Origin of the sequence: Acidiphilium rubrum (genome assembly GCF_900156265.1) — a bacterium.
GTDB lineage: Bacteria > Pseudomonadota > Alphaproteobacteria > Acetobacterales > Acetobacteraceae > Acidiphilium > Acidiphilium rubrum.
Genome location: NZ_FTNE01000001.1, coordinates 78,424 through 181,247 on the forward strand (window position 1 = coordinate 78,424; position 102,824 = coordinate 181,247).

85 protein-coding genes, 2 tRNA genes and 1 pseudogene are annotated in these 102,824 nt (G+C 63.3%); 48 read left to right on the forward strand and 40 right to left on the reverse strand.

Features of this window, described 5'->3' with window-relative positions; all coding sequences use genetic code 11:
* Window positions 1–230 (forward strand): hypothetical protein (locus BW994_RS19500; protein ID WP_175612073.1); only part of this gene is annotated, 230 nt, incomplete at its 5' end.
* Between the two features lie 195 nt (window positions 231–425).
* On the opposite strand, the gene BW994_RS00370 is transcribed toward BW994_RS19500, so the two are convergent.
* Complete coding sequence (locus BW994_RS00370; protein ID WP_051657286.1) at window positions 426–1,424, reverse strand: Ig-like domain-containing protein; 999 nt, start codon at window positions 1,422–1,424, stop codon at window positions 426–428.
* 89 nt (window positions 1,425–1,513) lie between these two features.
* Between BW994_RS00370 and BW994_RS00375 the strand changes: the two genes are divergently transcribed.
* Entirely contained in the window at window positions 1,514–2,098 is a 585-nt protein-coding gene (locus BW994_RS00375; RefSeq protein ID WP_029311528.1) for an LOG family protein, read from the forward strand.
* Here BW994_RS00375 and BW994_RS00380 read toward each other — a convergent pair.
* From BW994_RS00380 to BW994_RS20070, 7 genes are all read right to left on the reverse strand, one after another.
* Complete coding sequence (locus BW994_RS00380) at window positions 2,053–2,208, reverse strand: DNA gyrase inhibitor YacG (RefSeq protein ID WP_076454286.1); 156 nt, start codon at window positions 2,206–2,208, stop codon at window positions 2,053–2,055. The genes BW994_RS00375 and BW994_RS00380 overlap by 46 nt on opposite strands.
* A complete protein-coding gene (locus BW994_RS00385) occupies window positions 2,205–3,065 on the reverse strand; it encodes a ribonuclease E/G (RefSeq protein ID WP_029311527.1) in 861 nt (286 codons plus the stop codon). The genes BW994_RS00380 and BW994_RS00385 overlap by 4 nt, the downstream gene beginning before the upstream one ends.
* Window positions 3,062–3,637 carry a Maf family protein gene (locus BW994_RS00390; RefSeq protein ID WP_029311526.1) on the reverse strand — a complete coding sequence of 192 codons (576 nt, stop codon included), beginning with the start codon at window positions 3,635–3,637 and terminating at the stop codon, window positions 3,062–3,064. The genes BW994_RS00385 and BW994_RS00390 overlap by 4 nt, the downstream gene beginning before the upstream one ends.
* Window positions 3,628–3,846 (reverse strand): translation initiation factor IF-1, encoded by a 219-nt coding sequence (gene infA / locus BW994_RS00395; protein ID WP_029311525.1) that lies wholly within the window; start codon window positions 3,844–3,846, stop codon window positions 3,628–3,630. The genes BW994_RS00390 and infA overlap by 10 nt, the downstream gene beginning before the upstream one ends.
* A 121-nt stretch (window positions 3,847–3,967) precedes the next feature.
* The gene (gene hisD, locus BW994_RS00400) at window positions 3,968–5,254 is read right to left on the reverse strand and encodes a histidinol dehydrogenase (protein WP_029311524.1); all 1,287 of its coding nucleotides are present in this window, start codon (window positions 5,252–5,254) and stop codon (window positions 3,968–3,970) included.
* Window positions 5,251–5,946: an ATP phosphoribosyltransferase gene (gene hisG / locus BW994_RS00405; protein WP_029311523.1), complete on the reverse strand. Its 696-nt coding sequence runs from the start codon at window positions 5,944–5,946 to the stop codon at window positions 5,251–5,253. The genes hisD and hisG overlap by 4 nt, the downstream gene beginning before the upstream one ends.
* Window positions 5,947–6,110: 164 nt before the next feature.
* Window positions 6,111–8,285: a Hint domain-containing protein gene (locus BW994_RS20070; RefSeq protein WP_051657285.1), complete on the reverse strand. Its 2,175-nt coding sequence runs from the start codon at window positions 8,283–8,285 to the stop codon at window positions 6,111–6,113.
* Window positions 8,286–8,553: 268 nt separating this feature from the next.
* Between BW994_RS20070 and BW994_RS00415 the strand changes: the two genes are divergently transcribed.
* The 3 genes from BW994_RS00415 to BW994_RS00425 all read left to right on the forward strand — a co-directional run bounded on the left by BW994_RS00415 (window position 8,554) and on the right by BW994_RS00425 (window position 13,053).
* Window positions 8,554–10,851: a TonB-dependent receptor gene (locus tag BW994_RS00415; RefSeq protein WP_162176791.1), complete on the forward strand. Its 2,298-nt coding sequence runs from the start codon at window positions 8,554–8,556 to the stop codon at window positions 10,849–10,851.
* 103 nt (window positions 10,852–10,954) lie between these two features.
* Complete coding sequence (locus BW994_RS00420; RefSeq protein ID WP_029311520.1) at window positions 10,955–11,875, forward strand: hydroxymethylglutaryl-CoA lyase; 921 nt, start codon at window positions 10,955–10,957, stop codon at window positions 11,873–11,875.
* Window positions 11,872–13,053: a CaiB/BaiF CoA transferase family protein gene (locus BW994_RS00425; protein ID WP_029311519.1), complete on the forward strand. Its 1,182-nt coding sequence runs from the start codon at window positions 11,872–11,874 to the stop codon at window positions 13,051–13,053. The genes BW994_RS00420 and BW994_RS00425 overlap by 4 nt, the downstream gene beginning before the upstream one ends.
* Here BW994_RS00425 and BW994_RS00430 read toward each other — a convergent pair.
* From BW994_RS00430 to radC, 3 genes are read right to left on the reverse strand one after another with little or no spacing between them, the layout of a single operon-like run.
* Window positions 13,050–13,355 carry a hypothetical protein gene (locus BW994_RS00430; RefSeq protein WP_051657283.1) on the reverse strand — a complete coding sequence of 102 codons (306 nt, stop codon included), beginning with the start codon at window positions 13,353–13,355 and terminating at the stop codon, window positions 13,050–13,052. The two genes, BW994_RS00425 and BW994_RS00430, sit on opposite strands and share 4 nt — an antisense overlap.
* A 31-nt stretch (window positions 13,356–13,386) precedes the next feature.
* Window positions 13,387–14,934, reverse strand: coding sequence for a YifB family Mg chelatase-like AAA ATPase (locus BW994_RS00435; protein WP_029311517.1), 1,548 nt, complete (start codon window positions 14,932–14,934; stop codon window positions 13,387–13,389).
* Window positions 14,931–15,749 (reverse strand): RadC family protein, encoded by an 819-nt coding sequence (gene radC / locus BW994_RS00440; protein ID WP_029311516.1) that lies wholly within the window; start codon window positions 15,747–15,749, stop codon window positions 14,931–14,933. Before radC ends, BW994_RS00435 begins: the two co-directional genes overlap by 4 nt.
* Before the next feature lie 146 nt (window positions 15,750–15,895).
* On the opposite strand from radC, the gene BW994_RS00445 reads away from it, so the two are divergent.
* Window positions 15,896–16,246, forward strand: coding sequence for a RidA family protein (locus BW994_RS00445; protein WP_029311515.1), 351 nt, complete (start codon window positions 15,896–15,898; stop codon window positions 16,244–16,246).
* A 384-nt stretch (window positions 16,247–16,630) separates the two neighbouring features.
* Here the strand turns inward: BW994_RS00445 and BW994_RS20075 are convergent, their stop codons facing one another.
* A complete protein-coding gene (locus BW994_RS20075) occupies window positions 16,631–16,783 on the reverse strand; it encodes a hypothetical protein (protein WP_245594092.1) in 153 nt (50 codons plus the stop codon).
* Between BW994_RS20075 and BW994_RS00450 the strand changes: the two genes are divergently transcribed.
* Window positions 16,757–17,401 (forward strand): CHAP domain-containing protein, encoded by a 645-nt coding sequence (locus BW994_RS00450; protein ID WP_245801486.1) that lies wholly within the window; start codon window positions 16,757–16,759, stop codon window positions 17,399–17,401. The genes BW994_RS20075 and BW994_RS00450 overlap by 27 nt on opposite strands.
* A gap of 25 nt (window positions 17,402–17,426) precedes the next feature.
* Here the strand turns inward: BW994_RS00450 and BW994_RS00455 are convergent, their stop codons facing one another.
* Genes BW994_RS00455 through ndhC form a run of 13 tightly spaced genes read right to left on the reverse strand, consistent with a single transcriptional unit; the run spans window position 17,427 to window position 31,744 of the window.
* The gene (locus BW994_RS00455; protein ID WP_029311513.1) at window positions 17,427–18,851 is read right to left on the reverse strand and encodes an NADH-quinone oxidoreductase subunit N; all 1,425 of its coding nucleotides are present in this window, start codon (window positions 18,849–18,851) and stop codon (window positions 17,427–17,429) included.
* Window positions 18,848–20,371 carry a complex I subunit 4 family protein gene (locus BW994_RS00460; protein ID WP_029311512.1) on the reverse strand — a complete coding sequence of 508 codons (1,524 nt, stop codon included), beginning with the start codon at window positions 20,369–20,371 and terminating at the stop codon, window positions 18,848–18,850. Before BW994_RS00460 ends, BW994_RS00455 begins: the two co-directional genes overlap by 4 nt.
* On the reverse strand, window positions 20,368–22,242 hold the full coding sequence (nuoL, locus tag BW994_RS00465) for an NADH-quinone oxidoreductase subunit L (RefSeq protein WP_029311511.1): 1,875 nt from the start codon (window positions 22,240–22,242) through the stop codon (window positions 20,368–20,370). The genes BW994_RS00460 and nuoL overlap by 4 nt, the downstream gene beginning before the upstream one ends.
* Window positions 22,239–22,556 (reverse strand): NADH-quinone oxidoreductase subunit NuoK, encoded by a 318-nt coding sequence (gene nuoK, locus BW994_RS00470; protein ID WP_029311510.1) that lies wholly within the window; start codon window positions 22,554–22,556, stop codon window positions 22,239–22,241. Before nuoK ends, nuoL begins: the two co-directional genes overlap by 4 nt.
* 4 nt (window positions 22,557–22,560) lie before the next feature.
* A complete protein-coding gene (gene nuoJ, locus BW994_RS00475; RefSeq protein ID WP_029311509.1) occupies window positions 22,561–23,076 on the reverse strand; it encodes an NADH-quinone oxidoreductase subunit J in 516 nt (171 codons plus the stop codon).
* The gene (gene nuoI, locus BW994_RS00480; protein ID WP_245594090.1) at window positions 23,073–23,591 is read right to left on the reverse strand and encodes an NADH-quinone oxidoreductase subunit NuoI; all 519 of its coding nucleotides are present in this window, start codon (window positions 23,589–23,591) and stop codon (window positions 23,073–23,075) included. Before nuoI ends, nuoJ begins: the two co-directional genes overlap by 4 nt.
* Window positions 23,592–23,597: 6 nt before the next feature.
* Window positions 23,598–24,557, reverse strand: coding sequence for an NADH-quinone oxidoreductase subunit NuoH (gene nuoH, locus BW994_RS00485; RefSeq protein WP_029311507.1), 960 nt, complete (start codon window positions 24,555–24,557; stop codon window positions 23,598–23,600).
* Window positions 24,554–27,211: an NADH-quinone oxidoreductase subunit NuoG gene (gene nuoG / locus BW994_RS00490; protein WP_051657281.1), complete on the reverse strand. Its 2,658-nt coding sequence runs from the start codon at window positions 27,209–27,211 to the stop codon at window positions 24,554–24,556. The genes nuoH and nuoG overlap by 4 nt, the downstream gene beginning before the upstream one ends.
* Window positions 27,202–28,488, reverse strand: a complete 1,287-nt coding sequence (gene nuoF / locus BW994_RS00495) for an NADH-quinone oxidoreductase subunit NuoF (protein ID WP_029311505.1) — start codon at window positions 28,486–28,488, stop codon at window positions 27,202–27,204. Before nuoF ends, nuoG begins: the two co-directional genes overlap by 10 nt.
* Window positions 28,485–28,979, reverse strand: coding sequence for an NADH-quinone oxidoreductase subunit NuoE (gene nuoE, locus BW994_RS00500; protein WP_029311504.1), 495 nt, complete (start codon window positions 28,977–28,979; stop codon window positions 28,485–28,487). The genes nuoF and nuoE overlap by 4 nt, the downstream gene beginning before the upstream one ends.
* On the reverse strand, window positions 28,966–30,744 hold the full coding sequence (gene nuoC / locus BW994_RS00505; protein ID WP_029311503.1) for an NADH-quinone oxidoreductase subunit C/D: 1,779 nt from the start codon (window positions 30,742–30,744) through the stop codon (window positions 28,966–28,968). Before nuoC ends, nuoE begins: the two co-directional genes overlap by 14 nt.
* Window positions 30,741–31,388, reverse strand: coding sequence for an NADH-quinone oxidoreductase subunit B (locus BW994_RS00510; RefSeq protein WP_081849055.1), 648 nt, complete (start codon window positions 31,386–31,388; stop codon window positions 30,741–30,743). Before BW994_RS00510 ends, nuoC begins: the two co-directional genes overlap by 4 nt.
* Entirely contained in the window at window positions 31,337–31,744 is a 408-nt protein-coding gene (gene ndhC / locus BW994_RS00515) for an NADH-quinone oxidoreductase subunit A (protein ID WP_051657280.1), read from the reverse strand. The genes BW994_RS00510 and ndhC overlap by 52 nt, the downstream gene beginning before the upstream one ends.
* Before the next feature lie 20 nt (window positions 31,745–31,764).
* On the opposite strand from ndhC, the gene BW994_RS20335 reads away from it, so the two are divergent.
* On the forward strand, window positions 31,765–31,893 hold the full coding sequence (locus BW994_RS20335) for a hypothetical protein (protein WP_281174434.1): 129 nt from the start codon (window positions 31,765–31,767) through the stop codon (window positions 31,891–31,893).
* A gap of 333 nt (window positions 31,894–32,226) precedes the next feature.
* Here BW994_RS20335 and BW994_RS00520 read toward each other — a convergent pair.
* A tRNA-Asn gene (locus tag BW994_RS00520) sits at window positions 32,227–32,302 on the reverse strand.
* Window positions 32,303–32,428: 126 nt separating this feature from the next.
* Between BW994_RS00520 and BW994_RS00525 the strand changes: the two genes are divergently transcribed.
* Window positions 32,429–32,513 (forward strand) — tRNA-Leu (locus BW994_RS00525).
* Between the two features lie 47 nt (window positions 32,514–32,560).
* Here BW994_RS00525 and BW994_RS00530 read toward each other — a convergent pair.
* Window positions 32,561–35,266 carry a glycosyltransferase family 2 protein gene (locus tag BW994_RS00530; RefSeq protein WP_245594089.1) on the reverse strand — a complete coding sequence of 902 codons (2,706 nt, stop codon included), beginning with the start codon at window positions 35,264–35,266 and terminating at the stop codon, window positions 32,561–32,563.
* 342 nt (window positions 35,267–35,608) lie between these two features.
* Between BW994_RS00530 and rpmI the strand changes: the two genes are divergently transcribed.
* Together rpmI and rplT are read left to right on the forward strand one after the other, a co-directional pair.
* A complete protein-coding gene (rpmI, locus tag BW994_RS00535) occupies window positions 35,609–35,812 on the forward strand; it encodes a 50S ribosomal protein L35 (RefSeq protein ID WP_029311499.1) in 204 nt (67 codons plus the stop codon).
* 12 nt (window positions 35,813–35,824) lie between these two features.
* Window positions 35,825–36,181, forward strand: coding sequence for a 50S ribosomal protein L20 (gene rplT, locus BW994_RS00540; protein WP_029311498.1), 357 nt, complete (start codon window positions 35,825–35,827; stop codon window positions 36,179–36,181).
* Between the two features lie 77 nt (window positions 36,182–36,258).
* Here the strand turns inward: rplT and BW994_RS00545 are convergent, their stop codons facing one another.
* The 4 genes from BW994_RS00545 to BW994_RS00560 form a co-directional block, all read right to left on the reverse strand.
* The gene (locus tag BW994_RS00545) at window positions 36,259–37,296 is read right to left on the reverse strand and encodes a glycosyltransferase family 4 protein (protein WP_029311497.1); all 1,038 of its coding nucleotides are present in this window, start codon (window positions 37,294–37,296) and stop codon (window positions 36,259–36,261) included.
* Window positions 37,280–38,107, reverse strand: coding sequence for a UDP-2,3-diacylglucosamine diphosphatase (locus tag BW994_RS00550; protein WP_029311496.1), 828 nt, complete (start codon window positions 38,105–38,107; stop codon window positions 37,280–37,282). Before BW994_RS00550 ends, BW994_RS00545 begins: the two co-directional genes overlap by 17 nt.
* A gap of 73 nt (window positions 38,108–38,180) precedes the next feature.
* On the reverse strand, window positions 38,181–38,693 hold the full coding sequence (locus BW994_RS00555) for a GNAT family N-acetyltransferase (protein ID WP_217696420.1): 513 nt from the start codon (window positions 38,691–38,693) through the stop codon (window positions 38,181–38,183).
* 32 nt (window positions 38,694–38,725) lie between these two features.
* Window positions 38,726–39,136: a ketosteroid isomerase-related protein gene (locus BW994_RS00560; RefSeq protein ID WP_029311494.1), complete on the reverse strand. Its 411-nt coding sequence runs from the start codon at window positions 39,134–39,136 to the stop codon at window positions 38,726–38,728.
* 161 nt (window positions 39,137–39,297) lie between these two features.
* On the opposite strand from BW994_RS00560, the gene BW994_RS00565 reads away from it, so the two are divergent.
* From BW994_RS00565 to arfB, 16 genes are all read left to right on the forward strand, one after another.
* A complete protein-coding gene (locus tag BW994_RS00565) occupies window positions 39,298–40,302 on the forward strand; it encodes an NADP-dependent oxidoreductase (protein WP_029311493.1) in 1,005 nt (334 codons plus the stop codon).
* A gap of 254 nt (window positions 40,303–40,556) precedes the next feature.
* Entirely contained in the window at window positions 40,557–41,315 is a 759-nt protein-coding gene (locus BW994_RS00570) for an ABC transporter ATP-binding protein (protein WP_029311492.1), read from the forward strand.
* Window positions 41,308–42,000 (forward strand): ABC transporter ATP-binding protein, encoded by a 693-nt coding sequence (locus tag BW994_RS00575; protein ID WP_029311491.1) that lies wholly within the window; start codon window positions 41,308–41,310, stop codon window positions 41,998–42,000. The genes BW994_RS00570 and BW994_RS00575 overlap by 8 nt, the downstream gene beginning before the upstream one ends.
* A gap of 21 nt (window positions 42,001–42,021) precedes the next feature.
* Window positions 42,022–43,254, forward strand: coding sequence for an ABC transporter substrate-binding protein (locus BW994_RS00580; protein WP_029311490.1), 1,233 nt, complete (start codon window positions 42,022–42,024; stop codon window positions 43,252–43,254).
* Window positions 43,255–43,365: 111 nt separating this feature from the next.
* Window positions 43,366–44,253 (forward strand): branched-chain amino acid ABC transporter permease, encoded by an 888-nt coding sequence (locus BW994_RS00585; protein WP_029311489.1) that lies wholly within the window; start codon window positions 43,366–43,368, stop codon window positions 44,251–44,253.
* Window positions 44,253–45,188 carry a branched-chain amino acid ABC transporter permease gene (locus BW994_RS00590; protein WP_029311488.1) on the forward strand — a complete coding sequence of 312 codons (936 nt, stop codon included), beginning with the start codon at window positions 44,253–44,255 and terminating at the stop codon, window positions 45,186–45,188. Before BW994_RS00585 ends, BW994_RS00590 begins: the two co-directional genes overlap by 1 nt.
* Window positions 45,189–45,198: 10 nt before the next feature.
* A complete protein-coding gene (locus tag BW994_RS00595; protein ID WP_029311487.1) occupies window positions 45,199–46,677 on the forward strand; it encodes an amidase in 1,479 nt (492 codons plus the stop codon).
* Window positions 46,678–46,890: 213 nt separating this feature from the next.
* Window positions 46,891–50,028 carry a maltotransferase domain-containing protein gene (locus BW994_RS00600; protein WP_029311486.1) on the forward strand — a complete coding sequence of 1,046 codons (3,138 nt, stop codon included), beginning with the start codon at window positions 46,891–46,893 and terminating at the stop codon, window positions 50,026–50,028.
* Window positions 50,025–53,351 (forward strand): maltose alpha-D-glucosyltransferase, encoded by a 3,327-nt coding sequence (gene treS / locus BW994_RS00605; protein WP_029311485.1) that lies wholly within the window; start codon window positions 50,025–50,027, stop codon window positions 53,349–53,351. The genes BW994_RS00600 and treS overlap by 4 nt, the downstream gene beginning before the upstream one ends.
* Complete coding sequence (glgB, locus tag BW994_RS00610) at window positions 53,335–55,497, forward strand: 1,4-alpha-glucan branching protein GlgB (protein ID WP_029311484.1); 2,163 nt, start codon at window positions 53,335–53,337, stop codon at window positions 55,495–55,497. Before treS ends, glgB begins: the two co-directional genes overlap by 17 nt.
* Window positions 55,497–57,608 carry a glycogen debranching protein GlgX gene (gene glgX / locus BW994_RS00615; protein WP_029311483.1) on the forward strand — a complete coding sequence of 704 codons (2,112 nt, stop codon included), beginning with the start codon at window positions 55,497–55,499 and terminating at the stop codon, window positions 57,606–57,608. Before glgB ends, glgX begins: the two co-directional genes overlap by 1 nt.
* A gap of 92 nt (window positions 57,609–57,700) precedes the next feature.
* Window positions 57,701–59,374, forward strand: a complete 1,674-nt coding sequence (gene treZ, locus BW994_RS00620) for a malto-oligosyltrehalose trehalohydrolase (RefSeq protein ID WP_211252768.1) — start codon at window positions 57,701–57,703, stop codon at window positions 59,372–59,374.
* Window positions 59,371–61,362, forward strand: coding sequence for a 4-alpha-glucanotransferase (gene malQ / locus BW994_RS00625; RefSeq protein ID WP_029311481.1), 1,992 nt, complete (start codon window positions 59,371–59,373; stop codon window positions 61,360–61,362). Before treZ ends, malQ begins: the two co-directional genes overlap by 4 nt.
* Window positions 61,363–61,365: 3 nt before the next feature.
* A complete protein-coding gene (gene treY / locus BW994_RS00630) occupies window positions 61,366–64,143 on the forward strand; it encodes a malto-oligosyltrehalose synthase (protein WP_029311480.1) in 2,778 nt (925 codons plus the stop codon).
* A gap of 27 nt (window positions 64,144–64,170) precedes the next feature.
* Complete coding sequence (gene dnaE, locus BW994_RS00635; protein WP_029311479.1) at window positions 64,171–67,590, forward strand: DNA polymerase III subunit alpha; 3,420 nt, start codon at window positions 64,171–64,173, stop codon at window positions 67,588–67,590.
* A 29-nt stretch (window positions 67,591–67,619) separates the two neighbouring features.
* Window positions 67,620–68,042, forward strand: coding sequence for an alternative ribosome rescue aminoacyl-tRNA hydrolase ArfB (arfB, locus tag BW994_RS00640; protein ID WP_029311478.1), 423 nt, complete (start codon window positions 67,620–67,622; stop codon window positions 68,040–68,042).
* A 27-nt stretch (window positions 68,043–68,069) separates the two neighbouring features.
* Here the strand turns inward: arfB and pheT are convergent, their stop codons facing one another.
* Window positions 68,070–70,550 (reverse strand): phenylalanine--tRNA ligase subunit beta, encoded by a 2,481-nt coding sequence (gene pheT, locus BW994_RS00645; protein ID WP_029311477.1) that lies wholly within the window; start codon window positions 70,548–70,550, stop codon window positions 68,070–68,072.
* 2 nt (window positions 70,551–70,552) lie between these two features.
* Window positions 70,553–71,623, reverse strand: coding sequence for a phenylalanine--tRNA ligase subunit alpha (pheS, locus tag BW994_RS00650; protein WP_029311476.1), 1,071 nt, complete (start codon window positions 71,621–71,623; stop codon window positions 70,553–70,555).
* Between the two features lie 591 nt (window positions 71,624–72,214).
* Here pheS and BW994_RS00655 point away from each other — a divergent pair.
* From BW994_RS00655 to BW994_RS00680, 6 genes are all read left to right on the forward strand, one after another.
* Window positions 72,215–74,425, forward strand: a complete 2,211-nt coding sequence (locus tag BW994_RS00655) for a prolyl oligopeptidase family serine peptidase (RefSeq protein ID WP_029311475.1) — start codon at window positions 72,215–72,217, stop codon at window positions 74,423–74,425.
* Window positions 74,426–74,965: 540 nt separating this feature from the next.
* Window positions 74,966–75,469, forward strand: coding sequence for an OmpA family protein (locus BW994_RS00660; RefSeq protein WP_029311474.1), 504 nt, complete (start codon window positions 74,966–74,968; stop codon window positions 75,467–75,469).
* 170 nt (window positions 75,470–75,639) lie between these two features.
* Window positions 75,640–76,503 carry a tetratricopeptide repeat protein gene (locus BW994_RS00665; RefSeq protein WP_029311473.1) on the forward strand — a complete coding sequence of 288 codons (864 nt, stop codon included), beginning with the start codon at window positions 75,640–75,642 and terminating at the stop codon, window positions 76,501–76,503.
* 36 nt (window positions 76,504–76,539) lie between these two features.
* Entirely contained in the window at window positions 76,540–77,799 is a 1,260-nt protein-coding gene (gene tilS / locus BW994_RS00670; protein WP_245594088.1) for a tRNA lysidine(34) synthetase TilS, read from the forward strand.
* 192 nt (window positions 77,800–77,991) lie between these two features.
* A complete protein-coding gene (ftsH, locus tag BW994_RS00675) occupies window positions 77,992–79,917 on the forward strand; it encodes an ATP-dependent zinc metalloprotease FtsH (RefSeq protein WP_029311471.1) in 1,926 nt (641 codons plus the stop codon).
* 115 nt (window positions 79,918–80,032) lie between these two features.
* Entirely contained in the window at window positions 80,033–80,911 is an 879-nt protein-coding gene (locus BW994_RS00680; RefSeq protein WP_029311470.1) for an NAD(P)-dependent oxidoreductase, read from the forward strand.
* Here the strand turns inward: BW994_RS00680 and BW994_RS00685 are convergent.
* The gene (locus BW994_RS00685) at window positions 80,895–81,662 is read right to left on the reverse strand and encodes an enoyl-CoA hydratase/isomerase family protein (protein WP_029311469.1); all 768 of its coding nucleotides are present in this window, start codon (window positions 81,660–81,662) and stop codon (window positions 80,895–80,897) included. The genes BW994_RS00680 and BW994_RS00685 overlap by 17 nt on opposite strands.
* Before the next feature lie 142 nt (window positions 81,663–81,804).
* Here BW994_RS00685 and BW994_RS00690 point away from each other — a divergent pair, with 142 nt between their 5' ends.
* The 4 genes from BW994_RS00690 (at window position 81,805) to BW994_RS00705 (ending at window position 85,382) form a co-directional block, all read left to right on the forward strand.
* The gene (locus tag BW994_RS00690) at window positions 81,805–82,050 is read left to right on the forward strand and encodes a type II toxin-antitoxin system CcdA family antitoxin (RefSeq protein WP_029311468.1); all 246 of its coding nucleotides are present in this window, start codon (window positions 81,805–81,807) and stop codon (window positions 82,048–82,050) included.
* A 2-nt stretch (window positions 82,051–82,052) separates the two neighbouring features.
* A complete protein-coding gene (locus BW994_RS00695; RefSeq protein ID WP_051657279.1) occupies window positions 82,053–82,433 on the forward strand; it encodes a CcdB family protein in 381 nt (126 codons plus the stop codon).
* 442 nt (window positions 82,434–82,875) lie between these two features.
* Window positions 82,876–85,026, forward strand: coding sequence for a polyribonucleotide nucleotidyltransferase (gene pnp / locus BW994_RS00700; RefSeq protein ID WP_081849053.1), 2,151 nt, complete (start codon window positions 82,876–82,878; stop codon window positions 85,024–85,026).
* 44 nt (window positions 85,027–85,070) lie between these two features.
* The gene (locus BW994_RS00705; RefSeq protein WP_245801487.1) at window positions 85,071–85,382 is read left to right on the forward strand and encodes a type II toxin-antitoxin system Phd/YefM family antitoxin; all 312 of its coding nucleotides are present in this window, start codon (window positions 85,071–85,073) and stop codon (window positions 85,380–85,382) included.
* Window positions 85,383–85,619: 237 nt separating this feature from the next.
* Here the strand turns inward: BW994_RS00705 and BW994_RS00710 are convergent, their stop codons facing one another.
* On the reverse strand, window positions 85,620–86,546 hold the full coding sequence (locus tag BW994_RS00710; RefSeq protein WP_139333929.1) for a hypothetical protein: 927 nt from the start codon (window positions 86,544–86,546) through the stop codon (window positions 85,620–85,622).
* 137 nt (window positions 86,547–86,683) lie between these two features.
* Between BW994_RS00710 and dps the strand changes: the two genes are divergently transcribed.
* The gene (gene dps, locus BW994_RS00715; RefSeq protein WP_029311464.1) at window positions 86,684–87,175 is read left to right on the forward strand and encodes a DNA starvation/stationary phase protection protein Dps; all 492 of its coding nucleotides are present in this window, start codon (window positions 86,684–86,686) and stop codon (window positions 87,173–87,175) included.
* 1 nt (window position 87,176) lies between these two features.
* Here the strand turns inward: dps and BW994_RS00720 are convergent, their stop codons facing one another.
* Together BW994_RS00720 and BW994_RS00725 are read right to left on the reverse strand one after the other, a co-directional pair.
* Window positions 87,177–88,382, reverse strand: coding sequence for a CynX/NimT family MFS transporter (locus BW994_RS00720; protein WP_051657278.1), 1,206 nt, complete (start codon window positions 88,380–88,382; stop codon window positions 87,177–87,179).
* Between the two features lies 1 nt (window position 88,383).
* Window positions 88,384–89,025, reverse strand: coding sequence for a 2OG-Fe(II) oxygenase family protein (locus tag BW994_RS00725; RefSeq protein WP_029311462.1), 642 nt, complete (start codon window positions 89,023–89,025; stop codon window positions 88,384–88,386).
* A gap of 76 nt (window positions 89,026–89,101) precedes the next feature.
* Here BW994_RS00725 and BW994_RS00730 point away from each other — a divergent pair, with 76 nt between their 5' ends.
* Complete coding sequence (locus tag BW994_RS00730) at window positions 89,102–89,512, forward strand: DoxX family protein (protein ID WP_029311461.1); 411 nt, start codon at window positions 89,102–89,104, stop codon at window positions 89,510–89,512.
* 307 nt (window positions 89,513–89,819) lie between these two features.
* Here the strand turns inward: BW994_RS00730 and rpsU are convergent, their stop codons facing one another.
* Window positions 89,820–90,023 (reverse strand): 30S ribosomal protein S21, encoded by a 204-nt coding sequence (rpsU, locus tag BW994_RS00735; RefSeq protein ID WP_007421557.1) that lies wholly within the window; start codon window positions 90,021–90,023, stop codon window positions 89,820–89,822.
* A gap of 233 nt (window positions 90,024–90,256) precedes the next feature.
* On the opposite strand from rpsU, the gene def reads away from it, so the two are divergent.
* Together def and BW994_RS00745 are read left to right on the forward strand one after the other, a co-directional pair.
* Entirely contained in the window at window positions 90,257–90,817 is a 561-nt protein-coding gene (gene def, locus BW994_RS00740; RefSeq protein WP_029311460.1) for a peptide deformylase, read from the forward strand.
* Between the two features lie 28 nt (window positions 90,818–90,845).
* A complete protein-coding gene (locus BW994_RS00745; protein WP_051657277.1) occupies window positions 90,846–91,490 on the forward strand; it encodes a COQ9 family protein in 645 nt (214 codons plus the stop codon).
* 225 nt (window positions 91,491–91,715) lie between these two features.
* Here BW994_RS00745 and BW994_RS00750 read toward each other — a convergent pair whose 3' ends face one another.
* Window positions 91,716–92,912 (reverse strand): UbiH/UbiF/VisC/COQ6 family ubiquinone biosynthesis hydroxylase, encoded by a 1,197-nt coding sequence (locus BW994_RS00750; protein ID WP_029311458.1) that lies wholly within the window; start codon window positions 92,910–92,912, stop codon window positions 91,716–91,718.
* A gap of 295 nt (window positions 92,913–93,207) precedes the next feature.
* Between BW994_RS00750 and BW994_RS00755 the strand changes: the two genes are divergently transcribed.
* The 6 genes from BW994_RS00755 to BW994_RS00780 all read left to right on the forward strand — a co-directional run bounded on the left by BW994_RS00755 (window position 93,208) and on the right by BW994_RS00780 (window position 102,221).
* Window positions 93,208–94,563 (forward strand): ammonium transporter, encoded by a 1,356-nt coding sequence (locus BW994_RS00755; protein WP_029311457.1) that lies wholly within the window; start codon window positions 93,208–93,210, stop codon window positions 94,561–94,563.
* Window positions 94,564–94,695: 132 nt separating this feature from the next.
* Complete coding sequence (locus BW994_RS00760; protein WP_029311456.1) at window positions 94,696–97,095, forward strand: DNA translocase FtsK; 2,400 nt, start codon at window positions 94,696–94,698, stop codon at window positions 97,093–97,095.
* Between the two features lie 28 nt (window positions 97,096–97,123).
* Complete coding sequence (locus BW994_RS00765; protein WP_051657276.1) at window positions 97,124–97,486, forward strand: hypothetical protein; 363 nt, start codon at window positions 97,124–97,126, stop codon at window positions 97,484–97,486.
* Window positions 97,487–97,521: 35 nt separating this feature from the next.
* The gene (locus BW994_RS00770) at window positions 97,522–98,436 is read left to right on the forward strand and encodes a class I fructose-bisphosphate aldolase (RefSeq protein WP_029311454.1); all 915 of its coding nucleotides are present in this window, start codon (window positions 97,522–97,524) and stop codon (window positions 98,434–98,436) included.
* Window positions 98,433–99,050, forward strand: coding sequence for a thiamine phosphate synthase (gene thiE, locus BW994_RS00775; RefSeq protein WP_029311453.1), 618 nt, complete (start codon window positions 98,433–98,435; stop codon window positions 99,048–99,050). Before BW994_RS00770 ends, thiE begins: the two co-directional genes overlap by 4 nt.
* A 147-nt stretch (window positions 99,051–99,197) precedes the next feature.
* Window positions 99,198–102,221: a glycosyltransferase family 2 protein gene (locus BW994_RS00780; protein WP_217696421.1), complete on the forward strand. Its 3,024-nt coding sequence runs from the start codon at window positions 99,198–99,200 to the stop codon at window positions 102,219–102,221.
* A gap of 288 nt (window positions 102,222–102,509) precedes the next feature.
* Here the strand turns inward: BW994_RS00780 and BW994_RS20340 are convergent, their stop codons facing one another.
* Window positions 102,510–102,635 (reverse strand): hypothetical protein, encoded by a 126-nt coding sequence (locus BW994_RS20340; RefSeq protein ID WP_281174435.1) that lies wholly within the window; start codon window positions 102,633–102,635, stop codon window positions 102,510–102,512.
* Between BW994_RS20340 and BW994_RS19510 the strand changes: the two are divergent.
* A pseudogene (locus tag BW994_RS19510) lies at window positions 102,634–102,824 on the forward strand (hypothetical protein); the annotation flags it as partial. The gene BW994_RS20340 and the pseudogene BW994_RS19510 sit on opposite strands and share 2 nt — an antisense overlap.

Here is a 102,824-nt window from a genome sequence, read left to right on the forward strand (position 1 = left end):
CCAGCATCAAACGCCCCAAATCGACCAAGCCCCGGCCCAAGCGCATCCGCAAACCGAAGCGCCAGCCCAGCTTCATGGACCAATACAAAATCAACCCCGACGGCAGCATCGACTTCACGCCAGAACAACTCCACGAAATCCTCGGCCCACCGCCACCACCCGTGCCACCCTGGCACCAGCCCTTCGTGCCGTCCTTCAATGTCAAAAAACTCTGGCGCAAAGGGCCGTGACTTCGCACGCCCAAATCGTTACGATATCGTAATCAAAAGCACAAAAAGATAAGGAAAGCACTTCTTTTTTGTGAACAAAAAAGAAGCAAAAAAAACTTTGGTAATTTGGGTTCGTGCCGGTGGAAACGCCCGTGCCCCGGAGTTCGAAAGTTTTTTGCTTCTTTTTTACAAAAAAGAAGCCTTCCTCAACCCCGCTCAGCCAGCCGTCTCAGTCGAAGTCTTCGGCAGTGTAAAATGCTGACCCGGATAGATCAGGTTCGGATCATGGATGCTCGACTCATTGGCGCGGTAAATCAGCGAGTAGTCCATGCCATGCCCATAGAGTTTGCGCGCAATCAGCCAGAGGCACTGCCCGCGCGCAATCACCACCTCGCCGGGCATGATACTGCCGACTTTATGCGGGGCGAAGGCTGTCTGCATCGTCTGAACGCTTTTGCCGTCCGGCGCGGTCGATTCCAGGCGAAACGTCCCGGGCTTGGCAGGCAGGTGGCTGGTCTGCATCGTCCAGCGGCCCTTCTGGTCAGCAACGGCGGTGCCGAGTTTGGTATGCCCGATAAACAGCGATACCGTCGCCCCCGGTTTAGCGGTCCCGGCCATGACAGCTTTGCCCGAACCGTCATAATCAACCGAACCAAGGCCCAGCGTCCCCGGTTTGGGGCCTTGCCCGCTCAGTACCTGCGAAGGTGTCTTGCCGGTGCCGCTGAGCACGGCAAGCGCCCCTTCGTTCGGCGCGTCCGGCACCGAAACGGTCACACCACGCGCGCTCGCCAGTTTCTGACCGTCTTTCGATGTTTCGGACAAAGCCAGTTGTTGCCCACCGGCGGGCAACGGCACCGAGGTCACGAACGCAAAACTGCCCGTCTTATCCGCCTTGGCCGTGCCGATCGTCTTGCCATTGGCGGTAATCGTCACGGTCGCGCCAGGCGCCGCATGGCCCGCAATCACCGCATTGCCCCCGGCATCGACGCGCACGGTGTCAAAACTCGGACCGCTCGGTTTGGCCGGCGTACTCACCGTGGTCTGCGCCGCAGGCGCAATCGGTTTGGTCGGTTCGAACTGCTGCTTGCCGCCCAGGAACACCAGCCCGAGCAGCGCCGCCACCCCCAGCCCCCCGATCGCGGCAGGCGCAACCCACCCCCGAACCGCGGGCCGTGCCGATTTATCGCCGTCCGTGTGTTGTGCGTCGAGTGCCATGAAAATGACTTTGCCAATAACTTGCTTCGATTTGATTACCCTGCCACGAAGTTGGGCTTCTCGATAGGTTCATGAGGCAATTCTGGAATATGAGTCACATTTCGGTCACGGTATTTTGCGGATCATCCCCCGGCGCAGCACCCGATTATCTCGCGGCGGCCCGCGCCCTGGGTGAAGGCATCGCCCAGCACGGCATGAACTTGGTGTTCGGCGGGGGCAATGTCGGCCTGATGGGCGCGGTCGCCGGCGCCGCACGCGGCGCCGGTGGCCATGTCACCGGCATCATCCCCGATTTCCTCCGCGCCCGTGAGGTCGAGTTCCCCGGCCTGTCGGAACTGATCGTCACCGATTCGATGCACACCCGCAAACGCCGCATGTTCGCCCGGGCCGATGCCTTCGTGGTCCTGCCCGGCGGCCTCGGCACGCTCGACGAGCTGATGGAAATCCTCACCTGGAAACAACTCGAACGCCACGCCAAGCCGATCATCCTGGTCGATATCCTCGGCTGGGCAACGCAAGTGGCCGGCCTGCTCGATGCCGTGATCACCGCCGGCTTCGCGAAACCCTCAGCCCGCGACCTGTTCGAAATCGTGGCGGACGTGCCGGCAACCCTCGCCCGGCTCGCAGCCTACTCGCCCTCGTCGGATGCCGGTTCCTCGGTCGAAACCTTGTAATCCTCGCCGAACCACCGCCCGAGATCGACCTCGCGGCACCGGCGCGAGCAGAACGGCGCCTGTTCGGCAATGCTGGGTCTTTTGCAGATCGGGCAGGGCTTGGCTGTCATGGCAAAATCTCATGCAAAGGCGGGCGGATGCGCGGGCGCAGCACTTCCGCAAACCCCAGTGACGTAAAGCCGAGCAGCCGCGGTTTCAACGGGTCGCGCGCCAGCGCCGCGCTCAGATCAGGTGCCAGGCTCGGCCGCGCGCTCGCCTTCATCCCGGCAAAATCGATCAGGATCGCCCCACCCAGATTGCGCAGCCGGATCTGGCGGGCCAGCGCCGGGATGATCGCGCGATTGAGCCGCCCCTGCGCTGCCGATTTCTCGCCCCGCTCGCCGCTCGCCGCACCGCCATCGATATCGATCGCGGTGAGCGCCGGCGTCGGGCTGAAAATCGCCCGCGCCCCGTGCGGCAGCGCCGCGATAGGCTCGGCCAGCGCCGCCACCTCATCCTCGATCGGCGCAAAACAATCCGCCCGGTGTTCGACCCCGTCAAAATCCGCCCGCAACCGGGCCACCAATTCGAAACTCTCCGCCAAAATCGGCGCATCGGGCTGCCGCGCCCGGAAATCCCCGACCGGGCCAATGCCCCGCGCCCGCAACCCTGGCGTGCCGCCGGCCTCACCGCCCGCCAGCGCCAGCCGCGGCCCCTTGCCGCCCTGCGCCGCGCGGGTGATCCGCACATCGAGCAGATCCCCCTCGCCCCGCGCCTTGCCACCGGCGCTGTCCGGCAGAAACCCGACCACGTCACCCAGATCGACGAACACCCCGCCGAGCGCATGGGCCCGCGCGGTGATCCGCCCGGTATAGCGATCGCCCACGCCATCCGGCGCGTCAGGCCGCCAGATCGTATAATCGGCCAACATAAGGTCTTCGAGCAGAGCCAGTTGCACCACCCCCGCCCGCAGTGCCGCGAGGATCATGCCGCCCGCCAGCCCAGCCCGCGCAGCAGGTTCAACGTCTCATGCAGCGGTAGCCCGACGACGCCGGAATAGGAACCCGACAGAAAATCGACAAATCCGGCCGCCCGCCCCTGGATGGCATAGCCCCCGGCCTTGCCCTGCCACTCGCCGCTCGCAAGGTAATCCTCGATCGCGGCCGGCTCGATCCGCGCGAACGCCACCACCGTGGCAACGGTGCGCGATACGACGCGCCCATCCGGCGCACGGATCGCAACGGCGGAATAAACCTTGTGCCGCCGTCCGGCGAGGCGGGTGAGACAGGCGCGGGCCTCCGCCTCGGTCTCGGCCTTCGGCAAAACGCGGCTGCCGAGCCCGACCACGGTATCCGCCGCGATGATGAAGGCGCCTTCGTGCGCCACCGCCGCAAGCTTGGCGCGGGCAAGCCGCGCGGCAAGCGCCCGTGGCGCTTCATCGCGCAGCGGCGTCTCATCGATTTCAGGGCTGACGATCGCGTCCGGTATGATGCCGATCTGGGCCAGCAGGTCGCGCCGGCGCGGGCTCGACGAGGCGAGGATCAGCCGCGTTACTTGAATCGGAACGTGATCCGGCCCTTGGTCAGGTCGTAGGGCGTCATCTCGACATTGACCCGGTCGCCGGCCAGGACGCGAATACGGTTCTTGCGCATCTTGCCGCTGGTATGCGCCAAAATGACGTGCTCATTGTCCAGCTTGACGCGGAACATGGCGTTGGGCAGCAGTTCAGCGACCGTGCCGCTGAACTCGATCATGTCTTCTTTCGACATCTATCCTCGATATAAGGTCGTTACGTGCGGGCCTCACATGAGCCGTGAGGGCCGCGAGGTCAAGGTTTGCGGCGGGCTTGGCAGGCAAGCGCCGCCTTTTTGGAAAAAACCAAGCCGTTCGTTAACCGATCCGGTCCATGATCGACCTGCCATGACCCGCCAGATTCTCGGCCTCCGCCAGGATCGCAGCCGCCGGCCCGATCGCGGCGAGCCCGGCGCGGGTGAGCGATGTCGTGCTGGTCCGCTTGAGAAAATCGAACACCGAAAGCCCCGAGGAAAACCGCGCGGTGCCCGCGGTCGGCAGGACATGGTTGGGTCCGGCCGCGTAATCACCGATCGCTGTCGGCGCATACTGGCCGAGAAACACCGACCCGGCATGGCGGATTTCAGCGAAATCGCCCACCGGGTCCGCCGTCATGATTTGCAGATGCTCAGGCGCGATCCGATTGGTCAGTGCCACGGCTTCGGCGCGGTCACGCACCAGAACGATCGCACCGTGCGATGCCAGCGATGCCGCGGCGATCACGGCGCGCGGCAGGGTTTGCAGCGCGGCACCGATCGCCGCGGCCACGGCGTCGGCCAGATCGGCGCTGTCGGTGACCAGGATGGACTGGCTGTCTTCCGCGTGTTCCGCCTGAGCGATCAGGTCGAGCGCGATATGATGGGCATCGTTATCGGCATCGGCGATGATCAGCACTTCCGAAGGACCGGCGATCGAATCGATCCCGACCCGGCCGAACACCTGGCGCTTGGCCTCGGCCACGAAGGCGTTGCCCGGCCCGACGATGCGATCGACCGGCGCGATGGTCGCGGTGCCATAGGCCAGCGCCGCCACCGCCTGAGCCCCGCCGATCCGGTAAATCTCGCTCACCCCGGCCCGGCGCGCGGCGGCCAGAACCAGCGGGTTCATCACGCCATCCGGCGTCGGCACCACCATCGCGATACGGGCGACCCCGGCGACACGGGCGGGGATGGCATTCATCAACACCGACGACGGATAACTGGCCTTGCCGCCCGGCACGTAGAGGCCGACGGCATCGAGCGGCCCCCAGCGCAGGCCGAGCGTGATCCCGTCGGCATCGGTGAAGGTAAAATCGGCCGGGCGCTGGGCGCGGTGGAAGGCTTCGATGCGGGTCGCGGCCAGATCGATCGCGGCGCGCTGGGCTTGCGGCAGGGCATCCACCGCGGCGTCGATCTCGGCGGTGCTCACCCGCAGGGTTGCGCTGGTGAGCGTAAATCGGTCGAACCGCGTGGTCAGGTCGATCAGGGCGGCATCGCCCTCGGCGCGGACGCGGGCGATGATGGCCGCGACCGGGGCGGCAACATCGGTCGCGCTGGCGCGGTCCGCGATCAGGGCGTCGAGCCTGGTATCGAACCCCGCATCGGTGGTCGTGAGCCGGTTGATCATGGCGCGGCGAGCGCGGCGCGGAACCGGGCGATCCAACCGGAAATGGCTTCCGGGCGGGTTTTCAACGCGGTGCGGTTGACGATCAGGCGCGAGGTGACATGGGCGATCACCTCGGTCTCGACCAGGCCGTTGGCCACCAGGGTCGAGCCGGTCTGCACCAGATCGACGATCAGGCGCGACAGGCCAAGCCCGGGGGCGAGTTCCATCGCGCCGTTGAGTGCGACGATTTCGGCCTGGATGCCGCGAGCGGCGAAATGCCGGCGCGTGGTATTGGGGTATTTGCTGGCGACCCGGACGCGCGACAGCCGGGTGAAATCGGTGGTGCCGGCTTCATCGGCCGGTTCGGCGACCGCGATGCGGCAGGCGCCGATGCCCAGATCGAGCGGGGCGTAGATTTCCGGATAGTCGAACTCCATCAGCACATCGCCGCCGCAGATGCCGATATCCGCGGCGCCGAAGGCGACAAAGGTGGCGACATCGAAACTGCGGACGCGGATGACATCGAGATCCGGCGCGCTGGTATGAAACCGCAGGCGCCGGCTGTTTTCATCGGTGTAGTCAGTTTCCGGCACAATGCCGGCGCGGGTCAGCAGCGGGGCGCATTCGGCCAGGATGCGGCCCTTGGGCAGGGCGAGCACCAGCGGCGTGCTGATCGCATCCGGGGCGGGGTGGTGGGGTGTGAGCGCGGTCATGGCGGAGCGGTTTAACACCGCAGGGGGAAAGCTCAAGCGCAGGGAGGGAAGGGGAGAGTCTTCTTTTTTAGGAACAAAAAAGAAGCAAAAAAAACTTCATTCATCTGGGCCCATGCCCGTGAAACCGCCCGTGCCCCAGAGTCAAAAAGTTTTTTGCTTCTTTTTTACAAAAAAGAAGTCCTACCCCTTATCTCTTGGCTGATATCGAGGACCGGATACTCCACTGTAGCGGCCAGGCCGATCTCAAGCCGCCCGCCTGCGAGCAGCTCAGCCGGCACGCACGCGTTCCCATCGGTCCAGCGGCCATCGGGTTCGGGCGCGTGCCAGCCCTGGCTCAATGCCGGATGATCGAGCGGGATGGGTGTGCCGCCAACGCTGAGGCTGGCGATTTTCACGCCGAGGCGGCGGCGGTCGCGCGGGTCGGGCGTGAGGTGGCCGGGGATGGCGCTGCGGCTGGCGATGATCGCCGCGCCGCCCGTGTGGCGGATCGCCAAGCCAGGATCGGCGGTGGTGACGATGCCGGCGCGCGCGAGCAGGCGGGTCCGCACCGCCTCGACCACCGGGCCTGCCTCGGCGAAGGGGGCGCAGCCGGTCTGTTCGCGGCGCTGTTGCGCGAAGGCCGGGTGCAGGGCGATCGGGCCACTGGCATTGGAAAATCCGGTGCGGTTGCCGGTGTCGAGGTAGCTTTCCGCCGGTGTGGCTTCGGCGAGCAGCACGGCGTGCCGGGGCAGTTCGATATGGTAGTAGGTGATGCTGGCCCGCTCGATCTGGCGGATGGTGGTGCCGTTGGTCAGCGCCTTGGCGGGGATCAGATGGCCCGCGCAGAACAGGGCGTGATCGGGCGAGACCAGCAGCGGCCGCGCCGGGATGCCATCCGCGAGCGCGCCCGGTTCGATGCGGATGGGTTGGACGAGGTCGGGTGCCGGGTGATGCGCGAGATCGACCACGCGGCGGCCGATCCAGACGATCGGCATTCTGCCGCCGGTGGCGAGCACGACCTGATCGCCGACCGCGAGATGTTCGACCGCGACGGGCCCGGCTTGGGTTGCGATGCGCGTGGTCGCGGCGAAGCAGGCGAGGTTGGCGGCGAGCACCGAACGGTCGCTGAATTGCAGGGTGGTGACGCCGGTGAGCGTATCCGTCACGCCGAACCCCGTCACGTCGAGCGATCCGCCGCTGCGGGTGAAGCTGTAGTCCGCCAACGGGTCGGCGAAGGTGACGATATCGTTGCCGGCGCCGCCGATGATGGTGTCGGCCTGGCCGTTGACGAAAATGACGTCGTTGCCGCTGCCGGCGATCAACCGGTCGATCGCGGTGCCGTATTCGATGAAGATGTTATCGACATAGCCGTTCACGCTGCTGAACGAGCCGGGGTTGAGGTTGACGGTGTCGTTGCTGCTGTAGCCGGACAGGTCGAGCGTGTTGCCCGCGCCGTAGTCGTAGAGCGTGATGATCGGGTTGGTGTTGACCGCGAAATTATACATCTCGACGGCGGCGGTGGTCCCGGCGGGCGTGGTATAGGTGATATTGCTGTTGAAGCCGAAAACCTGGCCGCCGGCGAACATGGTGCTGGTCGGCGCGCCATACAGGCGCTGCACCGCATAGATGTCGAGCCCCATCGGGCCGGTGCCGACATTGCCGTTGTAATCGGCGCCGGGCGTTGCCGATTGGGCGTAGTATTTCGCCGCCGGATCATTGGGGTCGACATAGGACATCACGGACCATGTGCGGGTATCGTAGGCGTTGGTCTGTGCTGCATCGGCGCCGCCGCCGTTATAGGCGCCGGTGTGACCCAGGCCGAGCACGTGGCCGAGTTCATGCAGGATCGCCCCCTGGCCATAGCCGCCGGTCGCGTAATCGCCGAGCGTGCCGTAGCTGCCGCCGAGGTCGGTGACGATTTCCTCCTGGGTCGATTGATACACGCCGCTCTGCCGGGTCGGCACGGACTGGGTGGTCTGTTCAAACTCGCCGTTCGGGTTGTTGTTCATGTTGATCAGCGAGAGGTCCGCGGTGGTCGAAAGCCCGGTCGTTGGGTTGGCCGCATAGTTCGGCTGGTAGACCCAGGTGACGTTGCAGACGCCGGACCACGCGGCCATCGCCTGTTCGATGTCGGCCTGCTGGGCGGCGGTGTAGGCGCCCGGCGAGAACGCATAGGTGATGGTGGTGCCGGCTTGCAGCGTCGCCTGCGGGGTCTGGATTTCAGCGCTGCCGAGCAGATAGGTGTTGAACGACGGGTTGGCCGGTGCGAGGTTCGGGTTGGCGTTGCTCTCGAAATTGATGATCGCCTGCTGATCGGGTGTCAGCATGGTGAGATTGTCGTTGAGGTTGGTGGCGGTCATCCGATCCGGCTCCCTGGTGTACTAACGCGGCGTCACTCGAAATTGTCGGAAAAAATACGATCTGTAAATGATTATATCGATGGATCGTTTGGGCGGATTGGCCGACCTGGTGCGTCGTGTCGCCGAACTGACGTCAAACGGTCGCAGAAGTTTAACACCGCAGACACGCCGTTCCGGCTACGCCCCGCGCCGGAAGCTGCCGCTGTTACAGACGGTAGCAAGTATGATGCAAAAGGGATGCTCGACGATGGGATATGGTGATTTCGCGATGCGACGCGGTGTGCGGACGATGCTGCTCGGTGCGGTCAGCGCGCTTGCGGTGATGACGCAGGGGCATGCGCAGGCGGTGAATGCCGGAACCGTTTCGGCCAGCGGCACGGCGGCGGCGCCAGGCAACTACGCCAACCAGGTCTTGACCCGCAAGGCGGTGAAGCAGCAGGCGCAATCGGTTTCGGTGGTGAAGAAAAGCACGATCGATCTGCTGGCGCCGATCGCCTCCGGCACGCAGGCGATCTCGACGCTGCCGGGCGTGGTAATTTCGGGGTATTCGTCGAGCGCCGGCACGGCGCGGTCGACCATTTCGATCCGCGGCATCAAGGTAGGGTTCAATTCGGTGCCCGGTGACATCGAAACCAACGGCATCACCAATCTGTTCGACGGCATTCCGCTGAACAGCCTGATCCAGGGCACCGGGTTCCATTCGGTGCAGATCCCGTTCGGCGCGCTGCTGGCCGGCGTCAATGTGATTTACGGGCCGGGCAATCCGCGCGATCGCTGGTTCGACAGCCTGGGCGGCACGGTGAATTTCATCCCGGTGCAGCCGAGCGCCAAGGCATCCGCGACCGCTTCGGCCTCCTACGGTAGTTTCGACAGTCAGGTTTACAGTCTGGTCGCGCAGACCGGGCTGCATGATGGCTGGGAGGGGGTGATCGGGTTGAACCACGCCTTCAACCACACGTTCCGCCGGGGGCCGTATGACTGGCCGGCGCGCAACGATCAGGTCTATTTCAAGATCACCAAGCGGTTCGATGGCGGGCACGTCAGCCTGGGCGGCTATTATATCCACAACCGAGAGTTCCGGCCGAACCAGATTCCGGTCGAACCGCAGGCGGGTGTCACGCTCGGCGGGCTCAACGCCAACGCGCCGCTGTATAGTCAGCAGACTTCGGGGTTCTATTCCGATCTGCCGAACAATGTATGGTTCAAGGAGAACCAGATCATCGACTACATCGGCTACGCCAAGCTGACCAAGCGGATTTCCGACAATACCACGCTGCATGATCTGTTCTGGTATCGCCACGGCGATGTCATCCACTACCGCCTGAACTACGGCTTCATCGGCGCCTCGTCGCAGGACACTGAATTCTACGCGCCCTATTCGGATACGATAGGCGACAAGCTCGATTTCGATACCAAGCTGCAATACAACACGATCAGCTACGGCGCCTACGTCATCAATGCGCACACGCATGACATTTACGACGGGTATAACACCAATCTGGGCACGACGCGGCAGAACCCGGCCTCGATCACCCGCGATGTCTATAACAATCTGTATCTGGCAGCGTTTGTGCAGGACAAGATCGAACCGATCGCCGGGCTGCGGATCGTGCCGGGGGTGCAGCTGGTCAATTACGAAACCCGCTACGTCAATCAATCGCCGATCGCCGCGATCAATCTGCCGGGGACGGGGTTCAACACCTATCCGAACACCAGCAAGGATTTCAACCGCGTGCAGCCCTCGCTCGGGGCGAGCTACGATGTGCTGCCCTGGGCGACGCTGTACGGCAATTTCGCGGTGACCTATCAGAACCCGACCGGCGGTAATTTCGCGAATAATCAGATCAACCTGCCGGCGCTGAAACCGGTCAAGAGCACCGATTATGAAATCGGCGTGCGGATGTTCCAGCGCGGCTTCCTCGGGCTCGACAGCGCATCGGCCGACATCAACTATTTCCGCGACGATCTCGAAGATGAAACCGTCGGCATCGCCAATCCGAACAACCCGACGCAGACCACGTTCGGCTTCGGTTCGGGACGCCTGCAAGGGGTGAACGCCTCGTTAAAGGCGAATTTCAATTTCCACTGGATGGCGTTCGCCAATCTTGGCTATCTGGATGCGCGCTACCTGACCTACACCGCGCCTTCGGGCAATGTGTATCAGAACCTGCCGGACCCGGCCTCGCCGCGCGATACCGCCAATATCGGCGTGCGGTATCAGGTGTTCGCCGGTGCCAATTTGATCGGCGCCAATCTGTGGGATCAGTATGTCGGCAAGCGCTATCTGTTCAACAACGCGATCGGCGCGCCGACGCATAATGCCATCGTGCCGTATAATCTGCTGAATGCCTCGATCACACTGAAAACACCCTATCTCAACCGGTATGTTTCGCATCTCGGTGAGGTCGATGTGAGCTTCTACGCGACCAACCTGCTGGGGCGGAAATACAACGCGACCGAGTATATTTCGGCGGGCGGCTATTTCAACACGCCGACTGGCGGCTACGCCATCGCCAATCCGGGTGCGCCGCGCGCGTTCTACGGCACGGTGACGGTGAAGTTCTGAACAGGGCGACCTCCGCGTTGTTGTAGAGAAGCGACGCGGAACGTTCGGATATCCGGTTCCGAGTGCCCTTGCCTGGTTCGCCGGGCGGGGGCAAACTCGCCTGATGAGGGAAACAGTGACGGTTTGCGAGGTCGGCCCGCGCGACGGGTTGCAGATGGCGAAGTCCATCATGACCACCGAGGCGAAATGCGCCTGGATCGCTGGATTGGCGGCGGCAGGGGTACGGGAAATCGAGGTCGGCAGTTTCGTGCCGGCCAGGCTGATCCCGCAGATGGCCGATACCGATGCGGTGGTGCGCTTCGCCAAAGGGATCGCGGGGCTTACCGTGGTGGCCCTTGCGCCCAATTTGCGCGGCGCGCAGGCGGCGGTGATGGCCGGGGCGCATCGGGTCAGCGTGCCGGTTTCGGTGAGCGCGGGGCATTCGCGGGCGAATTTGAACCGATCACCCGACGAGCAGGTTGCGGTGGTGGGCGGCATCGTCGCGTGGCTGCGCGAGACGGCACCGGGCGTGGAGCTGGAAGTGGCGTGCTCGACCGCGTTTGGCTGCTCGATCGATGGCGTGGTGCCGGAAACCGGGGTGGTGCGGATCGCGGCGGCGCTGGCGGCGCACGGGGTGTCGCAGATCGGGCTGGCCGATACCGTGGGCTATGCCAACCCCGCGCAGATCCGATCGGTGGTGCGGGCGGTGCGGGCCGAGATCGGGCCGGCGCTGGTCGGGCTGCATCTGCACGACACCATGGGGCTCGGCATCGCCAATGCGCTGGCGGGGCTGGAGGTCGGGATTCGCGATTTCGACGCGGCTCTGGCCGGGCTGGGCGGCTGCCCGTTCGCGCCGGGGGCTTCGGGCAATATCGTGACCGAGGATCTGGTGTTCATGCTGGAGAGCATGGGGTTTGCCACCGGCATCGATCTCGACGGGCTGATCAAGGCCCGCGCGCTGCTGCATCAAGGGCTGCCGGATGAGGCGATGCACGGACAGCTGGCCAAGGCCGGCATTCCCCGGATTTTCCAGCGCGCCGCATGAGTGCCACCCCGCTGGCTGGGCTGCGCGTGGTTGAATTCGCGCATATGGTGATGGGGCCAACCACCGGGTTGATCCTGGCCGATCTCGGCGCCGATGTGGTGAAGATCGAACCGACGCCGGCGGGTGACAACACACGGCGGCTGACCGGCTCGGGCATCGGGTTTTTCACCATGACCAGCCGCAACAAGCGCAGCGTCGTGCTCGACCTGAAATCGGCCGCGGGGCTTGAGGTGGCGCGGCGGTTGATCGCGCGGGCGGATGTGCTGACCGAGAATTTCCGGCCGGGCGCGCTCGACAAGCTCGGCCTGGGCTATGCCGATTGCGCGGCGGCCAATGCGCGGCTGATCTATTGTTCGCTGAAAGGGTTTCTACCCGGCCCGTATGAGCATCGCACCGCGCTCGATGAGGTGGTGCAGATGATGGGCGGGCTTGCCTACATGACCGGGCCGGTCGGCCAGCCGCTGCGGGCTGGATCGTCGGTGATCGATATCATGGGCGGCACCTATGGCGCGGTTGCGATCCTGGCCGCGCTGGCCGAACGCGAGCGGACCGGCAAGGGGCAACTGGTACAATCGGGCCTGTTCGAATCGGTCGCGATGCTGATGGCGCAGCACATGGCGCAGGCGGCGATCACCGGCACCGAACCACCGCCGATGAGCGCGCGGGACGTCGCCTGGCCCGTGTATGATATTTTCGCGACGGCCGATGCCGGGCAGATTTTCATCGGCGTGGTGACCGATACGCAATGGCAGGTGCTGTGCACGGAATTCGGGCTCGATGGACTGGCGCGCGATCCTGAGCTGACCACCCAAGCGGAACGGCGGGCGGCGCGGCCGCGCACGCTGCCGGTGATCGCCGCCGCGTTCGGGCAGTTCACCAAGGCGGAGCTGGCGGCGCGCTGCGAGCGGTTGGGCCTGCCGTTCGCGCCGATCGCGCGGCCGGTGGAGTTATTCGATGATGCGCATTTGCGCGCCTCGGGCGGGTTGGTGGATGTCAGCCTGCCGGATGGCCGCGTGGTCGGGCTGCCGGGGCTGCCGATCAGCATGGCTGGGCAGCGGCCCGGCGTGCGGCGCGACGTGCCGCAGCCGGGGGCGGATACGCGCGCGGTGCTCCTTGAGCTGGGGTACGGCGAAGCGGACATCAGCGCGATGCGTGCGAGCGGGAGCGTGCTGGATTAGGCTTTGGTGAGCCGTTTGCGGTTCGCGGCAAGTTTTCGCTGATAAAGGCGGGTGATGCGGGCGGCGCCGCCGTCTGCCGTGCCGAGGGCGCGCAATGCGATCATCTGGCTTTCACCGAGCGCGCGGAGTTTTTCATTGACCATCAGGCTCGCCTCCGCCTGGCCGGCGGCGCCGCCGGTGGCGATTTTGGCGAGGCGCAGGGCGATGATCGCCTGGGCATCGAGCGTCATGCGGGTGGTTTGCCACATAAGGTTGAAGCCATAGGCGGGGTTCATCCACGGTGCCGAAAACTGTTTTGTCATGGCAAGAACATGCTCCTGCCGGGGATGAGTTTCAACCAGCGTCCCGCGAGGCGACCAGCTTGATGGGTGGATTGGCCAATGGGTTGCGGCCGGGAATGCGGTGGCGGTAGGCGAGGGCTTCGGCGATATCGGTGCGGCGGACCAGCGGGGCGCCGGCGAGATCGGCGATGCTGCGGGCGACGCGCAGGATGCGGGTGAAGCCGCGCGCCGAGAGGCGGAGTTTTTCGGCGGCCTGTTCGACATATGCTTTGGCGTCCGGCATCAAATCGATCGCATCGCCGGCGGCTTCGGCGTTGTTCGAGGCGGCATCGCCGTAGCGGGCGCGTTGCAGGGCGCGCGCGGCGGTGACGCGAGCGGCGACGAGCGGGGTCGCTTCGCCCGGCGGGGCGTGCAGCAATTCGGCCGGGGTGACCGGGCTGATTTCGATCACGATGTCGATGCGGTCCATCAACGGGCCGCTGATCTTGCTCTGGTAGTCTTCGCCGCAGCGGGGCGCGCGGCCGCAGGCGCGGGCGGGGTCGAACAGATAGCCGCAGCGGCAGGGGTTCATTGCGGCGATCAATTGGAAGCGGGCCGGGTAGGTGACGTGGGCGGCGGCGCGGGCGACGGTGGTGCGGCCGGATTCCAGCGGCTGGCGCAGGGCTTCGAGCGCGGCGCGGGGGAATTCGGGAAATTCATCGAGAAACAGGATGCCGCGATGGGCGAGCGAGATTTCGCCGGGTTTGGCGCGATTGCCGCCGCCGGCGATCGCCGCCATGCTGGCGGAATGGTGCGGTTCGCGGAACGGCGGGCGGGTGACCAGCCTGCCTTCGGTCAGCATGCCGGCGACGCTGTGGACCATGCTGACTTCCAGGGCTTCGCGCGGCGTGAGGTCTGGCAGCAGGCCGGGGATGCGCGCGGCGAGCATGGATTTGCCGCCGCCGGGCGGGCCGATCATCAGGAGATTGTGACCACCGGCGGCGGCGATTTCGACGGCGCGGCGGGCGGTGGCCATGCCGCGGACATCGGCGAGGTCGGGGCCGTCATCGGTGCGGTCGATCGTGCCGCGCGGCGGCGGGGTGAGGATACCATCACCTTTGAAATGATTGATCAGGGAGAGCAGGTTGGGCGGTGCCAGCACGCCGATTTCGCCGGCCCAGCCGGCTTCGGCGCCCTGGGATTCCGGGCAGATCAGGCCGAGGTCGCGCGCCCCGGCGGCGATGGCGGCGGGCAGCACGCCGGCGACCGGGGCGAGGCGGCCATCGAGCGATAATTCACCGAGGGCGGCGAAGCGGGCCATTTCCTCGGCGGGCAGGATGTCCATCGCGGTGAGCACGCCGAGGGCGATCGGCAGGTCGAAATGGCTGCCTTCCTTGAGCAGGTCGGCGGGGGCGAGGTTGACCAGAATGCGTTTGGGCGGCAGCGCGAGGCCCATGGCGGTCAACGCGGCGCGCACCCGTTCCCGCGATTCGCCGACCGCTTTGTCGGCCAGGCCCACGATCAGGAACAGCGGCAGACCGGGGGCGATCTGCACCTGTACCTCGACCGGCAGGGCTTCGATGCCGGAGAACGAGAAGGTCTGGACCCGTGCGATGCTCATGCGGCGCGCAACAGGCCTTCGCGGCGGAAGCTGAGCCAGGCGCCTTTGCCGATGATGATGTGGTCGTGCAGCGTCACTTCCAGCAGGGCGATGGCGCGCTGGATTTCCTTGGTCATTTCGATGTCGTCGCGCGAGGGGGTGGGGTCGCCGCTCGGGTGGTTGTGCACCAGGATCAGGGCGGTGGCGTGGTTCTGCAGGGCGCGGGTGACCAGTTCGCGAACGTAGACCTGGGTGTGGTTGACCGTGCCGCGCGAGGCGATTTCATCGGCGATCAGGCGGTTGCGGTTGTCGAGATAGAGGACGCGGAATTGTTCGATCGACTCGCGCGCCATGGCGATGGTCAGGTAGTCGATCAGCCGGTCCCAATTGTTCAGCACGGGCTGGTCGGCGAGTTCGGTGCGGGCGAGGCGGAGTGCCGAGGCGTGGATGAGTTTGATGGCGGCGACGCTGTGGATGCCGATGCCCTCGTGCGCGAACAGCGATTCGATCGGCGCGGCGAGGACGCCGGCATAGGAGCCGAACCGGTTGATCAATGATTTGGCGAGCGGTTTGGTGTCGCCCTTCTTGAAGGCGAGGAACAGCAGCATTTCGAGCAATTCGTAATCGGCCAGGGCGTCGGCACCACGGTCGAGCAGTTTGTCGCGCATGCGGCCGCGGTGGCCCTGGGGGCCGGTGCTGGCGAACGGCAGCTCGGCGGCGCTGGCCGCATCGAACTGGTCACGTTCCGCGAAGCCTTTGCGGGTTGGCCGTGCGGGCGCTTCCGGGAAATCGTGGTCCGGGGCCTTGCGGATGCCGCGTAGCAGTTTCTCCCACAATCGCGCCTGACCTTTCGGGAAATTATCGCGCCTAGGTTGTAGGATAGAGAGGGTGCCCGGCATTTGTCCAGCGCAATCGTGCGACCACGGGTTGCGTGATGGCGCGACGGTTCGATACAAGGCGGGCTCAATCAGGAGGATCTGTGATGAGCCGTATCATTCGCACCGAAGCCAACGAAGTTCTTGCAAAAGTCGTTGAATACCATGGTTTCATCTACACGCAGGGCGTGGTTGCGACCGATCTGGACGGCGATGTGGCGGCGCAGACGCGGAACGTGCTCGATCAGATCGATGCGCTGCTGGAACTTCATGGGACGGACAAGACGCGTCTGTTGCAGGCCCAGATCTGGTTGAAATCGATCGATGATCGCGCGGCGCTCAATGCGGTGTGGAGCGCGTGGCTGCCGGAGGGCGGTGCGCCGGCGCGGGCCTGTGTGGAAGCGAAGTTGGCCGATCCGCGGTATCTGGTTGAAATCATGGTCACGGCCTGCCGGTGATTTTTATGAGCGATTTATAATTCCGTACTCTTAATAAAAATTTAGGAAATTGATCTTAATTTCCTGTCGGCGAGAGGGTGGTGGATTTAAATTTTTTATCTCGTGACATTTTTGTCAGTATCGAGGGTTGCAGATTTTGCAGTGCCCCCGTAACAAGAATGCAGACGTGCGGTGCAACGACGACGGAGTCGCTGCATTGAAGACAGCGAGTTCTGTTGAAGAGATACCGGAACATTCCGGGTTAAGGGCTTGTTTGGTGGGCGTTTTGCTGCGTAAGAGTTGGCTTCGAGACGGATTGGGGACGAGCAGGGCATGAGGCAGGGTGGCAAAAAGATCAAAGGCGCGGTGCGTGTTCTTGGGTGCCTTTCTGCCATTTTTGGTTTCTCACAAATCAGTCATGCGAATTCCACCCATAAAACCTTCCATGCAGCACCACATCGCCCGGTTGTCGCCCATAAAGTCGCTTTTCATGGCCACGCCGTAACCCACAAAGCCGCCATCCGGCGGCCGGTGCTGCGTCACATCGTCGAGCATCATGCGGTGATGCGGCGTGATGTGGTTCGTCATCCTGAAATTCACGCCGCCGCTTATCATCATGCCGTGTATCGCCGGGTGGCGGCGCGGCGCCCGGATTATCGGCACGACTACGTGGTGCATCACGAACTTCACCGTTACGTCCGTCACGCCGATTATCTGTGGTGCGTGCCCTACGCGCGCGACGTGTCGCATATCGATCTGACCGGCGACGCCTTCCTGTGGTGGGCCGAGGCGGCGGGCCGGTATGGTCGTGGTGAACGGCCGGAGGCGGGCGCGGTGCTCAACTTCCGCTCGAGCCGGCGGATTCCGATGGGTCATGTCGCCGTGGTCGCCCAGGTGATCAACAGCCGCGAAGTTCTGGTCAACCAGGCGAACTGGGTGCCCGACCGGGTCAGCCACGACGTGCCGGTGATCGACGTGTCGCCGGACAACAACTGGTCCGAGGTTCAGGTTTCGATCGGGGATGGCCGGTTCGGTTCGACCTATCCGACCTACGGCTTTATCTATCCCAAGCAATCCAACGGGTTGGTCTATGCCAACAGCGGCAGCACCGAGGTCGCCGAAGCGCCGGTTACCCATAAAATCCGCCTGATCGCGCCGAACCGCACGTTGCGCTGAAGCCCGCCGGAGCGGTCTGCGGTGTTCATTTGAACACCGCGTGCAACAGCGTCATCAATGATTGTGGCGCGATGCCGAAGCCGAGAATCAGGGCGCCGAGGCCGGCCATGGTGAGCCAGCCGGTGATCGGGATGGCGATGACGCTGGCCGGGGCTTCGGCACGATCGGCCGGTTTCAGCGCCATTACCAGAATGATTCGCAGGTAATAGAACAGGCCGATCACGCTGCTCAGCACCAGCGTCGCGGTGAGCACCCGCAGGTCGGCGCTCACGCCGGCGGCCATGATGTAGAGTTTGGCGATGAAACCGATCGCGGGCGGGATGCCGGCGAGCGAGAGCAGGATCAGCGTCATGATGGTGGCGAGCAGCGGGCGGTGCCAGAACAGGCCGCGCAGATCGTCGATTTGATCGGCATCGCGCGCTGAGCCGGCGCGCGACAGGACGCCGATGACGCCGAACGCGCCGATCACGGTGATTGCGTAGGTCACGATATAGAAAATCACCCCGGCACGGCCGATCCTGCCTGCCGCAAGCAGGGCGATCAGCAGATAGCCGAGATGCGCGATCGAGGAATAGCCGAGCACGCGCTTGAGGTTTTCCTGCATCAGGGCGAGCAGATTGCCCACCAGCATCGACAGCATCGCAACGATGCCGACCGCGCTGGCGAGGATGGGCGAGACGGTGCTGCCCGGCATCGCCAGCAGGTGCAGGATGACCGCGATCACCGCGATTTTGGGGATGACCGCGACATAGGCGGCGCTCGGCGCCGGCGCGCCGGCGTAGATGTCCGGCACCCAGATGTGGAACGGGACCACCGAGAGTTTGAACCCGGCGCCGGCGCCGATCAGCGCCAGGGCGGTCAGGATGATCGGATTCGGGCCAGCGGCCAGCAGCGGGGCGAAGGTGAGATGGCCGGTGGCGAGCGCGGCGAGACCGATGCCGAACAGGACGATCGCCGAGGACATGCCGGAGAGCACCAGGTATTTCAGCGCGGCTTCCTCGGCTTCCGGCCGATCGCGCGGGTAGGCGATCATGCCGATCATTGCGATCGTCATGGTCTCGAGGCCGAGAAACAGGGTGATGAACCCGGCGCTGGTCGCCATGGCGAAGGCACCGAGCGTCGCGAGCACGAGGAGCAGGGGATATTCCTCGCGCGGGAGTGGCAGGTCGCGGGTCAGATAGAGTGTCGCGAGGATCAGGGTGGCGAGGCCAGCGAGCAGGATCAGCCCCGCGAAGCCGAGTGCATCCGGCGTGAGGTTGAACAGGCTGGGGAAGGGGTTGGCGCGGGCGGCGAGCGCCCAGGGGATGCTGATTGTTGCGAGGATCAGGCCGGTTGCGGCAATGCCGATTGTGACGGCGAACGAGCGGCGGATGGCGAGGGCGGCGAGCATCGCGGTGACGGTGAGGGCGAGGACGAGCAACGGGGCGGCGGCCTGCATCAGGGTCATCATGTGCCGCGCCTGGTGGCGGGGATTGCCGCGGCATGGGTGATCGGCAGGAGCACAGCGATGCTCGGTGCTGCGATTTTCAGGACCGGCTGGGGATCGATGCCGAGCCAGATGACGGCGGCACCGAGTGCCAGCATCATGGCGGTTTCGCGCGTGCCGAAATCATGGGTCCCGCGCTTGGCGTTCGCCTCGCCGTGAAAGGCGCGCTGGATCGCGATGAGGGAATAGAGTGCTGCCGGGATCAGGCCGATCGCGGCGAGGATGGCGATGGTGGGGGACACCGCATAGACGCCGCGCAGAATGAGGAATTCGCCGACGAAATTGCCGAGGCCGGGCAGGCCCATCGAGGCGACGACGAAGAACGTGCCGAACGAGGACAGGCGGGGCAGGTCGGTCCAGAGACCGCCCATCCGCGTAAGGTCGCGGGTGTGCAGGCGGTGCTGGATGCTGCCGACCGTGATGAACAGCGCCCCGGTGCTGACGCCGTGCGCGATCATCAGGATCACCGCCCCCTGCCAGGCGAGTGCGTTGAAACTGTAGATGCCGATCAGCACGAAGCCCATGTGGCTGATGCTGGAATAGGCGACCAGTTTTTTCAGGTCCGACTGGCCGTAGGCGAGGATGGCGCCGTAGAAGATGCTGATGGTGCCAAGCGCCATCGCGATCGGGGCAATGTGGTGCGCGGCGGCGGTGAACAGCGGTACGGCAAAGCGCATCAGCCCATAGCCGGCGGTTTTCAGCAGGATGCTGGCGAGGATGACGGAGCCGGCGGTGGGGGCTTCGGTATGCGTGTCCGGCAGCCAGATGTGTACCGGAAACGAGGGCAGTTTCACCAGGAAGGCGATGAAGAAACCGAGCATGATGAGTGTGCCGAGGCGACCGGTCGGCTGGCTGGCCAGAAGGGTGACATAATCGAAGGTCAGCACGCCGGTCTGGCGCTGGTGGAGGAAGGCGAGCGCCAGGATCGACAGTAGCATCAGCAGGCCGCTGCCCTGGGTGAACAGGAAGAATTTGATCGCGGCGCGGCGGCGGTGTTCGTGGCCCCAGATGGCGATGATGAAATACATCGGCACCAGCATCACTTCCCAGAAGAAGAAGAACAGGAACAGATCGAGCGCGAGGAACACGCCGATCGATCCGGCAAGGGACCATAGCAAATTGGCGTGAAAGAAGCCGGTGCTGTGATCGATCTCGCGCCAGGACACGATCACGGCGAACAGGCCGATGATGGTGGTCAGCACGATCAGCAGCCAGCTCAACCCGTCGAGATCGAGGCGGATGCTGATGCCGAGGGTCGGGATCCAGCTTGCGTCGAAGGTGGCGAGCCAGCGGCCTGAGGTGATCGGGCTGGGTGCGCTCAGGATGGCGGCGCCCGAGCCGTGAACCAGGGGCAGGATGAGGCCGAGTTCGAGCAGGAGGGTGGCGAGGCTGATGGCGCGCGGCAGCATCGGGGTGATGCGGTCGGCCGGCCAGGCGAGCAGGCCGCCGAGCAGGGGGATGATCAGGAGCCAGGCCAGAATCATGCGAACACCAATAGGGCGATGGTTGCGATCGAGCCGGCCATCAGCCAGGCAGCGTAGCGGCGGATCTGGCCGATCTGGCTGCGGCGGAGGGTGTGGTGCAGTTGCAGCGTCGCGGCGCTGATCAGGGTGACGACATGGTCGACCGGGTCGTGCCGGAGCGCGCGCACCAGCGCCATGAACGGGCGGACCAGCAGGGCTTCATAGAGCGCATCGAAGCCGAAGCCGGTGCGCAGCAGGCGGCGGAGCGCGCCCGGTTCGGCGGCGGCGACGCGCTGCCAATGGCCGTTGCGATACAGCGTGTAGGCGATGGCGATGCCGAGCAGCGGGACGATGTAGCCGGCGGCCTCCACCAGAATCGCCAGCGCCGATCGGGGTGCCGGGCTGCCGAGCACGGGGTGGAGCAGGGTCATCACCAGACGATCGCCGCCGAGGAACGAGGGTGTTTCGAGCCAGCCGATCAGCAGCGATCCGGCGGCGAGCAGCACGAGCGGCACGGCGATCGGCGCGCCGGACCGGCCGGTGACCGGGGTATGGGCCGGGCCGAAAAACACCAGAAAGACCACCCGGAAACTATAGGTCGCGGTGATCAGCGCGCCGAGCAGCCCGGCCGCCCACAAGCCAGGACCGATGCCGGGTGCGAACCAGACCGCGCCGAGGATCATTTCCTTGCTGAACGATCCAGCGCTGATGATCGGCACCGCGGCGAGCGAGGCGGCGCCGATCAGGAAGCTCCAGAAGGCAAGCGGCAGGCTTGTGCGCAGGCCGCCCATTTTGAAAATGTCCTGCTCATGGTCGAGCCGCATGGCGATGGCGCCGGCCGAGAGGAACAGCAGCGCCTTGAAGACGGCGTGGGTGAGGAAATGGAACATCCCGGCCGACCAGGCGCCGACGCCGAGTGCGAGGAACATGTAGCCGATCTGGCTGATCGTGGAGTAGGCGAGTACGCGTTTGATGTCGGACTGCACCAGGGCGGCCAGGGCTGCGAGCAGGATGGTGATGCCGGCGCCGATCGATATCGCGAGCAGCACATCCGGCGCGAGCAGGTACAGCACGTGGAGCCGCACCACGAGATAGACGCCGGCGGTGACCATGGTGGCGGCGTGGATCAGGGCGCTGACCGGCGTTGGCCCGGCCATGGCGTCGGGCAGCCAGGTCTGGAACGGGAATTGGGCGGATTTGCCGAGACCGCCGATCAGCAGCAGGCCAGCGGCGAGGGTTGGCCATGCGCCGCCGTGCGGCCAGAGTTCGGTTGCGCGCGCGAGCATCGGCTGGATCGAGAGCGTGCCGAGTTTGACCGCCAGCAGCAGAATGCCGGCCAGCATCGCGATATCGGCGATGCGGGTGACGATGAAGGATTTGCGCGCGGCATAGCCGTTGGCGGCGTCCTGAAACCAGAAGCCGACCAGCAGATAGCTGCAGACGCCGACGCCTTCCCAGCCGACGAACAGCACCAGCAGATCGCTCGCCAGGATCAGCAGCAGCATCGCGGCGACGAACAGGTTGAGATAGGCGAAATACCGGCTGTAACCGGCTTCGCCCGCCATATAGGCGGTCGAGAACAGATGGATCAGCGTGCCGATGATGGTGATGACGAGCATCATCAGCAGGGCGACCGGATCGAGGTAGAGGCTGATGTCGACCGTGAGGCCGGGCAGGGTCAGCCAGGTCCAGAGATGTTGGATTAAGATGTGCGATGGCGGTGCGGCGGCATACCAGTGGAGCCCGATCAGGATCGCGATGAAGGCGGCGATGCCGACGCTGGCGGTGCCGATGATGGCTGCGGCGCGGGCTGGCAGCATTGTGCCGCACAGGCCGAGGATGGTGGCGCCCATCAGCGGGCTGGCAGGGACGAGCCAGAGGAGATGGTTCATGCCTGGACATCCCGCAGGCGGTTGGCGGCATCGCCGTCGAGCGTGGTGAGGCGGTTGCGCAGGCGGAGCAGCAGGATCAGGCCGAGGGCGAGCTCGGCGCCGGCGAGGTTGATCACGAAGATGAACATGATCTGGCCCTGCGGGTTGCCCCAGCGCATGCCGGCGGTGATGAACAGCAGGCCTGCGGCGTTCAGCATGATTTCGATCGACATCAGCACGAAGATCAGGCTGCGGCGCGCGAGCAGGCCGATCAGGCCGATGATGAACAGCATGGCGGCGAGGGTGGCCGGGGCGTGCCAGGAGAGGCTGACCATCGGCCTAGTCGCGCGCCCTGGCCGGGCGGCCGAGGTGGTAGGCGCCGATCAGCCCGGCGAGCAGCAGCATCGAGGCGAGTTCGACCGCGGCGAGATCGGTGGTGAACAGTTTAAGGCCGACCGCCTGGGGCGAGACGATGTGATGCGCGCCTGCCGGGCCGGTGCTGCCGAGCAGGCCGTAGAGCAATTCGCCGGCGAGTGCCGCGCCGGACAGGATGGGGATGATCCAGATCGAGCTTGTCAGCCAGCCGGATTCGCGCGCGATGGCGGTGCGGTCGAGCCGGAGCATCATCACCACGAACAGGAACAGGACCATGATGGCACCGGCATAGACGATGACTTCGAGCGCGGCAGCGAACGGCGCGCCGAGCGTGTAGAACACCACCGCCATGCCGAGCAGCGAGAGGACGAAATTGAGCAGGCCATAGAGCGGGTTGGCGCGGGTGATCGCGATTGCCGTGGTGAGCAGGGCAAAGGCGGAGGCAGCGTAGAACACGATGTCGTAACCCGACAGGCTCATGGCAGCAGCCCCCGTGGGTCGACCGGCGGGCTTTCGTTGAGCGCAGCACCTTTGGGTTTGCCGGGCGTTGCGACGCCGGCGATGCGGTAGAAATTATAGTCGGGCACCTTGCCGGTGCCGGCGATCAGCAGATGCTCTTTTTCATAGACCAGGCTCTGGCGGGAAATCTCGCTCATTTCGAAATCGGGGATGAGCTGGATGGCGGATGTCGGGCAGGCTTCCTCGCAGAAGCCGCAGAAGATGCAACGGGAAAAATTGATCCGGAAATGCTCGGGGGTCCATTGGTCCGGCGCCGCGCTCTTTTGCAGGCTGATGCAGTCGCATGGGCAGACCGCCGCACAGAGGTAGCAGGAGACGCAACGTTCCTCGCCGTCCGGATCGCGGGTGAGCACGATGCGGCCGCGGTAGCGCGGCGCGAGATAGGGTTTTTGTTCCGGATATTGAACGGTTTCGGTCTTGTGAAACAGATGCAGGAAGGTGAGCCACAGGGTGCGGATGGCGCTGATGATGAACATGCCGGGCTACTCGATGCCGGCGAGCATCAGCGCGCCGGTGATCGCGAGATTGGCGATGGTGAGCGGCAGCATCAGCTTCCAGCCATATGACATCAACTGATCGTAGCGCGGGCGGGGCAGGGCGGCGCGCAGCAGGATGAAGAAGGCGATGAATGCGCCGATTTTCAGGGCGAACCAGACGGCGGGCGGCAGCAACGGGCCGTGCCAGCCGCCGAAATAGAGCACGACGGTGATCGAGGAGATCAGCACGATGCTGGCGTATTCGCCGATGAAGAACATGCCGAATTTCATGCTGGAATATTCGGTGTGAAACCCGGCACCCAGCTCGTTTTCGCCTTCCGGCAGGTCGAACGGCAGGCGGTGGGCTTCCGCGATGCCGGCGATCAGGAAGGGTAGAAAGCCGAAGAATTGCGGGATCACGAACCAGAGGCGAGTTTGTGCTGCGACGATGGTTTCGAGGTTGAACGAGCCGGTCAGCATGACCACGCCGACCACGGCGAGGCCCATGAACACTTCGTAGCTGATGGTTTGCGCCGCCGCGCGCATGCCGCCGAGCAGGGCGAATTTGCTGTTCGACGACCAGCCCGCGAGGATGACGCCGTAGACCGACAGCGAGGTCATGCCGAGAAAGAATAGCAGGCCGATGTTCAGGTTCGGCATGATGCCGGCGAACGGGCCGAGTGGGATGACCGCAAAGGCGAGCACCACCGTGGTCAGCACGATGATGGGTGCCGCGGTGAAGATGATTTTGTCGGCGAAGGGTGGGGTCCAATCCTGCTTGAAGAAAATCTTGATCATGTCGGCGACGATTTGCAGCGTGCCCTGCCAGCCGACCCGGTTGGGGCCGAGCCGGTCCTGCCAGAAGCCGAGCAGGCGGCGCTCGGCGAAGGTGAGGCCGGCGGCGAGCAGGGTGATGCCGAGCAGGACGGCGACCGCCTGGATCAGGGATAGCAAAATGGCGTTCATGAGGGCTCGCCGGGGTGGCTTGCGGTGATGGTGAGGCTGCCGGGCAGGGGCGGGTTCGCTTCGCCCTGGACGCCGATCGTGAGGCCGGCGACGCCTGCGGCCATGGTCGGGTCGAGCGCGATGCTGCGGCGGACCGTGGTTGTGCCGATCGTGCAATCGACCATCGTGCCGGCGGACAGGCCGCGTGTTGCGGCATCGGCGGGGTTCAGGCGGAGGATGGGGCTGCCCACGCGTGATGCGACTGCGGGCGCGAGATTGCTCAGCTCCTCCGAGCCGAATACGCGCCGGATCGGCAGGGCGAGTATACCCGGCGTCGGTGATGGCGGATGGGGGAGCGGCAGTTCGGCGGGGATGCGCGTGCTGGCCGGGAAGAGCATGACGCCCGGCTCGGCTGCCGAGGGGAATTTGAGGTTTGCCTGCACGGAGTTCCAACCGGGCGACCAGACATGGGGCATCAGGCCGGTGCGCGGCATGGTGCCCTCCATCGTCGGGCCGAGCGGGGAATCGGGGTTTGCGAAGGGCTGAGGCTCCCGCACATGGCTTGCCGCATTGACGGCGGTGCGGCCGCTGTAGCGGTGCGGCAGCGTGGGCGGGCGCTGCATGTCGCCCTCATACGTGTGCGGCCAGAGGATGCGGCAGGCGGCGAGGTCGGGCAGGTTTGCGGCCATCGCCTCGATCAGGTCGCGGTGGCCGGCCCAGGCGGTAGCCTCGAGGCGGCCGGCGGCGATGCCGGCGTTGCGCAGGATGTGCCAGGAGGGCGCGGGATCGTCGGCGCCGAAGATCGCCTTGAAGCTGCGCTGGGCGCGGCCTTCCTGGTTGACGATCGTGCCATTGGCGTCGGCGAAGCTGCCGACCGCGATGGCGAGATCGGCTGTCGCGGTGGTCGGGGTTTCGATGCAGTCGAGCACGCTGAGTGAGGCGATGTGGCTGAAGGCGTGTTCCAGCGGCCCGGTTTCGCTGCGGCGGTGCAGGTCGTTTTCCAGCACGATGACATGTGGTGCGGATCCTGTCTGGATTGCGGCCAGGGCGGCGGATAGTGGTGGTGCGCCGAACAGGCCGAGGCCGAGGCTGTTGGCTTCGGGCAGCAGGATGGACAGGCGCGCGGCGATCCCGATGCGGCGCAGGGTGGTGACGATGTTGGCGGCGGCGCGCATCAAGGCGCTGTCGCCACCGACCACGATGACCGGTGCGGAGGCGCAGCACAGGATGGCCGCGATGGCGGTTGGATCGGCGGCTGAAGGGTGTTCGAGTTGGGCTTTGATGGTGGCGGCGAGGGTGAGGAGTGCGGTCGGGGCGGGGCGGAGGCAGGCGGTTGCGCAATCATCGAGCCTGGTGCTCATCGGTGTCGCGATGATCAGCGGTGTTGGCGACCCGGCGGCGCTGCGGCGCGCGGCGCTGTCGTTCCAAACGGGGATCTGCCGGATTGCCAAGGCCTCGCTGGTCGCGCGCTGGGCTGACTGGCGGAGCGACAAGGCGAGAATCGGTGCGATGTCGGACGGGTCCTCGCCCAGGATCAGCACGGCATCGGCTTGCGCGGCATCGGCCGGTGTTGCGATCGGGACGGCGGCATCACGCAGGATCGTGATGGCGGTGGCGATGATATCGGCGTCGTGATCCGACACGCCGGCGTAGAAATGCGCGGGCCCGACCAGAAGGCGCAGGGCCGCGTTGGCTTCGAGCGAGGCGCGCGGCGATCCGATGCCGATGACGTTATTGGTTTGCAACGGTTCAGCGAGTGCGGCGGTCGCGGCTGCGATATCGAGGGGCGTCTCGGTGCCTTGCGCGTCCCGCTGGGCGGATGTGCGACGTCGCGCTGGCGAGCGGATGAAATCGACGCCAAACCGGCCGCGGTCGCAGAGGAAATACCCGTTCAGCGCTGCGTTATAGCGATTGACGACGCGCCTGAATTCGCCTTCGCGTTCCTGCACCGTGATGTTGCAGCCGACGGCGCAGTGCGGGCAGATCGAGGGGGTGGCGCGCATGTCCCATTTGCGGCGAAACCTCGTTGCGAAGGGTTTGTCGACGAACACGCCGGTTGGGCATACTTCGACCAGATTGCCGGCGAATTCGCTATCCAGCGTGCTTGGCGTGGCGCGGCCGAAATAGATGTTGCGGTTGGCGCCGAACACGCCGAAATCATCGCCGCCGGCATAGTCGCGGTAGAACCTGACGCAGCGGTAGCAGCCGATGCAGCGATTCATTTCATGGCGGATGAAGGGGCCGAGATCCTGGTTGAGATGGGTGCGTTTGGTAAATCTGTAGCGTCGTTCTGTATGTTTGACCAGAGCTGTCATGTCCTGCAAATGGCATTCGCCGCCGACTTCGCAGACCGGGCAATCATGCGGATGATTGGTCAGGACAAATTCGATCACCCGGTCGCGAAATTGCGCGGTGGCCGGATCGGTGATCGAAAGACGCATGCCCGGGGTCACCGGCGTCATGCAGGCCATCACGATAGTGCCGGTGTGATCCTCCGGGCCGTTGAACAGTTTGACGGCGCATTGCCGGCAGGCGCCGACCGCGCCGAGGGCGGGGTGCCAGCAGAAATAGGGCAGGTCGAGTTTGGCCGACAAGCAGGCTTCGAGGACATTCTGGCCGGGTTGGGCCGTGATGATCGTGCGATCGACATCGAGGTGCAGATGGTTCAGGTCCATGCGCAGGCCCTGGTTTCGATGTGCCGGGTGAATTCGGCGCTGAAATAGCGCAGGCCGCTTTGCAGCGATGCCATCGCACCGGGTGCCAGGGCGCAGAAGGTGCGGCCCGGGCCGAGATTGCCGGTCATTTCCGCGAGCGTATCGAGATCGTCGATCATGCCGGTGCCGGCCTCGATCGATTTCAGGATGCGTTCGACCCAGGGCAAACCATCGCGGCAGGGGGCGCACCAGCCGCAGGATTCGCGGGCGAAAAACTGTTGCAGATTGGCGATGAAACCGACCGGGCAGGTGTGATCGTCGAGCACGATGGCGGTGCCGGTGCCGAGCCTGGTGCCGTGCGCCGCCATGGCTTGCGCGGTCATGCTGACGTCGAGCTGATCGCCTGGGAGAAACGCGGTCGACGCGCCACCGGGCAGGACGGCGCGCAGTTCATAGCCCGTTTTCATCCCGCCGGCATGGTGTTCGATCATGTCGTGCAGCGTGGTGCCCATCGGCAGTTCGAAGGCGCCGGGGTGGTTCACGCGCCCGCTGACGCCGTAGATTTTGGTGCCGACGCCGCCGTTGATGCCGAGGCTGCGATACCACGCCGCACCGTAGCGGACGATGTGCGGAATGTTGCAGATGGTCTCGACATTGTTGACGATGGTCGGGCAGCCCCAGAGGCCGCTGATCTGCGGAAACGGCGGCTTGGCGCGGGGGATGGCGCGATGGCCTTCCAGGGAGTTCAGCAGCGCGGTTTCCTCGCCGCAGATGTAGCGCCCGGCGCCGGCGTGCACCTGAATTGAAAGATTGTAGCCGGAGCCGAGGATATTCTCGCCGAGCAGGCCTGCTGCCGTGGCTTCGGCGATCGCGGTGCTCAGGCGCTCGATGGCGGTGACGTATTCGCCGCGGATGAAGATATAGGACATGTTCGCTTCGACGGCATAGGCGCTCAGGATGATGCCCTCGATCATCTGGTGGGGGTCGCCTTCGAGCAGCAGGCGGTCCTTGAACGTGCCGGGTTCCATTTCATCGGCGTTGACCACGAAGTAGCGCGGGCCGGGCCGTTGTGCGGCGCTCGGCATCAACTGCCATTTGAGCCCGGTTGGAAAGCCACCGCCGCCGCAACCGGTGAGGCCGGACTCGGTGACCATGTGTACGATGGCGGCGGGGTCGGTCTTGCCCAGTGTATCGCGGACCGCGCGATAGCCATCGGCCCGTTCGTAGGCGGCGATATCGAAATGTGGTGCGCCGCGATGGATGTTGCGCGTCAGCGGGCGGTCGGGCGCTGTGTTCATGGGAGTGGCGTGGCGTCGAACATTGCGTCGAGCGTGGCGGGATCGACGTTGCCGTGCAGCACATCGTTCGCCATCATCGCCGGGGCGTGATCGCAATGGCCGAGGCAGACGATGGGCAGGAGCGTGAACCGGCCATCGGCCGAGGTTTCGCCTGGCTTGATGCCGATGCGGCGTTCGATGTGCTGTGCCAGATGATCGCGCCCGGTGATCCAGCAGGTGATACTGTCGCACAACAGGATAACGGTCTGGCCAACCGGTTTGCGGTAGATCAGATTGTAGAAGGTCGCGAGGCCGTCGAGTTCGGCGGCCGGCAGGCCGAGCAGGTGGGCGATTTCGGCGAGGAGGTTGTCGCCGATGTAACGCCGCCGTTGCTGGACGAGTTTCAGCGCATCGATCGCGGCGGCGCGCGCGGTTGGGTAGTGGCCGATCAGATTGCGGATTTCGGCGCGCTCGGTCGGATCGAGCGCGGGCTGGGCTTCAACGATCGACATCGGCCATCACGAAATCGATGCTGCCGATGATCGCGATGAGGTCGGCCAGGTAGGCGCCGCGGCTGATCGCGGGGATGATCTGCAGATGGGCGAAGGAGGGAGTGCGGATGCGCACGCGGTAGGGCTGGGTGGTGCCGTCGCTGACCAGATGATAGGTGTTGAGGCCTTTGGTCGCTTCGATGGTTGTCGAGACCTCGCCGGGGGGAATTACGGCACCCCAGGTCGCGTTGAGGAAATGCGGGATCAGCGTGTCGATATCGTGCAGCACGGCTTCGCGCGGCATCGGCATGGCGAGCGGGTGGTTCGATTTCACCGGGCCCGGCGGCATTTGTTCCAGGCACTGGCTGATGATTCGCAGGCTCTCGCGCATTTCATCGAGCCGCAGTTGAACGCGGTTGTAGCAATCGCCGCGCTGGGCGATCGGGATGTCGAACGCGAGTTGATCATAGCCGGAATAGGGATGGATTTTGCGATAGTCGAACGCGATACCGGTGGCGCGCAGGCCGGGGCCGGTGACGCCCCAGTCGAGCGCTTCGGCCGCGCTGTATTCACCGATGCCGATGGTGCGGGCTTTGAATATGCGGTTGCGCATTACCATCGATTGATATTCGTCGAGCCGCTTGGGCAGATAGGCTAGAAACTCTCGGACCTTGCCATCCCAGCCCTGGGGCAGGTCGGCCGCGACGCCGCCGATCCGGAAGAACGAGGGGTGCATGCGAAAGCCGCAGATCATTTCGATCAGTTCGAGGGCGCGTTCGCGATCGGTAAAGACGTAGAACACCGGCGATAACTGGCCGACGTCCTGGACCATGGTGCCGAAGAACACGAGATGGCTGATGATCCGGAAAATCTCGGCAAGCATGATGCGGATCATTTGCGCGCGGGCCGGGACGGTGATGCCGGCCAGTTGTTCCACGCCCATCACGTAAGGGAAATTATTCATCACGCCGGCGACATAGTCGATGCGGTCGGTGTAGGGGATGAAGCTGTGCCAGGACTGGCGTTCGCCGATTTTTTCGGCACCCCGATGATGAAAGCCGATTTCGGGGACGACATCGATGATCTCTTCGCCGCGCAGCTTGACGACCAACCGCAGCACGCCGTGCAGGCTGGGATGATTGGGGCCGAGGTTGATGATCATGGTTTCGGGATCGTCGTCGGCATCGTCGATCATGCCGGCGAGCGCTGGACTATCGCGGAGCGCGTACTGTTCGGCCTGTTCGGTTGCGGCTTGCATGACGAACGGGCCGCGTTCCGTCGCACGGCTGTAGTGGTCCTTGCGCAACGGATGGCCCTGCCAGCTTTCGGGCATCAGGATCCGGCGGAGATTGTCATGCCCTGCGAAGCGGATGCCGAACATGTCCCATATTTCGCGCTCGTACCAATTTGCGTTCGGAAACACCGCGCACAGGGTTGGGGCGATCAGCGCATCCTGCGTCAGCGGAATTTTCACCCGCAGCTGCTTGCCGTCGGTCGGGCGAAGCACATGGTATAGCAAGGTGAAATCGGCACAATTTGGGTGCGGGCGGTGGGTACGCTGCCGTTCGTCGATTGCCGTGATATCGAGCAGGAGCCGATAATTCTGGGCCTGGTCGGTTTTGAGGTACTGCATCTGGCGGATCAGGTGATCGGCGTCGCACCAGATGGTCTCGATGGCGTCGGTGGTGGCTTGCGGCGATGGCGGCACGGGTTGCGCCGGTTGGGCGGCGGGCGGGCAGGATTTCAGAGCAGGTGGGGCGATGGCGTCGGGCAAGGTTACGCTCATGACAGGCGATCCGGCAGCGGTGATGTCCGCATGGCCATGCGGGCGTCGGTCTTGAGGTCGCGCTGGCTGGGCGGGGTGTAGGGAACCGGGCCGGTGTCGCCGATCATCCAGCTCAAAGGGCGTTTTGTGGCGCTGATCGAGTTCTGGAGCAGCAACAGGCCTTCGAACAAGGCTTCCGGGCGGGGTGGGCAGCCTGGCACATAGACATCGACCGGCAGGATACTGTCGACGCCCTGCACGACACTATAGACATCGTACATGCCGCCGGAATTGGCGCATGAGCCCATCGAGATGACCCAGCGCGGCTCGAGCATCTGGTCGTAGAGATATTTCACCACCGGCGCCATTTTCAGGAACACGGTGCCGGCGATCACGATGACATCGGCTTGGCGGGGTGTCGCGCGCAGCACCTCGGCGCCGTAGCGGGCGATGTCGAATTTTGAGGTGAACGACGTCGCCATTTCGACGTAGCAGCAGGACAGACCGAAATTGAACGGCCAGAGCGAGTGTTTCTGACCCCAGGAGACCAGATCCTCCAGTTTGCCGAGCATGAATTTCTGGTTGGCGCCGGTCGGGTCCGGCGCTGGGTGGGTCACAGTGCCCGGTTCCGGGCTGCCAGAGGACGCCGCGACCGCGGCTGCCATTCCAGCGCGCCTGAGCGCCAGAGATAGGCCAGGGCGACCAGGAGCAGGGCGAGGAATGACATGATGCCGCCATAGGCCGGCCAACCGGCACGGCGGGCGGCGACCGCCCAGGCAAAGACGAAGACCATTTCAAGATCGAAAATGACGAAGAGCATCGCGACCAGATAGAATTGGCTGGGAAACCTGATTTTTGCGTCGTGGATCGGCATGATGCCGGATTCGAACGGGTGTGGATCGGCCGGGCCGCGCTTGCGGGGGCCGAGCAGATAGGAGCCTCCGACCATGACACAGGTCATTGCGATGATGGCGATGATGTAGAAACCAAGTCCGACGAAGTGTTGTGGCGTCGGCGTCATGCCGTGTTGCCGAGGCGTGAATGGATTTCGAGTCCGGCGTGGTCGATCATCGCGTTTCCTCTCGTGACAGCACCACCTTCAAGGCTCGTGCGGTTTTCCCGGCGACGCTCTGCGGCATCGATCACATTACGATGACAGAGTTAGATTAAATCAGTAAAGATAAAAAATTTTTTGAGTTCTTTAGAAAAACTTAATTCGGGCGAATCGTCATGTGTTCGCTATCAAGCGCGGAACTCGGTGGTTTGGCCGGGGGGGGGGGGGGGGGGGGGGGGTGGGGGGGGGGGGGGGGGGGGGGGGGGGGGGGGGGGGGGGGGGGGGGGGGGGGCGTCGCGCTGATGGCAGGGTGAGCCTGCGGATGCGATCAGCCAAAGGAACTGGCGGCTCCGATCGAACATTGCGGGCGGCTGCGGTTTCACGGCGGGCTTGCGGCTGCGCGGGCGGTCGGCCGCGACGCTGGCGGGGGACATTCTCAGGGGAAGCCTTGGCTCCCGGAGCAGGACTCGAACCTGCGACAAAGCGGTTAACAGCCGCTTGCTCTACCAACTGAGCTATCCGGGAACTATGCTGCGCGTCTTAGCCAAGCCGACGGCGATTGGCAACAGGGGGTTGGTGACGTGCGGCGCACCGATGGTTTGGCCGCCTCTTTTGGGCCGGAATGAGTTGTGCTAAGGCCAGCCATCGGTTGCGGGCGTGGTGGAACTGGTAGACGCGCCGGACTCAAAATCCGGTTCCGAGAGGAGTGTCGGTTCGATTCCGACCGCCCGCACCATGAAAATTCGAACAGCTGGCGCGGGAACGGCCGTCATTCTGGCGGCGCTAATCCGCCACGGTTTGCGGTCGCGGCTTTGACTTTGCCGGCGCTGCGGCTTTCACCGGCTTGCCGCGAGCTTCATGGGGTTTCGTCGAACCGTTCAGCGGCGGCTTGCCGGCTGAGGTTTTTGGCGCGGGCCGTGGGGCATGGATGGGCGCGATTGCGTGGGCTTGCGGAGTCGGGCGATCGATTCTCCGCTCGTCCTTCGGGTCGAGCCGTCGCAGATCGCGGTACAACCCGCCGTCACGCGTGAAATGGCGATTGTAGAACGGGTCGCCGAGCAACACATGCTCCCAGCGCAGCTGCATCGCCTCGTTTTCGCGCATGAAGCGCGACAGCTTGTCCTCATCGAGGTCATCGCCGCGGCTCATGCTTTCACGATGCTCGCAGACGACATCCGGCGTGAAGATGATCCGGTAGCCTGCCTCACGGATTTTGATGCAAAGATCGACATCGTTGAACGCGACGCCGAGTTCCGCCTCATCGAAGCCGCCAGCCGCTTCGAACGCGCTGCGCCGGACCAGCATGCAGGCGGCAGTGACCGCCGCGACTTCACGCGCCGCAATGGCGTGGGCGATATAACCGGGGGCGGTGCCGGGCAGGCCCCGGAACGCATGGTCGGCAACGCCGCCAACGCCGAGCACCACGCCGGCGTGCTGGATTGTGCCGTTCGGATAGAGCAGCTTGGCGCCGACCGCACCGACCTGCGGGTCCGCCAGGGCTTCGTTCAACATGGTGCGCAACCAATTCGGATCGCTCACGATCACGTCGTTGTTCATGAACAACAGAAACGGATGCGACGCGGCGGCGACGCCACGATTGTTGATCAGGGAGTAATTGAACGGTTCGGCGATCCGCAGGATCTTGGTATCCGGATAGTTGCCCTGTTCGGTGCAGAACGCCTCGACCTCACCACCTTGGGACCAATTGTCGAGCAGGAGGATTTCGATCCTCATGCCTTCGGAGTGGGTGCGGATCGCTTCGACGCATTGGCGGGTCAGATCGATATGATTTCGGAACGGAATCAGGATCGAGATGCCCGGATCGTCATCAAGCGCGAAGCTGGTGCGGTAGCAGGTGAGGGCGCCACGCCGCTCGATTTTCGCGGGTAGGTTGCGCCGCTTGAGGTGTTCGGCGACCGCGACTTCGCCGGCGAGCGCGGCGCGGGGCTTGGCGGCGGCGCCACCGGCGGTCGATGCCGGGGTAATGCGCCAATGGTAGAGAATTTCTGCGACGTGATGGATTTCGTGCGGCAGCAGGCGCTCACTCATGCGAAGCAACAAATCGTGGTCCTGCGCACCGTCGAACCGCGGGTCGAGGCCGCCGACCTCGCGCACCAGTGCTGTTTCGGCGATGACCAGGTGGCAGATGTAGTTCAGGTCGAGCAGAAAGCGGTAGTTGAAATCGGGTTTGAAATTCGGCTCGGAGACATGGCCGTTGCGGTCGATCTTGTCTTCGTCAGAATAGAGCAAGCGCGCACCGGTGGCCGACCGGGCTCGCAGCATGACGTCGAGCGCGCAGGGTTCCAGCACATCGTCGTGGTCGAAAAATGCGACCAGCGGGCCGCGGGCCGCGGCAAGGGCCTGGTTGGTGGCGGCGGCGATGCCGACGTTTTTGGGCAGGACGATCACTTTGATCCGTTGGTCGACGCTGCCGAGGCGTTCGAGCGTTTCGCTCAGCGCTTCATCCCGGCTGGCATCGTCGACCAGGATCAATTCCCAGTTCTGATAGGTCTGCGCGCGCACCGAATCGATCGCGGCGAGGAATTCGCCCTGGTTGGGCCGGAACACCGGGCAGAGTACCGAGACCAGCGGGGCATCCGTGATGGCACCATATCGGGCGGCGGCGCGCTGGGCCACCAGCGGCTGGCTTTGGCGTACCCAGGATGCATAATTGCCGAGTGTCAGCCGTTCCGCTGGCATGGCCGCCTTGAGTTCGCGCCGCAGATGATAGGCGTAGCGGAATAATTCATCGGCCCGGTCGATCAGATTGGCAATGCGGGTGCGCTCGGCGTCAGCCGGGATCGCTATTTCCATGGGGCTGCCACGCAACAGGATGCGGTCCGGCATCGCATGGAAATCGAGCACGATTCTCTTGCCGTTCCGCAGTTCCGGCGGTAGCGCGTAGGAGAAGCCGCAGGCTGGGTCGGCACCCAGAGCTTCGGCGACATCGGCGCGGAACTCGTTGGCCTGCAGTTCCGCGAGCGGCTGGCCCTTGGTGGAAATCAGCACCCGGATGCCGCCGGTCTTGGCGTTGGTGCGTTCGTCGACCCTGAGTGCCCAGCCCTGGATCATGCCATCGATCAGCCCATCGAGCACGCCTTCGATATGCGTCCGCTGCGTCAGGCAGAAATGGAGTTCGGGCAGCACCAGGCCGCCGCGGCCGGGCAGATGGATGGGGTCACCATCCAGTGTCGCGAAGGACAGCACGTGGCGCAGCCCATCCTGAAAACGGGAGGGGATGGCGTATTCGAACCCGACGCGGGTCGATGGCAGGTTGAGCGGCGCGGTATCCGGGCGGTTGACGTCACACTTGATCACATCGGCGATCTGGCCATCGACCATGACGCGCATGGTCAGTGCACGGTCCACGGCCATCGGGTCGACCGCCCAGCCGGCCAGTGCGGCGTCTTCGATACGATCGAGAAAGCCGAGAATCACACGGCCAGGGCGTGCCGGCACCATCCGCCGACCCGTATCTTTGCCAAACATGCCCGCCTCAGGCCGTAACGCCATTCTGCTATCCTTTTTTTGATCTGCCCCGGTCGACCGTTCGCCATCGGCTTTGCCAGGATAGACTACCTCACGTTGATTCATCTTGCACTGCAAAAAATCGCAAAATCTCTGCCGTGGCTCAGTTTTGTGAGCGCTCGACGATGGGGCGTGGATCGCGCGGCACCGCCGTCCTGCGAGCGGTTGCATCTGCCCGGCAATGTGCCTATACGCCGCTTTCCAGCGCGATCCTGTCGCGAGCCCGGGCGTTTTGGCATGCCCGGCCGCACAACGCGCACCCGAAGTCGAGCGGCTCCGGGCATGGACTTGAAGGAGATGAAAATGCCGAAAATGAAGACCAAGTCGTCGGTCAAAAAGCGGTTCAAGATTACCGCGACCGGCAAAGTTCTGTGCGGCCATGGCAACAAGCGCCACGGCCTGATCAATCGTTCCACCAAAATGAAGCGCACCAATCGTGGCACGATGGCGCTGCCCGAGCAGGACGGCAAAACCGTCAAGCAATGGGCTCCCTACGGTCTCGGTTAAGGAAAACGCATCATGGCACGCGTCAAACGGGGTGTAACCACCCACGCACGGCACAAAAAAGTTCTCAAACAGTCGAAGGGCTTCGTCGGCCGTTCGTCGACCAGCTATCGGATTGCGCTCGAACGGCTCGAAAAGTCGCTTCAGTACGCGTATCGCGATCGCCGGGTTAAGAAGCGCGAGTTCCGCGCGCTGTGGATCCAGCGGATCAACGCGGCGGTTCGCGAGCACGGCATGACCTACAGCCAGTTCATCGCGGCGCTGAAAACCGCGAATATCGAACTGGACCGCAAGGTGCTTTCGGCAATGGCGTTCGATGATCCGGCCGGTTTTGCCGCGGTGGTCGAGGCGGCGAAGGCGGTCGCCGCCTAACCCACGTTTACGCATCGGCTGGCGTAACGCGGAGTCGGTCCCACGATGTTCCCCGGGAGCTTTGGCTCTCGGGTGCATCAATTCGGTTTGACCGGGACCAGGTTTTTCATGAACAGGGTGGCGCAGGCCTCCCACGAGAATTGCTCGGCGAAGCGGCGGCAATCCTGACGTTCGATCGTCAGTGCTGCCAATGCGGCCGCGCGCAAATCATTGTTGAGTACGCCGACGCGCGGGAGCACGCCGCCAAAAATGTCGCTGGGGCCGCAGACCGGAAATGCCGCCACCGGCGTGCCCGCGGCGAGCGCTTCGAGCACGACCAGGCCGAACGTATCGGTGCGGCTGGAAAACACGAAGACATCCGCACTCGCGAACAGGCTGGCGAGTTCGGCGCCCTGGCGGGGCCCAAGAAAGATCGTGCGTTCGCCGGCGTAGCGCCGTTCCAGCCAATTGCGTTCAGGACCATCGCCGACGATCAGCTTGGTACCGGGCAGATCAAGGTCGAGAAACGCCGTCAGGTTCTTTTCGACCGCCAACCGCCCAACTGATAGAAAGATCGGGCCGGGATAGGGCAGGGTGGTGGCGCGGTCGGGGTGGAACAGGGTGGCATCGACGCCGCGCGACCATAATAGAGTGTTGGCGAAACCATGCTCGCGCAGTTCCGTCGCGAGCGATCGCGTCGCGACCATGGTGCCGGAGCCACGGCCGTGAAAGCGGCGCAGCCAAGCGTACGCCACGCGATGCGGCAATGCGGTGCGCGCGGCCAGATAATCGGGGAAGCGGGTATGATACGCGGTGGTGAACTGCCAGCCGACCCTTCGTGCCAGGCGAGAGGCGGCGATGCCGAGCGGGCCTTCGGTTGCGATATGCAGAGCATCCGGCTTGAACTCATCGAACAGGCGCGCCATGCGCCGGCGCGGAAACAACGATAATCGGACTTCGGGATAGCTGGGGCAGGGTAAGGTATGGAAGCGATCCGGCCCGACGACCAACACGCGTTGGCCGAGTCGCTCGAGCTGCCCGGTCAGCATCGACAGCGTCCGCACTACGCCGTTGACCTGGCTGTGCCATGCGTCGGTGACGATCAGGATGCGGGATGTCTCAGGCAGGCGCCGCATCCAACGCGCCTTGCACGGCGACGGCCTTGCGCGGCGCCAGGAACGACAGCTTGTTCAACACCGCCCAGTCCAGCAGTTCAAGCCGACCATCCCAATGTTCGACCAGGGCGGTGCAGCTTTCCACCCAATCGCCATCGTTGATGTATAGCACGCCGTCCACCATGCGCATTTCGGGGTGGTGGATGTGGCCGCACACCACGCCGTCGAAGCCACGGCCCCGCGCATCCGCCGCGAGCGCGGTTTCGAACCGATCGATCGCCTTCACGGCCTCCTTGACCTGCCGCTTGAGATAGGCCGACAGCGACCAATACGGGTAGCCCAGGTAGGAACGGGCCATGTTGAAGTAACGGTTCACCACCAGAGCGGCGGTGTAGGCCCAGTCGCCGAGCAGCGCGAGGGTCTTGGCGTAACACACGACCGAGTCGAACTGATCGCCATGCGTAACCAAAAGTCGCTGACCGGCCGCCGTGACGTGCTCGGCTTCGGCCTGGAAGGTGACGCCTGCCATTTCCAGCCCCAATGGCAGAAAGCGACGGACCACTTCATCGTGGTTGCCTGGCACGTAGATGATTTTCGAGCCGTTCCTGGCGTGGCGTAGAATGGATGTCAGGACATCGTCGTGATGACTGTCCCAATACCAGCCACGCTTGAGGCGCCAACCATCGATGATGTCGCCGACCAAATATATGTGATCGGCTGTATTCCGCCTCAGAAAATCTGCTAGAAAATCAGCCCGGCAGCCACGCGTGCCGAGATGAGTGTCTGAGATGAACACGCTGCGATAGCGTGTAATCGCGGCCGGTGCTGTCATGCGCGCTCGTTACGCGATCTGACCGCGTCTCACCTAATGAAACTCTGATGACAGGGCTTGAATGTTTACAAATTCATGACGAATTCTGGGCGCGCCACTCATCCTGGGTGATCGCCCAGGTTTCGGATGGATGGCGGCCGGAGACGTAATCCGTCTCGCCCATGGCGATCACGCGCATGCCCTGGCGTGCCGACAGGCGGGATGACGCGATGTTGGCGACTGCCTTGGAGACGCGCAAAACGGGCTGATCGAGCGTGTTGAAATAAAATTCGGTGACGGCGTCTGCCGCTTCGCTCGCGAAGCCCTGGCCTTGATGGGCGCGCGCGATCCAGAAGCCGCGGTTTTCGGTCGAACCGATCCGAAGGTTGATCAAGCCGACCCTGCTGTCAGGTGCGGTGCGCAGCCGGATACTCCACGCATAGGCCTCGCCGCGGGCAATCTGCGGCAGTAGAAGATCATCCAAAAATTGCCGTGCCCCGTCAGCCGGGTAGGGCCAGGGCACGCGCGTGTTCATGAATTTCACGATGTCCCAGTGGGGAAACTCGGCCTGAATGAAATCAGCGTCATCAAGCGTGACGGGAACCAAGCATAGTCGCGCTGTGGTCAACACCGGAGAGTTCATTTGGCGCCGACTTGATTGAGCCAGTTCTCGAGATTGTAATAGTTCGTCACGCGTGTGATCAGCCCGTCCCGGATTTCGAAAAAGGCACCGGCGGGGAGCACGTAATTTTGGCCGTGGGCTTCGGGCAGGCCAGGATCGGTGCGCAGATACGCGCCATGCACGATAAATTCGGCGGCGGCGCGCGTCCCATCGGCGGCGGGCATCACCACGATATCGGTCAGCCGTTCCCGATACGAAATGTTCATGTGATCGAGAAAGGCCGCGAAGGCGTCCTTGCCGATTTCGCGCTTACCTTGGTTGATGTCGTGGACGACGTCCCGGCTGAGCAGATCGAGCATCGCCTGGGGCTGGCCCGCATTGAACGCAGCATAGTATGATTCGATGAGATTTTTTACGTTGGCAGGCATGGTTGGGCTCCCCTGAGATCGACAGACCTTAACTCTGCGAATTCATGATTGAGTTCAAGACCCATGGTGCGGGTGCTGCAACGAAATCTGATCGCCGACAGCGGCGGCTTGCTCCTTGCGGCTGCAACCCGTACCGTGTCGCTCAAACGAGGAGCAATGCCATGAGCCAACCAGAAAACCGGCAGTTTCGCCTGATCCGTCGTCCGGTCGGGCACGTCAAGCGCGAGGATTTCGAGTTCCGCACCGAGCCTGCGCGCGCACCCGAGCATGGGGAAATCATGGTCGGGGTCGAATATCTGTCGCTCGACCCGGCGATGCGCGGATGGATGAACGAGGGGAAATCGTACATCGCACCCGTCAAACTTGGCGACGTGATGCGCGCCGGTGGTGTTGGCACCATCATCGAGAGCAAGGCTGATGGCTTCGTGCCCGGCGATGTGGTGACCGGAGCGCTCGGGATCCAGACGGTTGCGACGCTGGCAGCCAAGGACTGTATCAAGGTCGATGCCAGCCTGGCGCCCAAGCCTTTGTTCATATCCGCACTCGGTATGCCGGGCATGACGGCGTATTTTGGGTTGCTGGTGGTCGGCGAGCCAAAATCCGGCGAGACGGTGGTGGTGTCCGGCGCGGCCGGCGCGGTCGGCGCGTTGGTCGGGCAGATCGCGAAAATTCAGGGTTGCCACGTGGTCGGCATCGCCGGTGGTGCGGAAAAATGCCGTTATATTGTCGATGAACTCGGGTTTGACGGCGCGATCGATTACAAATCGGACAGCGTGCCGGCCAAGCTCCGGGAACTCTGCCCCAAAGGCATCGACGTGTATTTTGATAACGTCGGTGGTCAGATTCTGGATGACTGCCTGGCGCAGATCAATCTTCGCGCGCGGATCGTGATTTGTGGTGCAATTTCGCAATATAATAATACGACACCGGTCAAGGGGCCGTCGAACTACCTGGCATTGCTGGTCAACCGGGCGCGGATGCAAGGCATGATTGTATTTGACTACGCTGACCGCTATCCGGAAGGCGCGCGCGCGATGGCCGGCTGGATGAAGGACGGCAGGCTGAAAAGTCGCGAGGACATCGTCGACGGGATTGAGACGTTTCCGGAAACCTTGCAGAAGCTGTTCACCGGCGAGAATTTTGGCAAGCTGATCCTCAAGGTTTGACGGGGCGCATCTGAGGCAGGCTTCGGCAAAGGCTTGCCTCAGAGATGAATTGTATCGTTACCGTACTTATATGAGTTTGCCGTATGCGGTCCGTCCCTGGACAGCGCAGGTGCGCCATATTCGGTCAAACTGGTATCGGATACTGGCGTGATCCTTTGAAAGGTGGGGTCCAGGGATTGCGCCATATCTCTCGGTATGTCACATTCATGAACAATAAATTATGGCGCTGTCATGTGTTGCGCCGGATTGGGGAAATGAGCGAGTACATCCTGCAGGCGCGTGGTTTATCCAAAGGTTTTCGCGGCTTCATGGCCGTCCAGGATGTCGATCTTTCAGTTGAAAAAGACAGTATTCATGCCCTGATTGGCCCGAACGGGGCGGGCAAGACGACGTGTTTCAATCTTCTGTCGAAATTCCTGGCGCCGAGTTCCGGCAGCATCAGTTTCGAGGGTGAGGACATCACCTCGTTGTCGCCGGCGGCGGTGGCGCGGCGGGGTATGGTGCGGAGCTTTCAGATTTCCGCTGTGTTCGGTCATATGACGGCGTTGGAGAACGTTCGGATTGCTTTGGCGCGCGCACGCGGCGGCAACTTTGACTTCTGGCGCGGCGAGCGTGTGCTGACGCAGTACAACGACCGCGCGCATGAACTTCTTTACGACGTCGGCCTTTCGGATAGTGTAGACGTTCCGGCAGCCGAGCTTTCATACGGGCGCAAGCGCGCGCTCGAAATTGCAACGACGCTGGCGTTGGACCCGCGGTTGATGCTGCTCGATGAACCAACGGCGGGCATGACCGAATCGGATGTTGCGCGCATTGTTGCGCTGATCAGGCAAATTCGCGGCGGGCGTACGATTTTGATGGTCGAGCATAATCTGTCAGTCGTGTCCGGACTGTCGGATCGAATCACGGTGCTGGCTCGTGGACGTGTTCTGGCCGAAGGTGACTACGAAAGTGTATCCGCCAACGAGGCGGTGGTGACGGCATATCTGGGATCGGATCACGCCGATGCTTGAGGTCAGCGGGCTGAATGCCTGGTACGATGAGAGCCACGTTCTGCATGGCATGAGTTTCGAAGTGCGGGAGGGTGAATGCGTGACCTTGCTGGGCCGTAATGGTGCCGGTAAGTCGACCACGCTCAAATCGATCATGGGCCTAATCCAGAAGCGCACCGGCAGCGTTCGGTTTCGCGGTGCCGAACTGATCGCCGCACGGCCCGATATCGTCGGTCGCGCCGGAATCGCGTTTTGCCCGGAGGATCGCGGGATTTTTGCGGGATTGAGTGTTGCCGAGAATCTAATGCTGCCGCCGGTGGTGGCGCCTGGTGGCATGAGTGTTGCCGATATTCACGTGCTGTTTCCCAATCTTGCCGAACGGGCGAAGAGTCCTGGTACCAAATTATCGGGCGGTGAGCAGCAGATGCTGGCGATTGCGCGCATTTTGCGGACCGGGGCAAAGCTGCTGCTGCTCGATGAACCGACCGAGGGTTTGGCGCCGGTGATCGTGCAACAGATTGGTCAGATGATTATCGAGATCAAGCGGCGCGGATTTACTGTCTTGCTGGTCGAACAGAACTTCCGTTTTGCGTCCAAATTGGCGGATCGTCACTATCTGGTCGAGCACGGCCAGGTGGTCGACATGATCCCGAATCACGAACTGCCTGCTCGCGCCGAGGGGCTGCATCGCCGCCTCGGCATCTGAATATAAACCGGAGGAACTTTCATGACGATTTCCAGACGTACCCTGCTCGGCACTGCGGCTACCGGCGTTGCCGCCGCCGCTTTGCCGTTCGGCCGCGCCCGCGCTGCCAGCAAATCACTCAAGATCGCGGTGATCAGCGATTTTTCAGGCCCTTATCGCGACATCGGCGGGCCGACCTCGGTTGCCTGCGTCCATCAGGCGCTCGCCGATTTTGGTGCCAAGGACAAGGGCTACGATGTCACGGTGTTGCAAGGCGATCATCAGGAGAGCCCGGCGGTCGGCACTGCGCTCGCCCAACGGTTTTACGATCAGGGTGTCGATCTGGTGATCGACGTGCCGAATTCGGCAATCGGCATCGCGATCGAAGGTGTCGCGCATGACAAGAACCGCGCGTATATCAACACCAATTCCGCGTCTTCGGAAATTACCGGCAAGTTCTGTAATGCGCAGACCGTGCACTGGACGTATGACACCTATATGCTCTCGCACTCCACGGGTGGCGCGATGGTGAAGGGTGGCGGCAAGAAGTGGTTTTTCATCACCGCGGATTACGCGTTCGGACATCTGCTGCACGATCAGACGGCGGCGGTCGTCAAGCAGATGGGCGGCCAGGAGATGGGCAACGTCAATTTCCCGTTTCCGCAGACGACCGATTTTTCATCCTTCCTGATCCAGGCGCAATCGTCGGGCGCGGATGTGCTCGGCCTCGCCAGTGCGGGCAAGGATACCGTCAATCTGGTGAAGCAGGCGCATCAGTTCGGCATCAACAAGACAATGAAGATTGCCGGCCTGCTGGTCTTCATCAACGACGTGCATGGCATGGGGCTCGATATCGCGCAGGGGCTGACGCTGACCGAGAGTTTCTATTGGAACATGAACGATCGTACGCGCGCGTTCATGGCGCGGGTCAAACCGCGCACGCCGAATAATTATCCTTCAATGGGACAGGCCGGTTGCTATTCCGGCGTGCTGCATTTCATGAAGGCGGTCGAGGCGATGAACAATATGGCGGATGTGAAGAACGGCGCCGCTGTGGTCGCGCAGATGAAGAAAATGCCGACGGATGACGACGCTTATGGCAAGGCCTCGATCCGTGAGGACGGCCGGTTCATGTGCAACGCGTATCTGTTCCGGGTGAAGACGCCGGCAGAGAGCAAGGGGCCGTGGGATTACTACGATCTGCTCGCAACGACCCCGGCAGACCAGGCGTTCATGCCGATGGCGGCGGAAGGGTGCCCGTTGATCAAGACCTGATGTGATGCCGGCGAACCGGCACCGCACCAAACGGTCAAAAGTTTTTTGCTTCTTTTTTTTCAAAAAAGAAGCGCTACCCTATACTTTCCCTGACAGGATATCGCCCGCGCCATGATGATGATTCTCGGAAAACCAGCGCCGTTGTTGTTCGGGCAGTTGTTGCTGGGGATCATCAACGGCTCGTTCTATGCGATGCTGTCACTCGGGCTTGCGATCATTTTCGGATTGTTGAACGTGATCAATTTCGCCCATGGCGCCTTGTTCATGGTCGGTGCGTTCGTCACCTGGGGGCTGCTGCATTATCTGGGGATCGGGTTCTGGCCGGCGCTGATCGTTGCACCGGTGATGGTGGGGGCGTTCGGGTTGCTGATCGAGCGCACGCTGATCCGCTTCACCTATAAACTCGATATTCTGTATGGATTGTTGCTGACGTTCGGATTGGCGCTGGTGTTGGAGGGGATTTTCACCAACGCCTTCGGCAGTTCGGGCGTCTCGTACGATGGGCCGAACATATTGTCGGGCACGTTGAACCTGGGGTTCATGTATCTGCCGGTGTATCGGGCGTTTGTGGTGTTCGCAGCGATCGTGATCTGTTTTGGCGTGTGGTTCACCATTGAAAAAACCTCGCTCGGGGCGCTGCTGCGTGCGGCGACAGAAAATCCGGCGCTGGTGCAGTCGTTCGGAGTCAACGTGCCGCGTTTGATTTCATTGACCTTCGCGGGCGGGGTGGCGCTGGCGGGCTTGGCGGGCGTGCTGGCGGCGCCGCTGTATTCGGTCAATCCGGGCATGGGGACCAGCCTGATCAACACGGTGTTCGCGGTGGTGGTGATCGGCGGGATGGGGTCGATCGGCGGGGCGATCCTGACTGGGTTCGGCCTTGGCATCATTCAAGGGTTTACCGAGGTGTTTTATCCGGCGGCATCATCGGTCGTCGTTTTTGCGGTGATGGCGGTGGTGCTGCTGGCCCGGCCAGCCGGGCTGTTCGGCCGGGTGGCGTGATGTTCGGGTTCACGCGCGCGCAGGCGATCGGGTTCGTTGTCATGCTGGTGGTGTTGATCATCGCCCCGTTCATTGCCTATCCGATTTTCGTGATGCAGGTGATGTGCTTTGCCTTGTTCGCGATGGGCGCTAATTTGTTGATGGGCTATACCGGGCTGCTCTCACTCGGCCAGGCCGCTTATTTCGGCATGGGCGGCTATATTGCTGGCTATAGTGTGCAGACGCTGCATTTGACGCCCGAGGTGGGAATTCTGCTCGGCGGTTTGGTGGGCGGGGCGATCGGCGTGGTGTTCGGCTGGCTGTCGATCCGCCGGCAGACGATCTATTTCGCGATGGTCACGCTCGCGCTCGCGCAGCTGGTGGAGTTTTTCGCGGTCCAGGATACGTCGTTTACCGGCGGGGAAAACGGCATTCAGAACATTCACCGCGGCCGGTTATTCGGTGCGTTGCCGCTCGGGCATGATTTGCAGATGTACTGGCTGGTGCTGGCCGTTTTCCTGATCGGCTTCATCTTCGTGCACCGGGTGATCCATTCGCCGTTCGGTCAGGTGGTCAAGGCGATCCGCGAGAACGAGAACCGCGCGATCTCGCTCGGCTACAAGGTCGAGCAGTATAAATGGATCATCTTCATCCTGGCCGCGGTGCTGGCCGGGGTTGCTGGCGCGATGAAGGCGCTGGTGATGGGGATTGCGACCTTGTCCGATGTCAGCAATTCGACATCCGGTATCGTGGTGCTGATGGTGCTGGTGGGCGGTATCGGCACGGTATACGGTCCCTTGATCGGGGCTGCGATCATCATCGCGATGCAATATTACCTGGCGGGTTTCAGCGATTGGGTTACCGTGATCCAAGGCGTGATCTTCATCGCCTGCGTGCTCGCGTTCCGCCGGGGGATTATCGGCGAATTGGGGGCGAAGCTCAAACTCTCGCTGTAGGAGGCGCCGCATGACCGTCGCGTTGCAGGATTACGATGCCACCGGCCTTGCGGCGTTGATTGCGGATGGCAGCCTGTCAGCGGCGGAAGTGCTGGACGCGACCCTTGCGCGGATCGATGCGGCGGAGCCGCGGATCAACGCCATCGCGGTCGATCTGCGTGAGCGCGGGCGGGAACAGAGTGCCGGGCCCAACGCCGGGCCGTTCGCCGGCGTGCCGTTTCTGCTCAAGGATATTTTTCAGGAGTACGCCGGCGCGCGCATGACGATGGGGGCATTGCCCCTGAAGGATCATGTCGCCAAGACGACATCCGCTTACGTTGAGCGCTGCCGGCGCGCGGGCCTCGTGATCATCGGTGCGACCACGACGCCCGAATTGGGGCTGAAGGCCACCACCGAGACCATGCTGCACGGGGCCACGCGCAACCCTTGGAATCTCGATCACACCCCGGGCGGTTCGTCCGGCGGGGCGGCGGCGGCGGTTGCGGCCGGCTATGTGCCGATGGCCGGCGCTTCGGACGGGGGCGGGTCGATCCGGATTCCAGCGGCCTATTGTGGGTTGTTCGGCCTCAAACCCTCGCGCGGCCGGGTTTCCGAAGGGCCGGTGCTGGGCGAGGGGTGGGAGGGGGCGGTATGTACCCATGTTCTGACCCGGTCCGTGCGCGATTCCGCAGCGATGCTCGATGTCCTGGCCGGTGCCGAGCCGGGTGATCCGTTCGTGATCACCCAGCCGGAGCGTCCCTTTGCAGCGGAACTTGACCACGATCCCGGCCGGCTGCGGATCGGGTTTTCCGTGCGCTCGCCGGTCGGTGGCCGCGTTGATCCGGAAATGATCGAAGCGGTTCACAAGACCGCCGTTCTGCTGGAATCGCTCGGCCATCACGTCGAGGAGGCGGAGCCGTCGATCGATGGTGGGTTGCTCGCGCGCTGTTACATGGGGCTGTATTTCGGCCTTGTTGCTGCCATGACCGCGCGGATCCGCCGCGAAACCTTGTGTGCGGCATCGTCGTTCCACCCCGATACCAGGGCGCTGGCTTTGCTCGGCCGGGCGATGTCGGCCGGTGCTTTCGTCGAACTGCGGGCGCATTGGAACGGTTTTGCCCGCGCTCTGGGTGAGTTCCACGCGCACTACGATCTGTTCCTGACCCCGACAACGGCGCTCGGCCCCGCTCGCATCGGCGCGCTCGACACGCCGCGCCCGGTACAGCTGTTGTCTACGGTGATCGATCGGCTGGGTGCGGGCCGCGCGCTGCTGAAATCCGGTATTGTCGATGAGCTTTCGTTCAAGAATCTCGAACGCACGCCGTTCACCCAGCTGGCCAACCTGACTTTCGTGCCCGCCATGTCGGTGCCCCTGCACCAGGGGCCGGATGGCCTGCCGGTTGGAGTGCAGTTCGTTGCGCGCTTCGGCGCCGAAGCGACCTTGTTGCGCCTGGCGGCCCAATTGGAACGAGCGGCCCCTTGGTCGACGCGCCGGGCTTTTCGTATCTGATCCGCAATGTGCGGGTGCGCGTGAGTGCGGCTCGTCAATCCTGACTTGAACATCCCGGCGAACCTGCCCACATCGGCTGGGCAGGTCGGGAAGGGTGTTATGTGCGGTGTCGATGCACCGGGTCTCGGCCCTTGGCGGCCTGTATCATCGTCGTGAACGGCGCTGAAATTGAATGAAATCCGACCGGAACCGGTTGCACGGAGACTGTCCAGCATGGATGACCAAGCCGCACTGATCAGCGCGACCGAGCCGGCATCCCGGAAGTCGTCCGAATTTCCCGTTGCACCGACCCGGCCGGTGCCGACCGCGGCATATTATTTTGATCCCGTAGCGATCGAACGTCAGCGATGGACCCGACAGATAGAGTTTGCGGCATCACTGGGATTCGATGCCGTCGCCATCGCATCGCCCTTCGCGACGGATGGTTCCTCGCATCGCTATAACATCATCGACCATTCCCGGCTCCACGAACAATTTGACGGTGGCGATGCGGATGCCGCCCTGCACAGCCTGGCTGAGGCCGCGCATGGGAGAAATCTGTCGGTCGTGCTCGACATTTGCCTCGATCGCGTTGCGCCCGCGGCGCCATTGACGCTGCAACACCCGGACTGGTTCGTGCATGCCAATGATGGTGCGGCGTTCCGCCTGCTGTCGGATACCGATGCGGTGACCGATTGGTGGGATGAGCGGATTGCCGCGTGGCAGGCGCTCGGCATCGACGGGTTTCGCTGCGATTCCGCGCATCGTGTGCCGGCGGGGGTATGGATGAGGCTGATTGCCGCCGCGAAGCAGCGCAACCGGACTTGCTGTTTCGTCGCGGATTGTCTTGGTGCGCCCGCCCCTGCAATGGCAGCGCTCGTGGGTTGCGGCTTTGATTATGCGCTGTCCTCATCCTGCTGGTGGGATGGTGTGGGTTCTTGGATCGCCGATGATCTCGATCGGGCCTCCGCAATCGCACCGGTCGCGACGCTCACCGTGCCGGCGGGCGAGGGGCGGGTGCCGTCAGATCGGGCGATCAGCCTTGCCGGTTTTCTCGGCAATCTCTGGATGCTGAACGCCGAGCCGCAGCCGATGCAGGCTGAGCACATCAAGCACCTGAATGCGCTGCGCCAACAGCGTCGTGCACTGTTCGAAGCGCCGGCCATGCTGCGGTCGCCGCCAGCGGCATCGGTCGCCTTGTTTGCCCGTGTCGACGCCGGGGCCGGGGGTATCGCGCTCGCGCTCGCGGCACCCGGGCAGACGGTTTCTGAATTTCTGCTTCGCACCTGGCTTGGAGCAGCGTTCGGCGGTAGTGGCGCGCCGGTGCACCAGATCGACGAAACTGGCGCCCTCATCATGCAGATTGCGGCACCACGCGTGATCGCCAGGGCGGCAAGCGAACTGACGCCGGCCAAAGCTGCGGTCAAAGCACCGCGCATCGCCATCGAGGCAGTCTCCCCTTCGATCGAGGCTGGGCGGTTTCCGGTCAAGCGCATCGTTGGTGAACATGTTACGATGGAAGCCGACCTGATCTGCGATGGCCACGGCAAGCTCGCGGCTGATTTGCTCTGGCGTGCGGCCGACGAAACGCAATGGCAGCGGGCCCCGATGGCGCTGGTGGTGAACGACCGCTGGGCCGCAAGATTTCAGCTTGAACGGTTGGGCCGCTACCAGGTCACGATCGAAACCTGGATCGACCGGTTTGGCGCATTCGTCGACGAAATCACCAAGAAACACGCAGCCGGTGTGCCGATCGCGCTCGAACTGATCGAGGGGACGAACCTTGTCGAGGCTACGGCCAGCTCGTGCGTGAACGGGACCGATGAAGCACAGCGCGCCGCAGTGAGTGCCTTGCTTGCGGCGCTGCGCGACCAGCCCGAGCACGAACTTCTGTCCTTGCTCACCGATCCCGCCACGATCGCCTTGATGCGCGAGGCCGAGCAGCGGCACGCCCTGCTGCGGCTCGATCCGCCGCTGCCGATCGATGCCGAACGGACACGTGCCGGTTTCGCCAACTGGTATGAGGTTTTCCCCCGCAGCCAAAGTGGTTCGGAATCGCGGCACGGCACGTTCGACGATGTCATCGGCCACCTGCCGCGCATTCGCGCGATGGGGTTCGATGTGCTGTATTTCCCGCCGATTCACCCAATCGGCCGCAAGAATCGCAAAGGTCGCAACAACAGCCTGACGCCGAGCGACACCGACCCTGGCAGCCCCTATGCAATCGGCTCGGCCGAAGGCGGTCATACCGAAATTCATCCGGAACTTGGTGATTTCGATGATTTTCGTCGCTTGATCGATGCCGCGGCCGCGCACGGGATCGAAATCGCGCTCGATTTCGCAATTCAGTGCGCGCCGGATCATCCGTGGTTGCGCGAGCATCCCGAATGGTTCGACTGGCGGCCGGACGGCACGATCCGCTATGCCGAAAATCCACCGAAGAAGTATGAGGATATCGTCAACGTCGATTTCTATGCCGAGGGCGCGATACCCTCGCTCTGGATCGCGTTGCGCGATGTGGTGGCCTTCTGGGTCAAGCAGGGCGTGCGTATTTTCCGGGTCGATAATCCGCACACCAAGCCCTTACCGTTCTGGGAATGGATGATCGGCGATATCCGCGCGCGCAATCCGGAGGTGATGTTTCTCGCGGAAGCGTTCACCAAGCCCAAATTGATGTACCGGCTGGCCAAACTCGGCTTTTCACAATCCTATACCTATTTCACCTGGCGCAATACGGCTGCTGAACTGCGCGCGTACTTGGTTGAATTGACAACCACGGCGCCGAGCGCGTTTTTCCGGCCGCATTTCTTTGTGAATACGCCGGATATCAACCCGGTGTTCCTGCAATCATCCGGCCGGCCCGGTTTCCTGCTGCGCGCAGCCCTTGCGGCGACGCTGTCCGGCCTGTGGGGGGTCTATAACGGGTTCGAGTTGTGTGAAGCGGCAGCGCTGCCGGGGCGCGAAGAATATCTGGATTCCGAAAAATATCAGCTCCGTGCCTGGGATCATCACCGGCCCGGGAACATCATCGCCGAGATCACCGCGCTCAACCGGATGCGCCGTCACAACCCGGCGCTGCAAAGCCACCTCGGCATTACGTTTCTGCCGTGCTCCAACGAGCAGGTGCTGTTTTTCGAAAAGGCCAACGCCGATCGCAGCAATGTCGTTCTCGCGGCGATCAGCCTTGATCCGTTCAACCTGCAGACCGCCGAGATCGAGTTGCCGCTATGGCACTTCGGGCTCGCGGACGATGCAAACCTTCACGCGGAGGATCTCGCACGCGACTTCGCTTTCGTCTGGCATGGCAAACGCCAGATCGTCAGCCTCGATCCACATGAATTGCCTTATTGCATCTGGCGGGTGCGCGCATGACAAAACTCGGAAAATTCGTGACCCCATCGATCAGCGATGCTGATCCGCTATGGTACAAGGATGCGGTGATCTATCAGGTCCATGTCAAATCCTTTTTTGACAAGAACAATGATGGTGTCGGCGACTTTGCCGGCTTGATGGAAAAGCTCGACTATATTGCCGAACTCGGGGTGACCGCGATCTGGCTGCTGCCGTTCTACCCTTCGCCGCGCCGTGACGATGGCTACGACATCAGCGCCTATCGCGCGGTGCACGAAGAATATGGCACGCTGAGCGATCTGAAACGCCTGATCGAGGCGGCGCATCGTCGTGATATCCGCGTCATCACCGAACTGGTCATCAATCACACATCAGACCAGCACCCGTGGTTTCAAAAGGCGCGCGCGGCGAAGCCTGGCTCCGCTGCGCGGGATTACTACGTATGGTCGGATACCGATCAGAAATACGACGGCACACGCATCATCTTTCTCGATACCGAAAAATCCAACTGGACCTGGGACCCGGTTGCCGGTGCCTATTATTGGCATCGGTTCTACAGTCACCAGCCCGATCTGAATTTCGACAACCCCCGCGTGTTGCAGGAGGTTCTCGGCGTCATGCGTTTCTGGCTCGATCTCGGGGTCGATGGCTTGCGGCTGGATGCGGTGCCGTATCTGATCGAACGTGAAGGCACGAATAACGAAAACCTGCCGGAGACACATGCGATTCTCAAGCAGATCCGGACTGCGATGGATGCCCATGCGCCGGGCCGGATGCTGCTGGCCGAGGCCAATCAATGGCCCGAAGATGCCCAGCAATATTTCGGCGATGGCGATGAATGCCACATGTCGTTCCACTTCCCGCTGATGCCACGGATGTATATGGCGATCGCCCAGGAAGATCGCTTCCCGATTTCGGATATCATGCGCCAAACGCCGGCGATTCTCGAAACCTGCCAATGGGCGATATTTCTGCGCAATCACGATGAACTCACCCTTGAAATGGTGACCGATTCCGAGCGCGATTATTTGTGGGAGACCTATGCTGCCGATCGCCGGGCTCGCCTCAATCTCGGCATCCGCCGGCGTCTTGCGCCCTTGTTGGAGCATGACCGTCGCCGGATCGAATTGATGAACGGCCTGCTGTTTTCAATGCCCGGCACACCGGTTATTTATTACGGTGACGAAATTGGTATGGGCGATAACATCCATCTGGGTGATCGCGACGGGGTACGCACGCCCATGCAATGGTCACCAGATCGCAACGGCGGGTTTTCCCGCGTCGATCCCGCGCAACTCGTGCTGCCACCCATCATGGACCCGATCTATGGTTATCAGGCGCTCAATGTCGAAGCCCAGGCGGCCGATCAACACTCGCTGCTGAATTGGACACGACGGATGCTCGCGGTGCGCAAGCGCCATCGTGCGTTCGGACGCGGCGCTTTGCGTTTTCTCTATCCCGGCAATCGGAAAATCCTCGCCTACCTGCGCGAATTTACCGATTCGGATGGGCGCGATGAGACGATTTTGTGCGTCTATAATCTTTCGCGCATTGCCCAGGCGGTGGAGCTTGATCTGTCAGCTTTCGAGCACCGGATTCCGGTCGATCTGGTCGGCGGCTCACCGTTCCCGCCGGTCGGGCAGTTGCCGTATATGCTGACCTTGCCGCCCTACGCCTTCTACTGGTTCAGCCTTGCCACCGAAGCCGCACTGCCGAGCTGGCGCATTCAGCCGTCCGAGCCGCTGCCGGAATTCGCGACACTGGTGATGCGCAAAGGATTGTCCGATTTGCTGAATGCGGAAACCCGCGCCATTCTGGAGACCGAAAGCCTGCCGAACTATTTGGCGCGCCGCCGCTGGTTTGCGGCGAAGGACCAGAAAATCAGCGCGGCAACGCTGGGCCGCGCCGACATCGTCGGTAGTGAAACCGCGGGCTTGTTGTTGGCGGAAGTCAATGTCGAGGTCGGGGGTACGTTACAGACCTATCAGGTACCGCTTGCCGTGAGTTGGGACGACGCACCGTCGAACCCGATGGCGCAGCAACTGGCGCTCGCGCGCATCCGCCACCATCGCCGGATCGGCTATCTGACCGATGCTTTTGCGATCGATGCGCTGCCGCGCAACATCATCGCGGGTCTCAAGGCGCGCACCACTCTGGCGGTGCGCGACGGCGAGATAAAATTCCTGCCAACCGCGCAGATCGACGATTTGCCGGACATGCAGGACGCTGAAATCCGCCGCTTCTCGGCTGAACAATCCAACAGCTCGATGATTGTTGGCGATACCGCCATCATCAAAGTCCTTCGGCGGATCGAGGGGGGCATTCATCCTGAAACCGAGATGACACGGTTTTTGACCGATGCCGGTTACGCCAACACCCCCGCCCTGCTCGGCGAGATCGTGCGGACGGATTCCGATGGCGTGGGTCATACACTGATCGTGGCGCAGCGCTTCGTGCGCAACCAGGGCGACGCGTGGCAATGGACCCTCGATACGCTGACCCGCGCGGTGGACACCGCAATCCATGCGGAACTCGACGATGCCGGCGAAGCGGATGCGCTGGCGGGCTACCTGCCGTTTGCCGCGGCAATGGGGCGGCGTCTGGCCGAGATGCACGCAGCGCTCGCAACGCCCGATACGGCCCCGGATTTCCGCCCCGAACCCGCGGCGGACCGAGACGTTGCGCGCTGGACGCAAGGGGCAAAGCAGCAGCTCGCGGCGGCGTTTGCGGCGCTCGAACGCGCCCGCCCGCTCGCCGCAGCCGATACGCTCGCTCTGATCGATCAACTGGCAGCCTCCCGGAAGAGGCTCGAGGCTGCGTTGCCGGGCCTCGCGCAATCGGGTGTCGGTACGTTGAAAACCCGCATCCATGGTGATTTCCATCTCGGGCAGATCCTGGCAGCGCAGGGCGATGCCTACCTGATCGATTTCGAGGGCGAGCCGGCCAAATCGCTGGCGGAGCGTCGGGCCAAGGGCTCCGCTTTGCGCGACGTCGCTGGCCTGTTGCGCTCGTTCGACTACGCGGCAGCCTCGGTAGAGCGCGCCGTGCCGACCTCAACCGAGCGGGCGCGCGAGCGCAGCCACGCGATGGTGCAACGCTTCGTCAAAGATGCAAGCGCCAGCTTCCTGGAGGCCTATCACACCACAGCGGTAGCGGCGGCACATCCGTGGCTGTCCGAAGCGGCGTGGGATGATCTGCTGACCTTGTTCCTGATTGAGAAATCGGCATACGAAATCTGCTACGAATCGGCCAACCGCCCCACCTGGCTGATCATTCCGCTCACCGGCCTTGCCAATCTGGCAGCCCAGATCACGACAGGAGCCCAAGATGCAAGCATGGGATGACACGACACTCGATGCGCTGGCCAATGCCACGCATGCCGACCCGTTCGCCTGCCTCGGGCCCCATAGTATCGACGGTGCGCGTATCGTGACCACCATCCAGCCGGGCGCCCATCAGGTTCGCCTGATCGGCACGGCAGGGTCCGAACCGATGGAGCGCATCCACCCCGCCGGTATTTTTCAGGGAACGCTCGCGTCGGGTTTGGATTATACGCTCGCGATCAACTGGGGCGAGACCAGCCAGACCATCGAAGATCCCTATCGCTTCCCGCCGATCCTGACCGATTTCGACATTCATCTGCTCGGCGAGGGTCGTCAGCTTCGCCTTGCCGATTGCCTTGGCGCAATCCCCGCGCGGATCGATGGCATCGACGGCATCCGCTTCGCGGTCTGGGCGCCGAACGCGCGGCGGGTTTCCGTGGTTGGCGCGTTTAACGGCTGGGATGGGCGCCGCCACCCGATGCGGCTGCGCTACGATGTCGGCATCTGGGAATTGTTCATCCCGGCGGTCGAAATCGGCACGCTCTATAAATTCGAAATCCTCACCAAATCCGGCGATATTCTGCTCAAGGCCGATCCGCTCGCGCGCCAGGTGCAGGGCCCGCCTGAAACCGCCTCGATCGTCGCTGATAATTTGGCATTCGAGTGGCATGATGAATCATGGTTGAAAAACCGAAACGGTCGTGCTGACAATGCGTTATCGGTCTACGAGGTTCACGCCGCCTCATGGCGCCGCCACGATGATGGCAGGCCGCTGCTATGGAGCGAGTTGGCCGACCAGCTGATCCCCTACGCCGCCGGCATGGGGTTCACCCATATCGAATTCATGCCGGTGATGGCGCATCCGTTCGGCGGGTCCTGGGGCTATCAGCCGTTGTCGCAATACGCACCGATGCCGGCGCTCGGCACGCCGGCCGAATTCGCCGCCTTCGTCGATCGCTGCCATCAGGCTGGCGTCGGCGTGATTCTCGACTGGGTGCCGGCACATTTCCCGACCGATGCGTTCGGCCTGGCGCAGTTCGATGGGACGCCGCTGTATGAGCATGCAGATCCGCGCGAGGGATTTCATCAGGATTGGAATACCCTGATCTATAATTTCGGCCGGATCGAAGTGCGCAACTTTCTGGTCTCCAGCGCGCTGTTCTGGCTCGATCGCTATCATGTCGATGGCATCAGGGTCGATGCCGTCGCGTCGATGCTCTACCGCGATTATTCGCGCAAGGAGGGGGAATGGATTCCGAACCGCTATGGCGGGCGCGAGAATCTCGAGGCGATCGATTTCCTCAAGGAACTGGCGAGTGCAATCGAACATTATGCGCCCGGTGCGATGTTGATCGCCGAGGAATCCACAGCCTGGCCGGGGGTAACACGACCGGTCGCCGAAGGTGGTCTCGGCTTCAGCCATAAATGGAATATGGGCTGGATGCACGACACGCTCCGCTACATCGAAGAAGATCCGATCAACCGCCGCTACCATCATGATGAAATGACGTTCGGCTTGGTCTACGCGTTTTCCGAAAAATTCGTCCTGCCGATTTCGCATGACGAGGTCGTCTACGGCAAACATTCCCTGTTCGGGAAAATGCCAGGTGATGCTTGGCAGAAATTCGCCAATCTGCGCGCCTATCTTGCGTTCATGTGGACCCAGCCTGGTAAAAAACTGCTGTTCATGGGCCAGGAGTTCGGCCAGTCGAGCGAGTGGAACCACGATATCGCGCTGGCCTGGCAGGAAGCCGATACGCCGGCGCATAACGGCGTCCGCCATCTGCTCGCCGATCTCAACCGGGTCTATCGCTCCGAGCCCGCGTTGCACAGCACCGATTTCAATCCCAGCGGGTTTCGCTGGCTGATCGGTGATGATCGGGATCAGAGCATTTTCGCCTGGGTTCGCCAGACCGACGATGTCGCGCAATCCGTCGTCGTGCTCTGCAACTTTACCCCGGTGCCGCGCGATTCCTATCGCGTCGGCGTACCGGCCGGTGGCCGCTGGCTCGAATGCCTGAACAGTGATTCCGCGATCTATGGCGGTTCGGATCTCGGTAATCTCGGCGCTATCACGACCGATGGCATCCCGGCGCACGGTATGGAGCAATCCCTGGTGCTCACCATTCCACCGCTCGGGGTGCTGATCCTGCGACAGGATCGCTGATGGCTATATTGCCGGCAAAACTCGCGGCCGGATCGAACGAGCCGCTGGGTGCCACATGGGATGGTCTGGGGGTCAATTTCGCGGTCTTCTCCGCCAATGCCGACCGCATCGAGCTGTGCCTGTTCGATCGCGGCGGGCGGCGTGAAATCGCCCGCTACGATCTGCCCGAATGCACTGATGAGGTGTTTCACGGCTATCTGCCCGATGCCTTGCCAGGCCTGATCTACGGGTTTCGCGCGCACGGCCCGTACCAGCCCGAGCAGGGCCATCGGTTCAACCCGAACAAGCTGTTGCTCGATCCCTATGCGAAGGCGATGTTCGGTGACATCCATTGGTCCGACACGCTGTTTGGCTATCGCGTGGGCGCGGCCCGTGCGGATTTGTCGTTCGACCGGCGCGACAGCGCGCTTGCGATGCCGAAAGCGATCGTGACCGATCCGTCCGCCGTCTGGGGCGAGCATCGCCGGCCACGCCGCGGCTGGAGCGAAACGATCATCTATGAGGCGCATCTGCGCGGCCTGACCAAGTGCCATCCCGGCATCGCACCCGAGCGCCGGGGCACGTTTGCCGCATTGCAGGACCCGGCGCTTGTCGAGCATCTGGTCAAGCTCGGCATCACCGCGATCGAGTTGTTGCCGGTTCACGCCTACCTGCAGGATCGCTTTCTGGTCGAACGCAAACTGACGAATTTTTGGGGGTATTCGACCCTTGGCTTTTTTGTGCCGCAGACTGCCTATCTGGCCGATCCCGAGCAGGCGCGCCACGAAATCCGCGCCGCTGTGCGCCGCCTGCACGAGGCGGGCATCGAGATCATTCTCGATGTGGTCTACAACCATACCTGCGAGGGCAACGAAATGGGCCCGACGCTGAGCTGGCGCGGCCTCGATAACGCGAGCTATTACCGCTTGATGCCTGGTCAGGAGCGGTATTTCATCAACGACACCGGCTGCGGCAACACGCTCAACATCTGCCATCCGCGCGTGCTGCAAATGGTGATGGACAGTTTGCGCTACTGGGCCGATGCGTACCAGATCGACGGATTCAGATTTGATCTCGGAACTATTCTTGGCCGCGAGGCAACCGGGTTCGACCCAGGATCGGGTTTCTTCGATGCAATCCGCCAGGACCCGGCTCTCGCCAGGCTCAAACTGATCTCCGAACCGTGGGATCTCGGGCCGGGCGGCTATCAGGTCGGTAATCATCCGCCCGGGTTCTCGGAATGGAATGCTGAATTTCGCGATGGGACGCGCCGCTTCTGGCGCGGCGATCATAGCCAGCGCCCGGAAATTGCACGCCGCCTGATGGGCTCGCCGGAGTTGTTTGACTATCGCCGTCGCCGCCCCTCCGCGTCGGTTAATTTCGTCACCGCGCATGACGGGTTCACGCTGCACGATCTGGTCAGCTACACCCAGCGCCACAACATCAAGAACGGCGAAAACAACAACGACGGCACCGATAACAATCTTTCAGCCAATTGGGGTGTCGAAGGCGAAACCAGCGATCCTGACACTGCATTGAATCGCGAACGGGTGAAGCGTGCCATGCTGGCGACGCTGTTCGTCTCCTTCGGCGTGCCGATGCTGCTGGCTGGCGATGAAATGAACCGCACCCAACGCGGCAACAACAATGCCTATTGCCAGGACAATGAAACATCCTGGGTGGACTGGTCCGGCCTCGATGATGGAACGGCGACCGAACTGGCCGCGTTCGTGGGCACTCTGGCGACGTTGCGGCGTCGCTATCCCAGCCTGCGCAGCGCAGTTTTTCGTCACGGCATTGAAATGATCACGCCAGAGCTTGCCGACACCAACTGGTTCGATGAACAGGCGGGTGATCTGTCGATCGAGGCCTGGGCCGACCCGAACGCGCGGCTGCTTACGCTCCGCCGTGCCACGCGCGAAGGCGAACAGCCTGATGTCACGCTGGTGCTGCTGAACGCCTCGGAATCCGATCGTGAATTCACCCTGCCTGCACCCGTGTTCGATTGGGTGCTCGAAATAGACACCGCGCGTCCCACATATCGGCGCGCGGCGTTCACCGAACCTGTGGTGACGGTCGCCTCCCGCTCCATCGTCGTGCTCGGCGCCCTGATCGAAGAGACAGAACAATGACAATATCCAACCCGAATCCACCTCGTCCGGGCGCGCACATGTCGGGCAATGGGCGCACGAAGTTCACGATCTGGGCACCCGGATGTGATACGATGGCGCTCGCGATCGAGGGCCGTGACGCGCTGGCGATGCAGCGGCATCCTGATGGACATTTTACTGTCGAAACGGATTGTTCGCCAGGCACAAAATATCACTTCGTAACCGATACAGGAATGAAGGTGGCCGATCCGGCGTCTCGCCTGCAGGCGCCTGATGTTCACGATGCCAGCGTCGTCGTGCCGCCCGATTCCTACCGCTGGACCCATCCAGATTGGCGCGGCAGGCCGTGGCACGAAACCATTGTGTACGAACTGCATCCCGGTGCCTGCGGCGGCTATGCCGGCATCGAAGCCATGCTGCCCGGCCTTGCCGCACTCGGCATCACCGCGGTCGAGTTGATGCCGATCGCCGATTTTCCCGGTCGCCACAACTGGGGCTACGACGGCGTGCTTCCCTATGCACCCGACACCGCCTATGGCACGCCGGATGATTTGAAACATTTGATCGACACCGCCCATGGTCTCGGCATCATGATGTTCCTCGATGTCGTCTATAATCATTTCGGTCCCGATGGAAATTACCTGCACACCTACGCGCCGGAGTTTTTCCGCGATGACATCCACACGCCCTGGGGCAGCGCGATCGATTATCGGCGCGCACCGGTCCGGCGCTATTTCGTGGATAACGCCATCTATTGGTTGAATGAGTTCCGGTTCGATGGTCTGCGGTTCGATGCAGTGCATGCCATCCAGGACGACGGATTTCTTGCCGCCATGGCCAGCCAGATCCGCGCGGCCTGCGACTCCCAGCGCCACATTCATCTCGTGCTCGAGAACGACGACAACAATGCGGGTCTGCTGGCGCCGGGTGCGGTCTATGATGCTCAGTGGGCGGATGACACCCACCATTGCCTGCACACCCTGCTGACCCATGACCAAGGCGGCTATTACGAAGATTATCACGATGCCGCCGCGCAACTCGCGCGCTGCCTGCAATCGGGCTTCGCCTATCAGGGCGAGCCGTCGCCCCACCGCGACAATGCACCGCGCGGCACACCGAGTGCGCATCTCCCGCCGACCGCCTTCGTCGCCTTTCTGCAAAATCACGACCAGATCGGCAACCGTGCGTTTGGCGAACGCCTGACCACGCTGGCCAACCCCGCCGCCCTGCGCGCGGCCGTGCTGCTCCTGCTGCTCTCGCCGCAAATCCCGCTGATCTTCATGGGTGAGGAATACGGCGATACCACCCCGTTCCTCTATTTCACCGATCACAACGCGCCCGACCTCGCCGAGGCCGTGCGCAAGGGGCGGCGGCAGGAATTCGCCAAGTTTGAAGCGTTTTCTTCCAAGGAGGCGCAACAACGCATTCCGGACCCGAACGACGCGGCGACCTTTGCAGCCTCGGTGCCCACGTTCGACAGGGCTGATGCACCGGCGGCGGCATGGCTCGCTTTCTACCAGATGCTCCTCCGCCTGCGTCATACCGAAATCGTGCCGCGCATCCCGAACGCCCGTGCCGTGCGGGCGATCGCATTGGGGCAAACCGGGGTACGTGCGGTCTGGACCCTCGGCGATGGCGCAACCCTGACCATCGCGGTGAATTTCGGCGATCATGCGGTGGCCTGCACAGCAGGTGAGGGGCATGTTCTGGCATCCTCCCCGCCCGAAGCTCAATGCGACAACCATCTGCCGCCGCATACCGCCATCGCCTGGCTCGCGACGCCATGAGCGATGATGCCCTCTACGAACTCGCCGACCGTGCCGGATTGTCCCGCGTCTGGCATGATGTGTTCGGCACCGCGCACGATGTGTCCCCCACCAGCCTGCGCGGACTGCTCGCCGCGTTCGAACTCGATGCGGGTTCGGAGTCAGCCTGCCACGACAGCATCGCCCTGCTCGATGCCGAAGCGCGCCTGCCGCCGCGCCTGTTGACGGCAACGGTCGATTCCGAAATCACCCTGAACCATCCTGGCGGTGCGGCGCGCATCCTGCTTGAAGATGGCACCAGCTACGACACCAGGCTGGAGGATGTCGGCAACGGCTATGCCCGGCTGCCCGGTCTGGCGACACCCGGCTATCATCAGATCCACCTCGGGGATGCGATGATCGATCTGGCGATCGCGCCGCATCGCGCGTTCACCATCGAGGATGCGCTGGCCCGCCACGGCCGCGCCGGCAAGGCATGGGGCCTCGCGGTGCAGGTCTACAGCCTGCCGCGCGAGAACGACGGTGGCATCGGCGATTTCGGTGCCCTCGCCACGCTGGCCGCCAATGCCGGTGCGCGCGGCGCCGATGCCGTGGCGATCAGCCCGGTTCATGCCCTCTATGCGAGCGAACCGGGTCACTATGGTCCCTACGGCCCCTCCAGCCGCATCGCGCTCAATCCGGTGTATGCGGCGATCGACTGCGCCGCCGCCGCCCCATCGCCCGATGGCCTGATCGACTGGCGGACCGCCACGCCGCTCCGCTATCAGGCGCTCCGGCGTGATTTCGCCCTGCACCGAGACGATCCGGCATTCAAGCAATTCCAGGCCGAAACCTCGCCCGCGATCCAACTCCACGCCTTGTTCGAGGCGCTGGTGACGCATCAACTCAGCGTCGGCGCCGGGCGCGACTGGCGGTCCTGGCCGGACGCGCTGCGCGATCCGCACAGCAGCGCGGTCGCCGCACTGGCCGCGGCCAATCAGGACGAGTGCGCGTTTCACCTCTATGCCCAGTTCCGCGCGCTCGGCAGTTTGCAGGCCGCCCAGCGCGCCGCCATCGATGCCGGCATGGCGGTCGGCCTGATCGCGGATTTGGCGGTCGGCGCCGATCCCGCCGGCAGCGATGCCTGGAGCCGCCCGGCCGAGGTGCTGCGCGGCGCTTCGGTCGGCGCGCCGCCCGATGAATTCAACCGGCGCGGCCAGAACTGGGGCCTCACCGCATTTTCGCCGCGCGGCCTGCGCCAGAGCGGGTTTTCAGCGCTCCGCGACATGCTCTCCACCGCGCTGCACGCCACCGGCGGGGTTCGCATCGATCATGCCATGGGCCTGTCGCGCCTCTGGGTCATCCCCGAAGGCGGCGAGGCCAAGGATGGCTGCTATCTGCGCTACCCGTTCGAGGATATGCGCCGGCTGGTGATGCTGGAATCGCAGCGCCACCACGGCATCGTGGTCGCGGAAGATCTCGGTACGGTGCCGGGCGGCTTTCGCGAATCGCTGGCGGCCAGCGGCATTACTGGCATGAGCATCCTGTGGTTCGAGCGCGATGGCGATCGTTTCGTGCCGCCGGCGCACTGGCGCGCCGAGACCACGGCGTTGACGACCACGCATGATCTGCCGACCGTCGCGGGTTGGTGGCGCGGCACCGATATTGCGTGGCGCGAGCGCCTCGGCATCGCCGGTGAAAATCACGACAAGCGCGCCCATGATCGGCATTGCCTGTGGGATGCGTGCGTTGCATCCGGTGCGGGACAGGGCGACATGCCGGCGCCCGACGATGGCGACCGTATTGCCGATGTCCTCGCCATCCATGTCGGCACCGCATCGTCGGCTCTGGCGATCCTGCCGATCGAGGATGCGCTGGCCTTACCCGAGCAGCCCAATATTCCAGGTACGATCGATGAACATCCCAACTGGCGCCGCCGGTTGCCCGCCCCCGCGGCAACCCTGCTCGATGCCCCGCGCGTTGCCGCCCGGCTCGATGGTCTCGACCGGACCCGCAAGGCGCGCGGCTGAACCATGACCCATTCCACAATTCCGCGTGCAACGATTCGCCTGCAATTCCACAAGGGCTTCACGCTCGATGACGGTGCGGCCGTCATTCCCTATGCCGCCGCGCTGGGAATGAGCCATCTATATGCCTCGCCGATCCTGAAGGCGCGGCCCGGCTCGACCCATGGCTACGACATCGTCGATCATAACGCGATCAACCCCGAACTCGGGGGCGAAGCCGCGCTCGAGCGGCTGTCAGCGGTGTTGCGCGACCACGGCATGGGCCTGATCCTCGATATCGTGCCCAACCACATGGGCGTCGGCGGCAGCGACAATCAATGGTGGATGGATGTACTGGAATGGGGCCGCGCCAGCCGCTACGCCGATGCGTTCGACATCGACTGGACCCCGCCCGACCGCGCGCTGCACGGCAAGATCATGGCGCCGTTCCTGGGCGAATCCTATGGCGCCGCCTTGCAATCGGGCGATCTGCGCTTGTCCGCCGATGCGAAGGCTGGGCGGATTTCTGTCGTCTATCACGAGCACGAATTTCCGCTTTCGCCAGCCGGCATGGCAATCGTGCTGAAGGCAGCGCCGCGCCGCTTCGCCGATGCCATCGCACATTTCACCGGTGCCGCCGATCTGATCGACCGTCCGGACATCGCCCGCCCGCTGGCCGAAACCGCCCGCGCCCGCCTGATCGCGGCGCTGGCAACGCCGCACGGCGCAGCCGGCCTGGTCACCGTGCTGGCCCGCTACGAGCCGACCACGCCGGATGGCATCCGCCGTCTGCACGAATTGCTCGAAACCCAGAATTATCGCCTCGCCTACTGGCGCGCCGCCGCGGATGAAATCAACTGGCGCCGGTTTTTCGACATCAACACCCTGGCCGGCATCCGCGCCGAAATACCCTGGGTGTTCGACCAGAGTCACAAGCTCATCCTCGATCTTTACGCACGCGGCGTGATCGATGGCGTGCGCGTCGATCACGTCGATGGGCTGGCCGACCCCCGCGCCTATTGCCGCAAGCTACGCCGCGCACTGACCGCCGCGGGCAAGTCGCGCCCGTCCAGCGCGGCGGCGGGGCCACCCTATATCATCGTCGAAAAAATCCTGGCGCCGCACGAACGCCTGCGCGCCGACTGGCTGACCGATGGCACCACGGGCTACGATTTCATGAACGAGGTCGCAGCCGTGCTGCACGACCCTGATGGTGGCGAACCGCTCGCCGCACTCTGGCACACACTCACGGGCCGCAGCGCGGAGTTCGACCCCGAGGAACGCGACGCCCGCCGCCAGGTGCTCCGCGACAATCTCACCAGTGAATGGAACGGCACAGCCGCCCTGCTGCATCGCCTCGCCGGTGCAGATTTGGCGACGCGGGATATTTCCCTCACCGCCCTGCGCCGCGCCCTTGCCGAATTGCTGGTCCATTTTCCGATCTATCGCATTTACGCCGGTGCCGGCGGCAGCACGAGTACCGATGAGCAGACGATGGACTGGGCGCTGGCGCGCGCCCGGCGCAGCTTTCGCGTCGCCGACCGCGGCCTGCTGAACCAGATCCGCCATTGGCTCGCCGATCGGCCGCTGGCGCGCGAACCGCTGGAAACCCGCGCCCTGCACCGCCGGGCGATGGTCCGGTTTCAGCAATTATCCGCCCCCGTCGCCGCAAAATCGGTCGAGGATACCGCCTTTTACCGCTATGGCCGGCTGATTTCGCGCAACGAGGTCGGCAGCACGCCGGCGCAATTCGCCCTCACGCCGGGTGCCTTCCACGCCGCCCAGCAGCAGCGCGCCGCAACCCTGCCGCACGCCATGCTGGCTACCGCGACGCATGACCACAAGCGCGGCGAGGACACCCGCATCCGCCTCGCGGTGCTGTCGGAAATCCCCGATGAATGGCAGGCCGCCCTGGCGCGCTGGATGCGCCTGAACAGCGGCTTGACGCGGGATCTCGATGCCGGCCGCGCACCCAGCGAGGCCGACGAGATCATGCTGTATCAGACCCTGATCGCCGCCTGGCCGCTCGGTGCCGCACCCGATGGCAGCGGCGATTTCCGTGATCGTGTCTGGGGCTGGTGGGAAAAATCGATCCGCGAGGCGAAGCTCCGCTCCGAATGGGCCGCACCCGATGAAGCCTATGAGGATGCCTGCCGCCAGTTTCTCGATGGCGTGTTCGATACCAGCCGCGCCACCGCCACCTTGGGCGAAATCGCCGCCTTCGCGCGCCGCATCGGCCCGGCCGGCGCGCTCAACGGGCTTGCTCAGACGGTTCTGAAATTCACCGTCCCCGGCGTGCCTGATCTTTATCAAGGCACCGAATTCTGGGACCAGAGTCTGGTCGATCCCGACAATCGCCGGCCGGTCGATTTCCCCGCCCGTGTCGCCGCGTTGTCCGCCAACCGGATGCCATCGCTCGATTCCTGGGAAAACGGCGACGTCAAACAGCGCGTGATCGCGCGCCTGCTGTCATGCCGCGCCGAACACCCATCGCTGTTCGCCGAAGCCGGCTATACGGCGCTCGACCTCACCGGCACCCATGCGGCACATGGCCTTGCCTTCGCGCGCACCCATGGCACGCGCACCCTGATCGTTGCCGTTTCACGTCTCGCGGCACCCTTGCTCGATGGCGTGCCACAACCGCTGATCCCTCCAGCCGACTGGGGCGATACCGCCCTCGATCCGGCGGCACTGCCCGGCCCCTGGCGCGATGTTCTGACCGGCCAGATGCTGGATGCAACCGGCGGCATAATCCCGCTCAGCACCATATTCGCCACCCTGCCGGTCGCGGTTCTGATCGCCTGAACCCCCGAATCGTGCTACCTTGCTGCCATGCCGCATGCCGATTTCGTCCATCTTCGCGTCCACTCCGCCTATTCCCTGTCCGAAGGCGCGATCAAACCCGATAAAATCGCAGCCCTTGCGCAGGATCAGGCGATGCCGGCGGTCGCCATCACCGATACGTCCAATCTGTTCGGCGCGATCGAGTTCTCCCAGGCCTGCATGGCGAAATCCGTGCAGCCGATCATCGGCTGCCAACTCTCGCTCACCCGGGCGGACCAGCCGCGCCTGACGCCGGACCCGTTGGTCCTGCTCGCCAAGGATGCCGCCGGCTTCGCCAATCTTTCCAAACTCTCTTCCGCCAGCTTCCTCGAATCCGAAACCGGCAACCGCCCGCAGATCAGCCTCGATACACTGCGCCGCCATCATGAAGGGCTGATCCTGCTCACCGGCGGCCGGTTCGGCCCGCTCGGCCGCATGCTCGGCGAGGGTCAGCGCGCCGAGGCGGAAACCCTGCTGTCCACCCTTGCCGAAACCTTCGGCGACCGCATCGCGATCGAACTCGAGCGCCACGGCCTGCCGACCGAACGCGCGATCGAGCCCGGCCTGATCGCCATGGCCGATGCGGCGGGCCTGCCGCTCGTCGCCACCAACGAATGTTTCTTCGCCCGGCAGGACATGCACGAAGCGCATGATGCGCTGCTCTGCATCGCCGAAGGCCGCCTGCTGTCCGAAGCCGAGCGCCGCCGCGTTACCACCGAGCATTGGTTCAAACCCGCCAAAACCATGCGAACCCTGTTCGCCGATCTGCCGGATGCCTGCGACAACACCATCCACATCGCGCGCCGCTGCGCCATCGCCGCGCCCACGCGCAAACCGCTGCTGCCGATCTGCCCGAAAGTCCGCCCCGGCAGCACCGAGGCCGAAACCCTGCGCGCGATGGCGCGTGAAGGCCTGGCCGCCCGTCTCGCAGCAATCCGTGCCGATGCCGCGACCACCGCGCGCTATGGCGAACGCCTCGAATTCGAGCTCAACGTGATCGAACAGATGGGCTTTCCCGGCTATTTCCTGATCGTGGCGGATTTCATCCAATGGGCGAAATCCCAGGGCATTCCGGTCGGGCCGGGCCGCGGTTCGGGTGCGGGTTCGCTCGCCGCCTATTGCCTGCTGATCACCGATATCGACCCGATCCCGTTCAATTTGCTGTTCGAGCGCTTCCTCAACCCCGAACGTATCTCGATGCCGGATTTCGACATCGATTTCTGCCAGGAACGCCGCGACGAAGTGATCGACTACGTCAAACGCGAATACGGTGCCGACCGCGTCGCCCAGATCATCACCTTCGGCAAGCTGCAGGCCCGCGCTGCGGTGCGTGATGTCGGGCGCGTGCTCGGCATGCCCTACGGCCAGGTCAACAAGGTTGCCGAAGCCACGCCGAACAATCCAGCGAAGCCGATCCCGCTCGCCGAGGCGATCGAATCCGAACCCCGCCTGCGCGAGATGCGCGACACCGACGATTCCATCCGCCGCCTGCTGGAAATCGCTTTGCAGGTCGAAGGCCTGTATCGCCACGCCAGCACCCATGCGGCCGGCGTGGTGATCGGTGACCGGCCGCTGGCCGAACTGGTGCCGCTCTACCGCGACCCCCGCGCGGATATGCTGATTACCCAGTATTCGATGAAATATGTCGAGAGCGCAGGCCTCGTGAAGTTCGACTTTCTGGGCCTGACGACCCTCACGATTCTCGACCGGGCATTGAAGTTTCTGCGGGGCCTCGGCACCAATATCGATCTCGCAACCCTCCCGCTCGATGACGTCAAAACCTATGAAATGCTGTCCCGGGCCGAGGCGGGTGGCGTGTTCCAGTTCGAAACCCAGGGGTTTCGCGACGTGCTCAAACAGATGCGCCCGGATCGGTTCGAGGATCTGATCGCCGCCGTCGCGCTGAACCGGCCAGGGCCGATGGCGAACATTCCGGCCTATTGTGCCAGCAAGCACGGGCAGGCGTGGGACTCACCGCATCCGGTGATCTTGGAAATCCTGAGCGAGACCTACGGCGTTATCGTCTATCAGGAACAGGTCATGCAGATCGCCCAACGCATGGCCGGCTACAGCCTCGCCGCCGCCGATTCGCTGCGCCGTGCGATGGGCAAGAAAATCCGCTCGGAGATGGAACAGCATCGCGCCACCTTCATCGAAGGCGCCAAGGCCAAAGGCGTCGATGAGCCGAAAGCCATCGAAGTCTTCGATCTGATGGCCAAGTTTGCCGATTATGGCTTCAACAAATCGCACGCCGCCGCCTACGCCCTGGTGTCCTACCAAACCGCCTGGCTGCGCGCCAACCACCCCGCCGCGTTCATCGCCGCCTGCATGTCGCTCTCGCACACCAACCATGAAAAACTCGCGGCCCTGAAACAGGACGCCGTGCGCCTCGCCATCCCAGTGCTGCCGCCCGATATCAATAAATCCGCCGCCGATTTCACGGTCGAACGTCAGTCGGATGGCACGCTGGCCATCCGCTATGCGCTTGCCGCCATCAAGCGGGTCGGCGAGGGTGCGATGAACGATGTCGCCCGCATCCGCGCCGATCGCCCGTTCACCGACCTCGCGGATTTCGCCACCCGCGTCGAACCCAAATCGCTCAACAAGGCGCAGATCGAACAACTCGCCAAAGCCGGCGCGTTCGATCAGCTTGAGCCCAATCGCGCCCGCGTCATGGCCGGTGCCGAAACCCTGATCCGTCGGGCCCAGGCCGAAGCCGCCAATCGCCAGTCCGGCCAGATCAACCTGTTCGGCACCAGTGCTGCGCCCGAACCCCTGCACCTGCCCGACACGCCCGATTGGCCCGGTTTCGAACGCCTCGGCTTCGAAGCCGAAGCGATCGGCTTTCACCTCACCGCCCATCCGCTCGATTCCTACGCTGGGGTGCTCAAACGCCTCGGCGTCATCCCCTCCAACCGGATCGAGGCAACCGGCCGCGCCGGCATCACCCGCGCCAAACTCGCCGGCGCCGTGGTCGGGCGCAAAGAGCGCCCCACCCGCAGCGGCACGCGCATGGCCTGGGTCATGCTGTCCGATCAGGCCGGCGGCTTCGAGGTCACTTTCTTCTCGGAAATCCTGGCCACCGCACGCGAATTGCTCACCGAAGGCACCATGCTGCTCGTCACCGTCGAACTGCGGATGGACGGCGAAAGCCTGCGCATCACCGCGCTCGATGCCGAACCGCTCGACCGCGCCGCCGCGAACGCGGGCTCGGGCATCCGCATCGTGGTCGAACGCATCGAAGCCGTCGCCTCGCTGCGCGCCCTGCTCGACCGCGAAGGCCGTGGCAAAGGCCGGGTCCTGGTCTCGCCCCGGCTCGGTTCCAACGCCCGGCTCGATATCGCGCTGCCCGGCGGCTTCAACGTCTCGCCCCGCCTCGCCCAGGCGGTGAAAATGATCCACGGCGTCGCCGAAGTCGCCGAACTCTAACCGCCCGCGTCCCTGGAAATTCCGCCGCCATGCCGATCATCGTAACGCCGCGCATCACGATCGAGGATTCGGAATTATCCGAGATCTTCACGACATCCTCCGGCCCCGGCGGTCAGAACGTCAACAAGGTGGCAACCGCCGTGCGCCTGCGGTTCGATGCGCTGAACTCACCCGGGCTCAGCGACGATATCAAAGCGCGCCTGCGCAGCATCGCCGGCCGCCGCATGAGCAAGGACGGCGTCATCCAGATCATCGCGCAACGCTTCGCCTCGCAGGAGCGCAACCGTGACGATGCCCGTGACCGCCTGCTCGCACTGATCAGAGACGCCGCGGTCCGCCCGGCCGCCCGCGTGCCGACCCGCGTATCGAAAAGCCAGAAGGCCAAGCGCCTCGACAACAAAACGCATCGCGCCCGTACCAAAACCCTGCGCGGCACAATCCCCGACGATTGATGGCGAACCGCGCTGCGCGATATCACCTCACCCGCGCAGGGTGGCGTTGGTTGCCTTGCTGACGGAAGCGACGATTTTGGCTGAAACCGCCTCGATTTCGCTATCGGTCAGGCTCTTGTCCTTCGGTTGCAGTGTCACGGCGATCGCGAGAGACACTTTGCCCGCGGGCAATTTATCGCCGGCGTAGCGGTCGAACAGTGTGACGTCGGTAATCAGGCCGCGTTCCGCACTTTTGGCCGCGCGCAGCACGGCTTCGGCGGCGACGCCGGCATCGACCACGAAGGCAAAGTCGCGCCGCAGCGGTTGCAATGGCGAGATATCGGGCGCCGATTTACGGCGGCGCTTCGGATCGGCAATAGCACCAAGGTCGATCTCGAAGCCGACGCTGCCGGCCGGCAGGTCGAGTGCGGCGCAGAGCGAGGGGTGCAGTTCGCCGAAGCTGCCGATGGTGGTTTTGGGTCCCTGCTTGATCGTGCCGGCGCGGCCGGGATGGTAATGGCCGGGCGCGGTCGCACTGACCTGCAGCGCCTCGAGCGGCACACCGATTTCTTGCAGCACGGCGAACGCATCGGCCTTGGCATCGAACGCATCGACGTTGCGGGATGCGGCGATCCAGGACAGCGGCGTGGCCCCGCTGCGCAGCCCGGCGGCGATCAGGTCCTGGCCGGCGGGGGTTTCGTCGCGAAATCCCGGCCCGATTTCGAACAGCGCGAGGTCGTCGAAGCCGCGTGCCGCATTGGTGGCGGCGGCGCGCGCGATCGTCGCGAGCGGTGAGGGGCGCATCTGGTCGAGATCGGCGGCGATCGGGTTGGCCACGGTCAGGGTATCCGGTGTCGCGCCGAACCGGGCGGCGGTGGCGCGATCGACGAAGCTGAACGTCACGCATTCCGCCATGCCGCGCGCGGCGAGCACGCGCCGGGCGCGCACGCTGCGGGCCTGACGCGGCGTGAGCGATGGCGTGGGCACGGTAGCCAGCGGCGGCAGCGAAACCGGCACGATCCGGTCGAGTCCTTCGATTCGCAGCACTTCCTCGATCAGATCGGCTTCCGGTTCGATCGCGCGGGCACCCTGCCGCACCGCGGTGGCGAGGTCCGGGTCCAAATCCTCGTGCTGATCGAGCGTGCTGCCGGCGGAAAACCCGGCGGAGGCGACATCATTGCGCCACGGCGGCACATCGACGGTCACACCCGCCGCATCCCGCGCGGCGATGCCAAAGCCAAGCGCGCCCAGAATCCCGACCGCCCGATCCGGCGTGACATCCGACCGGCCAAAGCTCTGCAGCCGCTCGAATCGAAGGCTGGCCTGCCGCTGCCAGGCAGGTTCGGCACCGGCCTCGGTGATCGCGGAGACTTCACCGCCGCAGAGCGCGATCACCATGGCGGTTGCCGCATCGAGCGCCGCCGGCAGCAACGACACATCGATGCCACGCTCGAAGCGTTGCCGCGCGTCGGAAAAAATGCCGCTGCGCTGGCCGCTGAGCGCAATCGCCACCCGGTCGAACAGCGCGCACTCAATGAACACATCGGTCGTGGCCTCATCGCACCCGGTCGCTTCACCGCCGACGATGCCGGCGAGCGACTGCACGCCCGCTGCATCCGCGATCACGCAATCATCCGAGGTCACGTTAACATCCTTGCCGTGCAGGCCGCGAAACCGCTCGCCCGCGCCGCGCCGCACTGTCAGCGCGCCGCCGCTGATCTTGTTAACATCGAACACATGCAGCGGCCGCCCGAGGTCGATCGTGAAAAAATTGGTGATGTCGGCCAGCGCGTTGATCGGCCGCAGCCCGACCGATTCGAGGCGCTGCTTCAGCCAGGCGGGGCTCTCGCCATTGCGCACGCCGCGCACCGTACGGCCGAGAATCCACGGGCAGGCCTCGGTGAAATCGTCCTGCCAGCGGATCGCGCTGGCTCCCGTACCGTTGATCGCAGGCGCATTCCACGGCGTCAGCGTGCCGAGGCCGGCGGCCGCAAGGTCACGCGCGATGCCGCGCACCGCGAGCGCATCGCCGCGATTGGGAGTCACCGAAATCTCGATCACCGGATCGTCAAGTCCGGCCCAGGCGGCGTATGGCGTGCCGACCGGCGCATCGCCCGGCAGATCGACGATGCCGTCATGATCCTCGCCGAGCGCCATCTCCCGCGCCGAAACCAGCATGCCGGCCGAAGCCACGCCGCGGATCTCGCCGATTTTGAGCGTGATGCCGCTGCCCGGAATGTAAGCGCCGGGGGGGGCGAACACCGTCGTCATGCCGGTGCGCGCGTTCGGTGCGCCGCACACCACGCCAACCTCGCCAGACCCGGAATCAACACGGCAGACCCGCAGCCGGTCCGCATTCGGGTGCGGCACCGCCTCGATCACGCGGGCGATCACGAACGGGGCGAGCGCCGCGCCGCGATCCTCGATGCCTTCGACCTCAAGCCCGATATTGTTCAGCGTTTCGGCAATCTGCCCCAGCGAAGCGTCGGTTGTCAGATGGGTCCGGAGCCAGGAGAGCGAGAATTTCATGATTATGCGTCTCCCTCATGCAGCGTGACCGGGGCGAGCGGCGAGGTGCCGTAATGTGACAGCCAGCGGATGTCGCTCTCGTAAAAACTGCGCAGATCGGCGATGCCGTGCTTGAGCATGGTGATGCGCTCGACGCCCATGCCGAAGGCAAAACCCTGGTATTCGCGCGGGTCGATGCCGCAATTGGCCAGCACGTTCGGGTGCACCATGCCCGAGCCCAGAATTTCGAGCCAGTCCGACCCGGCGCCGATCACGCCGGTCTTGCGATCCCAGGCGATGTCGATCTCCATCGAGGGTTCGGTGAACGGAAAATAGCTGGACCGAAACCGCGCCTTCAGATCGGGGATTTCGAAATAGGCCCGCAGGAAATCGACCAGGCACCCCTTCAGATGCGCCAGCGTGATGCCGCGGTCGATCACCAGACCCTCGCATTGATGGAACATCGGACTGTGCGTCGCGTCGTGATCCGACCGATAGGTCCGCCCCGGCACGATGACGCGGATCGGCGGCTTCTGCTCCAGCATAGTGCGGATCTGCAGGGTCGAGGTATGCGGGCGCAGCACCATCGGTCGATTGCGGCCGGACGGTTTCAGATAGAACGTGTCCATCATCGCGCGCGCCGGGTGATGCGATGGAATGTTCAACGCGCCGAAACTATACCAGTCATCCTCGATGTCGGGCCCGTCCTTCACGGTGAACCCCATGGCGCCGAACAGGGCGGTGAGTTCCTCGATGGTGCGTGACAGCGGGTGGATCGTGCCGCGCGGCGCCGGCCGGGCGGGCAGGGTGATATCGATTCGCTCGGCGGCCAACCGCGCGTCGAGTGCTGCCGCATCGAGCACCGCCCGCCGCTGCTCGATGGCTTCGGCCACCGTATTTTTCAACGCATTGACCGCGGCGCCGAAACTCTTGCGGGCTTCGGCATCCATGCCACCCAGGGATTTCAGCAAAGCGGTAACCTGCCCGGTCTTGCCGAGCAGGGCGACGCGGACGGCATCGAGTGCCGCAGGGTCGCCGGCTGCGTCGATCGCGGCGCGGGCGTGGAGTTCGATCGTGGCGATATCGTTGGACATGGCCGGGCAGGGAGCGTGCCGCGCCGGAAATGTCAAGCAACGGCAGGGCGAAAGATGGTGTCAGGCGAGCAATCGGCGGCCGGCGACAGGTCTTTGCTGTTTTGAACAACACCAAAGCATCAAACATCATCGATTTGGCCGGCACCGCCGGTCAAACGGGTCGTGCGGTAAAAATAAACCCCCGGAACCAGGGGTTCCGGGGGTCGATCGGTCTCAAAGGCATAGGTGCCGTACCGTAATAGCCCGTCTAAAATCCCACCCCCGACAAATACGTACCAAACACGCGAAAACGTCTAAAAAATAAACTAAAGGCTGGTTATCTAATGATTGGTGACTTAATGTATTACTCAGGTTGAATCTACAAATTGGAGGTAGAAAGTCCAAAAAATGGAGGTATTTGTTTGATCTTAAAGAAATCGTAATAAAATACCCGTCCATCGATATTCAGCGTCTATGACCTAACCTGGGGTTGTTCAGCTCTCGGAGCTTCGGGAAACCGGACCCTAACCGCGCCGGGCCAAGGACAAGAAATCGGTTTGCGCAACGCGGGTTTTCCGGTACCCCGGTGCCTCACATCAAACGGGGAATCGGATGATCGGATCGTCACGTGGGTTTCTTGCATTGTTGCCTGCACTCGCGCTCGCGTCCCGCGCACTGGCCAGCCCCGCTGCGCCCGCATCCATCCCCAAACCGCCGCCCGCACCCGTCATTGCCCATGTCAGCAACGATTTCGGCACGCCGGTGACCGATGATTATCGATGGATGGAAAAACCCGGCAGCAAGCATTTTGCCGCTTTCATGAAGGTGCAGAACGCCTACACGCGCAAAGTACTCGCCGCGATTCCGGGCCGTCAGGCGCTGTACGAGCAGATCAAGCGCGATGCCAATGTCGGCACGGCGGTCTTTTCAGTGACCCGCGCCGATAACCGCATTTTCTACATGGGCGTCGCCCCCGGCCAGAACACGGCGCATCTGTTCGTACTCGATAAAATCGGCGGTAAGCCGCGCCTGCTGATCGACCCGATGCAGTTCAGCACCAACCACATCCCCCAGGCGCTGAATTATTATTTCGTCTCGCCCAACGGCAAATATGTCGCTTTCGGCGTCTCCGGCGGCGGCTCCGAGCAGGCCAAGCTGCGCGTGCTCGATGTGGCGACCGGCAAACTCCTGCCGATCGGCATCACCCGGATCGACGGTGACGATACCGATTTCCCACCGATCGCCTGGCTGCCGGATTCCAAAGGCTTCATTTACTACCGGCTGCATAAATTCGGCCCGAAGGACCCGGTGACCGATTTTTATCAGAAAAGCCGGGATTATCTGCATCTGTTGAGCGCCACCGACGGCACCGGCGCGACCGACAAGCCGGTATTCGGCTGGAAAGTGTCGCCCGCCGCGCCAATGACCTTCGCGCAGGACGCCCTGGTGGTGACCGCGCCGCACTCGTCCTACGCGCTCGGCCTGTTCACCGAGAACGAGGAACTCCAGTCGATCGACGATATCTACGCCACAAAATTGAGCGATCTCGAAGCCGGCGCGCCGGTCTGGCATAAAATCGCCGGCCGCAACGTGCAGATGGCCGGATTCGCCCTGCATGGCGACCGGCTGGATGTGATCACGCCGAACGGCGCACCTCGTTTCAAGGTGGTCAGCTACGATCTCGCCGGATCGAGCGCGCCGAAAACCGTGGTGCCGCCGAGCGATGACGTGATCACCAGCCTCGCCGCCGGCCGCCATGCCCTCTATGTCGGCGCGATGCACGACGGCATGGGTCGCATCAAGCGCGTCGCCTACGGCACCGATACGACAAGCTCGGCGGCCATGCCGTTCCAGGGCGGTCTCGGCCAGATCCTCGCGGACCCGGATGGTGCGGGCGTCTGGTTCCATCTCGCGGGCTGGACCACGCCCTCGGCATGGTATGATTACGCGCCGGCCACCGGTGCCGTGACCAATACCAACCTGCAAACCCCGCCAAAAGTCAGCTTCGCCGGCATCTTATCGCGCGAGGTCAAGGCGGTGTCGTGGGACGGCACGATGATCCCGGTCTCGATCATCATGAAAAAAACCACCAAGCTCAACGGCAAGGCCCCGACCCTGCTGATCGGCTACGGCAGCTACGGCATCACCATCACGCCGTTCTTTGCACCGACGTTCCTGCCCTGGCTCGACCACGGCGGCATCATCGCGATCGCGCATGTCCGCGGCGGCGGCTGGTATGGCGATGCGTGGCACAAGGCGGGCATGAAGGCGACCAAGATCAACACCGTGTTCGATTTCATCGCGGCCGGCCAATATCTGGTCGATCATCACTACACGTCGCCTGCGCATCTGGCCGGCGAGGGCGGTTCGGCCGGCGGCATCACGATCGGCGGTGCGGTGGCCTGGCGGCCCGATCTGTTCGCCGCCGCGATCGACAGCCACGGCGATACCAATGCCCTGCGCATGCAGTTCAGCCCGAACGGACCGCCCAACGAAATCGAATTCGGCAATGTGCTGAAAGAGCCCGATTTTCACTGGATCTATGCGATGGATGCAATGGCGCATATCCGCAACGGCGTGAAATACCCGGCGATCCTCGCGGTGACCGGCGCGAACGACCCGCGCGTGGAACCGTGGGAGGTCGGCAAGTTCGCGGCCCGCCTACAGGCTGCCAGCACTTCCGGCAGGCTGGTTTTGCTGCGCGTCAGCTATCAGTCCGGTCACGGCATCGGCTCGACCAAGGATCAGGAAGTCCGCTCGATGGCGGATCAGGACGCATTCCTGTTCTGGCAACTCGGTGTGCCCGGCTTCCAGCCGAAATAGGCACTCTGACGACACGGCGTGCCGATCTGGCCGGATACGGTTCCAAAAAAGAGAGTGTGGTGGGGTCGAACCCGCCACACTCTATAAGGTGACCACGGAATCACCCGTGGCTGTTGGGAGGAAACGGAGACCAAGGGTCTCTACCGCAGAATATCGCCCAGATTGATTAACGGACCGTTACTTTTGGCGAAAATAATCAGGGCCACCTCCGCAAATTCGCGACGAAATCTCACACAACCGTGTCAAAAAAGTCGCGTTTCGACGAAATTGCCGGAAACCATCGGCCGGATCGAACGAAGTTGCGTGAAGCCGCTTGAACCAGCCCTGCAACCGGAATAGATGCTGCTTAAGCGAAATGGTCGATGCACAACATCGCAGCGATCGATTACGCCGTATTGCAGTCCGATTATTGTCTGCGTGGTTGACGCTCGTTCAGCCGTGCTCCGGGTGAACGGGCTGGAATAGCACCACAGACTGACGACGCGGCCGATACTGTGTCGGCGACTTTCAACTTTGGCACCAAACACCGGGACGGTACATATGAAAATCAAAGCTCTGGGCGCACTTGCGGCTGTTGCCCTGCTGGCGGCGTGCTCCAACGCCCCCAAAACCCAAACTGCATCCACGGGCTCCGGCGCGATGGCCGCTTCCACCGGCCCCGCGCCCGGCAGTGAGCAGCAGCTCGTCGCCGATGTCGGCGATCGCGCCTTCTTCGGCTTCAACAAATCCGGCCTGACCAGTGCCGATCAGGCGACGCTCGACCGCCAGGCCGGCTGGCTCGGCAAGTACCCGAACGTCGACGTTCTGGTCGCCGGCAACGCCGATCCGCGCGGCACCGAAACCTACAATCTGGCGCTGTCCAAGCGCCGCGCCAACGCCGCACGCGACTATCTGGTCGCCAAGGGCGTGTCTCCGTCGCGAGTCCAGACTGTCGGCTACGGCAAGTCCTGCCTCGTTTCGCCGGGCAATACCTCGGCAGACTATGCTCAGGATCGCGTCGCGATCACCTCGGTTCAGGGCTTTAACCCCCAGAACTGCCACTAAGAACGTCTCGTCGGTGGCGTGATCCGCTGATCACGCGCGCTGGGCCAAACGATCGGCGACCCGCCTGAGCGGGTCGCCGATTTGCGTTTTCGGCGTCCCATCTTCAAGGACGCGAGCAATTGCCCTACATAAGTCTGCGCCCCGCGCGCCAACCGCCCTGAGGATGTTTCATGCGCCGTCTCATGTTGACCGCCCTGCCGATTGCAAGCCTCGCCTTTGCCGGACTCTCCCTGGCGCCCGTAGGAGTCGCCCACGCCCAGATGATTTCCAGCCGCGAGGGCATCGCGCTGGAGAACCAGATTCTCGAACTGAAACAACAGATTCAGTCTGGCCAGCAGGGCAACGGCAACTCCGCCCTCGCAGCCCCCGCGCCCGAACCGGGCGGCGGTGGTGCCGCAACAAGCAGCGCCCTCCTGCCCAACATGCTCCAACAGATCCAGACCCTGACCGATCAGGTGCAGAACCTGCGCGGCCGGGTCGATACGCTCGAGCACGAGGTCGCCACCCAGCACGACGAACTGAAACAGGAAATCGGCAATCTGAAATTCCAGCTGAGCCAGAACGGCGCTACCGCCGCCCCCGGCCAGGGAACAGCCGCGCCGCCGCCAGCGCCCACGCCCACGCCCGCACCGGCTGCCGCCCGCGCCCCGCGCGTCGAAGCCTCGATCACCGCCGCCCGCCGCGCGCTGGCCGGCGGCGACTACAAGGCCGCCGCCGCCGATTCGCGCGCCGTTATCGCGCGCCAGGGCAAAGGCGCCGGCAAGGGCGCCGCCGAGCTCACGCTCGCCGATGCACTGAGCCATCAAGGCGACCATCAGGGCGCCGCCATCGCGTATGACGATGCCTATAACGCGAACCGCGCCGGTCCCAACGCGCCGGACGCGCTGCTGGGCCTCGCCGGATCGCTCACCGCCATCCACCAGAACCAGGAAGCCTGCGACACGCTCGATTCGCTGGCCAGCCAGTTTTCATCGCCCTCGGCCAGCCTCGCCACCCGCATCCATCTGGCGCGCGTTCGCGCCCATTGCGGCTGATGCCCGCGTAACCTGGGAAACGCCCCCGGCTCGTCGATGCAAACCCCGCTCGCGGCCGCGTTCGATGCCGCAATGCGCGACCTCGGCCCGTTCGGTCCCCAGCCGCATCTGGCCGTCGCCGTCTCCGGCGGGGCGGACAGCACGGCCCTCGCGTTGCTGGCGCATGACTGGACGCGAGCGCGCAACGGCACAATTCTGGCCCTGATCGTCGATCACGGCCTACGCCCCGCCGCCGCCGGCGAAGCGGCCCTCACCGCCGCCCGGCTGCGCGCGCGCGGCATCGCCGGCCAGATCATCACGCTCGCCATCCCACCCGGTTCGGCAATGCAGGAACGCGCGCGAATCGCCCGGCATCACGCCCTTGCAACCGCCGCCGCCGCCGCCGGCGCGGCGCATCTGCTGTTCGGCCATCACGCGGCGGATCAAGCGGAGGGGCTGGCCATGCGCGCCGCCCGCGGCCCCGGCGGTGCCGCCGGCATGGCCGGTTTCGCCGCCCGTCACGACATCGTGCTCCTGCGCCCCTTGCTTGCCTGCACCCCCGCCGACCTGCGCGCGCATCTGCGCCAACTGGATGTCGCCTGGATCGATGATCCCTCGAACGCCGATCCGCGGTTCGAACGGGCGCGCGTTCGTGCCCATCAACCCGCAACGCGCGCCGCCGCCACAACAGCGCATGTCGCAACCCAGACCGAAGCGGCGCGTTACCTCGCTGACCATGCACGGATCGACCCGGCCGGTTTCGCCCTGCTCCGCGCCGACCACCTGCCGCCCGCCGCCCTGGCCGCACTGATCCGCGCGATCGGCGGCGCCGTCTACCCGCCCGCCCGCGCCTCGATCGATCGCCTGGCCAAGGCCCTGCGCCCTGCAACCCTGGGCGGCGTGCACATCATGCGCGCCGGCCGGCTGGGTCCCGGCTGGCTGCTCTGCCGCGAGCCTGCCGCCTGCGCGCCGCCGGCGCCCGCCCGCCCCGGCACGCTCTGGGACGGTCGTTTCCAGCTTCGCCACCCCCCGCCCGCCGCGGAAACAATCGGCGCCCTCAGCACCCACGCCGCCCGCTGCCGCAGCCGCACCGGCCTGCCGAGTGCTGTTTTGCGCGCATTGCCGGCGTTTTTCCGAAACGGTGCGGTCGTCGCGGTGCCGCATTGCCAGCCGCATTGCCAGCCGCATTGCCAGCCGGGGGCCTACGACAGCCTGCTCTTCACGCCACCCGCACCGGTCGTCGCGGCGCCGTTCGCACCCGCACCACTGCCGCCACCCGACCCCGCCGCCCAAGCGACGCACAACCCCGCGACATGATCAGCCGTGGGATAGGAAATTCGCCGCCGATCCCCATGTCAAACTTTGGGTAGCGGTCAACGGCGCGGCGTGCCATGGTAGCACCCTGATTTGGTTTGGCTCGATTAGTTTGGCATGGCTATGCAACGTTTAGCCGGCGTCCCGGCTACCCCGGACTGAAACCCGGGTGACAACAGAACTGGATTAAGGTTGATGAATAATCTAGGGCGTAATCTGCTGGTATGGGTGATCATCGCACTGTTCTTCGTGCTGCTGTTCAACATGTTCCAGCCGGCCACCACGGCGTCCGACCACGGCACCCAGGTCGCTTACTCGACATTCATGTCCGAAGTGAGCGCCAACAAGGTCGATCATGTCACCATCCGCGGCCACGACATCACCGGTGCGCTGAAATCCGGTTCCACGTTCGAAACCTACGCGCCGAGCGATCCGGCGCTGGTCAACACATTGATCAGCAACAAGGTTCGCGTCGTCGCCAAGCCGCTCAACCCGCCGGTCAACCCGCTGATCCACTACCTGATCTCCTGGGCGCCGATGATCCTGTTGCTCGGGGTATGGATTTATTTCATGCGCCAGATGCAGGGCGGCGGCGGCCGCGCCATGGGCTTCGGTAAATCCCGCGCCCGCCTGCTCACCGAAAAACAGGGCCGCGTGACGTTCGACGATGTCGCCGGCATCGAGGAAGCCAAGGGCGAGTTGCAGGAAATCGTCGAATTCCTGCGCGACCCACAGAAATTCCAGCGGCTCGGCGGCAAGATTCCCAAGGGCGTCCTGTTGATCGGCCCGCCCGGCACCGGAAAGACTCTCCTCGCCCGCGCGATTGCGGGCGAAGCGAACGTGCCGTTCTTCACCATTTCGGGCTCGGATTTCGTCGAAATGTTCGTCGGCGTCGGTGCCTCGCGCGTTCGTGATATGTTCGAGCAGGGCAAGAAAAACGCGCCCTGCATCATCTTCATCGATGAAATCGACGCGGTCGGCCGCCATCGCGGCGCCGGCCTCGGCGGCGGCAACGACGAACGCGAACAGACCCTCAACCAGATGCTGGTCGAAATGGACGGGTTCGAATCCAACGAAGGCGTCATCCTGATCGCCGCCACCAACCGGCCGGACGTGCTGGACCCCGCGCTGCTGCGCCCGGGCCGGTTCGACCGTCAGGTGGTGGTGCCGAACCCGGACGTCAACGGGCGCGAGCGCATCCTGAAAGTCCACATGCGCAAAGTCCCCCTGGCCGCCGATGTCGATCCGAAAGTGATCGCGCGCGGCACGCCGGGCTTCTCCGGTGCCGATCTCGCCAACCTTGTCAACGAGGCGGCCCTGCTCGCTGCCCGCATCGGCAAGCGCGTGGTCGCGATGTCCGAGTTCGAATACGCCAAGGACAAGGTCATGATGGGTGCGGAGCGCCGCAGCCTGGTGATGAGCGACGATGAGAAAAAAATGACCGCCTATCACGAAGGCGGCCACGCCCTCTGCTCGATCGCCCAGCCGCAGTGCGACCCCGTGCACAAGGCCACCATCATCCCGCGCGGCCGCGCGTTGGGCATGGTGATGAGCCTGCCGGAAGGTGACCGCTACTCGATGAGCAAGGCCAAAATCCTCGCCGAACTGGTCAAGGCGATGGGGGGCCGCGCCGCCGAGGAAATCATCTTCGGACCCGAAAACGTCTCGAACGGCGCCTCCGGCGACATCAAGCAGGCGACCGACATCACGCGCCGGATGATCACCGAATGGGGCATGAGCGACAAGCTCGGCATGATCGCCTATGGCGGCAACGATCAGGAAGTGTTTCTCGGCCATTCGGTCACCCAGCACAAGAACGTGTCGGAATCGACGGCTCAGGAAATCGATAACGAGATCCGCGCGGTGATCGATCATGCCTATAGCGAGGCAAAGCGCATCCTGACCGAGCGGATCGACGAGTTGCACCGCCTCGCCAACGGGCTGCTCGAATACGAAACCTTGTCGGGTGACGAGATCACCACCGTCCTGCGCGGTGATCCGGTGGTGCGCAAAGTGGTCGACGAACCCGCGCCAGACAATCGCCGCGCCTCGGTGCCCACCTCGCAAAAGCCGGACATGCCCAAATCCGGTGGTCTCGGCCCGGTACCCGCGCCCGGCTGAGCTTCGTTTCGCATGACGAACTGATGACGAAAGCCGGAGGGTCCCACCCTCCGGCTTTTTTCATGGCCGCCGCGCGACCATATCCCCAACCGGACATTATTTCAGGAGCTTATGCATGAGCGTACGGGTCGGCATGGTCGGATTGGGGCGGATGGGTGCGGCAATGGCCGCGCGGCTGATCGAGCGCGGCCATCAGGTCAGTGGCTGGAACCGCACGGCATCCCGCGCCTCGGCAATCCAGGGTCTCACCGTCAAAGCCAGCCCCGCCGAAACCGTCGCCAGCGCGGATATCGTGATCGTGATGCTGCTCGATGAAGAGGCCGCCCGCCCGGTCTATCACGGCGACGCCGGGCTGCTCGCGGCCGATCTGAAAGACACCGTCATCCTCGATATGAGCACGCTGAAACCGCGTGACATGCTCGCCAATGCCGAAGCCGTGCGCGCGGTCGGGGGTGCGTTCGTTGCCTGCCCGGTCGGCGGCACGGTCGGCCCCGCCCGCGCTGGCAAGCTACTCGGCCTTGCCGGCGGCGAGGCGGCTGCGATCGAGCGCGCCCTGCCGGTGTTGCACGATCTGTGCGATCGGATCGAACGCTTCGCGGAACCCGAAGCCGCCTCGGCAATGAAACTCGCCATCAACCTGCCGTTGCTGGCAGCATTCCAGGCGCTCGGCGAATCGATCCTGATGACGCGCGATTACGGCATCGGGGCCGACCGCGTGGTCTCGATCATCGGCCAGAGCCCCGGCGGTGCTCCGGCAATCGGCCTGCGGCGCGAGGCCATCCTGTCTGAAATCGGCGGCAAACCCGCTTCGGTGGTCGGTTTCTCGCTCGATGCGGTCGAAAAAGATCTACGCCTGATCGACGAGGTCGGCGGTGAGGCCGGGTTCGATCTGCCGCTCGCCTTATCCGTGCGCGGTCAGGTGCACGATGCCGTGCGCGAAGGCTGGGGCGAACGCGATCTGGCGGCACTCGCCGCGTTCAATCTGCGCGCCTGACGGTCTTGCGGCCGAGCGCTGCCAGTGCTGCGTGAAAATCGGGGCTCTGGTGCGCCGCCGTCAGGCCCTCGGCGAACCGAACCTGGTCGAGCGCGCCCTGCGCCAGCGCGCCGATCGCCGCTTTCATCCCCCGCACCGCGAGCGGCGCATTGGCGAGCAGCCGCGCCGCCAGCGCATCGACCGTCGCATCCAGCGCCTCCGGTGCCACCAGATGGGTCAGATACCCCAGCCGCAGCAACGCCTGCGCCCCCACCGGTTCCGCCAGCACGAACAGCAGCCGCGTCGCATCCGGCCCGATCCGCTGCACCGCCCGCTCAAGCCCGGAGCGATAATAATGCAGCCCGATCCGCGCCGCCGGCATCAGCAATTCCATGGGTTCGACGCCGACCCGAAAATCGCACGCCAGCGCCAGATCGACCGCGCCGCCATACACATTGCCATGCAGCCGTGCGATGCTCGGCTGCGGCAGCGCCGCCAGCGCCGACCCCACCGCACCAATCCCGCCCGGCCCATCCTCGGCATCACCGAAATCACCGCCCGCCAACGCATCGAGGTCGAACCCCGCGGAAAACACGGTTCCCACAGCCTCGAACACCACGACCCGCACTGATCGGTCCTTGGCAACCGCCGCAAGGTGCCCGCGCAACACGGCAATGTCATCCGCCCCAAGCCGATTCCGCTGCGCCGGCCGGTTTAACCGTATCCGCGCGATACCATCGATAAGCTCAAGCGATGGAGACTGATCGGTCATGTCAAATATAGCAAACGCGCGGCGACTGATTCGGTCAATCCCCAGCGGAGCCAGATCGTGAGCATTCGAATTGTCATCAGGTTGCCTTCACATCGCTTTGCCGTTATTTCTGTGCGCACGTCATGCGCAGGAGCCAACGCCGATGGGTTACAACCAGTCCGCCCGCAAACGGCCGATCAATCTCAGCATGAACGAAGACCTCGTGCTCCAGGCGCGTACCTACACCAAAAATCTGAGCGCAACGCTTGAAAGCCTCCTTGCCGATTTCGTAGCCCGTGAAGCGCACCGGCGGCGCGCCGACGATGATATGATCGATCGCCTGATCGATGATCTGAATGCGTTCCATCACCAGCACGGCTTGCTGAGCGATGAGTTTTCGTCGCTCTGACAGTGGCGCAGTTCGATGTCTTTCGTAACCCCGGCCGCCAGCGTCACGCCATTCCCTATGTCGTGGTCCTGCAGAACGACCGCTTCGCCCGCAGTGCCACCCGGTTCGTCGCGCCGCTGGTTCTCGCCGGAACCGCGTCGGTAACGGAGCACTATCTTGTGCCCCGCTTCGAGATCGAGGGCGTCGAAGTCATGCTCGATGTGTTCAACCTCGCGACAATCCCCGCCGATCGCCTCGGTCAACCGGTGGCCGCCCTGAACGACGATGAGTCACGCACCAGATTACAACGTGCGATCGATGAGCTGATCAGTCCTTGGATTTGTAATGGCATGGGAGGATACGGCGAGATTAGGAAAGCTAAGGAAAGCGCTTCTTTTTTGTAAAAAAGAAGCAAAAAACTTTTCAACTCTGGGGCACGGGCGTTTTCACCGGCACAGGCCAAGATTGATAAAGTTTTTTTGCTTCTTTTTTGTTCACAAAAAAGAAGACCTTCCCTTCCTCTTCGCCCGACTCCCGATGACAAGCGAATCCCGCAACCCGATAAGCCCCATCACGAAGCAGTAGCGGTATCGCCCGATCTGCGCTATAATGGCATCGCACGCTGATTGAAGCGTGGATGAACCGGGGGAATGGTCTTCCGGATGCGATCGGAACGGCTCAGGTCATTCGGTTGCGTGGAATGCCGGGTATCTCCGGCGTTTCCGGCCACATGGCCCGTGGCTGTGAGTTGACCCTCCCAGCCCGACCCATGCCGCCCGAGACGCTGGCCCCGCTTCACGCCGCTCCATGCCCCGCCGTGCCGGTCCTGTTGTTGTGAAGGACTGCATGATGTTCGATAAATATTTCCGCAAGGAACTCGACTGGGGTGGCCGCAAGCTGATCCTGGAAACCGGCAAGGTTGCCCGCCAGGCCGACGGCGCCGTGGTGGCCTCCTATGGCGATACCGTGGTGCTCGCCACCGCCGTGGGTGCCAAATCGGTCAAGCCGGGGCAGGATTTCTTCCCGCTCACCGTCAACTACCAGGAAAAATTCTTCGCCGCCGGCCGCATTCCCGGTGGTTTCTTCAAGCGTGAAGGCCGCCCGACCGACCGCGAAACACTGACCTGCCGCCTGATCGACCGCCCGATCCGCCCGCTGTTCCCGCACGGTTTCAAGAACGAAGTGCAGATCATCGTCACCGTCCTGAGCCATGACCTCGAGAACGAGCCCGACATTCTCTCGCTGGTCGCCTCGTCCGCCGCACTCACCCTGTCCGGCATGCCGTTCTTCGGCCCGGTCGGTGCCGCCCGCGTCGGCTATATCGATGGCGAATACGTGCTCAACCCAACCTCGGCCCAGATCAAGGAAAGCAAGCTCGATCTCGTGCTCGCCGGCACCGCCGAAGGCGTGCTGATGGTCGAATCCGAAGCGCATGAACTCTCCGAGGAAATCATGCTCGGCGCCGTCGCGTTCGGTCACAAGGCATTCCAGCCGGTGATCCAGGCGATCGTCGAACTCGCCGAACACGCCGCCAAGGAGCCCTGGACGCTGAGCGAAACCAGCGAAGAGGAAAAGACCCTCGCCGCCCGGATCGACACGCTGGCCCGTGAAGGCCTGCGCGCCGCGTATGACGAGAAGGAAAAGACCGCCCGCCATGAAAAACTCAGCGCGGTCAAAGCCGATACGATCAAGCAACTGACCGCCGAAGGCCTGCCCGCCGACAAGGCCAAGGGCATGTTCAAGGAACTCGAAGCCGACATCGTCCGCAACGCGATCCTCGACAACGGCATCCGCATCGACGGCCGCGATACCAAAACGGTCCGCCCGATCGTCGCCGAAGTCGGCGTCCTGCCGCGCACTCACGGCAGCGCCCTGTTCACCCGCGGCGAAACCCAGGCCCTGGTGGTCGCCACGCTCGGCACCGCCCAGGACGAGCAATTGATCGACGCGATCGAGGGCGAGTATCGCGAGCATTTCATGCTGCACTACAACTTCCCTCCCTTCTCGGTCGGCGAAACCGGCCGCGTCGGCAGCCCCGGCCGGCGTGAAGTCGGCCACGGCAAGCTCGCCTGGCGCGCCATCCACCCGCTGCTGCCCGGCAAGGACAAGTTCCCTTACACGCTGCGGGTGGTCTCGGAAATTACCGAGAGCAACGGCTCATCCTCGATGGCAACCGTCTGCGGCACCTCGCTCGCGCTGATGGATGCCGGCGTGCCGCTGGTTCGCCCCGTCGCCGGTATCGCGATGGGCCTGATCAAGGAAGACCGCGCCTTCGCCGTGCTGTCCGACATTCTGGGCGACGAGGATCACCTCGGCGACATGGATTTCAAGGTCGCCGGCACCGCCTCAGGCATCACCAGCCTGCAGATGGACATCAAGATCACCTCGATCACCTTCGAGATCATGAAGATCGCGCTGGATCAGGCGAAGGATGGCCGCATGCACATCCTCGGTGAAATGGCCAAGGCGCTGCAGGGCTCGCGTGACGATGTCTCGCAAAATGCCCCCCGCATCACCGTGATCACCGTACCGAAGGACAAGATCCGCGACGTCATCGGCACCGGCGGCAAGGTGATCCGCGAAATCGTCGAACAGACCGGCTGCAAGATCGACATCGAGGACGACGGCACCATCAAGATCGCCGCCACCTCCGACGAGCAGGCCCAGAAAGCGATCGACAAAATCCGCGGCCTGACCTCCGAGCCGGAAGTCGGCATGATCTACACCGGCAAGGTCGTGAAAGTGGCCGATTTCGGCGCCTTCGTGAACTTCTTCGGCGCCCGCGACGGCCTGGTTCACATCAGCGAACTCGCCCAGGGCCGCGTTGCCCGCACGGGCGATGTGGTGAAGGCCGGCGATGTCGTGAAGGTGAAAATGGTCGGGCTCGATGATCGCGGCAAGGTCAAGCTATCGATGCGCGTGGTCGATCAGGCAACCGGCGCCGATATCTCCGACCAGGTCGGGGGCAAGGCACGTCGGGAAGACGCGACAGAATAAGTCAGCGCTACTTTTTTGTAAAAAAAGTAGCAACAAACTTTCAGGTGCAATATAGCCAGTCTCTGGCTATATTGCACCCCATGCGAAGCGTCGTCGAAGCCAAGAATAATCTGTCGGCCTTGATCGATCGGGCTCTGGCGGGTGAAGAGATCATCATCACCCGTCACGGCACCCCCGTTGTCACCCTCAAGCCAATCAAGCCAAAACCGCCCCGCATGAACCCAGCCGATAACGCAACCGCGCATTCAGCCTTTACGGTCTTCGATGCATGGTGCGCGCGCCTTACAGTGCAGGTTCAAACAATCACAGCCGACATCAACGCCGCCCGCGCGCGCAGCGTCACCGTTCTGTGCTGACTCCACCGGCGATGCGCGCGGTCGCAGCGCTCCATCGCGCACAATCGCCCAGCCATTTCATCTACGTGCTCATGCCGCGAAGCCGGCCGCCTGTTCCGGTTCCGCGGCGGCGGCGGTCCTGGGCCGGCACGATGCCGCCTTGATGGCCGGCGGCGACACGATCATCGATGGTTTCCGTAAGGCCTGACCCCTCACCAGCACCCCGCGACCGCCCCCGGTCAGCGCCTGACCGGTCCCCTACTCGCCTGGGTTCGCGGGGTGCCGGTGAGGGGGCCCCGAACTCTTGTCGGACCGAAACATCGCCTCGACCGGTAGTGTGCCGAACTTCAGGACCGGCGGTACCCGGTTGGTGAAGTTATCGGGCAGGTGACGGATCAGCGCCGCATGGAGCGGTAGCCCGGTCTTACGGTCGAGCGGCATGGCATATCGGCTGGTGAATCCTCCGGATGTCGGGATATTCTCAAAGCTGAACGCCAGATTTGCGCGCTCCGCCTCACCATGCCCGTATATCTTGCTGGCCTCGACATCGAAGGACGGTCCCGCCGCATGTTCGGCCGCCAGTTCACGATCGAGCACGAAACAGGCCTGATACGGTGTATCGACATTGACGAAGCGAATGTCGCCCAGATCGACGCCGGGCATATCGGCGATCTTTGTCGACTCCCGATGATCAACGAGATACGTGTGGTAATCCATATCGTTGAACTCGTAGCGCAAAAAACCCGGCAGCAGTCCATAAGGCCGCAGTTGCTCTCGAAACAGCCTGAAGTACGAAAAATTGAGGTGCGAGAGACGAATGTCATCTTCCACGTAGATAAAATGCGAATAGCGGGGGTCCGGCAGAAAGGCCTCCCTGAGCAGGGTCTTATGCGCCCAGGTCACCCGATAGGGTGCGGCAGGGTCGAACGGCACCTGCCGAAACGATACTCTCATCCCGCTCGTGCGCAACGCCACGAGCGAACGCTCCAGTGTGGCAAGCTCTGCATCGTCCGCCGTCGTCGTTACAATGAAATCCACCGCCGCGTCGGTGTATTCGGCAAAGCCGGTCGCAACTTCGAACAGATGGCGCAGCCGGGCGGCCCTGAACTTGAATGCCACGACAACCATGATGTGCAAATTCGCATCCGGCCGACTATCAGGGGACAATTCAAGTAAATTGGCCATATTCTGAAAATGCATAAAAACTGACCGTCTGGCAATCCGGCGGCAGACTACGGCCTGTCATTAACGTCATCAGCCTGCGGCTTGCCCCGTAATCCGGCCGTTATCACCTCTCCGGCCTACCAAAAGGAGCGCAAACCATGGCAAAACTTTTCGCCACCCGCAACGACATGCCGGCCAACACCAAACACACCTCGATCGACCTGCTGAACGCCCGCTTGGCCGACAGCATCGATCTCGCCCTCGCGATCAAGCAGGCGCATTGGAACGTCAAAGGCCCGGATTTCATCGCAATCCACGAGTTCTTCGACAAACTGCGCAACGAGATCGATCCGCTGGTCGATGAAATGGCCGAACGCGTCGCCCAACTCGGCGGCACCGCTCTCGGCACCACGCAAACCGTGGCCAAAACCAGCAAACTTGCACCCTACCCGACCGATATCCACAGCACGACCGATCATCTGCACGCCCTGATCGAACGCTTCGGCGATGTCGGCAACGCGGTACGCAAGACCATCGATGAAACCGACGAAGCCGGCGACGCCGACACCGCCGATCTGTTGACCGGCGTGTCCCGCAAACTCGACGAGTCGCTATGGTTCCTGGAATCCCACATCCAGACCAGAACCTGACCTACAGGCTGATCGTCTCCGGCCGCGACGCCCGCAACCCGAACCACAGCAGCGGGACCACCGTCGCGGCCACAAACGCCATCGCCGGCCACCATTGCCCGGTCGCCGCATGCAACGCGCCCATCCCCAGCGGCCCGGCAATCGATACCGCGTACCCGATCGTCTGCGAAAACGCCGAAAGCGCCATCGCCTCGGTCGGCCCGTTCGACCGCAGCACGATAAACGTCATCGCCAACGGAAACATCGCGCCCTGGCCGAGCCCGATCATCACAATCCACAGCCACGGCGCCGCGCCGGGTGCCACCATCAGCCCGATATACCCCAGCAGCGTCACCGCCAGTACCACGCTCGTCAAGCCGCGCTGATCCCGGCTGCGCGCCGCCAGACTCGGCGTGATCAACGTGGAAGGCAAAGCCACCAGCGTACTCACCGACAGCATCAACCCCGCCTCCGCCTGCGAAATCCCCACTTGGTGCAGCATCGCCGGCAACCACGACAGCACCGCGTAATAACCGAGCGATTGCAGCCCCATGAACATCGCCACCGCCCAGGCCAGCGGGCTGCGCGCCATCAGCGCAAGCCCGCCACCCCGATACTGCAACGGCGCCCGCGTCGCGCCATGCGCCAACTGCGGCAACCACACGACCACCGCGATCACCGCCGGCCCCGCCCAGGCACCGAGCGCAAAACGCCAGCCCAGCGCGCTCGCCTGCGCCAACGGCACACTCACCCCCGCCGCCGTCGAGGCCGTGATATACAGCGTCGTGATATAAAGCCCGGTCACCAGCCCGACCCGCCCGGCAAAATCCCGCTTCACGATCGCCGGGATCAGCACGTTCCCCACCGCAATCGCCGAACCGGCCAGCACCGTCCCGATAAACAGCGCCGGCGCCGCATCGATCAGGCGAATCGCCAGCCCCGCGCACAGCAGCGTCAAAACCCCCAGCACCACCGTCTCCAGCCCGAACCGCCGCTGCAACGGCAGACTCACCGGCGCCAACGCCGCAAAACAGATCACCGGAATCGTCGCGAGCGCGATCAAGCCGAAACTGCTCAACCCCAACGATGCCCCAATCGGCACCAGCAACGGCGAAACCGAGGTAATGCCCGGCCGCAGATTGGCCGCGATCAGCAACACCCCCGCCAGCAACAGAACCTGCCGGCTGGACCACAGCCGGGGCGCCGCAATCGTCCTGGAATCAGACACGCTAGGCGGCCGGCAACAAGCGCTTGACCAGCGCCGATACGCGATGCCGGCGCATCTCATACTTCGCCTTGGCATCGGTCGTCATATAATTCAGCTGCACCGTATACCGCCGCCCGACAAAGCTGCGATGCCCATGCCAGGTCGTCGGCCCGTTCGGAAACACCAGCAGCGTACCATCCACCGGCGGCACCTCCACCGCATAATCCTCCAGATCATTCGGACCCCGCAGCAGCCGCAGACACCCATCCTGGCGCGCCCACGCCTCGCTCGCCGGGTTGAGATACAACAGCACCGTCACCCGCTTGGCCACCGAATCACAATGGATCTGCCCATCCCGCTCGCCAGTCTGCCCACGCAACGTGATCATCACCGGCGCACCCGCCAAATCGAGCCCAAATTTCTCGGCAATCACCCGGCGAAACGCATCGCCCTTCATCTCCCGCGTCAAAGCCGCCGCATCCGCGCCCAGCTTGACCGACTCGATCGGAAAACTGCCCCGGCTGCCCAGCGCCGGCAACCCGGCCACCACACCAGCCAGCCGCTCCGGCCGCACAAACCCACGCATCACCACATGGTCGAACGGATCGCGCGCCACCGGCGTCGCCGCCAACCCCGCAAGATCAAGAATGCTGCTGTCGCTCATGGTCTGGCTTTCGTTGAATAGGCACCGCGGCCGATCACACATATAACGCCACCTTCATACAGTACGAGGAGACCCAATGAAAACCACGCAGCGCGGCACGTCAGACATCGGTATTTTGCTGGGACGCCTCGCCCTCGCAACCGTCTTCCTCCAGGCCGGACTCAGTAAACTCATGGGCTGGCCCGGCATCGTCCACCTGCTCACCCACCTGCACGCGCCATACCCCACACTCGGCGGCATCATCGCCATCGCCTGCGAACTCGCCGGCGGCCTCATGGTCGCCCTCGGCCTGCGCGCCCGCATCGGCGCCCTCATCCTCATCCTCTTCACCCTCGGCGCCAATTGGCTCACCCACCGCTTCTGGCTGATGCACGGCCCCGCCGCCGCCGCCGCCGAAATCCAGTGCTTCCTCGACCTCTCCATCTGCGGCGGCCTGCTCATCCTCGCCTCAACCGGCCCCGGTCGCTTCGCCGTCGATCGCCGCTGATGATGGGGGGATGGCTGAGGTCAAGAAGGCCAGGGGGCTCTGCCCCCTGGACCCCCGTTAAAGGCGGAGCCTTTAAAATCCATTAGTTTTAGGGGTAGGGAGGGCGGCTACCGGGCTCTTCAACACTATCGCCTGGACGCCCTCCCTACCCCTAAAACTAGCGGGTTCTAAGGGCTGAGCCCTTAGCGGGGTCCAGGGGCAGAGCCCCTGGCCTTCTTGACTTAACCCATCCCACCCCATCACCCGCGCACGACAAAAAGCGCGGCGTTGCGGCCGCGCTTCGTCGAACCCAGCAATCAGTCGTAGATCAGAAGCCTTCGCGTTCGATCCGCTTGCGCTCCATCTTGCGGGCGCGGCGCACGGCTTCGGCGGCTTCACGAGCGCGACGCTCGGACGGTTTTTCGTAATGGCGGCGCAACTTCATTTCGCGGAACACGCCTTCACGCTGAAGCTTCTTTTTCAGCGCCTTCAGCGCCTGATCGACATTGTTGTCACGAACGAGAACTTGCACTTGGCCCGACACTCCGTTGCTGGTGAAGTAGAAAAAGGGTGATAGACGATTGGTAAAAAACAAGAAAAAGCCGCGCCATGGCAAGCGCAGCCGACGAACGGGCCGATCTGGATTCGGCTCATGCGCAGCGGTATACCAAAAATCCCAGCTTTGCCAACCTCAACGCCCCGAAATTCACCCGATTTCGCGCAGGGCCAGTTTGCGAAACGCGCCAACTGCGCCATTTGTGCATCATGGCGATCCTCAAACTGGCCCGCATGGGCCACCCCGTTCTGCTCACCCGCGCCGATCCGGTGGCTGACCCCACCGCGCCGGAAATCCGCCGCCTGCTCGCCGATATGATCGAAACCCTCGACGATGCCGGCGGCGTCGGCCTCGCAGCACCGCAGGTTCACGTGCCCCTCCGCCTGTTCATCTATAAAGTGCCGGAACGCCGGGTCTCAACCATCGAAGGCGATGAGCCCCGCGGCCTCAGCGCCGTCATCAACCCTGAACTCACCCTGCTCGACGGCGATCCGGTCGAAGATTGGGAAGGTTGCCTCTCCATTCCCGGCATGACCGCGCTGATCCCCCGCGCCGCGCGCCTCATCCTCACCGGCACCGATGCCAGCGGTGCCAAATTCACCCGCCAAGCCGCCGGCTTCCACGCCCGCGTCATCCAGCACGAGGCCGACCATCTCGACGGCATCCTCTACCCCACCCGCATGACCGACCTGCGCATGATCGGCTTTACCGACGAAATCACCAAATTCCGCGAGGATATCCTGGCGGCCCACCACAATCCCACCCTTTGACCCCGACCCAGCCCCGGAGATCGACCCGATGAACCCGTGCGACACCATGCTGGCGGACGACGAAGCAATCATCCGCGCCCTGCTGAACGAAGTGCCGTTCGACGGCTGGACCCGCACCGCCCTGCGCCGCGCCCTCGCCGCCTGCAACCGCGACCCCGACGATGCCGCCTTCCTCTTCCCCGGCGGCGCCGCCGACATGATCGAAGCCTGGGCCTGCCTCGCCGATCGCGACATGGAGGCCGCAGCCCTCGCCGCCGACCTCGCCGCCTACCGCACCCCCGCCCGCGTCCGCGCCATCATCTCCCTCCGCTTCGAACAAAACCGCCCGCACCGCGAAGCCATCGGCCGCGCCGTCGCCGTGCTCGCCCTGCCCCATAACGCCAAACGCGCCGCCACCATCACCGCCCGCACCGTCGATGCCATCTGGCACGCCGCCGGCGATCGCTCCGCCGACTTCGCCTGGTACACGAAACGCACCCTGCTCGCCGGCGTCTACACCAGCACCCTGCTGTTCTGGCTGCGCGATCTGTCCGAGTCCGATGAAGATACCATTGCCTTCCTCGACCGCCGCCTCGATAACGTCGCCACCATCGGCAAAACCCGCAAAGCCATCACCTCCAAACTCCGCCCGCCACGCCCATGGTTCATGAAGACCAGGGGGGATCGGGCGTGAGAACGGGGAAAATAAGGAAGGCCAGGGGGCTCTGCCCCCTGGACCCCCGTTAAAGGCGGAGCCTTTAAAATCCACTAGTTTTAGGCAAGGGGAGGGCGCTGCCTCGGTAGTTCCGCTGATCTGGCCTGGACAGCCCTCCCCTTGCCTAAAACTAAAGGGTTCTAAGGGCTGCGCCCTTAGCGGGGTCCAGGGGCGGAGCCCCTGGCCTTCCTTACTTCCTCATCCTCACCCCCGACCCCCAAGTCCCATGGCCGTGCGCATGAAGGCGCGTTTGAGGCGTGGCATGCGGTTGACGGCGGCGAGGCCGAGGTCGCGGGCGAGGCGGATGGGGGGTGAGTTGGTGGAGAACAGGCGGTCGAGTGTATCGGTGGCGGCGAGCATCATCAGGTTATCGGGGCGGCGGGCTTGTTGGTAGCGGGCGAGCAGTGCGGGTGATCCGGGGTCATCGGTGGTGGCGAGCAGGCGGGTGAGGGCGATTGCGTCGCGCAGGCCGAGGTTGAGGCCTTGTCCGGCGATCGGGTGGATGCCGTGGGCGGAGTCACCGACCAGGGCGAGGCGGGTGGCGAAGTAGCGGTGGGCGTGCAGGGCGGAGAGTGGGTAGGTCCAGCGTTTGCCGACCAGGCGGATGGTGCCGAGGTGGCTGCCCAGGCGGCGGGCGACTTCGGTGGTGAAGCGGGCATCGTCCATGGTGGCGAGGCGTTGGGCGATGGCGTGGGATTCGGTGAACACGATGGCGGAGATATGGGCATTGTCGGCATCGGTCATCGGCAGTTGGGCGAAGGGGCCGCCGGGCAGGAAATGTTCGAGGGCGACGTTGCCGTGTGGCCGTTCGTGGCTGATGGCGCAGACGACGGCGCTTTGGCGGTAGGCGAAGCGGGTGACGGCGATGCCGGCTTCGGCGCGCAGGCTGCTCATTTTCCCATCGGCCGCGATCACAAGGCGTGCGCGATAGGTACCGGCACCGCTGACCGCGACTGTCGCATGATCATCGTGCCGGGTGACGTGTGCCGTGGCGGGGGCGTGCAGAACGATGTTGGACTCCGCGAGGCGACGGTTGATCGCCATGCGCAGGGCGCGGGCTTCGACGATCCAGCCGAACGGGTCATTGCCGACGTCGCGATGGTCGAAGTGCAGGAACATGGGTGAGGCGGGCCGGCCGGGTTTGCCGTCGGAGACCCGGATTTGTTCGATCGGGCAGGGGGCGAAGGGCAGGGCGTCCCACAATCCGGCGTCATCGAGCAGCGTGCGCGATCCGGCGGCGATGGCGTAGGCCCGGCCGTCGAAATCCGGATGTTCCATCGGCGGCAGGGCGGCGCGGTCGACCAGCAGGACCGAGCGTCCCGTGTCGGCAAGCGCGAGGGCGAGGGCGGCACCGACCGGCCCGGCGCCGATGATGGCGATATCGACTTGATTCTTCGTCATTCCCCGTATGTCGCACGTCTTGCGTAACGTGCAAGTTCCAAGACTGACCGCACGGTCTCGTGATAACCGCCGACATTGCGGCGCGATTGCCGGTTGATTGACCAGTAATCTGCTTAATTCGTGATCAATGTCGCGTCCGATGTAAAAATTGGATGAAGCTTTCGTAAGCGCCGGGTCCGCATGAAATGTTTGGCATGAATTCTGCATGGTATTGCATGAACGGCGCCTGGGCGTCGTCGTGCGGCTGCGTCCGCGGCCGTTAATGATCGCTGGGAAGCATGGAGACGAATAGACAATGGCACTGATACCCTCCCCCGCCTGGCTCGATACCGGAGACAACGCCTGGCAGATGACGTCGGGCGTGTTGGTCGGTCTGATGAGCATTCCGGGCCTTGCCGCGCTGTATGGCGGCGTGGTCAAGAAAAAATGGGCGATCAATTCCGCCTTCATGGTGTTCTATGCCTTCGCCGCCGTCCTCATCGTGTGGGTGCTCTGGGCCTACAACATGAGTTTCGGGCCGCATTGGCTGCATGTCGGCAAGGATTACTTCCTCGGCATTCCACACCCAACCACCTCGGCCGCCGATCTGGAAAAGCAGGCGATCATTCCGGATGCCGCAGGCGGCATGCCGCCGCTGGCCTTCCCGATGTCCACCATGGTCTGGTTCCAGTTCGTCTTCGCCGCCATCACGGTGATCATTCTGGCCGGTGCGGTGCTCGGCCGCATGAGCTTCAAGGCGTGGATGATTTTCGTGCCGCTGTGGATGACCTTCATCTACACGATCGGCGCCTTCTCGCTCTGGGGCGGCGGCTGGCTCGGCCAGTTGGGCGTGGTCGACTATTCGGGCGGCTATGTCATTCATTTGACCGCGGCAGCCTCGGGCTACACGGCGGCGGCGGTGATCGGTCCGCGTCTGGCGCGCGATCGTGAAAGCTTCCACCCCAACTCGCTGCTGATCACCTTGATCGGTGCGGGTCTGCTCTGGCTCGGCTGGTCCGGCTTCAACGGCGGTGACCCGTATTTCGCCAATATGGATGCCTCGGCCGCGGTGCTGAACACCAACGTCACAACCGCCGCCGCCCTGCTGACCTGGCTCGCCCTCGATGTCATGTCGTTCGGCCTGCCTTCGGTGCTCGGTGCGGTCAACGGCATGATCTGCGGCCTGGTCGCGATTACGCCGGCAGCCGGCTACATCAACGGCACCGAGGCCATCGTGCTCGGCATCGTCGCCTCGCTGGTGCCCTGGTTCACCTGGAACAAGCTCGGCAAAATGGCGTTCATGCGCAAGGTCGATGACACGTTGGGCGTCATTCACACCCACGGCGTGGCCGCGCTGATCGGCGGCATCGGCACCGGTATCCTCGCGAACCCGCACATGATCGAGTATATCGGCACGCAAAAGGACAGCAACGTCAACGTGACAGGCTGGCTCTATGGCAATTTCCATCAGGTCCTGCTGCAAATCTATGGTGCCGCCTACATCATCGTCATCAACGTGATCGGCACCTTCATCCTGCTTAAGCTGATCGGGTTGGTGGTGCCGCTGCGGATGGACGAAGAAATGCTGAAAATGGGCGACGAAGCCGCCCATGGCGAAGAAGCCTACGCGATCTACGCCGATGGCCAGAAAGTCCCGGTGATGGGCGACTGATCAGGCGCGCGCCACCCCGATCGACGGCAGCGGCCGGGTGCTTTCGAGCGCCCGGCCGTTTTGCTTTGTGGAATCAGGTGGATTTGGGTTATAGTTCATACCCAACCTGCATAGCCGGAGCCCAATCACCCGATGTCCGCGACCACCGACTCCCGACGGTTTCTCTCCCCCGCGCTGAAAGCGCGGTTTGCCCGGCATCTCGCCGAAATCGCGGCGTTGGTTTCAGTGCTGGCCGGGCTGATCCTGCTGGTGGCGCTGGCCTCCTATCACCCCGGCGATGCTTCGCTCGATACCGCATCGAGCCTGCCGCCGCAGAATCTGGCTGGCAATTTCGGTGCCACGCTTGCCGATTTTCTGCTGCAAGGCTTCGGCGTGATCGCGGCCCTGCCGGGCCTGGTGCTGCTGGCCTGGGCATTTCTACTCGTCAATCATGGCCGTGTGTCACGCTGGCGGCTGCGGATCGCGGCGACGCTGCTTGCCATGCCGGCGCTGGCCGCCGCGTTGGGTGCCGCGCTTGCCATCGATCCAGCGATGATGACGCACTGGCCGGTCCCCGCCGGCCTCGGTGGCGTTGCGGGTGAACTGATCGGCGGTTTCGGCACCGCGGCCGGGCGTTCGATGCTCGGGGTAATCGGCCGCGGGCTCGCGCTGGGCGTTGCCGCGGTGATCGGCCTTGGTTGCGCGCTGTACGCCCTCGGGCTCAGCCCCGGCGAGTGGCGGGCAGCCGGGCGGCGCGCGCGCGATGCTGCGGTGGTTTCCGCCCGGCAGAGCGGCCGCGCGGTGCGCGGCGCGCGCGGCGGCATGGGCGCGGTATCGTCCTGGCTCGCGCCGGTGCTGAGCACCCCGCCAATGATCGATCCGTTCGAAATCGACGACGAAGCCGGTATCCGCCTGCCGCATGCCGATGGCACAGCGATCGAGCACGCGAAAGCCGATCATCCCGGTCTCGCCGCACCAGTCCGGCTGACCCGTCCGGCACAAGCGAAAAAACTCCCACCCAAACAGGAACGTCTGCCCCTGCCGGACACCGGCTGGCGCCTGCCGCCGCTCGAACTGCTCGCCGCCGCCCCGCCGCGCGCGGCAACGGGCCCCTCGGCCGAGGCGCTGCAAGCCAACGCCCGCCTGCTCGAAACCGTGCTCGGCGATTACGGCGTGCAGGGCCGCATCGTCGAAATCCGCCCCGGCCCCGTCGTCACGCTCTACGAACTCGAACCCGCCCCCGGCATCCGCTCCGCCCGCGTCATCGGCCTCGCGGACGACATCGCCCGCAGCCTCTCCGTCCTCGCCGTCCGCATCGCCACCGTCTCCGGCCGCAACGTCATCGGCATCGAGGTCCCGAACGCCAAGCGCGAAACCGTCTATCTCTCTGAACTGATGGACATGGCCGATTGGGGCAGCGGCGCCGGCAAACTCTCGATCGCGCTGGGCAAGGACATCGGCGGCAAACCCGTCATCGCCGATCTCGCCCGCATGCCCCATCTGCTGATCGCCGGCACCACCGGCTCGGGCAAATCGGTCGGCATCAACGCCATGATCCTGTCGCTGCTCTACCGGCTCTCGCCCGAGCAATGCCGCATCATCATGATCGACCCGAAAATGCTCGAGCTTTCGGTCTACGAAGGCATCCCCCACCTCCTCGCCCCGGTCGTCACCGAACCGGCCAAGGCGGTCGCCGCCCTCAAATGGGTGGTCCGCGAAATGGAACGCCGCTACCGCGCCATGAGCGGCCTCTCGGTCCGCAACATCGGCGGCTACAACGACCGCGTGAACGATGCCCTGGCCAAGGGCGAGGTCGTCACCCGCCGGGTCCAGACCGGTTTCGACTCCGAAACCGGCCGCCCCACCTTCGAAGATCAGCCGCTCGCCCTCGAACCGCTCCCCCTCATCGTCGTCGTCATCGACGAAATGGCCGACCTCATGATGGTCGCCGGCAAGGAAATCGAAGCCGCGGTCCAGCGCCTCGCCCAAATGGCCCGCGCCGCCGGCATCCATGTCATCATGGCCACCCAGCGCCCCTCGGTCGATGTCATCACCGGCACCATCAAGGCCAATTTCCCCACCCGCATCAGCTTCCAGGTGATCAGCAAGTTCGACAGCCGCACCATCCTCGGCGAACAGGGCTCCGAACAGCTGCTCGGCATGGGGGACATGCTCTACATGGCCGGCGGCGGCCGCATCACCCGCGTCCACGGCCCCTTCGTGTCGGACCGCGAGGTCGAAGACGTGGTCGCCTACCTGCGCGAACAAGGCGAGCCCGACTATCTCGATGCGGTGACCGAAGCGACCGAGGACGATGCACCGAACATGCCCGGCCTCGCCGCCGCCGAAGCCGGCGAGGGCGGGTTGTATCAGCAGGCGGTCTCGCTGGTCGCGCGCGAGGGCAAGGCGAGCACCAGCTTCGTGCAGCGCCACCTCCAAATCGGCTACAACCGCGCTGCCAAGCTGATCGAACAAATGGAAAAAGAAGGCGTGGTCGGGCCGGCCAACCATGTCGGCAAGCGCGAGGTCCTGATCGAGAGCACGCGCGATTAGCGGCGCGACGCTGCCGCCCGCGGTCATCGTGCACGACCGCCCGCAGATTGCCGCCCTCATGGCGCTGGGGCGGCCGGTCACCTTGTTATCGGCGCCGGGATTTGCGGTTTATGGCGGGTGCTTCTGGTGGCAGGCGATGGTGGCGGGGTATCAGGCGGCGAGCCTGCTCGACTGCGCCGATGCCGGCGGCCGCGCGCTGGAGGCGCTGCGGCTAGGGCTGCCGGGCGTGATTCTGGGCCGGTCAGCGCCGAATTTCGCGCGCATCGCCCTGATCGCGGCAGAGTGTGGCGCGCTCCTGCTTGATACCGCGCCACCGGCGCTCGACTTAGCGGTTCGAGGTGCCGACCGGCGCCTGGCGGGGTGGCTTGGTGGCGCGGCTGAAACCGGCTAGGTCAGGTCCGCCTTGCACAATCACAGGAGATGATCATGCGCGTCACCCAACGGGTCAAAAAAATTCTCGACTGGTACGAAAGCGACAACCCCGGCAGCAAGGGCAATCTTGCGCGCATCCTGATGCAGGGCAAGCTCGGCGGGACCGGCAAAATGGTGATCCTGCCGGTCGATCAGGGGTTCGAGCATGGGCCGGCGCGCAGTTTTTCGGCGAATCCGCCCGCCTATGACCCGCATTATCATTTCCAATTGGCGCTCGATGCCGGGTTATCGGCCTACGCCGCGCCGCTCGGAATGCTCGAAGCGGCTTCCGGCAGCTACGCCGGCGCCATCCCAACCATTCTGAAACTCAATTCATCCAATTCGCTGGCGACCGAGAAGGACCAGGCGGTGACCGGCTCGGTGTCGGACGCGCTGCGGCTGGGCTGTGCGGCGATCGGTTTCACGATCTATCCGGGTTCGGAATACCAGTTCAAGCTGATGGAACAATTCCGCGAATTGGCGGAGGAGGCCAAATCGGTCGGGCTGGCGGTGGTGCTGTGGTCCTATCCGCGCGGCCCGCTGCTCGATAAGGCGGGCGAAACCGCCGTCGATATCTGCGCCTATGCGGCGCATATGGCGGCACTGCTGGGGGCGCACATCATCAAGGTGAAACCGCCGACCGCGCATATCGGGCTGGAGGCGGCAAAGAAGGCCTACGAAAAAATCGATATCTCGACGATGGAAAAGCGGATCGAGCATGTCGTGCAATCCTGCTTCGCCGGGCGGCGGCTGGTGGTGTTTTCGGGCGGTGAGGCGTCGGATTCGGCGAGCCTGCTCGAGACCATCAAGGGCGTGCACGCCGGTGGCGGATCGGGCTCGATCGTCGGGCGCAATTCCTTCACCCGGCCGCGCGATGAGGCGCTGGCGCTGCTGTCGCAGATCATCGCGATCTATCAGGGCAAGGCTTGAGCGCACTCTATCTGATTTCGCCGCCGCGCATCGGGCCGGACTTCGCCGATGCGCTGGCGGCGGCGTTGGATGCCGGCGCGGTTTCGGCGTTTCAACTGCGGCTGAAGGATGCGGCGGAGGACGATATCTGCCGCGCGGTCGCGGCGCTGATGCCGGTGGTGCAGGCGCGCGATGTCGCTTTCATTCTGAACGACCGGGCCGATCTCGCGGTGCGGCTGGGGTGCGATGGCGCGCATCTGGGCCAGGAGGATCTGCCCAAGGGCGGGGTGAAGGCAGCGCGGGCATTGCTGCGGAATGCGAGCCTGGGCGTGACCTGCCATGATTCGCGGCATCTCGCGATGGAAGCGGCGGAGGCCGGGGCCGATTACGTGGCGTTCGGCGCGTTTTTCCCGACCGCGACCAAGGATGCCAAAAGCCACGCCGAGATCGAGATTCTCGCATGGTGGTCGAGCATCATGGAGGTGCCGTGTGTCGCGATCGGCGGGATCGATGCGGGGAATTGCGCGCAGTTGGTTGAGGCTGGGGCGGATTTTCTGGCGGTGATCGGTGCGGTATGGCATCATCCGGATGGGTCTGCGGCGGGGGTGCGGGCGATGTTGGCTGCGATGGGGTGACAACATATTCAATAAAATAACTATCGTTGTTTCACGTGAAACAAAGGCATCAAGGCGGGCCTAGTTACGCAGTGGCCAAAATCTTTCCTAGTAAAAAATAAACGTCATGAATTATCTTTTAGACGGATGGTATGACTTCGAAACTTCTTGGATGAGTCAATGAATTCAACAATGGCCGGATCATGGCGGGACCAGCTTGCGGAACTCGATGCCGAGGGACGAACCGAGGATGCGTTGGATGTTTTGCGACGCGCGGCGTTTGAGCGACCCGATGATGCCGACCTTGGGTTCATGGTTGGAGAGCGTCTCAAAAAGAGTGGTCATTTGAGAGATGCGGCCGTTGTGTTCGCCTTGGTATCCAGCCTGGACAATGAACACATGCGTTTCCGCGCACTCCTCGAACGTGCGGAATGCTTACGCTTGACCGGCGACTATTCTGGAGCAAGCGCGGACATCTCGCGCGCGATGTTGATCGACCCGGGAAGCCATTGGCCTGTGGTCGCAATGGCCGAGGTGTATTCATCTGCCGGCCGCGACGGTGAACGGCTGGAATTTATTGAGCGTCACTATGACGCCTTGCGTCCAGACGGAAAAGCGGAACTAGCGCGCTATGCATCCGGCATGCAGGCATATTGGCGGTTTGAGGCCACGCGAGGTACGCCAGGATGGGGACCGATGGCTCCTGAGCGGGTACCTGCGTTGGAAAAGGCTGGGATAATTCTTCTGGTAAAAGACGAGGCGGATATTATCGGTCAAAATTTAGTGCACCACTATCAACTAGGCTTCCGTTGCTTCTGTCTTATAAATAATATGAGTACCGATGGTACAAAAGAAAAAATAGAAGATTTTAGAGAGCGTCATCTAGATGCTTTTGTTTTGCTTGTAGACGATCCGGTAGCGGGGCATTATCAGTCGAAAAAAATGATGATGTACGCCGATGTGTTTGTGAAACATGCGGCTCTAGTTGGTTGCAATATCGCTTGGGTTTTTTTAATCGATGCAGATGAATTCATCGCGGCAGAAAATACGTATTCAATGCAGGCGGCTATTGAGAAATTTGAAGGATATTTGAACAATTACGAAAATAAAATTATTGTATTTCATTGGATTCACTGCGCGTCTTCTCTTCCTAAAGATGTATTTGATGATAAAACTAATCCTTTTGAAACCTTTAATAAATATACATCAAGGCTCTTACCTGTTGTTCCTAAAATCTCATATCGATCCGATAGTGATCTTGCAATTATGGAAGGAAATCATTTTGTCAGGTCAATAACCTGTCCATTAAATGCCGTCATAACGGCTGCTCTGGGCGGATGGTACATATGGCACTTTTCGCTTCGCTCCCGAGATCATGTTCGAAAAAAGATTATCAATGGAGGTCGTGCGTTTGAAGGGACTGTAGGTCTCGAAAGTCACGGCGAGCATTGGCGGGAAAGATACTCGCTTTATCAAAAATACGGCGAAGCAATCGTGAGTCAGGTTCTGCAGAATCATATTGATAGCATATTAAAATTGGACGACGTAAACGATACAGATTCTAGCACGGGTGCCGTATCTGATCTCGATTCCAGAACTAGTAGCAGCAACCAATTAATTTTATCTGTTGAGCAAGATCGGCATTTACTCAATATTCGAGGGAACTTGAATGATTGGGAAGCGCAGATAGCTGAAGCGCGCAATCATGCTGAGCGGACCGAAAATAAGGTCGAGGCAGTCAGACGGCTCGCATGGTTGCAGGCTGCGGGCGGTTTGCTTGATGAGGCTGAGGCAACATTACTGGCCAGTGCTGAGATGTTTGGCGATCGAGGAAATGCATTTTACTCGATCGCTGCACTGCGGCTGGCTCAGGGTGACCCAGCGGGCATGTTGATGTTTTTCGACCGTGCCCTCTCTAACTGTGATGTCTCTGAGAAGAAACGTGCTGAGATTGAAGATTTGAAAAAATCATTTGATGACAATCGTTTTTTCATGCCGTTTATTCTCGATTCCGTCGGCGTAGATCCATTTTCTCATGATTTCCTTTGCTTTGTTGGACCGCAGAAGGTGTCTGCCGCCGAGCGTCCGACCTATTCGCGTTTCATGGAACATGCGCTCCCTGTCATTGGATTGATCTCGGGCGCAGCGATAAATATTCTTGAGCGCGATCATGCATTGAACGGCGCGAGTTATTGGTATCACTTACATTTAGGACACCATCATTGGCTCAACGGCGATCGCGCGAAGACGGATTTTCATTATGGCTGTGCGCGTTTAGAGAGCCTTTCACATAAAATCATGCCAACTCATTTCAATGCGGGCGTTCTAACATGGCTGGATTCTCGCTCGGTTAATGCTTTGGCAGTCGAACCGGCCGTCGATTTCGTGGGCGTTGATGGGTGGCGCTGGTGTGCGCCAAGCGATGAGTTGGCCCCCCCGCAACTGACAATCGTGGTTGGTTGTGACTCCGGATATTTCGCGTATTTTCCGAAGTTGTTGCTGTCGCTGATAAAGACCGTAATGCACTCTGCCGTAAAGAATGTAACATTGTTGCACATTCACTTCGCTGAGCCAGATCGCGCACAGCTTGAATTTCTGGAGAAATGGTCAAAACGCCTCAATCATGCTGGCTCTAATTTGCACCTTTCGTATGCTTTCGGCTCATTGAAATATGCTGAGCCGGGCATTTTTACTTGCCTTCGATTTTTAGCATTACCGGAATTATTTTCTCGCTATAATGCTGATACGATTATAATTGACATTGACGACATCATCTCGGCTGATTTTTTTGAGAAGGTTGACGGTCTGAGGGCAGCCGATCTGGCATTGCGCATGCACAATTTCGATGAGTCGCAGCGCCAGATAGCTGGCGAGCCGTGGTCTATCAACGCCAGTCAGATGTATGTTGCGGCGAACGAGATAGGGAAATTATACAGTAAAATTCTGAAAAACTTTATCTCGGTAGCCTACGATCCAAGCCTACCAACAAACTGGACAATAGATCAAAATGCTGTTGGTCAAGCGTTTGACTATTGTCGGAAAAAATATTCGAAAATAAATGTAATTAATTTAGTAGAATATGGTTCAATTACTGTGATGCCCCACAATATTGGTGGTAAAGAAGCGTTATTTAATTTTCATGGAGCTGTTACTATTTATAATTTTGAGGAATTTTTGAAAGAAGTTTCGTAGAAAACTAATTTTGACGCAAAGTTATTTATATATAATACCAACCGCCCTAACGCGTAACCTGTGCCCAATCTCTAGCCCGAATTATGCACGAAGGCGGGCGAGCATAGCATAAACCGTTGATATGATGTGGGAAGTGGGTGTCGAATCCATCCCACGCCACGACGGACCGCCATGCTCGCCTCGGTTGCAAATACGCCAATTCTCCCTTGTCGGTCACCTGTCGCCGGCAAGTCGATCGAGGCCCGGTTCGACGCCGATCTGCTTTCCTCCGATGGGGGATTGCTGGGGTTACGCGCCATCGAGCACCCGCGCAGTCGCGCCTCCCATAAATGTTTCCAAAACTAACTTTTTCTCTTTCTCACCCCCCACCCGCCATGGTTTAACCATACCCATGATCTCGAACGCGCCTTTCATGCCTGCCGATCCGTCCGAGCGCTTCGCGGTGATCTTCCGCGCCCTGCAACGCTCCGTGGCCGACAACGGCTACCGCCTCAAAATCCACGGCCCCCTCCTCGTCCTGATCTGGAACTACCTCAGCCGGCAGATCGCCCGCTTCGCCAAAATCGCCGCCAAACCCCCGCAATCCCCGCGCATCCGCGCCAA

Excerpts from the sequence above, each read along its gene's own strand:
- BW994_RS00370 (WP_051657286.1), bottom strand. The coding sequence starts at position 1,424 with ATGGCACTCGACGCACAACACACGGACGGCGATAAATCGGCACGGCCC.
- BW994_RS00375 (WP_029311528.1), top strand. The coding sequence starts at position 1,514 with ATGAGTCACATTTCGGTCACGGTATTTTGCGGATCATCCCCCGGCGCA.
- BW994_RS00380 (WP_076454286.1), bottom strand. The coding sequence starts at position 2,208 with ATGACAGCCAAGCCCTGCCCGATCTGCAAAAGACCCAGCATTGCCGAA.
- BW994_RS00385 (WP_029311527.1), bottom strand. The coding sequence starts at position 3,065 with ATGATCCTCGCGGCACTGCGGGCGGGGGTGGTGCAACTGGCTCTGCTC.
- infA (WP_029311525.1), bottom strand. The coding sequence starts at position 3,846 with ATGTCGAAAGAAGACATGATCGAGTTCAGCGGCACGGTCGCTGAACTG.
- hisD (WP_029311524.1), bottom strand. The coding sequence starts at position 5,254 with ATGATCAACCGGCTCACGACCACCGATGCGGGGTTCGATACCAGGCTC.
- hisG (WP_029311523.1), bottom strand. The coding sequence starts at position 5,946 with ATGACCGCGCTCACACCCCACCACCCCGCCCCGGATGCGATCAGCACG.
- BW994_RS20070 (WP_051657285.1), bottom strand. The coding sequence starts at position 8,285 with ATGACCGCCACCAACCTCAACGACAATCTCACCATGCTGACACCCGAT.
- BW994_RS00415 (WP_162176791.1), top strand. The coding sequence starts at position 8,554 with ATGCGACGCGGTGTGCGGACGATGCTGCTCGGTGCGGTCAGCGCGCTT.
- BW994_RS00420 (WP_029311520.1), top strand. The coding sequence starts at position 10,955 with ATGAGGGAAACAGTGACGGTTTGCGAGGTCGGCCCGCGCGACGGGTTG.
- BW994_RS00425 (WP_029311519.1), top strand. The coding sequence starts at position 11,872 with ATGAGTGCCACCCCGCTGGCTGGGCTGCGCGTGGTTGAATTCGCGCAT.
- BW994_RS00430 (WP_051657283.1), bottom strand. The coding sequence starts at position 13,355 with ATGACAAAACAGTTTTCGGCACCGTGGATGAACCCCGCCTATGGCTTC.
- BW994_RS00435 (WP_029311517.1), bottom strand. The coding sequence starts at position 14,934 with ATGAGCATCGCACGGGTCCAGACCTTCTCGTTCTCCGGCATCGAAGCC.
- BW994_RS00445 (WP_029311515.1), top strand. The coding sequence starts at position 15,896 with ATGAGCCGTATCATTCGCACCGAAGCCAACGAAGTTCTTGCAAAAGTC.
- BW994_RS20075 (WP_245594092.1), bottom strand. The coding sequence starts at position 16,783 with ATGATGCTCGACGATGTGACGCAGCACCGGCCGCCGGATGGCGGCTTT.
- BW994_RS00455 (WP_029311513.1), bottom strand. The coding sequence starts at position 18,851 with ATGATGACCCTGATGCAGGCCGCCGCCCCGTTGCTCGTCCTCGCCCTC.
- BW994_RS00460 (WP_029311512.1), bottom strand. The coding sequence starts at position 20,371 with ATGATTCTGGCCTGGCTCCTGATCATCCCCCTGCTCGGCGGCCTGCTC.
- nuoL (WP_029311511.1), bottom strand. The coding sequence starts at position 22,242 with ATGAACCATCTCCTCTGGCTCGTCCCTGCCAGCCCGCTGATGGGCGCC.
- nuoK (WP_029311510.1), bottom strand. The coding sequence starts at position 22,556 with ATGGTCAGCCTCTCCTGGCACGCCCCGGCCACCCTCGCCGCCATGCTG.
- nuoJ (WP_029311509.1), bottom strand. The coding sequence starts at position 23,076 with ATGAGCCTGTCGGGTTACGACATCGTGTTCTACGCTGCCTCCGCCTTT.
- nuoI (WP_245594090.1), bottom strand. The coding sequence starts at position 23,591 with ATGTTCATCATCAGCGCCATCCGCACCCTGTGGCTCACCTTCCTGCAT.
- nuoH (WP_029311507.1), bottom strand. The coding sequence starts at position 24,557 with ATGAACGCCATTTTGCTATCCCTGATCCAGGCGGTCGCCGTCCTGCTC.
- nuoG (WP_051657281.1), bottom strand. The coding sequence starts at position 27,211 with ATGGACCTGAACCATCTGCACCTCGATGTCGATCGCACGATCATCACG.
- nuoF (WP_029311505.1), bottom strand. The coding sequence starts at position 28,488 with ATGAACACAGCGCCCGACCGCCCGCTGACGCGCAACATCCATCGCGGC.
- nuoE (WP_029311504.1), bottom strand. The coding sequence starts at position 28,979 with ATGTCGATCGTTGAAGCCCAGCCCGCGCTCGATCCGACCGAGCGCGCC.
- nuoC (WP_029311503.1), bottom strand. The coding sequence starts at position 30,744 with ATGAGCGTAACCTTGCCCGACGCCATCGCCCCACCTGCTCTGAAATCC.
- BW994_RS00510 (WP_081849055.1), bottom strand. The coding sequence starts at position 31,388 with ATGGCAGCCGCGGTCGCGGCGTCCTCTGGCAGCCCGGAACCGGGCACT.
- ndhC (WP_051657280.1), bottom strand. The coding sequence starts at position 31,744 with ATGACGCCGACGCCACAACACTTCGTCGGACTTGGTTTCTACATCATC.
- BW994_RS20335 (WP_281174434.1), top strand. The coding sequence starts at position 31,765 with ATGGATTTCGAGTCCGGCGTGGTCGATCATCGCGTTTCCTCTCGTGAC.
- BW994_RS00530 (WP_245594089.1), bottom strand. The coding sequence starts at position 35,266 with ATGTTTGGCAAAGATACGGGTCGGCGGATGGTGCCGGCACGCCCTGGC.
- rpmI (WP_029311499.1), top strand. The coding sequence starts at position 35,609 with ATGCCGAAAATGAAGACCAAGTCGTCGGTCAAAAAGCGGTTCAAGATT.
- rplT (WP_029311498.1), top strand. The coding sequence starts at position 35,825 with ATGGCACGCGTCAAACGGGGTGTAACCACCCACGCACGGCACAAAAAA.
- BW994_RS00545 (WP_029311497.1), bottom strand. The coding sequence starts at position 37,296 with ATGCGGCGCCTGCCTGAGACATCCCGCATCCTGATCGTCACCGACGCA.
- BW994_RS00550 (WP_029311496.1), bottom strand. The coding sequence starts at position 38,107 with ATGACAGCACCGGCCGCGATTACACGCTATCGCAGCGTGTTCATCTCA.
- BW994_RS00560 (WP_029311494.1), bottom strand. The coding sequence starts at position 39,136 with ATGCCTGCCAACGTAAAAAATCTCATCGAATCATACTATGCTGCGTTC.
- BW994_RS00565 (WP_029311493.1), top strand. The coding sequence starts at position 39,298 with ATGAGCCAACCAGAAAACCGGCAGTTTCGCCTGATCCGTCGTCCGGTC.
- BW994_RS00570 (WP_029311492.1), top strand. The coding sequence starts at position 40,557 with ATGAGCGAGTACATCCTGCAGGCGCGTGGTTTATCCAAAGGTTTTCGC.
- BW994_RS00575 (WP_029311491.1), top strand. The coding sequence starts at position 41,308 with ATGCTTGAGGTCAGCGGGCTGAATGCCTGGTACGATGAGAGCCACGTT.
- BW994_RS00580 (WP_029311490.1), top strand. The coding sequence starts at position 42,022 with ATGACGATTTCCAGACGTACCCTGCTCGGCACTGCGGCTACCGGCGTT.
- BW994_RS00585 (WP_029311489.1), top strand. The coding sequence starts at position 43,366 with ATGATGATGATTCTCGGAAAACCAGCGCCGTTGTTGTTCGGGCAGTTG.
- BW994_RS00590 (WP_029311488.1), top strand. The coding sequence starts at position 44,253 with ATGTTCGGGTTCACGCGCGCGCAGGCGATCGGGTTCGTTGTCATGCTG.
- BW994_RS00595 (WP_029311487.1), top strand. The coding sequence starts at position 45,199 with ATGACCGTCGCGTTGCAGGATTACGATGCCACCGGCCTTGCGGCGTTG.
- BW994_RS00600 (WP_029311486.1), top strand. The coding sequence starts at position 46,891 with ATGGATGACCAAGCCGCACTGATCAGCGCGACCGAGCCGGCATCCCGG.
- treS (WP_029311485.1), top strand. The coding sequence starts at position 50,025 with ATGACAAAACTCGGAAAATTCGTGACCCCATCGATCAGCGATGCTGAT.
- glgB (WP_029311484.1), top strand. The coding sequence starts at position 53,335 with ATGCAAGCATGGGATGACACGACACTCGATGCGCTGGCCAATGCCACG.
- glgX (WP_029311483.1), top strand. The coding sequence starts at position 55,497 with ATGGCTATATTGCCGGCAAAACTCGCGGCCGGATCGAACGAGCCGCTG.
- treZ (WP_211252768.1), top strand. The coding sequence starts at position 57,701 with ATGGCGCTCGCGATCGAGGGCCGTGACGCGCTGGCGATGCAGCGGCAT.
- malQ (WP_029311481.1), top strand. The coding sequence starts at position 59,371 with ATGAGCGATGATGCCCTCTACGAACTCGCCGACCGTGCCGGATTGTCC.
- treY (WP_029311480.1), top strand. The coding sequence starts at position 61,366 with ATGACCCATTCCACAATTCCGCGTGCAACGATTCGCCTGCAATTCCAC.
- dnaE (WP_029311479.1), top strand. The coding sequence starts at position 64,171 with ATGCCGCATGCCGATTTCGTCCATCTTCGCGTCCACTCCGCCTATTCC.
- arfB (WP_029311478.1), top strand. The coding sequence starts at position 67,620 with ATGCCGATCATCGTAACGCCGCGCATCACGATCGAGGATTCGGAATTA.
- pheT (WP_029311477.1), bottom strand. The coding sequence starts at position 70,550 with ATGAAATTCTCGCTCTCCTGGCTCCGGACCCATCTGACAACCGACGCT.
- pheS (WP_029311476.1), bottom strand. The coding sequence starts at position 71,623 with ATGTCCAACGATATCGCCACGATCGAACTCCACGCCCGCGCCGCGATC.
- BW994_RS00655 (WP_029311475.1), top strand. The coding sequence starts at position 72,215 with ATGATCGGATCGTCACGTGGGTTTCTTGCATTGTTGCCTGCACTCGCG.
- BW994_RS00660 (WP_029311474.1), top strand. The coding sequence starts at position 74,966 with ATGAAAATCAAAGCTCTGGGCGCACTTGCGGCTGTTGCCCTGCTGGCG.
- BW994_RS00665 (WP_029311473.1), top strand. The coding sequence starts at position 75,640 with ATGCGCCGTCTCATGTTGACCGCCCTGCCGATTGCAAGCCTCGCCTTT.
- tilS (WP_245594088.1), top strand. The coding sequence starts at position 76,540 with ATGCAAACCCCGCTCGCGGCCGCGTTCGATGCCGCAATGCGCGACCTC.
- ftsH (WP_029311471.1), top strand. The coding sequence starts at position 77,992 with ATGAATAATCTAGGGCGTAATCTGCTGGTATGGGTGATCATCGCACTG.
- BW994_RS00680 (WP_029311470.1), top strand. The coding sequence starts at position 80,033 with ATGAGCGTACGGGTCGGCATGGTCGGATTGGGGCGGATGGGTGCGGCA.
- BW994_RS00685 (WP_029311469.1), bottom strand. The coding sequence starts at position 81,662 with ATGACCGATCAGTCTCCATCGCTTGAGCTTATCGATGGTATCGCGCGG.
- BW994_RS00690 (WP_029311468.1), top strand. The coding sequence starts at position 81,805 with ATGGGTTACAACCAGTCCGCCCGCAAACGGCCGATCAATCTCAGCATG.
- pnp (WP_081849053.1), top strand. The coding sequence starts at position 82,876 with ATGATGTTCGATAAATATTTCCGCAAGGAACTCGACTGGGGTGGCCGC.
- BW994_RS00710 (WP_139333929.1), bottom strand. The coding sequence starts at position 86,546 with ATGGCCAATTTACTTGAATTGTCCCCTGATAGTCGGCCGGATGCGAAT.
- dps (WP_029311464.1), top strand. The coding sequence starts at position 86,684 with ATGGCAAAACTTTTCGCCACCCGCAACGACATGCCGGCCAACACCAAA.
- BW994_RS00725 (WP_029311462.1), bottom strand. The coding sequence starts at position 89,025 with ATGAGCGACAGCAGCATTCTTGATCTTGCGGGGTTGGCGGCGACGCCG.
- BW994_RS00730 (WP_029311461.1), top strand. The coding sequence starts at position 89,102 with ATGAAAACCACGCAGCGCGGCACGTCAGACATCGGTATTTTGCTGGGA.
- def (WP_029311460.1), top strand. The coding sequence starts at position 90,257 with ATGGCGATCCTCAAACTGGCCCGCATGGGCCACCCCGTTCTGCTCACC.
- BW994_RS00745 (WP_051657277.1), top strand. The coding sequence starts at position 90,846 with ATGAACCCGTGCGACACCATGCTGGCGGACGACGAAGCAATCATCCGC.
- BW994_RS00750 (WP_029311458.1), bottom strand. The coding sequence starts at position 92,912 with ATGACGAAGAATCAAGTCGATATCGCCATCATCGGCGCCGGGCCGGTC.
- BW994_RS00755 (WP_029311457.1), top strand. The coding sequence starts at position 93,208 with ATGGCACTGATACCCTCCCCCGCCTGGCTCGATACCGGAGACAACGCC.
- BW994_RS00760 (WP_029311456.1), top strand. The coding sequence starts at position 94,696 with ATGTCCGCGACCACCGACTCCCGACGGTTTCTCTCCCCCGCGCTGAAA.
- BW994_RS00770 (WP_029311454.1), top strand. The coding sequence starts at position 97,522 with ATGCGCGTCACCCAACGGGTCAAAAAAATTCTCGACTGGTACGAAAGC.
- BW994_RS20340 (WP_281174435.1), bottom strand. The coding sequence starts at position 102,635 with ATGAAAGGCGCGTTCGAGATCATGGGTATGGTTAAACCATGGCGGGTG.